General features: G+C 65.3%; 110 protein-coding genes, 1 tRNA gene and 3 pseudogenes (1 of these 114 cut by a window edge). 66 read left to right on the plus strand and 48 right to left on the minus strand.

Annotation, left to right across the window (positions count from 1 at the left end):
• Positions 1-31: 31 nt before the first annotated feature.
• Complete coding sequence (locus QX128_RS19565) at positions 32-586, minus strand: hypothetical protein (protein ID WP_409997911.1); 555 nt, start codon at positions 584-586, stop codon at positions 32-34.
• A 62-nt stretch (positions 587-648) separates the two neighbouring features.
• Between QX128_RS19565 and QX128_RS19570 the strand changes: the two genes are divergently transcribed.
• Complete coding sequence (locus QX128_RS19570) at positions 649-1416, plus strand: SOS response-associated peptidase (protein WP_315802182.1); 768 nt, start codon at positions 649-651, stop codon at positions 1414-1416.
• Positions 1417-1569: 153 nt separating this feature from the next.
• Here QX128_RS19570 and QX128_RS19575 read toward each other — a convergent pair whose 3' ends face one another.
• The 4 genes from QX128_RS19575 to QX128_RS19590 are packed head-to-tail and all read right to left on the minus strand — an operon-like array spanning position 1570 to position 5076.
• Entirely contained in the window at positions 1570-2151 is a 582-nt protein-coding gene (locus QX128_RS19575; protein WP_316238258.1) for an NUDIX domain-containing protein, read from the minus strand.
• Between the two features lie 9 nt (positions 2152-2160).
• Complete coding sequence (locus QX128_RS19580; protein WP_316238259.1) at positions 2161-2616, minus strand: GNAT family acetyltransferase; 456 nt, start codon at positions 2614-2616, stop codon at positions 2161-2163.
• Between the two features lie 15 nt (positions 2617-2631).
• Positions 2632-4059, minus strand: a complete 1428-nt coding sequence (locus QX128_RS19585; protein WP_316238260.1) for an FAD-binding oxidoreductase — start codon at positions 4057-4059, stop codon at positions 2632-2634.
• An 18-nt stretch (positions 4060-4077) separates the two neighbouring features.
• Complete coding sequence (locus QX128_RS19590; protein ID WP_315802186.1) at positions 4078-5076, minus strand: L-threonylcarbamoyladenylate synthase; 999 nt, start codon at positions 5074-5076, stop codon at positions 4078-4080.
• Between the two features lie 229 nt (positions 5077-5305).
• Here QX128_RS19590 and QX128_RS19595 point away from each other — a divergent pair.
• Positions 5306-5382, plus strand: a tRNA-Pro gene (locus tag QX128_RS19595).
• Between the two features lie 21 nt (positions 5383-5403).
• Here QX128_RS19595 and QX128_RS19600 read toward each other — a convergent pair.
• Positions 5404-5946: a hypothetical protein gene (locus QX128_RS19600; RefSeq protein WP_316238261.1), complete on the minus strand. Its 543-nt coding sequence runs from the start codon at positions 5944-5946 to the stop codon at positions 5404-5406.
• 145 nt (positions 5947-6091) lie between these two features.
• Positions 6092-7474 (minus strand): sigma-54 interaction domain-containing protein, encoded by a 1383-nt coding sequence (locus QX128_RS19605; protein WP_316217273.1) that lies wholly within the window; start codon positions 7472-7474, stop codon positions 6092-6094.
• A gap of 173 nt (positions 7475-7647) precedes the next feature.
• Between QX128_RS19605 and cydP the strand changes: the two genes are divergently transcribed.
• From cydP to QX128_RS19630, 5 genes are read left to right on the plus strand one after another with little or no spacing between them, the layout of a single operon-like run.
• Positions 7648-7836, plus strand: a complete 189-nt coding sequence (cydP, locus tag QX128_RS19610; protein ID WP_410053165.1) for a cytochrome oxidase putative small subunit CydP — start codon at positions 7648-7650, stop codon at positions 7834-7836.
• A complete protein-coding gene (locus tag QX128_RS19615; RefSeq protein WP_316238263.1) occupies positions 7833-9389 on the plus strand; it encodes a cytochrome ubiquinol oxidase subunit I in 1557 nt (518 codons plus the stop codon). The genes cydP and QX128_RS19615 overlap by 4 nt, the downstream gene beginning before the upstream one ends.
• Before the next feature lie 11 nt (positions 9390-9400).
• Positions 9401-10543 (plus strand): cytochrome d ubiquinol oxidase subunit II, encoded by a 1143-nt coding sequence (cydB, locus tag QX128_RS19620; protein WP_316238264.1) that lies wholly within the window; start codon positions 9401-9403, stop codon positions 10541-10543.
• A 51-nt stretch (positions 10544-10594) separates the two neighbouring features.
• Complete coding sequence (gene cydX / locus QX128_RS19625; protein WP_316217271.1) at positions 10595-10711, plus strand: cytochrome bd-I oxidase subunit CydX; 117 nt, start codon at positions 10595-10597, stop codon at positions 10709-10711.
• A 2-nt stretch (positions 10712-10713) separates the two neighbouring features.
• Positions 10714-10992, plus strand: coding sequence for a cyd operon YbgE family protein (locus QX128_RS19630; protein WP_316238265.1), 279 nt, complete (start codon positions 10714-10716; stop codon positions 10990-10992).
• Positions 10993-11306: 314 nt separating this feature from the next.
• Here QX128_RS19630 and QX128_RS19635 read toward each other — a convergent pair whose 3' ends face one another.
• Entirely contained in the window at positions 11307-12086 is a 780-nt protein-coding gene (locus tag QX128_RS19635; RefSeq protein ID WP_316238266.1) for a class I SAM-dependent methyltransferase, read from the minus strand.
• A gap of 196 nt (positions 12087-12282) precedes the next feature.
• On the opposite strand from QX128_RS19635, the gene QX128_RS19640 reads away from it, so the two are divergent.
• Positions 12283-12606 (plus strand): metalloregulator ArsR/SmtB family transcription factor, encoded by a 324-nt coding sequence (locus QX128_RS19640; RefSeq protein WP_316217268.1) that lies wholly within the window; start codon positions 12283-12285, stop codon positions 12604-12606.
• A 40-nt stretch (positions 12607-12646) separates the two neighbouring features.
• Here the strand turns inward: QX128_RS19640 and QX128_RS19645 are convergent, their stop codons facing one another.
• From QX128_RS19645 to QX128_RS19665, 4 genes are read right to left on the minus strand one after another with little or no spacing between them, the layout of a single operon-like run.
• A complete protein-coding gene (locus QX128_RS19645; protein ID WP_410053163.1) occupies positions 12647-14518 on the minus strand; it encodes an alpha/beta fold hydrolase in 1872 nt (623 codons plus the stop codon).
• Positions 14519-14534: 16 nt separating this feature from the next.
• Positions 14535-15788 (minus strand): radical SAM protein, encoded by a 1254-nt coding sequence (locus QX128_RS19655; protein WP_316238269.1) that lies wholly within the window; start codon positions 15786-15788, stop codon positions 14535-14537.
• A gap of 25 nt (positions 15789-15813) precedes the next feature.
• Positions 15814-16881, minus strand: coding sequence for an NAD(P)/FAD-dependent oxidoreductase (locus tag QX128_RS19660; protein WP_316238270.1), 1068 nt, complete (start codon positions 16879-16881; stop codon positions 15814-15816).
• 8 nt (positions 16882-16889) lie between these two features.
• A complete protein-coding gene (locus QX128_RS19665) occupies positions 16890-17921 on the minus strand; it encodes a radical SAM protein (RefSeq protein WP_316238271.1) in 1032 nt (343 codons plus the stop codon).
• A gap of 84 nt (positions 17922-18005) precedes the next feature.
• Here QX128_RS19665 and QX128_RS19670 point away from each other — a divergent pair, with 84 nt between their 5' ends.
• From QX128_RS19670 to QX128_RS19730, 13 genes are all read left to right on the plus strand, one after another.
• Complete coding sequence (locus tag QX128_RS19670; protein ID WP_316238272.1) at positions 18006-18722, plus strand: hypothetical protein; 717 nt, start codon at positions 18006-18008, stop codon at positions 18720-18722.
• 259 nt (positions 18723-18981) lie between these two features.
• Positions 18982-19362 carry a DsrE/DsrF/DrsH-like family protein gene (locus QX128_RS19675; protein ID WP_315802231.1) on the plus strand — a complete coding sequence of 127 codons (381 nt, stop codon included), beginning with the start codon at positions 18982-18984 and terminating at the stop codon, positions 19360-19362.
• A 31-nt stretch (positions 19363-19393) separates the two neighbouring features.
• Positions 19394-20119 carry a 4Fe-4S dicluster domain-containing protein gene (locus QX128_RS19680; protein WP_316171964.1) on the plus strand — a complete coding sequence of 242 codons (726 nt, stop codon included), beginning with the start codon at positions 19394-19396 and terminating at the stop codon, positions 20117-20119.
• Between the two features lie 62 nt (positions 20120-20181).
• Positions 20182-21555 (plus strand): heterodisulfide reductase-related iron-sulfur binding cluster, encoded by a 1374-nt coding sequence (locus QX128_RS19685; protein ID WP_315802233.1) that lies wholly within the window; start codon positions 20182-20184, stop codon positions 21553-21555.
• On the plus strand, positions 21552-22604 hold the full coding sequence (locus tag QX128_RS19690) for an FAD-dependent oxidoreductase (RefSeq protein WP_315802234.1): 1053 nt from the start codon (positions 21552-21554) through the stop codon (positions 22602-22604). The genes QX128_RS19685 and QX128_RS19690 overlap by 4 nt, the downstream gene beginning before the upstream one ends.
• Positions 22601-23476: a hypothetical protein gene (locus tag QX128_RS19695; protein ID WP_316238273.1), complete on the plus strand. Its 876-nt coding sequence runs from the start codon at positions 22601-22603 to the stop codon at positions 23474-23476. The genes QX128_RS19690 and QX128_RS19695 overlap by 4 nt, the downstream gene beginning before the upstream one ends.
• A gap of 10 nt (positions 23477-23486) precedes the next feature.
• Positions 23487-24233 carry a 4Fe-4S dicluster domain-containing protein gene (locus QX128_RS19700; RefSeq protein ID WP_316178264.1) on the plus strand — a complete coding sequence of 249 codons (747 nt, stop codon included), beginning with the start codon at positions 23487-23489 and terminating at the stop codon, positions 24231-24233.
• Positions 24233-25156, plus strand: coding sequence for a CoB--CoM heterodisulfide reductase iron-sulfur subunit B family protein (locus QX128_RS19705; RefSeq protein ID WP_316238274.1), 924 nt, complete (start codon positions 24233-24235; stop codon positions 25154-25156). The genes QX128_RS19700 and QX128_RS19705 overlap by 1 nt, the downstream gene beginning before the upstream one ends.
• Positions 25153-25629: a hypothetical protein gene (locus QX128_RS19710; RefSeq protein ID WP_316238275.1), complete on the plus strand. Its 477-nt coding sequence runs from the start codon at positions 25153-25155 to the stop codon at positions 25627-25629. Before QX128_RS19705 ends, QX128_RS19710 begins: the two co-directional genes overlap by 4 nt.
• A gap of 15 nt (positions 25630-25644) precedes the next feature.
• The gene (locus QX128_RS19715; protein WP_316238276.1) at positions 25645-26085 is read left to right on the plus strand and encodes a glycine cleavage system protein H; all 441 of its coding nucleotides are present in this window, start codon (positions 25645-25647) and stop codon (positions 26083-26085) included.
• 45 nt (positions 26086-26130) lie between these two features.
• Entirely contained in the window at positions 26131-27138 is a 1008-nt protein-coding gene (locus QX128_RS19720; protein WP_315802240.1) for a YeiH family protein, read from the plus strand.
• A 56-nt stretch (positions 27139-27194) separates the two neighbouring features.
• Positions 27195-27689, plus strand: coding sequence for a sulfur carrier protein DsrE2 (gene dsrE2 / locus QX128_RS19725; RefSeq protein ID WP_315802241.1), 495 nt, complete (start codon positions 27195-27197; stop codon positions 27687-27689).
• A gap of 41 nt (positions 27690-27730) precedes the next feature.
• Positions 27731-27958 (plus strand): sulfurtransferase TusA family protein, encoded by a 228-nt coding sequence (locus QX128_RS19730; RefSeq protein WP_315715462.1) that lies wholly within the window; start codon positions 27731-27733, stop codon positions 27956-27958.
• A gap of 151 nt (positions 27959-28109) precedes the next feature.
• Here QX128_RS19730 and QX128_RS19735 read toward each other — a convergent pair whose 3' ends face one another.
• The 6 genes from QX128_RS19735 to QX128_RS19760 are packed head-to-tail and all read right to left on the minus strand — an operon-like array spanning position 28110 to position 33726.
• A complete protein-coding gene (locus QX128_RS19735; RefSeq protein WP_315802242.1) occupies positions 28110-29375 on the minus strand; it encodes a (Fe-S)-binding protein in 1266 nt (421 codons plus the stop codon).
• Between the two features lie 4 nt (positions 29376-29379).
• Positions 29380-31107, minus strand: a complete 1728-nt coding sequence (locus tag QX128_RS19740; protein ID WP_316238277.1) for a nickel-dependent hydrogenase large subunit — start codon at positions 31105-31107, stop codon at positions 29380-29382.
• Complete coding sequence (locus QX128_RS19745) at positions 31104-31811, minus strand: hypothetical protein (protein WP_316238278.1); 708 nt, start codon at positions 31809-31811, stop codon at positions 31104-31106. Before QX128_RS19745 ends, QX128_RS19740 begins: the two co-directional genes overlap by 4 nt.
• The gene (locus QX128_RS19750) at positions 31760-32824 is read right to left on the minus strand and encodes a hydrogenase small subunit (protein WP_316238279.1); all 1065 of its coding nucleotides are present in this window, start codon (positions 32822-32824) and stop codon (positions 31760-31762) included. The genes QX128_RS19745 and QX128_RS19750 overlap by 52 nt, the downstream gene beginning before the upstream one ends.
• Complete coding sequence (locus QX128_RS19755; protein ID WP_316238280.1) at positions 32817-33194, minus strand: hydrogenase expression/formation C-terminal domain-containing protein; 378 nt, start codon at positions 33192-33194, stop codon at positions 32817-32819. The genes QX128_RS19750 and QX128_RS19755 overlap by 8 nt, the downstream gene beginning before the upstream one ends.
• Before the next feature lie 31 nt (positions 33195-33225).
• Complete coding sequence (locus QX128_RS19760; RefSeq protein ID WP_316238281.1) at positions 33226-33726, minus strand: HyaD/HybD family hydrogenase maturation endopeptidase; 501 nt, start codon at positions 33724-33726, stop codon at positions 33226-33228.
• A gap of 131 nt (positions 33727-33857) precedes the next feature.
• Between QX128_RS19760 and QX128_RS19765 the strand changes: the two genes are divergently transcribed.
• From QX128_RS19765 to QX128_RS19790, 6 genes are all read left to right on the plus strand, one after another.
• Positions 33858-34103 carry a HypC/HybG/HupF family hydrogenase formation chaperone gene (locus QX128_RS19765; RefSeq protein WP_315802248.1) on the plus strand — a complete coding sequence of 82 codons (246 nt, stop codon included), beginning with the start codon at positions 33858-33860 and terminating at the stop codon, positions 34101-34103.
• A 1075-nt stretch (positions 34104-35178) separates the two neighbouring features.
• The gene (locus QX128_RS19770; RefSeq protein WP_316238282.1) at positions 35179-35667 is read left to right on the plus strand and encodes a MarR family winged helix-turn-helix transcriptional regulator; all 489 of its coding nucleotides are present in this window, start codon (positions 35179-35181) and stop codon (positions 35665-35667) included.
• Positions 35668-35785: 118 nt separating this feature from the next.
• Positions 35786-37402, plus strand: a complete 1617-nt coding sequence (locus QX128_RS19775; RefSeq protein ID WP_410053166.1) for an FAD-dependent oxidoreductase — start codon at positions 35786-35788, stop codon at positions 37400-37402.
• Between the two features lie 199 nt (positions 37403-37601).
• Positions 37602-38132 carry a DUF4142 domain-containing protein gene (locus QX128_RS19780; RefSeq protein WP_409997912.1) on the plus strand — a complete coding sequence of 177 codons (531 nt, stop codon included), beginning with the start codon at positions 37602-37604 and terminating at the stop codon, positions 38130-38132.
• A 285-nt stretch (positions 38133-38417) separates the two neighbouring features.
• Positions 38418-38690, plus strand: a complete 273-nt coding sequence (locus tag QX128_RS19785; RefSeq protein WP_316178472.1) for a hypothetical protein — start codon at positions 38418-38420, stop codon at positions 38688-38690.
• Between the two features lie 28 nt (positions 38691-38718).
• Positions 38719-39210 (plus strand): GNAT family N-acetyltransferase, encoded by a 492-nt coding sequence (locus tag QX128_RS19790; protein WP_316238284.1) that lies wholly within the window; start codon positions 38719-38721, stop codon positions 39208-39210.
• An 83-nt stretch (positions 39211-39293) separates the two neighbouring features.
• Here QX128_RS19790 and QX128_RS19795 read toward each other — a convergent pair whose 3' ends face one another.
• Positions 39294-40184 carry a hypothetical protein gene (locus QX128_RS19795; RefSeq protein ID WP_316178281.1) on the minus strand — a complete coding sequence of 297 codons (891 nt, stop codon included), beginning with the start codon at positions 40182-40184 and terminating at the stop codon, positions 39294-39296.
• A gap of 354 nt (positions 40185-40538) precedes the next feature.
• Positions 40539-40784 carry a DUF3551 domain-containing protein gene (locus QX128_RS19800; RefSeq protein WP_315802253.1) on the minus strand — a complete coding sequence of 82 codons (246 nt, stop codon included), beginning with the start codon at positions 40782-40784 and terminating at the stop codon, positions 40539-40541.
• Positions 40785-41142: 358 nt separating this feature from the next.
• Here QX128_RS19800 and QX128_RS19805 point away from each other — a divergent pair, with 358 nt between their 5' ends.
• From QX128_RS19805 to QX128_RS19840, 8 genes and pseudogenes are all read left to right on the plus strand, one after another.
• Entirely contained in the window at positions 41143-42177 is a 1035-nt protein-coding gene (locus QX128_RS19805; RefSeq protein WP_316217253.1) for a YihY/virulence factor BrkB family protein, read from the plus strand.
• A 210-nt stretch (positions 42178-42387) separates the two neighbouring features.
• On the plus strand, positions 42388-43914 hold the full coding sequence (locus QX128_RS19810) for an ATPase domain-containing protein (RefSeq protein ID WP_316238285.1): 1527 nt from the start codon (positions 42388-42390) through the stop codon (positions 43912-43914).
• Positions 43904-45604 (plus strand): response regulator, encoded by a 1701-nt coding sequence (locus QX128_RS19815; RefSeq protein WP_316238286.1) that lies wholly within the window; start codon positions 43904-43906, stop codon positions 45602-45604. The genes QX128_RS19810 and QX128_RS19815 overlap by 11 nt, the downstream gene beginning before the upstream one ends.
• Before the next feature lie 707 nt (positions 45605-46311).
• On the plus strand, positions 46312-47046 hold the full coding sequence (locus QX128_RS19820; protein WP_316178290.1) for a thioredoxin family protein: 735 nt from the start codon (positions 46312-46314) through the stop codon (positions 47044-47046).
• A 50-nt stretch (positions 47047-47096) separates the two neighbouring features.
• Positions 47097-47231 (plus strand): annotated as a pseudogene (locus QX128_RS19825) (EF-hand domain-containing protein); the annotation flags it as partial.
• Positions 47232-47413: 182 nt separating this feature from the next.
• Entirely contained in the window at positions 47414-47797 is a 384-nt protein-coding gene (locus tag QX128_RS19830; RefSeq protein WP_316238287.1) for a DUF302 domain-containing protein, read from the plus strand.
• 583 nt (positions 47798-48380) lie between these two features.
• Positions 48381-50003, plus strand: coding sequence for a PAS domain-containing methyl-accepting chemotaxis protein (locus tag QX128_RS19835; RefSeq protein WP_316238288.1), 1623 nt, complete (start codon positions 48381-48383; stop codon positions 50001-50003).
• A gap of 171 nt (positions 50004-50174) precedes the next feature.
• The gene (locus QX128_RS19840; protein ID WP_316238289.1) at positions 50175-50393 is read left to right on the plus strand and encodes a hypothetical protein; all 219 of its coding nucleotides are present in this window, start codon (positions 50175-50177) and stop codon (positions 50391-50393) included.
• 25 nt (positions 50394-50418) lie between these two features.
• Here the strand turns inward: QX128_RS19840 and QX128_RS19845 are convergent, their stop codons facing one another.
• Both QX128_RS19845 and QX128_RS19850 read right to left on the minus strand, forming a co-directional pair.
• Entirely contained in the window at positions 50419-51183 is a 765-nt protein-coding gene (locus QX128_RS19845) for a serine O-acetyltransferase (RefSeq protein ID WP_316238290.1), read from the minus strand.
• Between the two features lie 133 nt (positions 51184-51316).
• Positions 51317-51943: a LysE family translocator gene (locus QX128_RS19850; RefSeq protein WP_316217246.1), complete on the minus strand. Its 627-nt coding sequence runs from the start codon at positions 51941-51943 to the stop codon at positions 51317-51319.
• 255 nt (positions 51944-52198) lie between these two features.
• On the opposite strand from QX128_RS19850, the gene QX128_RS19855 reads away from it, so the two are divergent.
• From QX128_RS19855 to QX128_RS19875, 5 genes are all read left to right on the plus strand, one after another.
• Entirely contained in the window at positions 52199-52636 is a 438-nt protein-coding gene (locus QX128_RS19855; protein ID WP_316238291.1) for a PaaI family thioesterase, read from the plus strand.
• Positions 52637-52765: 129 nt separating this feature from the next.
• A complete protein-coding gene (locus QX128_RS19860) occupies positions 52766-54391 on the plus strand; it encodes a serine protease (protein WP_316217244.1) in 1626 nt (541 codons plus the stop codon).
• A gap of 105 nt (positions 54392-54496) precedes the next feature.
• Positions 54497-54826, plus strand: a complete 330-nt coding sequence (locus QX128_RS19865) for a hypothetical protein (RefSeq protein ID WP_409997924.1) — start codon at positions 54497-54499, stop codon at positions 54824-54826.
• An 873-nt stretch (positions 54827-55699) separates the two neighbouring features.
• On the plus strand, positions 55700-57250 hold the full coding sequence (locus tag QX128_RS19870) for an aldehyde dehydrogenase family protein (RefSeq protein WP_316238292.1): 1551 nt from the start codon (positions 55700-55702) through the stop codon (positions 57248-57250).
• 76 nt (positions 57251-57326) lie between these two features.
• Positions 57327-57542: a DUF3606 domain-containing protein gene (locus QX128_RS19875; RefSeq protein ID WP_315802267.1), complete on the plus strand. Its 216-nt coding sequence runs from the start codon at positions 57327-57329 to the stop codon at positions 57540-57542.
• A gap of 2 nt (positions 57543-57544) precedes the next feature.
• On the opposite strand, the gene QX128_RS19880 is transcribed toward QX128_RS19875, so the two are convergent.
• Both QX128_RS19880 and QX128_RS19885 read right to left on the minus strand, forming a co-directional pair.
• Positions 57545-57745 carry a hypothetical protein gene (locus tag QX128_RS19880; RefSeq protein ID WP_315802268.1) on the minus strand — a complete coding sequence of 67 codons (201 nt, stop codon included), beginning with the start codon at positions 57743-57745 and terminating at the stop codon, positions 57545-57547.
• Between the two features lie 59 nt (positions 57746-57804).
• Positions 57805-58098 carry a hypothetical protein gene (locus QX128_RS19885; protein ID WP_316238293.1) on the minus strand — a complete coding sequence of 98 codons (294 nt, stop codon included), beginning with the start codon at positions 58096-58098 and terminating at the stop codon, positions 57805-57807.
• A 170-nt stretch (positions 58099-58268) separates the two neighbouring features.
• Here QX128_RS19885 and pncA point away from each other — a divergent pair, with 170 nt between their 5' ends.
• Positions 58269-58904, plus strand: a complete 636-nt coding sequence (gene pncA, locus QX128_RS19890; RefSeq protein ID WP_316238350.1) for a bifunctional nicotinamidase/pyrazinamidase — start codon at positions 58269-58271, stop codon at positions 58902-58904.
• Positions 58905-58914: 10 nt separating this feature from the next.
• On the opposite strand, the gene QX128_RS19895 is transcribed toward pncA, so the two are convergent.
• The 10 genes from QX128_RS19895 to QX128_RS19940 all read right to left on the minus strand — a co-directional run bounded on the left by QX128_RS19895 (position 58915) and on the right by QX128_RS19940 (position 71179).
• Positions 58915-60468 carry a hydantoinase/oxoprolinase family protein gene (locus tag QX128_RS19895; RefSeq protein WP_316238294.1) on the minus strand — a complete coding sequence of 518 codons (1554 nt, stop codon included), beginning with the start codon at positions 60466-60468 and terminating at the stop codon, positions 58915-58917.
• A gap of 3 nt (positions 60469-60471) precedes the next feature.
• On the minus strand, positions 60472-61572 hold the full coding sequence (locus QX128_RS19900; RefSeq protein ID WP_316238295.1) for a DUF917 domain-containing protein: 1101 nt from the start codon (positions 61570-61572) through the stop codon (positions 60472-60474).
• Positions 61569-62228, minus strand: coding sequence for an AroM family protein (locus QX128_RS19905; RefSeq protein WP_316238296.1), 660 nt, complete (start codon positions 62226-62228; stop codon positions 61569-61571). The genes QX128_RS19900 and QX128_RS19905 overlap by 4 nt, the downstream gene beginning before the upstream one ends.
• 64 nt (positions 62229-62292) lie before the next feature.
• The gene (locus QX128_RS19910; protein ID WP_316178309.1) at positions 62293-63381 is read right to left on the minus strand and encodes an ABC transporter ATP-binding protein; all 1089 of its coding nucleotides are present in this window, start codon (positions 63379-63381) and stop codon (positions 62293-62295) included.
• Positions 63378-64442, minus strand: a complete 1065-nt coding sequence (locus tag QX128_RS19915; RefSeq protein WP_316238297.1) for an ABC transporter substrate-binding protein — start codon at positions 64440-64442, stop codon at positions 63378-63380. Before QX128_RS19915 ends, QX128_RS19910 begins: the two co-directional genes overlap by 4 nt.
• Positions 64443-64456: 14 nt before the next feature.
• Positions 64457-65332, minus strand: a complete 876-nt coding sequence (locus tag QX128_RS19920; protein ID WP_316238298.1) for an ABC transporter permease — start codon at positions 65330-65332, stop codon at positions 64457-64459.
• An 8-nt stretch (positions 65333-65340) separates the two neighbouring features.
• Complete coding sequence (locus tag QX128_RS19925; protein ID WP_316238299.1) at positions 65341-66216, minus strand: ABC transporter permease; 876 nt, start codon at positions 66214-66216, stop codon at positions 65341-65343.
• On the minus strand, positions 66216-66998 hold the full coding sequence (locus QX128_RS19930) for an IclR family transcriptional regulator (RefSeq protein ID WP_315802277.1): 783 nt from the start codon (positions 66996-66998) through the stop codon (positions 66216-66218). Before QX128_RS19930 ends, QX128_RS19925 begins: the two co-directional genes overlap by 1 nt.
• A 153-nt stretch (positions 66999-67151) precedes the next feature.
• The gene (locus QX128_RS19935) at positions 67152-70697 is read right to left on the minus strand and encodes a molybdopterin cofactor-binding domain-containing protein (protein WP_315802278.1); all 3546 of its coding nucleotides are present in this window, start codon (positions 70695-70697) and stop codon (positions 67152-67154) included.
• Positions 70697-71179, minus strand: coding sequence for a (2Fe-2S)-binding protein (locus QX128_RS19940; RefSeq protein ID WP_315802279.1), 483 nt, complete (start codon positions 71177-71179; stop codon positions 70697-70699). Before QX128_RS19940 ends, QX128_RS19935 begins: the two co-directional genes overlap by 1 nt.
• A 285-nt stretch (positions 71180-71464) precedes the next feature.
• Here QX128_RS19940 and QX128_RS19945 point away from each other — a divergent pair, with 285 nt between their 5' ends.
• The 8 genes from QX128_RS19945 (at position 71465) to QX128_RS19980 (ending at position 79741) form a co-directional block, all read left to right on the plus strand.
• Complete coding sequence (locus QX128_RS19945) at positions 71465-72916, plus strand: 6-hydroxynicotinate reductase (protein ID WP_316178321.1); 1452 nt, start codon at positions 71465-71467, stop codon at positions 72914-72916.
• Entirely contained in the window at positions 72913-73800 is an 888-nt protein-coding gene (locus QX128_RS19950) for a UPF0280 family protein (protein WP_316238300.1), read from the plus strand. Before QX128_RS19945 ends, QX128_RS19950 begins: the two co-directional genes overlap by 4 nt.
• A 39-nt stretch (positions 73801-73839) precedes the next feature.
• Positions 73840-74424 (plus strand): amino acid synthesis family protein, encoded by a 585-nt coding sequence (locus QX128_RS19955; protein ID WP_315802282.1) that lies wholly within the window; start codon positions 73840-73842, stop codon positions 74422-74424.
• A 27-nt stretch (positions 74425-74451) separates the two neighbouring features.
• Positions 74452-75654: an ABC transporter substrate-binding protein gene (locus QX128_RS19960; RefSeq protein WP_316238301.1), complete on the plus strand. Its 1203-nt coding sequence runs from the start codon at positions 74452-74454 to the stop codon at positions 75652-75654.
• A 182-nt stretch (positions 75655-75836) separates the two neighbouring features.
• Complete coding sequence (locus QX128_RS19965) at positions 75837-77723, plus strand: ABC transporter permease (RefSeq protein WP_316238302.1); 1887 nt, start codon at positions 75837-75839, stop codon at positions 77721-77723.
• Complete coding sequence (locus QX128_RS19970; protein ID WP_316238303.1) at positions 77720-78511, plus strand: ABC transporter ATP-binding protein; 792 nt, start codon at positions 77720-77722, stop codon at positions 78509-78511. Before QX128_RS19965 ends, QX128_RS19970 begins: the two co-directional genes overlap by 4 nt.
• Complete coding sequence (locus tag QX128_RS19975) at positions 78508-79212, plus strand: ABC transporter ATP-binding protein (protein WP_315802286.1); 705 nt, start codon at positions 78508-78510, stop codon at positions 79210-79212. The genes QX128_RS19970 and QX128_RS19975 overlap by 4 nt, the downstream gene beginning before the upstream one ends.
• Positions 79213-79225: 13 nt before the next feature.
• A complete protein-coding gene (locus tag QX128_RS19980; RefSeq protein WP_316238304.1) occupies positions 79226-79741 on the plus strand; it encodes a MarR family winged helix-turn-helix transcriptional regulator in 516 nt (171 codons plus the stop codon).
• Between the two features lie 356 nt (positions 79742-80097).
• Here QX128_RS19980 and QX128_RS19985 read toward each other — a convergent pair whose 3' ends face one another.
• Entirely contained in the window at positions 80098-81294 is a 1197-nt protein-coding gene (locus QX128_RS19985; RefSeq protein WP_315802289.1) for an amidohydrolase family protein, read from the minus strand.
• Positions 81295-81624: 330 nt separating this feature from the next.
• Here QX128_RS19985 and QX128_RS19990 point away from each other — a divergent pair, with 330 nt between their 5' ends.
• The 3 genes from QX128_RS19990 (at position 81625) to QX128_RS20000 (ending at position 84257) form a co-directional block, all read left to right on the plus strand.
• A complete protein-coding gene (locus QX128_RS19990) occupies positions 81625-82506 on the plus strand; it encodes an aldose 1-epimerase family protein (protein ID WP_315802290.1) in 882 nt (293 codons plus the stop codon).
• A 317-nt stretch (positions 82507-82823) separates the two neighbouring features.
• Positions 82824-83243, plus strand: a complete 420-nt coding sequence (locus QX128_RS19995) for a hypothetical protein (RefSeq protein ID WP_316178335.1) — start codon at positions 82824-82826, stop codon at positions 83241-83243.
• Positions 83244-83435: 192 nt separating this feature from the next.
• The gene (locus QX128_RS20000; RefSeq protein WP_315802291.1) at positions 83436-84257 is read left to right on the plus strand and encodes an aldo/keto reductase; all 822 of its coding nucleotides are present in this window, start codon (positions 83436-83438) and stop codon (positions 84255-84257) included.
• Positions 84258-84348: 91 nt separating this feature from the next.
• Here the strand turns inward: QX128_RS20000 and QX128_RS20005 are convergent, their stop codons facing one another.
• Both QX128_RS20005 and QX128_RS20010 read right to left on the minus strand, forming a co-directional pair.
• Positions 84349-84576: a hypothetical protein gene (locus QX128_RS20005; RefSeq protein ID WP_315802292.1), complete on the minus strand. Its 228-nt coding sequence runs from the start codon at positions 84574-84576 to the stop codon at positions 84349-84351.
• A 144-nt stretch (positions 84577-84720) separates the two neighbouring features.
• A complete protein-coding gene (locus QX128_RS20010) occupies positions 84721-85167 on the minus strand; it encodes a hypothetical protein (protein WP_315802293.1) in 447 nt (148 codons plus the stop codon).
• A gap of 175 nt (positions 85168-85342) precedes the next feature.
• On the opposite strand from QX128_RS20010, the gene QX128_RS20015 reads away from it, so the two are divergent.
• Complete coding sequence (locus QX128_RS20015) at positions 85343-86623, plus strand: amidohydrolase/deacetylase family metallohydrolase (RefSeq protein WP_316238305.1); 1281 nt, start codon at positions 85343-85345, stop codon at positions 86621-86623.
• Between the two features lie 12 nt (positions 86624-86635).
• Here QX128_RS20015 and QX128_RS20020 read toward each other — a convergent pair whose 3' ends face one another.
• Positions 86636-87874 (minus strand): PLP-dependent aminotransferase family protein, encoded by a 1239-nt coding sequence (locus tag QX128_RS20020; RefSeq protein WP_316238306.1) that lies wholly within the window; start codon positions 87872-87874, stop codon positions 86636-86638.
• A 175-nt stretch (positions 87875-88049) separates the two neighbouring features.
• Between QX128_RS20020 and ribB the strand changes: the two genes are divergently transcribed.
• From ribB to QX128_RS20035, 3 genes are all read left to right on the plus strand, one after another.
• Complete coding sequence (ribB, locus tag QX128_RS20025) at positions 88050-89126, plus strand: 3,4-dihydroxy-2-butanone-4-phosphate synthase (RefSeq protein WP_315802296.1); 1077 nt, start codon at positions 88050-88052, stop codon at positions 89124-89126.
• Positions 89127-89190: 64 nt separating this feature from the next.
• Positions 89191-90405: an acyl-CoA dehydrogenase gene (locus QX128_RS20030; protein WP_315802297.1), complete on the plus strand. Its 1215-nt coding sequence runs from the start codon at positions 89191-89193 to the stop codon at positions 90403-90405.
• Positions 90406-90605: 200 nt separating this feature from the next.
• Positions 90606-91520 (plus strand): MBL fold metallo-hydrolase, encoded by a 915-nt coding sequence (locus tag QX128_RS20035; RefSeq protein WP_316238307.1) that lies wholly within the window; start codon positions 90606-90608, stop codon positions 91518-91520.
• 89 nt (positions 91521-91609) lie between these two features.
• On the opposite strand, the gene QX128_RS20040 is transcribed toward QX128_RS20035, so the two are convergent.
• From QX128_RS20040 to QX128_RS20055, 4 genes are all read right to left on the minus strand, one after another.
• Complete coding sequence (locus QX128_RS20040; RefSeq protein ID WP_315802299.1) at positions 91610-92470, minus strand: DUF1499 domain-containing protein; 861 nt, start codon at positions 92468-92470, stop codon at positions 91610-91612.
• 132 nt (positions 92471-92602) lie between these two features.
• Positions 92603-93826 (minus strand): MFS transporter, encoded by a 1224-nt coding sequence (locus QX128_RS20045; protein ID WP_410053164.1) that lies wholly within the window; start codon positions 93824-93826, stop codon positions 92603-92605.
• 118 nt (positions 93827-93944) lie between these two features.
• Positions 93945-95150, minus strand: coding sequence for an ABC transporter substrate-binding protein (locus tag QX128_RS20050; RefSeq protein WP_316218401.1), 1206 nt, complete (start codon positions 95148-95150; stop codon positions 93945-93947).
• 165 nt (positions 95151-95315) lie between these two features.
• Entirely contained in the window at positions 95316-96944 is a 1629-nt protein-coding gene (locus QX128_RS20055) for a fatty-acid--CoA ligase (protein ID WP_316238309.1), read from the minus strand.
• A gap of 120 nt (positions 96945-97064) precedes the next feature.
• On the opposite strand from QX128_RS20055, the pseudogene QX128_RS20060 reads away from it, so the two are divergent.
• Positions 97065-98147, plus strand: a pseudogene (locus tag QX128_RS20060) (extensin family protein); the annotation flags it as partial.
• A gap of 308 nt (positions 98148-98455) precedes the next feature.
• Here the strand turns inward: QX128_RS20060 and QX128_RS20065 are convergent.
• Positions 98456-99136 carry a L,D-transpeptidase gene (locus tag QX128_RS20065; protein ID WP_315802304.1) on the minus strand — a complete coding sequence of 227 codons (681 nt, stop codon included), beginning with the start codon at positions 99134-99136 and terminating at the stop codon, positions 98456-98458.
• Between the two features lie 344 nt (positions 99137-99480).
• Between QX128_RS20065 and QX128_RS20070 the strand changes: the two genes are divergently transcribed.
• Both QX128_RS20070 and QX128_RS20075 read left to right on the plus strand, forming a co-directional pair.
• Complete coding sequence (locus tag QX128_RS20070; protein WP_315802305.1) at positions 99481-100458, plus strand: magnesium transporter CorA family protein; 978 nt, start codon at positions 99481-99483, stop codon at positions 100456-100458.
• 314 nt (positions 100459-100772) lie between these two features.
• A complete protein-coding gene (locus QX128_RS20075) occupies positions 100773-101093 on the plus strand; it encodes a hypothetical protein (protein WP_409997915.1) in 321 nt (106 codons plus the stop codon).
• A gap of 244 nt (positions 101094-101337) precedes the next feature.
• Here the strand turns inward: QX128_RS20075 and QX128_RS20080 are convergent, their stop codons facing one another.
• Together QX128_RS20080 and pdxH are read right to left on the minus strand one after the other, a co-directional pair.
• Positions 101338-102090, minus strand: a complete 753-nt coding sequence (locus QX128_RS20080) for an SDR family oxidoreductase (protein WP_315802306.1) — start codon at positions 102088-102090, stop codon at positions 101338-101340.
• Between the two features lie 141 nt (positions 102091-102231).
• Entirely contained in the window at positions 102232-102882 is a 651-nt protein-coding gene (gene pdxH, locus QX128_RS20085; protein WP_316238311.1) for a pyridoxamine 5'-phosphate oxidase, read from the minus strand.
• 125 nt (positions 102883-103007) lie between these two features.
• Here pdxH and QX128_RS20090 point away from each other — a divergent pair, with 125 nt between their 5' ends.
• Entirely contained in the window at positions 103008-103412 is a 405-nt protein-coding gene (locus tag QX128_RS20090) for an RT0821/Lpp0805 family surface protein (protein ID WP_315802308.1), read from the plus strand.
• A 112-nt stretch (positions 103413-103524) separates the two neighbouring features.
• Positions 103525-104490: a DnaJ C-terminal domain-containing protein gene (locus QX128_RS20095; RefSeq protein WP_316238312.1), complete on the plus strand. Its 966-nt coding sequence runs from the start codon at positions 103525-103527 to the stop codon at positions 104488-104490.
• 371 nt (positions 104491-104861) lie between these two features.
• On the opposite strand, the gene QX128_RS20100 is transcribed toward QX128_RS20095, so the two are convergent.
• Positions 104862-105635 (minus strand): anti-sigma factor, encoded by a 774-nt coding sequence (locus QX128_RS20100; protein ID WP_316238313.1) that lies wholly within the window; start codon positions 105633-105635, stop codon positions 104862-104864.
• 91 nt (positions 105636-105726) lie between these two features.
• Positions 105727-106215, minus strand: a complete 489-nt coding sequence (locus QX128_RS20105) for a sigma-70 family RNA polymerase sigma factor (protein WP_315802311.1) — start codon at positions 106213-106215, stop codon at positions 105727-105729.
• 303 nt (positions 106216-106518) lie between these two features.
• On the opposite strand from QX128_RS20105, the gene fabI reads away from it, so the two are divergent.
• The 3 genes from fabI to aroC all read left to right on the plus strand — a co-directional run bounded on the left by fabI (position 106519) and on the right by aroC (position 109166).
• Positions 106519-107352: an enoyl-ACP reductase FabI gene (gene fabI, locus QX128_RS20110; protein ID WP_316238314.1), complete on the plus strand. Its 834-nt coding sequence runs from the start codon at positions 106519-106521 to the stop codon at positions 107350-107352.
• 12 nt (positions 107353-107364) lie between these two features.
• A complete protein-coding gene (locus QX128_RS20115; protein WP_316238315.1) occupies positions 107365-107964 on the plus strand; it encodes a histidine phosphatase family protein in 600 nt (199 codons plus the stop codon).
• 116 nt (positions 107965-108080) lie between these two features.
• Entirely contained in the window at positions 108081-109166 is a 1086-nt protein-coding gene (gene aroC / locus QX128_RS20120) for a chorismate synthase (protein WP_316238316.1), read from the plus strand.
• A 1-nt stretch (position 109167) separates the two neighbouring features.
• Here the strand turns inward: aroC and QX128_RS20125 are convergent, their stop codons facing one another.
• On the minus strand, positions 109168-109929 hold the full coding sequence (locus tag QX128_RS20125; RefSeq protein ID WP_316178361.1) for a hypothetical protein: 762 nt from the start codon (positions 109927-109929) through the stop codon (positions 109168-109170).
• A gap of 95 nt (positions 109930-110024) precedes the next feature.
• Here QX128_RS20125 and QX128_RS20130 point away from each other — a divergent pair.
• Positions 110025-110196: pseudogene (locus tag QX128_RS20130) on the plus strand (chorismate synthase); the annotation flags it as partial.
• A 9-nt stretch (positions 110197-110205) separates the two neighbouring features.
• On the plus strand, positions 110206-110793 hold the 5' end (the start) of the coding sequence (locus QX128_RS20135; RefSeq protein ID WP_315802316.1) for an adenylate/guanylate cyclase domain-containing protein. It continues 603 nt past the right edge of the window; 588 of the gene's 1191 nt are visible here — the first part of the coding sequence; its start codon is at positions 110206-110208; the stop codon falls past the right edge of the window.

Raw genomic sequence — 110793 nt, forward strand, 5'->3', positions numbered from 1 at the left:
CGAAGACGACCGCGCCGGCAGCCCGTGCAACTCAGAAGCTCGCCATGATGGCGTCGACGGCGTCGACCTCATCGACTTCGGCCACGGGCTCCGAATCGAATTCGATGTCGCCATTGATGATGCCGCCGGCCTGGGCCACCAGCGGCTTGACCCAGTTGGCGGCCTGCTCGGCGAGCTTGGCCTTGGTCGCGTCCTGCTTGGCATCGCGCATCGCGCTGCCGACCGCGAGCAGGATGTCGGTCATGGTCTTCGTGAGATGATCGAACTTGTCGCGAATCGCCGGGTCGGCCTGCTCATAGGCCTCGATGACGAGATCGCGGGCCTTGAAATTGGTGTGCGTGAAATGTTCTGGATAGGTCAGCGGCGACCACGCCAGAAAATCCTCGGCGCATTCCGGAATATCGGGAATCATCTCAAGCAGCATCACGGCTTCGTTGAAATGATTCAGATAGTCGGTGGCGAGCCCGGTGCGTGGATTGATGTTGGCAGCGCGCAGCATCGCGGCCCGCGCCGGGTCAATGGCGCTGCCCGCCGGTCGTTGGGTCGTGCGATCGGTAGGCACGGAATGGGTCGCCGCTGCGGTCATCCGCTGCAGTGTTGGCAACCCAAGTTAAAAGGTGCTGAACACACGACGATTTGAGTGAGATTATGTGTGGACGCTTCGTGATCACTTCACCACCCGCGGCTCTCAGGCAGATTTTCGGCTACCAGGAACAGCCGAACTTTCCGCCGCGGCACAATATCGCTCCGACGCAGCCGATTCCCGTAGTTCTTCTGGATCAGGACATCAGGCATTTCCGGCTCATGCGCTGGGGATTCATTCCGGCCTGGGTCAAGGATCCCCGTAGTTTCACGCTGCTGATCAACGCGCGTTCGGAGTCCGTACGCGAGAAGCCCGCGTTCAAGAACGCGATACGGCGGCGCCGCGTCCTTGTGCCCGCTGATGGGTATTACGAGTGGCAGGTGATCGACGGCCGCAAGCGGCCGTTCTTCATCCATCGCAGCGACCACGCGCCGCTCGGCTTCGCGGCCCTCGCCGAGACCTGGTGCGGGCCGAACGGCGAGGAGGTCGACACGGTGGCGATCGTCACCGCGGCTGCGAGCCGCGATCTCGCCACGCTGCATCATCGTGTTCCCGTGACGATCAGGCCGGATGATTTTTCGCTGTGGCTCGACTGCCGTTCCGACGATCCCGATGAGGCCATGAGGCTGCTGATCGCGCCTCGCGAGGGCGAGTTCACGTGGTACGAGGTGTCGACGCGCGTCAACACGGTGGCCAACGACGACGAGCAACTGCTGCTGCCGATGACCGCGGAGATGCGCGCCGCCGAGGACGCGCAGCGCAAGCCGGCGAAGAAGGTTGCATCCCGCAAGGTTTCAACTGTGGCCGATGACGGGCAGGGGAGTTTGTTCTGAGGCGGGATATCTCGACAGAGAAGATCGTCATCCCCTAGGGATCCAGTATGCCGTGGCCTCTCGTGCTGAAACGGTTGCCGGTGGAATATTGGGTCCCGCGCTTTCGCGAAGGACGACAGAGCAGCGAGAGCCGCGACCGAGCGTTGGCCGCGCTCAGCCAAAGATCCTCAACGCCGCGTGCTGCAGCAGCATGATGGTCTTGGCATCCTGTATGCGGCCGTCGGCGATCATCGTGAGCGCCGCGTCGATCGACAGTTCCAGCACCTCGATCTCCTCGCCCTCATGCGCGAGCCCGCCGCCGGCGCTGACGCGCATCCCTGGTTCGTATGCGGCGACGAAGAAATGGATCTTCTCGGTGACGACACCCGGGCTCATGAACGCCTCGAACACGAACCTGACGTCGTGCAGCCGGAAGCCGGTCTCCTCCTCGGCTTCGAGGCGGATGCGCTCCTCCGGCGAGGCGTCGTCGAGCAGACCGGCCGCGGCCTCGATCAGGAGATCGTCATGGCCGTTGACGAAGGCGGGATAGCGGAACTGCTTGACCAGGATGACGCTGCGCTGCGCGAGATTGTAGGGCAGGATCGCCGCCGCGTTGCCGCGGTCGAACACGTCGCGGCTCTGCATCTGCCAGGTGCCGTCGTCGCGCCGCCACTCGAACCTGGTCGAGGTCAGCGTGCCGTAATGGTCGGAGAGCACGCGCGTCTCGTGGACGCGGATGCGGTCGGAGATGCTCATGCTGGGCCTCTACTTCATTCCCGGCGTCGGCGGGCGGCCGTCGAGCCATTTCGAGAACACCACGCTGTCCTGCACGGCATAGTCGAGTGCCTGGTAGAACGCCTGCACCCTGGTGTTGTCGCCGCGGACCATCAGCATCAGCTTTGCGATGCCGCGCGCGCGCAGCCAGTCCTCGGCGGCGTCCATGATGGCGCGGCCAAGGTCTCGGCCGCGATGATCGGGATCGACGCTGACGTAGTAGACCCAGCCGCGGTGGCCGTCATGGCCGACCATCGCCGAAGCCGCGATTGCGTCGCCCACGCGGCCCACCAGGATCGTGGAACTGTCACCGCGGCGGGCGAGCGCGATGTCGGCGGCCGGATCGTTCCACGGCCGCGTCAGGCCGCAGCGCTGCCACAGCGCGATGATGGCGGGCACGTCGGCATCGGTGATGTCGGAGATCGCGAGGGCGGGGGGACTGTCCATGTGAGCGTCGAAAGCCTAGAGCACCTTGCCGGGATTCATGATCCCCAGCGGATCGAACTGCGCCTTGATCGCGCGCATCAGCGCGATCGCGGTCGGGTCCTTGACGTCCGGCAGTTCGTCGCGCTTGAGCACGCCGATGCCGTGCTCGGCCGAGATCGAGCCGCCCATCCGCAGCACGATCTCGAACACGACCGCGTTGACCTCGTGCCAGCGCGCGAGATAGTCGGCGGTATTGGCGCCGACGGGCTGGCTGACATTGTAGTGGATGTTGCCGTCGCCGAGATGGCCGAACGGCACCGGGCGTGCGCCGGGCATCAGCTTCACCACGGCGGCGTTGGCCTCCGCAATGAAGGCCGGCACTGCCGCGACCGGCACCGAGATGTCGTGCTTGATCGAGCCGCCCTCCGGCTTCTGCGCCGCGGAGATGTCCTCGCGCAGCTTCCAGAACGCCATGCGCTGGGCGAGGCTGTCGGCGATCGCAGCGTCGTCGACGATGCCGTCTTCGAGGCCTTGCTCCAGGATGGTCTCGAGCGTGGCCCGGGCATCGTCGCGCGACGACGACAGCTCCATCAGTACGAACCAGGGATGGGCGCCCGCGAGCGGCGCGCGGTTGCCGGCGGCGTGGCGGATCGAGAAATCGAGCGCGATCGCGGCGATCAGCTCGAAGCTGGTGAGGCTGCCCGCAGCCTCGCGTTGGGCGATCGCCAGCAGCTTCAGCGCGTCCTCCGGCGATTTGAGCCCGACGAACGCGGTCTCGATCGCGCGCGGCTTCGGGAACAGCTTCAGGCTCGCCGCGGTGATGATGCCGAGCGTGCCTTCGGCGCCGATGAACAGATTGCGCAGGTCGTAGCCGGTGTTGTCTTTCTTGAGCTTGGACAGCGCATTCAGCACCCGCCCGTCGGCCAGCACGACCTCGACCCCGAGCGCCATCTCGCGCGCGACGCCATAGGCGAGCGCGGCGGTGCCGCCGGCGTTGGTCGAGAGATTGCCGCCGATGGTGCAGCTGCCCTCGGCGCCCAGCGACAGCGGAAACAGCCGGTCGACCTCGGCTGCCTTCTGCTGCGCCACCTGCAGCACGACGCCGGCCTCGGCGATCATCGTGTTGGAGGCGGTGTCGACGTCACGAATCTTGTCCATGCGCCTGAGCGACACCACCACCTCGCCATTGTGCGGCGTCTGGCCGCCGACGAGGCCGGTGTTGCCGCCCTGCGGCACCAGCGCGATGCGAAGCTGGCTGGCGAGCTTGCAGATCGCGGCGACCTCGGCGGTCGAGCCGGGGCGCAGCACCAGCGGCGAGCGGCCGTGGAACAGGTTGCGCTCCTCGGTGACGTAAGGCGCGACGTCGGTCTCCGCGGTCAGCGCCTGGCGCTCGCCGACGATGGCGGCGAACTGCGCGATCAGGTCGGGTGGCAGCGGCGGCACGGCAGGCTGGCTGATGTTCATCGTTGGTCGCTTCCAATGTTATCTCGGCGCGGCGGCGCGGCGCAGCCGGTCGTTGATGGCCTCGCCCAGACCGTCATTCGGGATCGGCATCACGGCGATGCTGCGCGCGCCCTTGGCATCGAGGCTGCGAAGATAGCCGAAAAGATGCGTCGCCGCCTCTGCCGGATCGCCGGCGGGGGAGAGGTTGAGGATCGCGGCAGCTTCGCTGGCGCCGGGCAAGGTGACGGGGCCGAAGGCGAGCAGGGCCTCGCCAGGCGCGACATCGCTGGCGTCGAGGCGCACGTGAGCGTGCGGAGCATAGTGCGAGGCCAGCATGCCCGGTGCCAGTGGTTGCTCGGACGTCTCGGTGTCTGCGGCGGGCCGCGCCAGCGCACGGCCGAGCACGGCCTCGATCGCCTCGCTTGGAACTCCGCCCGGGCGCAGCAGCGTCGGCGCATCGAAGCAGCCGACGATGGTCGATTCGACGCCGACCGCGACCGGCCCACCGTCCAGGATGAGGTCGATTCGCCCGGTGAGATCGGCCGCGACATGCGCCGCCGTGGTCGGCGACACGTGGCCGGAGATGTTGGCGGAGGGCGCCACGACGGCGCCGCCGAACGCCGCGAGCAACGCCTGCGCGATCGGATGCGCCGGCACACGGATTGCCACCGTATCGAGGCCGGCGGTGGCGAGGTCGGCCACGGCGCAGCCGTCGCTCTGCGGCAGCACGAGGGTCAGCGGTCCCGGCCAGAACGCGGTGGCCAGACGCTCGGCGGTGGCATTGAAGCGGCCGATGCGCCGTGCCGCCGCGATGTCGGCGACATGGACGATCAACGGATTGAAGGCAGGCCGGCCCTTGGCCTGGTAGAGGCGGGCGATGGCTGCGGCGTTGGCCGCGTCGGCGCCGAGGCCATAGACCGTCTCGGTCGGGAACGCGACCAGTCCGCCGCGCGCGAACGTCGCCGCAGCCTGTGTGATTCCAGCCGCGTCGGCGGGCAGGATCCTGGTCTCGATCGCTGGTGTGTGTGCGGTGGGCATCGATGGTACAAGACGGTGGTGGCTTACGCGCTCGGCTATAGCGGGCGGGGACGTTCGAATGAAGCGCACAATTCGCCTGTCGCATTGCGCCCGCGCCATGGCCGCCCGACAAAGCCTCACGGCCTCAAGCAGTTAACCCCTCCGCCGACGATCGACGATTTCGATGCGATTTCCTGCCTTGTGTCCTTGCGAAGACGGAAACCCGACGCTATAAGCCGGCTTCCCAAGTCGGAGCGTGGCTCAGCCCGGTAGAGCACTGCGTTCGGGACGCAGGGGTCGCAGGTTCGAATCCTGCCGCTCCGACCATTTTTTGAGGCGCTCAGCTTTTTATCTCCCGAGAAGCGCAACGAAACGTACAATGAAATCACGCGGCGCCGCCCTGCACCATTCGGCATATCGGCTGTTCGTGAGCATTTGCCGCCTTCCTCCAAACGCCTCAGCCGCCTCGCCCTGGAAATCCTGATGCTGGGGGCCGTAGGTTTGCTCTAACTGCTCGACGGTCGGGCCGAGCCAACCGGCCGCTTGCCAATGGTCGGTGCCTTGCTGCGTCAGCGACGTCGCGGCCGTGTGGCGCAGGGAGTGACGCACGACGTCATCGCCAAGCCCTGCGTCTTCCAGAATGCCCCATGCCGAGCGGATCTTGCCGGCGAGCGGCTGGCGATCGTGCATGCGGTTGATCGAAGCGGATCTCCTTGCCGGTATCGAAAAGGCCGCTGCGCGCGGCTCTGCAGATCGGCATCCGTCGATCTTACGCCAGCGCACCAGATGCGGCCGCAGCCGATTGGCGATCTTGGCCGGCGGTCCGCCCTTCTTTGTTCTGCGGCCATCGCATGGAGGTCCATCCATGGATGCGTCGTCGTCGGCACCCATTGCGTCCGGCGGATCGTCTCCTCGCGCCGGGGGCTTAGAGCCCAATCAGGATGAAGCGGGCCGCCGGCCGGCGTGCTCGCACCCATCAACGACCTGTTCTTTCGTGTGCGAGGACTTGACGTAGTTCCTTGGTAGACGACAGCGCCTATCCAGCGTCCAATTCCTTCAGCTTCCGGTAAAGCGTGCGCAGGCTGATGCCGAGGGATTTTGCAAGCGCTTCCCGATTGCCGCGATGCGTCAACAGGGCGGTCCGAAGCGCTCGCGCTTCCCGTTCCTTCAATGACAGCGAGCTCTCATCCTCGGCATGCAGCAGCCTTGCTGCCGTTCGCTGCGCATTGTCGCGACCCGTGATGCCCGGCGCTCGCAACGCCAGAGCACGCTCGATCGTTGCGGCTGAGATGACATCGTCATCGCAGAGCAGGGCCGCGCGCTCCAACACGTTGCGCAACTCGCGAACATTGCCCGGAAAAGCGTAGCCCTCGAGCCGTTCGAGTGCCGGGGGGGACAAGGTGAGCTTTCGCTCCGGTGCCACGCGGGCAAGCAGCGCCGCGGCGAGAAGCGGTAGATCGCCGGGGCGGTCGCGCAATGCCGGCAGAAGGATCGGAAAGGTCGACAATCGGTAGTAGAGATCGTTGCGAAAGCGCCCGTCTGCCACCATGCGCTCGAGGTCCCGATGCGTTGCCGAGACCAGTCGCACGTCGGCGCGACGCAGCTCCGTGCTGCCGACCCGGCGATAGGTGCCGCTTTCGAGCAGCCGGAGCAGCTTCACCTGCATCGCAAGGGGGATGTCGCCGACCTCGTCGAGAAACAGAGTGCCGCCGCTGGCGGCTTCGACCAGCCCGCTCTTTGCCGTATGCGCGCCGGTATAGGCGCCCTTTTCGTGACCGAACAATTCGCTCTCGAACAAGGTCTCCGGCATGCTGGCGCAATCGACGACGACCAGCGGGTGCGAGGCGCGCATGCTCGCTTCGTGAACGGCCGCAGCGACGAGCTCCTTGCCGACGCCGGACTCGCCAAGCAGCAAAACGCTCGCGTTCGATGGACCAACCCTCGCGACCAGTTCGAGCATCTGCCGAAACGGCGCAGAACGCCCGATCAACCCTCGCGCCGCCGGCTCTCCCTTGGCAATCCGAAGTGGCTCCATCTTCTCGACAAACCAGGCGTCGTGTCCCAACGTGTCGCGGACTGGCGTCAACTCGATGTTCACGTAGGCTTCGCCAATCGGCGTGTGATGCAGATGCAGCACGCGCTCGCGCTGACCGGTTTTCTGCAGGCGCGCACGCGGACAGCTTTCTCCGGCCTGATCGCAAGGCACGGTGAAATGGTGTGACACTTCATAACAGGTGCGGCCGACGACCGATTCGTTGGGGCTGAAGTGGGCGCGATAGGCCGCGTTTGAAGCGATGATCCGGTACTGCTCGTCGACGAGAATATGCGGCTCCGGAAGGGCTTCGAGATAAGATGCAAGTTCGGGCTTCCGGCGCGTGGCCTCTGGCAGCCGGCCCGGCACTCGCGCTTTCGACGTCATCCTGCTCCGCCGCTCCGTGTCGTTCCTCCGCTGCACTGTGCCACGGACTGCCAAATAATGCCAGAATTGGCATCATGGCACGGGACGCGATGACGGCCGTTTCGGCAACAGATTGAAATAACACAATAATTCATCACGCCGCCCGCTGGCACGGGTCTTGTTAAGCAGTGGCCATGAATGACAGGCGCCTCTTCCGACATCTGGGCGTCGCGATCATCGCCAAACTCGTGCTGCTCCTGGCGCTGTGGTGGGCGTTTGTTCGCGACGCCCGCATCGACGTCGATGCGCCGACCACTGCTGCTCATCTTGCCGGCGTCAATTCCGCGCGGCAGCCGCTGGGCTTGCCAGGAGCTCTCCCATGATTCCCGACCAACTCGTCGATCTGTCGCGGCTACAGTTTGCCGCGACCGCCATGTATCACTTCCTGTTCGTGCCGCTCACGCTCGGCATGGTGTGGCTGCTCGTGATCATGGAAGCCGTGTACGTGATGACCGGCGCCGTGGTCTGGAAAGACATGACCCGTTTCTGGGGCAAGCTGTTCGGGATCAACTTCGCGCTCGGCGTCACCACCGGCATCACGCTCGAATTCCAGTTCGGCACCAACTGGGCCTACTATTCGCACTATGTCGGCGATATATTCGGAGCGCCGCTGGCGATCGAGGGCCTGATGGCCTTCTTCCTCGAAAGCACCTTCATCGGCCTGTTCTTCTTCGGCTGGGATCGCCTGCCAAAGACCCAGCATCTGATGGTGACCTCGCTGATGGCGATCGGCACCAATCTCAGCGCGCTGTGGATTCTCATTGCCAATGGTTGGATGCAGAATCCCGTGGGGGCCGCGTTCAGCTGGCAGACCATGCGCATGGAGATGGTCGATTTCTGGGCCGTCGTCTTCAATCCCGACGCGCAGGCCAAGTTCGTCCATACCGTCTCGGCGGGCTATGTCACCGGCGCGATGTTCGTGCTGTCGATCTCGAGCTGGTACCTCCTGAAGGGCCGCGACATCGAATTTGCCAAGCGCAGCTTCCGGGTCGCCGCCGCGTTCGGGCTGGCCAGCGTCGCGAGCGTCATCGTGCTGGGCGATGAGTCCGGCTACACGGTCGGTGAGGCGCAGCAGACCAAGATGGCCGCGCTGGAGGCGATGTGGGAGACCGAGCCGGCGCCGGCCGGGCTGAAGCTCCTGGCTGGCATCAACGAGAAGGCGGGCCGGAACGATTGGGAGATCGAGATTCCCTGGGTGATGGGCCTGATCGGCACACGCTCCGTCAGCAAGACGATCCCCGGCATCCATGAGATCAAGGAACACAACCGGCGGCGGATCGTCGATGGCATCACGGCGGTCCAGGCGCTGGAAGCGCTGCGCAAGGACCGTCATGACCAGGCTGCACTGGCCACGCTCGAGCAGACCAAGGGCGATCTCGGCTTTGGCCTGTTGTTGAAGCGATACACCGCCGACGTGGCCGAGGCGACGCCAGCGATGATCGATCGTGCGGTCGACGATACCGTGCCGCCGGTGTCGCCGATGTTCTGGAGCTTCCGCGTGATGGTCGGGCTCGGCTTTGCGATGCTTGTCCTGTTTGCGATGGCCTTTCTCAGCACGCTGCGGCTGCAATGTGCGGCGCGGCCATGGATCATGCGTGCCGCCGTGATGCTGCTGCCTGCGCCCTGGATCGCGAGCGAGCTCGGCTGGTTCGTCGCGGAATATGGCCGCCAGCCTTGGACCATCTACGGCGTGCTACCGACCCATCTGTCGGTGTCGACGCTGAGCGTCGCCAGTCTCCACGGCTCGCTCGCCGGCTTCGTTGGCTTCTACACGCTGCTGCTGGTGGTCGAGATGTATCTGATGGTGAAGTTCGCCCGGATCGGCCCGGGCAGCCTCGGCACCGGCCGCTATCAATTCGAACCCAAGCCCGTCTGAAGGACGCCGTCATGCTCGATTATCCCACATTGAAGGTCCTCTGGTGGCTGCTCGTCGGGGTGCTGCTGATCGGCTTCGCCATCATGGATGGTCATGACATGGGCGTCGGCACTTTTCTGCCATTCGTCGGCCGCACCGACACTGAGCGCCGCGTCGTCATCAATACGGTCGGCCCGCATTGGGACGGAAACCAGGTCTGGTTCATCACCGCCGGCGGCGCGATCTTCGCCGCGTGGCCCGTGGTGTATGCAACGGCGTTCAGCGGATTCTACTGGGCGATGCTCGCCGTGCTCTGGGCCTTGTTCTTTCGCCCCGTTGGATTCGACTACCGCAGCAAGATCCACAACGTCACCTGGCGGCGGACCTGGGACTGGGGCCTGTTCATCGGCGGGGCGGTACCGCCTTTGATCTTCGGCGTCGCGTTCGGCAATCTGCTCCAGGGCGTTCCGTTTCACTTCGATCGCTACCTGGTCTCGACCTATAGCGGCAGTTTCTGGCAGCTCCTCAATCCGTTCGCGCTGCTTGCGGGCGTGGTCTCGAGCGCCATGATCACGCTGCACGGTGGCGTCTACCTGGCGCATCGCACCGAAGGCGCCATCCAGGCCCGCGCCGTCCGTGGTGCGCTCGGAGCCGCGTCGATCATGGTGATCGCCTTCATCGGTGCCGGGCTCTGGCTGCGCTTCGGCGGCTTCCAGGGCTACGCCATCACGTCGGTGCTCGATCCGGCCGCGCTTCCAGATCCGCTCGCCAAGACCGTGGTCCGCAGCGCCGACGCGTGGTGGGGCAACTATGGCCGATGGCCCGTGCTGTGGGCGCTGCCGCTGCTCGGTATCGCGGGCGCGCTGCTGGCGGGCGCACTCGCCGCCGCAGATCGCACCCTCGCAGCCTTCGTGTCGTCATCACTTGCCATTGCGGGCGTCATCGGCACGGCCGGGGCCAGCATGTTTCCCTTCGTCATGCCGTCCTCCGCGGTTCCGGATGCCAGCCTCACGGTGTGGGACAGCGTCTCCAGCCACCTCACATTGGGGCTGATGTTCTGGGCCACGATGGTCTTGATGCCCTTGATCATCGTCTACACCGGCTGGGCCTATCGCGTCATGCACGGCAAGGTCACGGAAGCCCAGATCCACGCCAACGAACATTCCGCATACTGACGGCGGTCCGATCCCCACGCCGCCGGAGCGGCCAACTCGAAGAGCTTAGTCATGTGGTATTTCGCCTGGATTCTCGGCGTCGGCTTCGCCGTCTTGCTTGCCATCATGAACGCGATGTGGGGCGAGACCGAGGAGGTGCGCAAGGCCGGCAACCGGACGGGGGAATGAACATGGCGCCAGTAGCCACGTCTCAGGCGCGCATCCATCTGCCGTGCCTCGTGGCCGCGCTGGTGATCATGCTCGCGAGCACGCTCTATCCGCCGTTCCTGGCGAACGCCGCAGGGCGCGCCGACCACCTGTCGGCCGGTCTGGCATTCTGGGCCATGAGCGCAGGCTTCGTCCGCGGCGTCGGCTTCGTGCCGCACGCGATCTTGCCGCGATGGCTGTTCTCCGGATCCGTATGTCTGCTGGCTCTGCTGGCCTTGACGGGACTGAAAGTCCTCACGTGATCACGCAAAGGCTGAGTGCGCGCTTTCGCAAAAACCATCAGCTCCAGCGTCGCAGCGAAGCCGATAGCCGGGCAAATCTCAGTCTGTCACGAGACTGACTTCGACTATGGAACAGGCCATTTTGTTCTCCGAGGATCAGCTCAGCCAGCAACGTCTTGGCATTCTCGTCCTCTACGGCCAGGCATGATGGATTTCGTCATTTGGATGTCCATTTCGACTAGCCTTGCCTAGAAAAGGGAGTGCGTCTCATCCTTGACTGGAGTCAAAGATGAGACGCATGCGTGCGATCGATTCCGTGGACCAGGAGAGCGCGATCAGGAAGGCCGGTGCGCGACCATTCCGATCAGCGCAGAGCGGCCATGATGGCCGCTGCCTTCGCTGAGCTCGGTCTCGTATTCGCGCAGTTCGATGATCTCCAGCTCATGGAACGCCTCTCGGAGCATGGCTTCCGTATAGAGGTGCGAGACGGCGGAAGGGCCGCCCGTCTTGTATTCCAACTGCCTGGGCGTATAGCCCTGCAGGATCAGAGTCCCGCCCGGCTTCAGGCTTGCGATCATGCGCGCGAACAGCCGCTTCCTCAAATCCGGGGCGGCGAACTGCACGAAAATCGCCGCGATGCCGTCATACGCCGCACTTGGCCACGCGAAGCCGTCGCAATCGGCAAGCTGGTAATTCACGCTCACTCCGGCTGATGCGGCAAGCTTGCTCGCTTTCGCCAGACCCACTTCCGAGATGTCGAAGGCGTCGACCTGGAATCCCCGCCGGGCGAGCCAGACGCTGTTGCGGCCTTCTCCGTCGGCGACGCAGAGAATACGACCGCGGTGCGGGAACGCGCCGGCATGGCGGCGCAGCCATTGATTGGGGTCGGTTCCGAAAACGAAATCATCGCTTTCGAACCGTCGGTTCCAGCGGCCGGCGTCGGCGTCTGGCGGTACGTTCGTGACCATCGGCAATCCCACTTTGAAGATGACAAGCGTGTTTGTTGGCAGACGCAGGGAGCTTGCGAACTCCCTCGGTATCAGCTTGCGAACCCTTGATCGCAAGCTAGGCGAACTGAAAGCCGGATCGTAGTTCTCCATCAGCTCGTCAGACATGGCGGGCGCGTGAGCAGGACACGCTCGCTCCGGCGTCTCGATACCGTCTCGCACGAACCGCGCCGGGACAGGCGCGACCGCCTGTTTGTTATCGCCTCGCCAAAGTGATAGCAACACGGGGCGGCCATCGACACGACGCAGTGGCCGCCTGGATGTAACCGACCGAATCGGGCGATTGGGGAATATGCGGACGAACATGGCAACCAAGCGTGCACGCAGCAGGTCTTCGCTCGAGCCTGACGCGTTGCTCGAGAAGGCTCACAAGGCAAGCGAATTCCTCAAGGCGCTGTCGCACGAAGCGCGGCTTGCCATTCTGTGTCTGCTGCTGGACGGAGAGAAATCCGTCAGCAGCATCGAGGACTCGCTGCAGCTCCGCCAGCCGACGATATCGCAGCAACTTGCCCGGCTGCGCGCGGACGATCTCGTCAAGGTACGTCGGGACGGCAGAAACGTGTATTATTCGGTTGCGCGGCCGGAAGTGATCGAGGTCATGTCCGCCCTTTATCGCGCCTTCTGCTAGGTGGTGCTGATGGTGCTCGCCGCCTGCCGGAGCTCTTCCGTCAGGCGGAGCCGGGGACGGCCGCGACCGTGTTTTCAGCGGTCACTCGATCGATGAACCCGGCCGCTGCGGCTATCACCGCCGAGGTCGCCTGCTGGTGGGGCGCGTGCCCACAGCCTTCCAGCACGCAGGTCTCGATCCGGGCCGGCACGAGGGCGCGGAGTGTCTCAAGCTGCGCATGCGTGAAGAACTCGTCTTCGCTGCCCTGAACAGCGAGCACCGGGGCGCGAACCCGTCCAACGTAGGGCTTGATACCCCAGTCGCGCGCTTCTTCTCCGGTCCAGGCATCGACCAGCCGGCCAAAAAGATGGTCGGTTCTGCTGCCATGATACCGTGCGAGCCGCGCCCTCAGGTCACCGTGCTCGAAGTCCCTGATCTGGGCGGCGATGCCGTCAACGGTCCGCTGTTCGCGGAAGAGGTGAGGGGCGATCGCGACGACCCCGCTGACCTCATCGGGAAACGCGCCGGCAAACGTCAACGCGATCGCAGCACCGTCGGAGTGTCCGACCAGGATCGGACGCCGCGCTCCGGTCGTCCGTAGTACTTCGGGCAGGGCATCCAGAGCCTCGGCGAGCAGATATTGCCGCGAATGGGGCAGCTCGAGCGGCTCCGAGTCACCGGAGCCCCAGCGGTCGAACACCAGGACGGAGGAGCCGGTCGCAGCCGCAAGCCGCTCGGGGAAATCGCGCCACAGCCGGGCGCAGCCCAAGGCGTCATGCAGCAGGACGAGCGGCGGACGTTCCGGTCGCGTCGCCGCGAGCCAATGGCCGCGAAGCCTCCGGCCGGCCGCAACGAAGCTGAGCTGCCGCGCTGCCGCGACGACAACATCGCGAATGTCCGGCGGGCCGAGATTGACGAAGTCGGCCGACGTGCGCGAGAAGAAGTTCTCGACGATCGATCCGGCATCGGCCAGTTCGGCGCCGCGCAGCGCCGCCTCGAGATCAAAGATGACGCGTGGCGGCGTGACGAAGAAATCGCCGGTGATCAGAGCTTCGCGAATCCGTCCGCGGTCCGGCCCCTCGAGGCGGATATCGGCGCGCAGGCTGCCGCCACGCCGCGTCAGAGTGGCACTGACCAGCGAGCCGTCCACCTCGGGAGCGTCGACCATCTCGACGAAGTCGTCACTGCCGATCTCGTCGCGATACAGCTGCTCGGCGAGTTCTTCTTCGAACATCGACACCTGGCCCCATTGCGGGACAATGCCGAGGCCTTCGGCCAAGCCGTCGAGCAGGGCTTGCTGGATGGTGGCCAGATCAGGAAGGTGGTCGCCGAGGATCTCGCGCATGCTGACGACGCGCTGGCGGGCCGAAGCGAGGTCGCGCTTGGCGAGCTTTTCCACCGGCACTTTGAGCGCAGCGATCATCTGCTCGGGATCGAAGTCGATCAGCAGAGTTCCCTGATAGAACAGCGTATCGCCGTCGAAGAAGCCACCGGTGCCGCTGATCTTGCGGCCGTCGACATCGATGTCGTTGCGCGGGCGGTAGCGCGCGGGGACGCCGAGCTTGTTGAGCCCGAGTGCGACGCTTTCGCAGATCCGGCGTGTCGTTTCGGTGAGATCCATGGCGCCGAGGCTGGAGCGGCCGAACACGAGCTCCCATCCGATCTGACCCTCGTCGAGATAGAGGCCGCCGCCTCCCGTGATCCGCCGGCCGATCTCGATTCCCTTGCTCCGGCAATAGTCGAGCCGGACCTCATGGCTCAGGATCTGATGCATACCGACGAGCGCCGACGGACGAAACCGCAGGAAGCGGATGGTATCGGGAATCCGCCGTGCCTTGTGAGCGTCGATGAGCGCCTGGTCGAAGGCGATGTTGGCGCGTCCGCCCCGAATCCCGGTGTCGATGACCCGAAATGACTTGGCGCTGCTGGCCATCGCATCTTCCTCCCGGTTATTTGGGTAGTCCGCGCCGGAGTTGGCTGCGCACGTGGCGAATGTCGCGGCGATCGGGCTTGAACGGGTAGGACGCAATGTCGCGCGGCGGCGAGTCGCCGTAAGGGCGGTCGCAGGCGGACACGTCAGCGGCCTCCTTGCCCGGGCAGCCGGACGTGCGGAAGGCCACGCCCGCGTCGATGATCGCGTCAACTTCGTCCTGCGGCAGACCAAAATCGACGAGTTGACCGCGTTCGTCGAAACGCATGCGCTGCAGGGAATGGCTTCGATAGTCGATGAGATAGCGGGCGAGCTGTATGCGTCGCCATTGCGGGCGCGGCGCCGGCGGGAGATGATCCATCAACGAGCCTTGTTCGGGAAAGAACGCGAACAGGTGGCTGTGGCCGCCGAGGTCGCGAATTCTCTGCACCTGCGAGAGAACGTCGTGGTCGCTCTCGCCCATCCCAACGATGAGATGGGCGCCGAAACGTTCCGGGCCGAATATCTCGGCGGCGGCCAGCAGGATCTCCCAATATTTGTCCCAGCTGTGCGGCGATTGAACGCCGTGGCCGCGGGTGCGGTCGAAGATGACCGGGTTGGCTGCATCGAGCGCGACCGTGAATATCTCGGCGCCGAGATCCTTGAGCTCCTGCACATCCAGTCGGGTCATCGTCGTCGGATTGGACAGGATGGAAACGGGTACGTGCCTGATGCGTTCAACCCATTTCCGCAGGACGATGCGGGTGTCCTGGTCCGACCGCGGATGCGTGATCATGCTGATGCACATCCGATGGAAGCGCCCGCCGTCGCCGCCCGATGCGACGATGTCGATCACCTGGTCGTAAGGCACCGCAGGCCAGTCGACACGAATAAAGTTGCGGTCGGCATAGTCGCGCTCCGCTTCGCGATGGCGCGCAAGCCCGCAATAAGCGCAGTTGGCGCGGCAGCCCTCCGGATAGGTCAGCAGCAGGTTCAGGCAACGGGTGCAACTGGTGCGATGCATGTAGCCGTTCATGATGCCGAGGGTGATCGCTGCTGCCGTCGACATTTGCACGTAGTCGGGTGATCGCATGTTCGGCGTCAGAACGTTGTCGTTCGGCAGGTAAACGCCTTCCGGCCGCGCGTCCTGCGCTTTCACGCGCCCGCCGTTGCGTGCTTCCGCCGGCACGTCGCCGGGCGCGCGCGGCCGCATGGCTTCGGCCGCGTTGAAGGCGCGCGTCTCCCCGGTGAGGAAATCCGGCACCGGATGCGTCGGTCCTTCGAGACAGCTCATGACTTCCTCTCCTGATCCTGCATTTTCACGCCCAATAGTTCGGCGAACTGATCCACCCCTCGGCGAGCGCAGCCGCGTCGGGGCGACGGCCGTCGCCGTATTGCGCCAGAACTTGCCGTCGTCGCCGTGATGCCCGGCTCAAGGCCGCATCGAAAATGTCGCTGAGCTCTTCGTCATAATCATTGAGGGCGCCGCTGCGGCCGGACAGCATGTCTGCCGCGGCTTGCCCGGCGAGTGCGCCCGATTGCACGGCGGAGGCGATGCCGGCGCCGGTCACGGGGTTGGTCAGGCCCGCCGCATCGCCGGCCAGCAACACCTGGGTTGCGCCAAGCCGGCCTGTCGAACCCACCCTGCCGCCCACGGGTATCGCCCCGCCCGTCAACGCGAACGGGCGCGTTCCGATGCGGCGCGATGCCGACAGCGCGCCAAAGAGCGCGGCGAGCATCGGTTTCAGCCGACGCCGGTCCTCCATCATGACGCCAACGCCGATATTGGCCACGGCGCCCTTGGGAAACAGCCAGCCATAGCCGCCGCGATAGTCGGCGCTCAGGAAGATATCCGTGGCATCGTGCGGCACGATCAGCGGCGCGGTCAGTTGCCTCGTATCGACGAGCGCGCGAATGGTCTGGCCGATGGCCGCGCCGACCCGCGAGCGAGGGCCGTCGCAGCCGATCAGGACGCGCGGCTTCATGGCAAGACCATCGGACGTATGAATTGTGCCGTCGATGTCGATGGCAACCACGGAGGTGCCGTATCGGCACGCGGCTCCCGCATTCGCCGCCTCATCAGCGAGCATTCGATCGAAGGCGGCGCGATCGATCATCCAGCCGCGGAAATCCGGCGTTTCCTCGCAATCTGTCGCCTCGGTGAAGGTCAGCATGCGCGTGATCTTCTGTTGGGCGACGGCCGTGATGTTCCGAACGTCCCGCTCGATCATGGCGGGCACGAACTCGGCACACTGGACCGGGCGACCCGCCTCGAGCCGGCGATCCACGGCGACGACGCGGTAGCCGGCCTTCGCGGCAACTGCGGCCGCACGACTCCCAGCCGGTCCAAGCCCGACGACGACGATATCCGTTGCCTCGGCGTTCATCGTGCACCTCAGGCTGCGCAAGCCCGCCGTCCGGCGAGGCCGTCAAGCGCGATCGAGCAGCAGGCATGCTCCTGCTCGACCGGGCGACCGATGGCGCGGGCAAGAGCTACGATGCCGTCCGCGGGATAGGCGATGCCATCAAATCCGGCCATGACGGCGTATGCGTCGGTCATCAGCTTGTGGCGGCCCGCGGGGCGGATACAGCCAAGCTGAACCGGCGCGTGACTGATGCGTTGCCGCGCGGCGACCAGCACCTTTGCCACGTCGTCGGTGGATATCGTGGCGAAGGGCCGATCCGGCGGCGCATAGATCGGGGTCACCACCACCAGGATCAACGCGGCGACCGGATGGCGCGAAACGATGTCCAGCGCGGTCTCCTCGCCGAGCAGCCGGCCATAGTGCAGACCGATGACGATGTGTGGCACGACCTGCATCTTGGTGCCCGAGAGCGCGGCGAGCGTCGCCTCGAAATCCGCGACGGGACGGTCGAGGTGATAGACGTCGCGGATCGTCTGCTGCGAGCCGATCACGTCGAGCATCGCGACGTCGACCCCGGCCGCTTCCATGGATCGGGCGCGCCGTTCGTCGAGCAACGCGGAATGGATGGCGATGCGCAGATGGGGAAAGTCGCGCTTGAGCCTTTCGATGGTCGGATAGAAGCGGTCGTACGGAACCTCGTTGCGGCGGTTGGATCCGCCCGAGAGCAGGAACCCGCCCAGATCCTTGAGCAGAACGAGATCGCGCACCTTGCGGTCGAGCTCGTCCGGTGTCGTTGCCGCGATCATCGGTTCGAGGATCTTCGCCTGACAATGATCGCAATTCAGCGCGCAAGCGCCGCCGGTGATGGAAAAGGCGGGAAAACTCGCTTTGCCGCAGCCCCTGAGCTCCTCGCTGGCATAGGCGCGGAACGTCGGCGTGTAGAACCGCATCGGTCCGAGCGCGCGCTCGCGGGCTGCCGCCTCGAGTGCATCGACGAGCCCACGGTCAAAACGCAGGTCGTCGAGCGGTTCGATCTCCTGCAGCTTCTCATACCATGCCATTGCGTTCCTCGCTTTTCATATGCGAAAAAACATATATATTTCAGGTCTGCCGTCGGCTTCGGCCGTCATTGATGCTTCACTCAGTTGTCGCGGTTCGCCATGAAGACACTCTGCGTCTTGCAGCATTTCGAGGCGGACTATCTCGGCTCGATGGAAGATCAATTCGAAGGACGCAACGTCGGCTTTCGCTATTGCCGGCCGTTCGCGGCCGGAGGATCGATACCTGCGACGGCGGGGGACTTTGACGGCCTCATTGTTCTTGGCGCCGGACCGCTCGGAGTCGTCAGCGGCAACCTGCTTCCGAGCCTCGGGCCGGAGTTGCGGTTGGTACGGGATTTCCTGGCGCGCGGCTTGCCCGTCATCGGCATCGGAGCCGGCAGCTGCATACTTGCGACCGCGTGCGGCGGCGGCACTCAGGAAGCTCCGCTCCGCTTCGTCGTGGAGACGGCCCGACGGGTCGATCCCACTGCGCTCGGCGGTCATCTGCCGCGATCCTTTCCCGTGGCGATCTACATGCGCGATCGCCCGGTGCTGCCGGCCGATGCAAGTGTTCTCGCGATCGACTCTGCGGGGGAGCCGGCGGTGTTTCAGCTCCGTGATAACTGCTTCGGGTTCCTCGGCCATCCCGGAATCAAATCGGCCATGATCGAGGATCTGATCATGGCATTCGACGAATGTCCTGATCGCACGGCGGAAACGCTCGCCGAGTTGCGCGTGGTGCAGCGCGAGATCGCTGCGGCGCTCGGACCGCTGATGATTGGTTTGATCGAGTCGACGCATTTGATGCGGCCGCTCCCGTAGGACCGTTCTCCCGAGCAACGAATTATTTTCTTCACCCTATAGATGTCATTCAAAAAATGGAATATGTTTTGTGCGTTCGTCCGACGGATTGGATGAAATCGATGTCAGCTTGTTGTCCACCTGGGACTTCGGTTCCTGGGCTTGTTGATCTTCATCAACTCCAAGGCGATGCGCCTCGAGATAACTTGTCGTGCACGCTCCTGTGTCGATGTGCGCTACGCACGTTCAATAGCAGACGATCGGGGAGGACATCGTAGGAATGGCGAAAAAGCTCATCATCATCATGGTCAATACCGATCCTCGCAACGGCGAGGAGCTCGGCGCGCCGTTCTTCCAGGCCACTGTTGCCGCGGCGATGGACTACGAGGTCGATGTCGTCTGTACCGCGACGGCGGGGCAGCTCATGAAAAAGGGCGTGGCCGAGAAGCTCGTGGTCAAGCCCGGATCTCCGAAAACCGTCTATGACTTCATCAAGGACGCGCACGGAGCTGGAGTGAAGTTCTATTGCTGCTCTCCGAACCTCGATCTCTTCGACATGACCGAGCAGGATCTGATCCCTGAATGCGAGGGCATCGTCGGGGGTGCAAAGGTCATCGAAGAGGTGATGGAAAACGATAACGCCAAGGTGCTGACCTACTGAGGAGAGCCGCCAGATGACGAGCGGAGCTTCAATGGAGCTGACCTCTATCGGCGACCCGGTCTCCGAGGCGCCGGTTGTTCCCTATGAGAAGCTGGAAGAGGTATTCGACGACATTCGCTCGCACGTCCTCTACGATCATGAGCTGCACGGCTGTCTCAATTGCGGCATCTGCACCGCGACCTGTCCCTCGGCGCACTACTACGATTATTCACCCCGCGAGATCGTCCAGCTGCTGTGGACCGAAAATCTCGAGGGCATCTACGACGCGATGCAGGAGAAGATCTGGTCCTGCGCGCAGTGCTACACCTGTGCCGCCCGCTGTCCGTTCGAGAATTCACCGGGCGGGCTCGTCATGATCATGCGCGAGGTCGCGATCAAGCATGGCATGCAGTCGGCGAAAGATGTGCTGCGACCGTTCTCGCGGGTGCTTCTGAAGGTCATTTCCACGGGAAATCAGCTCGCGCCCAACATGATCACGCGCGATGCGTTTCCCGACTGGGGCCCGAACGTCGCCAAGGTCGATGCTCCGCTCAATATCCTGCGCAAGGCCATTCCAGTCCCAACCATGCACACCATGGACACGGCCTGGGAGGTCAACCTGAAGACGTCCGTCGAGCTCTACACCATTTGGGAGGCGACCGGCGTGCTCGATCAGCTCGAGACGATCGACGAGAATCTGTTCGACGTCGTCAGCGACGTGATGGATGAGAAGCGCGAGGAATACAACGAGTGGCTTGAAGAGCAGCAGGAAGAATAGGCCGCTGAGACGACCACAATAGACGGCGAGATCAATCGCCGCGGTGGACGACGGAGGAAGCGATGGACGAAAAGCGCAGTGACAGTCAGTCGGCTTACGCCGGCTTTGGCGCGGAGTGGCGCCCTTCCAACCTGACGCCGAGCGAGGCGCAGACGGCGACGGCCTGGGTGGAAACCCGGATCGACCGTCGCTCCATGCTGACCAACAAGGAGCGTGTCCACGACATCCGCGACGCGATGTGGGAGTTGGAGAAGGACGGCGAAATCGTCGTTCATCGGATCGACGAGCGCCACGAGCCGGTGGTGGCGCGCACACTGTACGGCTGGGACAAGCGCATTCCCACCACCAACCTCTGGCAGCACAAATCCTGCGGACAGTGCGGCAATATCCCCGGCTATCCGTCGAGCGTGATGTGGCTGATGAACCAGCTCGGCGTGCGCTATCTCGACGAGACCGATCAGACCTCTTGCACCGCCTGGAATTATCACGGCTCCGGGGTCGGCAATGTCGTCAGTCTGGCCGCCGTCTTCCTGCGCAACTTCCACCAGGCATACATGTCGGCCAAGGCGCAGGGCCTGCCGGTCGGAACCTACTTCCCGCTGATCCACTGCGGCACGTCGTTCGGCAATTACAAGGAGATGCGCATCTTCTTGATGCATTCGGCTGAACTGCGCGAGCAGGTGAAGAAGATTCTCGGCAAGCTGGGTCGTCTGGTCGACGGCAAGCTGCTGATCCCCGAAGAGATCGTGCACTATTCCGAGTGGCTGCACGTCATGCGCCACCGCATCCGGGAGCGGCAGGTCATCGACGTGAGCAGCCTTCGTGCCACCGTTCATCCGGCCTGTCACGTCTACAAGATGGTTCCGGAAGACGTGATCTATGACGACACCGTCATGGACGGCAACCGCGTGGCGGTATCGACCGGCCTGATGCAGGCGCTGGGTGCACAGGTCGTCGACTACTCGACCTGGTACGACTGCTGCGGCTTCGGCTTTCGTCATATCATCGGCGAACGTGAGTTCACGCGCTCCTTCGCCATCGATCGCAAGATCAGGGTCGCGGTCGAGGAGGCGCGGGCGGACGTCATGATCGGCCACGACACGGGTTGCATCACCACACTCGACAAGAACCAGTGGATCGGCAAGGCCGTCGACAAGGTCTATGCGCTGCCGATCATGGCCGATTGCCAGTTCGCGGCGCTCGCCCTCGGCGCGCATCCCTACAAGCTCGCACAGCTTCACTGGCACGCCTCGCCGTTCGAGGGGCTGCTCGAGAAGCTCGGCATCGACTGGCAGAAAGCCAAAGCCGAGTTCGAGGCCTATCTCGGTGAGGTCAAGGCCGGCCGCATCGAGACGCTTTACGACCCCAAACGCGCGATTACGTCGGGCCCAGGCTATGTCAAGCCGACGGCGACCCTGCCAGGAGCCGCATCATGACCCGTCCCGTTCTCATCGTTGGCGGCGGGCCGTCGGGGCTTTCCGCCGCACATGCGCTGGCCGCGGCCGGCCAGCGCGTCGTTCTCGTCGAAAAGGCGGAGCAGCTCGGCGGTGCGCCGATCCAGTCAGGCTACGCCAGGCTGGTGCCGTCCGGCGAATGGGCCAAGGACGCCATCGGTGGCATGGTGCGCCGGGTCGAAACCGACAGCCGTGTCGAGATCCGAAGGCGCGTCACGGTGAAAGCCTTTTCGGGCAGCCCAGGCGACTTCCGCGTGACGCTGTCGGATGGCGCGGTGCTGGAGGCGGGGGCGGCGATCCTGTGCACCGGCTTCACGCATTTCGATTCCGTCAATAAGCCGGAATGGGGTTTCGGCACCTACCCTGATGTGGTTACGACGACCCAGGTCGAGCAGATGCTCTCCTCCGGCAGGGGCGTGCGCTGTCCGTCCGACGGGCGCGAGCCGGAACGAGTTGCGATCCTGCTATGCGTCGGCTCGCGCGACCGCCAGATCGGTCGCGAGTGGTGTTCGAAGATCTGCTGCACGGTCTCCGCCAACATCGCCATGGAGATCCGCGAGGCGATGCCACGGTGCAACGTGTATGTCTACTACATGGATATCCGCACCTTCGGCCTCTACGAGGATCTCTACTACTGGGAAAGCCAGGAGAAGCACCGCGTCAAATACATCAAGGCGCGGATCGCCGAAGTGACGTCAGACGGCAGGCGGTTGATCGTGAAGGGCGAGGACACGCTGGTGAAACGGCCGATCTCGATCCCGTTCGACATGGTGGTGCACGCCATCGGCATGGATCCCAATGTCGACAACATGACGTTGTCGGCGGTGTTCGACGTCAAACTGCAGAAGCACGGCCATATCGAGAAGGCGTCGGTCTATTCCAACACATCGGCGACCTCGCGGCCCGGCGTCTTCGTCGCCGGCGCGGCCACCGGGCCCGAGACCATCGACGATTCCATCGCACAGGGCCAATCGGCAGCGATGGCCGCGCTGGCCCTGGTCCGCGGCGCCATGATGGAAGCGGCCGAGTGATGTGGCCGATCACCAACCATAGAGGCAAGGCGGTGGTCGAGCCGACGCGGCCGGTGCTCGATCTGTCCGGCCCCAGGCTGCGGCGGGCGTTCGAGAGCCTCGTGGAATCCGCCGACGACAGCGGTGGCGTCGAGCGCTATGTCGGAGCGCTCGCGCTCAAGGCCTCGCTGTTCGAGGAGGTGTTGGGCAAGGGGCGGGTCAGCGAGCTGACGGAGGCCGAATTCTGCGACCTTGCCACGTTCATCACGCTGGTGCGCCGGCGTGTGGGGGCGTGGCTCGGCCGCAACGGGTTTGCGGCGCTGCGCAGCAGGCTCGAGGCGCTGCTGCACGGATGGTCCGACCTCGGCACAACCGACCAGCGCGTCGCCGCGTTCGTCACGAGCTTTCCGGCCGATCGCGAGCACCGCTGGTCGCGCGATCTTGCCGCCGAGGTCCTTCATTTCACCGCGCCGGACCACTATCCGCTGATGACGCGCTGGATGTGGGACGCCAGGGTCAATACCGGCGTATTGCGCGAGATATGGTACGACGAGGCTGCCGAGACCGGCACGATCGCCGTCGGCGACGGCTTCGCCACTTTCACGATGCTACGCGAGGAGCTCGAAGGTTTCCTGCAGGCGAACGGTGTCTTCCGCGATCTGGCCTTCTACGTCGATCTGCTCTGCGCCCACACCTATGCAAGCTATATCAATGACAAGGGCGGCCAGTTCCTGCACGCGGACTTCTGCGGCGGCTTCAAGGCGGACGCGATGGCGCATACTCGCCGTCTCCTGGGACTCGATGCGGTCGATACCGAGTCGGGGCGCACCCGCCTGAAGCTGATCGATGGCAGGGCCCATGTGCTCGGGCAGCCTCGCCTGCTGAGCGAATGAGGGAACATCCATGCCGATTCACGAAAAATCGCTGATCCGGCCAGAGAATCTCGTCACGCATGAGCACCTGGAAATTGATGGCGTCGATGTCTCCGGGCACTGGAGCACGTTCATCACCTCACGCGCCATTACCGACTACAACGAGCAGATGCAGGAGGAGATCGCGGCGCTCCCGGGAGGCGAGTTCATCCACCGCTGCTGGCAATGCGGCTCATGCACCAATGCCTGCACGATCAACGCCGTGAATCCCGACTTCAACCCGCGCTATTGGATCTACCTGATCCGAATGGGCTTCGAAAGCGAGTTGCTGCGCGACAAGGACATCATCTGGCAGTGCGTCTCCTGCAACAAATGCACCTATGCCTGTCCTCGCGACGTCAGTCCCGAAGGCGTGATGAAGGCCACGGCACATTGGCTGGAGCTGAAGGGCCATACCGAGAAGAAGCCGTCCACCGCGTTCGATGAGGTCTTCTCCGAGCAGGTCTTCGCCACCGGCAAGATCGAGGAGGGCCGCGTGCTGCGCCGGTTCTTCGCGCGGACCGGGCAGTCCCTGTCGCAGGGGTGGCTCGTCGAACTGATACGCAGTCTCGCCAGCCGATTGCCGGTGGGCCTCCTGGTGAAGTTGGGACTTGCCAGCGTGGTCCGTCCCCGCACGCGCGGATGGGGGGGCGCCAGCCTCGCGATCGACGAGTATGTCCGTGAGTGTGAAGCAGCGGCCCGCAAGGCGCTTCGGTTGGACGTTCAGGGAGCTGAGTGATGAGCGACAAACACAAGCGGGTCGCCTACTATCCGGGGTGCGCGCTCGAAGGAACCGGGCACGCCTACAACCGCTCCACCCGGGAGGTCGGCAAGGCACTCGGCCTCGATCTGGTCGAGCTCAGGAACTGGAACTGCTGCGGCGCCATGGAGGTCAAGAACATCGATCCCAAGCTGCAGACCTATCTGTCGGCCCGCAACCTCTCGATCGCGGATGCGATGGGGTTCGATACGGTGATGGCGCCTTGCAACGGCTGCTATCACAATCTCAAGAAGGCCGAATACGACCTCGCCAAGGATCCCGCGTCGCGTGAAGTGACGGACCGATTGTCGCGCAAGGCCGGCCACGCGACCTACGAAGCGGGCAAGGTCACGACCATTCACGCGCTCGACTGGATCAAGGAATCCGTCGGCGAACAGGGCCTCAAGACACGCGTGAAGAACTCGCTCAAGGGCCTGAAGGTTGCCAACTACTACGGTTGCATGTACACGCGGCCGCGTCACATCTTTCCGGAAAAGGATAAGGGGCCCGGCTCGGAATCGACCTCGAAGCCCCATTTCATGGACGACCTGCTGGCTGCGGCGGGGGCCGAGAACGTCGAGTACCCGCTCAAGACGGCATGCTGTGGCGGCGCTCACACGCTGTCCGACAGCGACACCTCGACCAAGCTCGTTCTCAACCTGCTCACGACGGCCGAGGCCTGCGGCGCGGACGTGATCGCCACCGAATGCCCGACCTGCCACACCGGGCTCGAAATGCATCAGGTGCGCGCGGAAAAGGTCTTCGGCCGCAAGACCAGCGTCAAGATCCTGTACTTCACCCAGCTCCTCGGCATGGCGCTCGGGCTGTCGGCGCGCAAGGTCGGCGTGCAGGAGAATTTCTCGGATTCGACCGGTCTGTTGCGTGCGCGAGGGCTCGGGTGATGGCGGATATCGGTATCACGAGCCTCGACGACGTCGCGGAGCGGCTGGACGGCATGTTGGCCGCGTCCGATGCTGCACTCGGGGCGGCCGCCGCGCCGCTCGCCGAGGAGTTGCTGCAGCTCGGCGAAACGATTCTCGAAACATGGCTCGCTGCGCACGGCGAGATCCCGACCGATCGCCAGGTCGAGACGTTTCGCCTGCTGGCGCTGCATCGGCAGGGCGCGCGCGGCGATGCAAGCTTCAACGCCTGCCGCGAAACCTGCCGCGAGCTCGTCTATCACTACAATCTGGTGCGCCTCGAGCCAGGCCACGCGCAGGTCGCCCGGCGGCTGCGGCTGGGCGCCATGGTCGCGCGGCATCTCATGCTGTTCATCGGAGGCAAGCTGGAGGTGGCCGGGCTCGGCGAATTCTGCTGCGCGTCCCGGCCGCTACGTCAACCCGATGCATCGACGCAAGCCAACGAAACCATTTGAGACAAGGAGAAGACGATGCCCATCGTCCGCGGCTGCAACCTTCCCGACGACCTCCTCTATGACGTCGAAAACAACATCTGGTATCGCGAGAACGCCGACGGCACCGTGACGCTCGGGATGACCGCTGTGGCAGCGGCCATGGCCGGTCAGCTTGTCGCCTTCACACCAAAGAAGGCCGGCCGGTCGGTCGATGCGGGCAAGTCCTGCGCCACGATCGAATCCGGCAAGTGGGTCGGCCCGGCAAAGGTCGCCTTCAGTGCGGAAATCGTCGAGGTCAACGATGCAATGAGCGCAGCGCCCAAGCTGGCCAACACCGACCCATATGGCGACGGATGGATGGTCAAGGTGCGCCCGAAGGACTGGGCTGCTGCCAAGGCCGGCCTCGTGCCGGGCACGGCGGCCGCCGCCCCTTACGAAGCGAAGATGGCTGCCGAGAATTTCGCTGGCTGCGCGTAAGGAAGTGGACAGGCTGTGACTGAGACCGCCGCAATCAGGACATCGATGATAAGTCGCGGCCTCGCGGCCTTCATGTCGCTGCCGACCTACTTCCCGGGCGTCCTGGCCAGTTTGATCATCGCGATCGCGGCAACCTTCCTGTCCGAGCACTATGGCGGGCCGGTCATGCTGTTCGCCTTGCTGCTTGGGATGGCCTTCTATTTCCTGTCGCAGGAGGGGCGCTGCGTTGCCGGCATCGAACTCGCCTCAAAGCGCATCCTGCGCGTCGCCGTCGGCCTGCTCGGGGCGCAGATCACGATTGCCGAGATCATGAAGCTCGGCCCGACGCCCGTGATCACGGTCGTCGGCGCGGTGATCCTGACCATCCTGTTCGGCGCGCTGGCCTCCCGCGCCATGGGGTTGAGCCGGCCGTTCGGAATCCTCACCTCCGGGGCCGTGGCGATTTGCGGAGCGTCGGCGGCGCTGGCGATCTCGTCGGTGTTGCCCAAGGGGGAGCACCACGAACGCGACACGGTCTTTACCGTGATCGGCGTGACGGCGCTCAGCACGATCGCGATGATCGTCTATCCGCTGGTGATCGCAGGATTCCATCTCGATCACGCTGCCGTCGGCATGTTTCTTGGCGGTACCATTCACGACGTGGCGCAGGTGGTTGGCGCCGGCTTCAGCGTGTCGGAGGAGACCGGAAACGTCGCGACCTTCACCAAGCTGCTCCGGGTTGCCATGCTGCTGCCTGTCGTCGTGATGCTGTCCTACGTGTTCCGCGCCCATCGCGTCGGCAAGGCCGGGCGCCAACTGCCGGGGTTCCTGGTGGTGTTCGCCGTTCTGGTGATGCTCAACAGCGCCGGCGTCATTCCCGCATTCCTGCTTGCCGTCATCAAGGACATTTCAAGGTGGTGCCTCGTGACGGCGATCGCAGCGCTCGGGATGAAGACGTCGCTCAAGGCGATGGCCGATGTCGGCGGCCGGGCGATCGCGCTGATCGTCGCCGAGACGCTGTTCCTCGCAGTCCTCGTGCTGATGGTCGTGCGTTGGAAAGCAGGAATCCAATAGCAGGAATCCAATGACGCGCGCGGTTGCGCCTGCGAGAGACCAAACGGAGAGATGCAATGGCCGAAGACAACAATACCAAGCGCATGTCGATGATTGTCACCAAGGGGACGCTGGATTGGGCCTATCCGCCCTTCATCCTGGCCACGACAGCGGCGGCCATGGGCCTCGACGTGACCATGTTCTTCACCTTCTACGGCTTGACGCTGCTCAAGAAGAATCTCGACCTGAAAATCTCTACGCTCGGCAATCCGGCCATGGAGATGCCGATGTTTGGAATGCACATCGGTATGCCGAATCTCGTATCGGCCATCCCCGGCGTCGACGCGGCGGCGACGACGATGATGAAAAACCTGATCAAGAAGAAGGGGGTCGCATCGATAGAGGAGTTGCGCACGATGGCCATCGAAGCCGACGTCAAGATGATCGCCTGCCAGATGACCATGGATCTGTTCGAGTACACCAAGGACGACATGATCGAGGGGCCGGTGCTCGGGGGCGCTGCGACCTACATCGAGACGGCGACCAAGAGCGACATCAACCTGTTCATTTGAACGTGTCACGGACCCAGCACCAGAAATGACGGAGAGACAGGATGGCTGACCAGGTTCTCGATGCCAAGGGATTGAACTGCCCGCTGCCGATCTTGCGCGCGAAGAAGGCGCTCAAGGACGTGCCGATCGGTGGCACGCTCCAAGTGCTCGCCACCGATCCCGGCGCTGTGAAAGACTTCGAGGCGTTTTGTCGCACGACCGGAAATGATCTCTTGGAATCCAAGTCGGAAGGCAAGCAGTTCGAGTTCCTGATCAGGCGAACGTCCTGACGCTGCGCAATCTCTGCCACGCCGAAGTGCCTTTCCTCATGATCGAGACCGGGGCCGCAACAAGGCGGGGGCGCCGACGCAGTCTACGTTGCCCCGCGGCCCGCGTTGCGCCGCCGTTCGCCCACGACGCAAGGCGCACGACTGTGAGCCGTCACCCTTGCGTCTTTGCCGGGGCGTCCTCGATCAGGTGATCCGCAATGATCTCCACCAGGCTCGCGAGGCCACCTTCCCATTTCCAGTGGGCCTTGCTCTCGTCCATGGTCAGCCGGCAGTTTGAGCATGCCGAGACCATCGTCTTCGCGCCGGTCTTCTCCACCTGATCCATTTTGATCTTGAAGACCTTGTGGCGAAGATCGGCTGCGCGCGCGATCGCCTGCACGCCGCCGCCGCCACCGCAGCACCAGTTGAGATCTCCGGTCGGGGTCATCTCGCGGAAGTCCTTCGCGAAATCCTGCAGGAGGAATCGCGCATCCTCGGTCGCGCCGCCGCGACGGGAGATCTGGCAAGGATCGTGATAGGTGATCGACTCCTCGATCGGTTTCAGCTTCAGCCTGCCGTCGCGCTTGAGCTGCGCCATGAATTCCGAAATGTGCACGACTGCGAAGGGCAGGGGGCGGCCGAGCACATTGGCGCCCGACCAGCGCAGTACACCGAACGCGTGGCCGCACTCCGGAATCACGACCGTCTTGGCTCCGACCGCCTCGGCGGCCTCGGTGATCCGCTGAACCATGATCCGGGCGACGTCTGCCTTGCCGGCCAGATAGCCAAAATTCGTGGCTTCATAGCCCTTGGTGCTCAGCGTCCAGTCGACGCCCGCGTGGTTGAGCAGCTTGGCCATGGCCACCACGGAATCGGGGTATTTCATCGTTTCGACGGACGAGAGCGTCAGCAGAATGTCGGCCTTGTCCTTGTCGAGCGCGATGGGCACGTCGTGCTCATCTTCGAGCCATTCGATGCGATCGCGCAGCTTGTCGGCTGTCACGCCCAGCGGGCTTCCATGGTCGCGCGAATTGTCGGCGGCCTGCAGAAGGTCCTTCGGCCCAAGTCCTGCCTTGACGAAGGCCTGCCGCGCGCCGCCCACGATGGAAGCGATGTCGATCCCCATCGGACAGATCGTGGTGCATCGACCGCACATGGTGCAGGTATCGAACAGCAGTTCCTCCCATTCCTTGAGGTCCTCTTCCGTGATGCGGGGAGCGAAGAGGGAGAGCGGGAATTTCTGCCGGCGATAGGCCTTGGCCATCGGAAACAGCTTGTAGGCGGGCGTATGCCGTGGATCTCCGGAGGCCTGATAAAAGTGGCAGGCTTCGGCGCAGTTCCCGCAATGGACGCAGGCCTCGAGATAGCTGACCAGATGTTCCTCGGTCCGCGCCAGGAACGTTCTGCTGGCTGCTTCGACGTCGATTTCGCCGCCCATCGCCTTACCTCACCCGCAATTGTATCAGCTCTTCGCCGTCGGGATCGATCACATGCACCGCGCACGCAATGCACGGATCGAAGCTGTGGATCGTGCGCTGGATCTCGAGCGGCTGCCGAGGATCGTGGAGCGTGTGGCGATCCATCAATGCCGCTTCGTAAGGTCCGGGCTGGCCCTTGGAATCGCGCGGCCCCGCGTTCCAGGTCGAGGGCACCACGGCCTGATAATTATCGATGCGCTTGTTCTTGATCACCACCCAATGCGCCAGCGCCCCGCGCGGCGCTTCCATGAAGCCGACGCCCTTGGCTTCGGTCGGCCAGGTCGAGGGATCCCACTTGTTCGAATTGTGAACGTTCAGATCACCCGCGCGGATGTTGGAAAGAAGACGGTCGTACCAGGTCGACATCTGGTCGACGACGATCTTGCTTTCCAGCGCGCGCGCCGCTGTGCGTCCCATGGTCGAGAACATCGCCGTCAGCGGCAGGTCGAGCTTGCCCAGCGCGTAATCGGCCAGTTCGCGCGTCGGCTCGTGACCTTTGGCATGGAGCATCAGCACGCGCGCGAGCGGACCGACCTCCATGACATGGCCCTTCCAGCGCGGCGCCTTGAGCCAGGAATAGCTCGCGCCGACATCGAGCTGCTCGAAGGGGGGCTTGGGACCGGTGTAATGCAGATTGGTCTCACCCTCGTAGGGATGCAGGCCCTTGTCCTTGCCGCTTGCATAGTCGTACCAGGAATGGGAGACGAACTCCTGGATTTCCTCCGAATTGTTCATGTCGACGGGATGGATCGTGGTCAGGTCGCGATTGAGGATCGCGCCCGCCGGGATCAGCCAACTGGCCGGGTCGTCCATGCCCTTTTCGGGGAAGTCGCCGTAGGTCAGGAAGTTGCCCACGCCTTCGCCGCGCGCGAACCAGTCCTTGTAGAAGGACGCGATGGCCAGCGTGTCCGGCAGATAGACCTGCTCGACAAAATCCTTCATTCGGCCGATCACGGTCTTCACCGTCTGCAGGCCGTCGATGCCGATGGCGGTGCCGCCGGTGTTCAGGCTGATCGCTGACGGAGCGCCGCCGACCAGGAAATTGGGATGCGGATTCTTGCCGCCGAAGACGGTGTGGAGCTGCACCACCTCGCGCTGCCAGGCGAGCGCTTCCAAATAGTGCGCGACCGCCATCAGGTTTGCTTCGGCCGGCAGCTTGAATCCGGGATGTCCCCAGAATCCACCTGCAAAGATGCCGAGCTGGCCGCCTTCGACGAAGGCTTTCAGTCTCTTCTGCGTGTCCGCGAAATAGCCCGGGCTCGACTTCGGGAAGCTCGAGATCGATTGCGCCAGTTGCGACGTTGCCGCCGGATCGGCCTTCAACGCCGACACCACGTCGACCCAGTCGAGCGCATGCAGATGATAGAAGTGCATGACATGGTCATGCACATATTGTGCGGCAATCATCAGGTTGCGGATGAGTTGCGCGTTCGGCGGAATGGTGTATCCCAGCGCATTCTCCACGGCGCGGACGCTGGCGATGCCGTGGACCAGCGTGCACACGCCGCATATGCGCTGAGCGAAAGCCCAGGCCTCGCGCGGATCGCGTCCTTTCAGGATCAGTTCGATGCCGCGCACCATCGTGCCGGAACTGTACGCACCGGTGATGGCGCCATGGGGATCTGTTTCCGCCTCGATCCGCAGATGCCCTTCAATGCGCGTGATGGGATCGACGACGATGCGCTGGTTCATATCTCGACTCCCCGGCGGCTGTAGAAGATCCCGGTCTCGCTCCTGGTCAGGAAGACGAGGAAGGCATGCATGAGTTTTCCGAACGGGAACCAGATCAGGAACAGGCACACGGTCAGGAGGTGCACGGACAAGAGCGTCTCGTACGGCGTCCATAGGTGGCTCACCGCGATCAGCCCCGTCACGACCGGAAGGAACGTCACCAGCCAGTTGAAGTAGTCGTCAAGCGTCGAAAGCAGTCTTAAGACCGGATTCGTCATCCGTCGCGCCAGCGCAGCCAGGAGCGACGCCAGCGTGACCACCGAGGCGGCCGAGATCACGCCGGTGGGCAGATTCGGCCATGAAAAGCCGAACAATCCACGCAGGAAGAGAATGTGCTGCGCCAGTCCGAACACGATGATGGCAAGGCCGACGTGAAAAACATAGCCGTTCACCGTGCTGAACAACGAGGCGCGCAGATAGGTGTTCGCGGGCCATAGGTGACGCACGAAGCCACGGAACGCGCCAACCACGGCATGCGGTGCATCAGCTCGCCTCGCCGATCTGTCGCTGGTCCAGGGCAGGAGCAGCAGCGACGCGAGCCGCCACAACACGCCGCCCACGAATATCGCGATTGCGATCTCGATCGCGGGTCCGCGCACGAAATCCAGCAGGCTCATGGCTGGGCCTCCCTCTCTGCTCGTTGTTTGCGTCGCCGCGCCAGCCATGCGCTGGCAATCCCGACCGCCGCGCCCGCAGCCGCGGCGCCGCCGATGATCTCCGGATCATTCAACGTGTTTGAAGAAAGTGGCTGGTAGAAGCTGCCACGATCCCAGAAATTCGGTTCGGAACAGCCCAGACAGCCGTGTCCCGACTGGATCGGGAAAGAGACGCCACCATTCCATTTCATGGTCGCGCACGCATTGTAAGTCACGGGCCCCTTGCAACCGACTTCATAGAGGCACCAGCCCTTGCGCGCTCCCTCATCGTCGAACTGCTTGGCGAACTGCCCCTTGTCGTAGAACGGCCGGCGATAGCAGCGGTCATGGATCGTATCGCCGAAAAACGCTTTCGGTCTGCCCTTGTCGTCGAGATCGGGAAGCTTGTTGAACGTCACGAGATAGGCAACCGTGCCGGCGATGGCTTCCGGAATGGGCGGGCAACCGGAGACATTGATCACCGGTTTGTCGGTGATGATGTCGCTGACGGCAACCGCGCCGGTGGGGTTGGGATTTGCGTGGGGAATGCCACCGAAGGCCGCGCAGGTCCCGACGGAGATCACCGCGGCTGCATCTGCGGCCGTCTCCTTCAGCACCTCGAGGTTGGTCTTGCCGGCGTTGGTGGAGTAGACCCCGCCATCTCTCATCGAAACGGAGCCGTCGACCACGACGACATATTTGCCCTTGTTCTCCTTCATTGCAGCCAGGCGCGCCGCTTCCGCGGCAGTACCCGACACTGCCATGAGCGTTTCGTGATAGTCGAGCGAGATGAGATTGAAGATCATGTCCTCGATGGTTGGACCGAACGAACGCGTCAGCGATTCCGTGCAGCCCGTGCATTCCTGAAACGAGAGCCAGATCACGGATTGGCGGCGCGTATTCGCCAACGCCTCCGCCATGCCCTTCGCGGCCATCGGGGGCAACGCCAGAAGGCTGGCAAGATAGCTCGTATATTTCAGCAGGGCGCGGCGGGAGACGCCGCTGCGCGTCAAGAGCTCGCCGATCGTCTCGGTTTCATGCATCTTCGGTATCCTCTGAAGAGACGCGGTCGATCAGGTCTTCAGCCAGTCTGTTGCTGGCCGCAGCGATGTCGGCCGCATGGCTTGTCAGGATCTCCGGGGACGCCGTGATTTCAATGCGTTCGGCGGCGAGCTTGTCCCCGGCGCCGAAATGGCGAACCCACCACACGCCGGCATAGCGCGTCTCCCAGATTTCACTGGTGCCGGCTGCGGTCAAAACGGCCTCCAGGTCACCATGGCCCAACCGCTCTTCCAACTCGCTGCGGTCCGCAGCCGTGAGAGGCAGGCTGCACAGATCGATCGCCGCGCATGCGCCGGTCTTGGCAAGCACATCGAGGTGATGGGCGATCTCGCGGAGCAGGCTGTCGGTCATCCCCGTGCGGAATCCTGCCGCGGCATCCGCTTCAACTGTCATGGTGCCACCTGCTGAGCAGTGCTTTGATCTGCTGACACGCGGAGGGAATGGCCGCGCCAACCGCGGGCGTCAGCGACAGGCCCCATTGGGTGGATTCAGGTTGAATTGCGACCAGCGCCCGGCGCGCCGGCTCGCAGCCGGCCAGCCGCGCCGCCGACATCAGGTCGGCAAGCGCGACCTCATGAGCCGTCCGCTTCTTGCCCGTGAGCTGCCGGTCCATCTCCGGACCTTGAAAGATCTTGACGGTGCCGGGCTTCGCGCCCAGTTCCACGGCGTCGACGGCGATCAGCGAGCCGAAATCTTCGATCTCCGAAAACAGGGACAGCCCGAGCGTCCCGCCATCCCGCAGAGCAACACAAGGCGGTATCTCGCCCGCACATTCAAGCGCATCGAGGGCCCGAATGACGTGCACACCAATGCCGTCATCGCTCAGCAGGATATTGCCGAGTCCGAGCACCAGCGTGGTGGTCGCCGCGACATTGGTCCGCATGGAAATCCCCGCGAGATCAGACGCCACATATTCTATGCAGCGAATATGATTCCCTTATCTTGATCCACGTCAAATCGAGTTCGTCGATCGGGCTATGATTTCAGACTCAAGTATTTGCGGGTGGAACCGAGATGTGCCTTGGCATCCCGATGCGGGTCGTGGAGAGTGACGGAGTCATGGCGCGATGCGAGGCCAAAGGCATCGAGCGCACGGTGAGTCTGTTTTTGCTACAGCATGAAGCTATCGAGCCCGGCGATCACGTCGTGGTTCATGTCGGTTACGCCATCCGGAAGATGTCGGAAGCCGAAGCGTCGGGTGCATGGGATCTCCTCGACGAAATGCTTGCGGCGGAAGACGCAATGCACGGCAATACATGAGCTCGCCGGCTGTGGAATATCTCCACGGCGCTGGTGGCACGGTTCAGCGCATCCGCTTCGGGCTGGGGATGCCACCTTCCGGCATATCGCTTACCAAAAAAAGAAAATTTTCGACGTCCCGAGATCGATCTGACCCGCACACCCGATGTTCCCTAACGGAGGCCTGATTTGACCGGCGGCTGATAAATGCCGTTTCTATGGGTTGCGTTTGCGTTATAGTTCAATTCTTGAATGTGATGCAAGACAAGCAAGAAGGAGGTTCAATGCGATTGGTTGTCTTCCTCGCGGTGTTGATACCACTGGGCCTATCTGTGGCACATGCCAAAGGGGCTCCACATAAGCCGATAAAGGCGGAGCCTATTGGTAGATGCGAGTATACTTCGATTTGTGGCACGGGTTGCAGATTTTGCCCCACACATGGCGCTTGCCGTTGCAGCAATTGTTGCCTCGCGAAATCAAGACATAATAGATAGTAGATCTAATAATCAATTTTGCGGATTGCTTGGTGAACGTCGAGCCATGTCATGCTATAGGGCAACCGTTTTAGTTGGTGGCCTCACCATTTCATTCGCGATCTCGTTTCGGCCTAATGCAATTTGGATCATGGCTGAGACCATCGGCGGCGCCGCGCTTGGGACCTGTTCGGCGTCACCGTCCGCACGATTACCGATCTGGCGAAGCGTGGCATCACTGCGTGCGCCGTGCGCTGCTACGAGCTGACGGCCAGCTTCGCGGCTATTGCGAACATTTGCTGAAGCTGGCGACGGACGCGGCGGCGGTCAAGCGATCTGCATCGGCGACGGTAGAGCGGGCTCGCCTGGCGCGTGAGCAGGCCGGCCACCGGTTGACCACCGAACCCCTGTGAACAGACGGCGAAAATGGTCATCAATCACGAGCAAACTTCATTTTCCCTATTGGCCTTTTCGTTCGCTATTTGCGTTCGGGACGCTGGGGGCGCAGGCTCGAATCCTGCCGTTCCGGCCATTCTTCGCGTGACATCTCACGCGTTTCCCGATTTCACCTTGCGTCTGCGACGTTGACCCGGCGTGGTTCGATATGGCGAGGTAGTCCCGATATGACAGCGCGAGATCAACGCAAGGCGCGGCCCACCGGGCAGACGGCATGGCGTCACGCCAATGTCGGCCGGCTGCTCAACAATGCGGTGCGCCGGTTCGAATCCCGGGTTCTCCAATTGATGGCGGAGAGCGGTCACGGCGAGACGCGGATCGCCCATGTCAGCCTCACCCGCAACCTCGACGTCGAGGGCACGCGGCTGACCGAGCTCGCGCGGCGGGCCTCGATGAGCAAGCAGGCGATGGGCGAACTGGTCGATCAATGCGCCGAGCTGGGGCTGGTGTCGCGCGAGGCCGATCCGAGCGACCGGCGCGCGCGCCTCGTCCGCTTCACGCCGGCCGGACTGACATGGCTGGAGGCGTTTGGCGATGCCGTGGATGTGGCGGAAGCCGAGATGCGCAAGGAGCTCGGCAAGGCCGCGATGGACGCGATTCTGCAGGGATTGTCGGCCTATGGCGCCCGCTTCGACGCGCTCGACGACACCAGATAGTCAGGCGGCTTGACTAATTCGCGGGGCGCGCTAGCATTCCTCCATTGCGAGGAGGAGCGCCGTGATCGAACGTCTGAGCGCCTCGGTGCTGATCGTGGGCGGCGGTCCGTGCGGGCTGATGCTGGCCAACGAGCTTGGCCGCCGCGGCGTGTCCGCAATCCTGGTCGACGAGAAGCCGGGAACGGCGTTCAACCCGCAGGCCAACGCGACGCAGGCGCGGACGATGGAGCATTTCCGCCGGCTTGGCTTCGCCGACGAGGTCCGGCGCGCCGGCCTGCCCGCGGACTACCCGACCGACGTCGCTTATTTCACGCGCTACACGGCGCATGAGCTGGCACGTTTTCAATTGCCGTCCGCGGCGCGCGCGACGGAACTGGTGAAGGGCCTGTCCGGCTCATGGAGCGCGGCCGAGCTGCCGCACCGGGTGTCGCAGAAATTCGTCGAAGAAATCCTGCGCCGGCATGCCGCGCGCCTTGCGGGCATTCAGTTGCACTACGGGCACCGGTTGATCGGCCATGCCGTTACCGACGGCGGCATTGCCGCCGAGGTCGAGCGTGTCAGCGACGGCGCGCGCCTCAAGATCGCGGCTGATTTCCTGATCGGGGCCGACGGTCCGCGCTCCCAAGTGCGACAGTCGCTCGGGATCACCTATAGCGGAACGACGGGCGTGCAGCGCGATTTCATGGGCGGCCGCATGCTCGCGGTCTATCTGCGCTCGCCGGAGTTCTACGCCAGCGTCCCGCATGCGCGGGCCTGGATGTATGTCTGCTTCAACCGCGACCGCCGCGCCTTCATGGCCGCGGTGAACGGACGCGACGAGTTCGCTTTCCACACCCAGCTTCGGCCCGGCGAGAACGAAAGCGCTGTCACCGCCGACGATGCGCGGGCAGCGTTCCAGCGCGCCTGCGGTGCGCCCATTCCCTGCGAGGTGCTTTCGCATCTCACCTGGACCGCGGGGCATGCGCTGGTCGCCGAGAGCATGCAGCGCGGCCGGGTCTTCCTTGGCGGCGATGCGGCGCATCTGTTCACGCCGACCGGCGGGCTCGGCTACAACACCGCGATCGAGGACGCGGTCAATCTCGGCTGGAAGATCGCGAGCGTCGTCAAGGGAGCGAGCCCCGTCTCGCTGCTCGACAGCTACGAGGCCGAGCGCCGTCCGGTGGCGCTGCGCAACACCGACTACGCGCGCGGCTTTGCGGATTCGCTCGGCCTGTTTGCCGCGGTGCCCGAGATCGAGGACGCGACCGCGGCCGGCGACGAGGCACGGCGCGTCGCCAGCGCCTATCTCGATCAGCATGCGCGCGCCGAGTTCAACATCCCCGGCGTCACCTTCGGCGGCCGCTATGATGGCTCACCGATCATCATCCCCGATGGCACCCGGCCGCCGCCGGATGCGGCCAACGCCTACGTGCCGAGCGCCTGTCCCGGCGGCCGCGCGCCGCACGCCTGGCTGGAGCAAGGTATCTCGCTGTACGACCGCTTCGGCTTCGAATGGACGCTGTTGCGGTGTGAGGGCAGCGACCTCGATGAGGATCAACTACGTGAGGCCATGGGGCCGCTGCGTGTCGACGTCGAGATCGTCACCTTGCCGCGGGCCCTGCGCGATCTCTACGAGGCCGACCTCGCTTTGATCCGTCCCGATCAGATCGTGGCCTGGCGCGGGAGCGCGGCGCAGGCCGGCCTGCTTCGAGGCGTGCTGGCTCGGGCGCTCGGCGGGGATGCACGCACTCACTGAGCGCTGCATGGCGCGGGTCCGAAACCGAGAAGTCGCGGACGTTGTGCTGCAGGGACGGTTGTGCCGCAGCATTTGGAACCCGCCGCGTCGTTGCGCGCGGAAGCATTCTGCAGGGTTGCCGCGCGGGGCTTAGGAACGATCGTCGGGTAAGGCTCTTGCCGTCGCGACGATCAGGAGTCGAACCCCTCGGAGATCAACGATGAGCAGGATGATCCACAACCATCAGACGAGAGCAATCCGAATTGCCCTGGCCGCCTCTGCCGTGACCGTGTTGGTGGCCGGCGGCGCGGTCGCCGCTCCGAAGGGCCGGTCGCCCGCCAAGGATCAGCATTTCATGACCGAGGCGATCGAGGGCGACATGTCCGAGGTGAACATGGGCAAGCTGGCGCAGCAGAAGGGGCAGAGCGATCAGGTCAAGCAGTTCGGGCAGGCCTTGCAGCAGGACCATAGCGAGCATCTGCAGAAGGCGCAGCAGCTTGCGAGCCAGAACGGGATGAAGGTGCCGTCCGAGCCGAGCAGGAAGCAGAAGGCCATCTACAACCGGTTGGAAGGCATGTCCGGCGGTCGGTTCGACCAGGCGTTTGCGCAGGCGATGGTTCGCGATCACCAGGAGGATATCAAGAAGTATCAGAAGCAGGCGGCGGCAAACTCACCGCTGTCGGACTTCGCCCAGCAGACCGTGCCGGTGCTGCAGAAACACCTCGACATGGCGAAATCCTTGGCGAAATGACATGCGCCAGAGCGATCACGATGCCTCCGCCTTGTCGAGGCGTCGTGATCGCCAAAGAACGCGCTATCTGAAGAACGCGTTGCAGATCACGACGCCAATGCACGCCGGCCGAGACGCTGGCGAAGCAGCATCGCAAGAGGGCCGAGCCAGGACCGGCGGAAAATCGCACGTCGGCACCGCGCGTTCGGCATTGGAGTGCCGTCCGCCCGAGCATTGCCCGACCTTCGTCCGGCTGCTAGCATTCTCCCGTGAGGCACGGGCAAACGAAAGACGATGACCGACGTGATGACCGAATCGGAAAAGGCGCAGCAGATCGTGGCTGCGCTGAGGGCGGCGAAGGCGAGCCCGCCGGAAGCGGCACTGCAGACGTTGAACGGCCTGATGGGCCTCGTCCGCAGCCCGAGCGCGGAGCAGCCGCTCGAGGTGGAGGAGGCGCGCTCGGCGGCCTTCATGTCGATCTGCGAGGTCGGCAAGGCACTGCATCGGGGGCTGCCGACGGAGGCCCTGTGGCCGACGGCGCTGTCGGCCAGCGAGCGCTGGCTGGCGCTCGCCAAGTGAGAAAGGGCGAGTGAGAAAGAACCAGACCATGAGGTGGCGCGCAATGGCGCCGGGCGATCTTGCTGATGTCGATGAGATCGCCGCCCGCGTGCACCCGAACTATCCCGAGGACAAGAGTGTTTTCGCGGAGCGCCTGCGTCTCCATCCTGATGGCTGCCGCGTGCTGCGTGGGACGGGCGCGGGCATCGCCGGCTATGTGCTCAGCCATCCCTGGCATCTCGGCCGGCCCCCGGCCTTGAACCTGCTGATCGGCAGCATTCCGCCGGCTGCGGCGACCTACTACATCCACGATCTCGCCTTGCTGCCCGAGGCCCGCGGCAGCGGCTCGGCGACCGTGATCGTCGAGGAGCTGATCCGACACGCGCGTGCGCTCGGCCTGAAGTCGCTGTCCTTGATCGCCGTCAACGGCTCGACGCCATTCTGGGAGAGGCAAGGATTTGCGGTCGACAAGACAGCCGCTGCCGATCCGACCGGCAGCTATGGCAGCGACGCGAACCTGATGATCCTGCGGCTCGCCTGAATTGCACGCGCTTCGTTCGCGGCGGCGGTCCAACGCGAAGCGGCCCGGCGATGGGCCGGGCCGCTCGCTGGTCTTGATGTGCTCTATTCCGGCATCGACATTGGCCGCCGCCACATGTCGCGCCGCCGGCTGAAGCGGTTGGCGTGCAGCATCCATCCGGTGACAGGCTTGCCGTCGCGGTGACGGCCACCGCTCTCCGCAGCCGCCCAGGCGGCGACGGCGCCGAGCAGCAGCGCGGTGGCAACCGAGAACGCCAGGATGACAGTGCCGGCGCGGGTATGCGAGATCGCGCTCTTGGCTTCTGCGATCACGCTGTCCACCCGCCGCTCCGCATCGGGCGCAGCAAGACCCGTCGTGCCGGTGACGAGCTGCACGAGATAGCTGCGATCGTCCGGGCTGACGCCATTGTGGCTCGACGCCGTGAGCAGGATGCGGCCGGCCTCGCTGCGCGCGGGGGCGAGATCCGGGCTGGGTACCCGCCGGGGCGCGCGGAACAGATGGTCGAGCTCATAGCTCAGGATCGACGGTTCATTGGCCGTCGCCGGCGTAGTCAGCGGATGGGTCCGTGTCGCCGCGGACGCGCCGAGTACGGCCAGGGTGGCGCCGAGCACGACCGCCAGCGCCCAGGCTGTGACGCCGTGCAGGCCGTCCCGCTTCTCGGTCTCCTCGCTTTCGGCGAGCCCGTGCGGTGCGCGCAAGCGGCCCGCCATGTAGCCGCCGCAGCCGAAGCTGATCAGCGCCTGCAGCACCAGATAGAGTCCGGACAGGAGCCAGAGCGCCACCGAGGCGTCGCGCCATGTCGGCGCGGTGGAGCTGACACCGAGACCGACCGACATGGCAAAGCTGATCAGGATCGAAGAGACCGCCGCCGCGGTCAAAGCTCCCGCAACGACCGGCGTCCATTGCAGGGTCCAGCTATCGGCCGTCGCGCTTGAAACGGGTGAGGCGACGACCGGCGCAGTTTCCATGGCCATGATCGTCGTCTCAACGCAGGCCGAAGAACGATAGAACGGCCATGATGACCACGATCAGCCCCACGAGATAAATCAGTCCGTCCATGATGATCCTCCTCCGATTGGACATTGGTCGCCGTATAAGCGACGGCGAGCCGCAATGTTCCGTGCGCCGGGCGGCGGAGGAGGAGAGCACGCGCGACTGCCGGCGCCGGAGTAAGGCTTGCCACAACGGCTAACGGATCATCGTGCCGTTGCGCGACGCAATAGAACAGGGCCGGGGGAGCACGGGGGCCTGACATCCCGCCGCTAGCCATCTCTCAATCGATGGCGCTGATCGTGCACCGCGCAAGAGGCTGACGCAACGGTCCACGCTCAATAGCGTCGGTCGTAGCCGCGCTGCCGGGCATAGGCGTAGGCGGGGTTGATGCCGCAGCCGGCATCGGTGCCGGAGGCGGAAGCCAGGCACTGGCGATAGGTGGAGAATTGGCAGTTGCCCGGATAGCCCCAGATCCTGCCTTGCAGGCAGTAGCGGTCCTGGGCGGCGGATGCGGGCGAGATCGCGGCAAAGCTCGCGAGGACGGCGGTGGCGGACAGCGAGGCAAATAACAGGCGGCGCATGCGTTTATCCTTGCGTTGAAAAGTCCCGTTGCAACGCGAGGGTGCGCAGGCCCGTTCCTCGCGCGCAACATAACTGTTTTGTGTCGGCGCCGCAGCGACGCGTTCACAGGCCGGCGAAATTGTCTGGATGTTGGCGCCCGAGTTGGCCTCTTGAAGGTCTGAGGCAGCCCCACCGTTGCGGAGCCTGGCAACGCGAGTCATGACGTGATGCCGGAACATTCGTCCACCGCACCGGTTGCTTTTTGGCCGCTGGTGATGGACCGATCCCATGTTTCGCCGATCCAAGACGTCAGACGCCGCCCATCGCGACTCTTTGAGCGTTTTCGCGGGCCGCCCGCGCACACCTGGCACCGGCGGGATGCTGGCTCTGCTCGGGTTCGCGTTCCTGATCCACTATTTCGATCAGCGGCCCGAACAGGCGGAGCGCTCGCGAGGCGCGAGCCGGGCCGGCGCTGGACACGGCCGGCTGGCGCGTTCGCCCGCGGAGATTCCCGCGCGCGGCTGGAAGGACGTCCTGCTCCGGGTCTATGAGAATGTCACCGAGCACAGGATCATTGCGCTCGCCGCAGGCATGACCTTCTACACCCTGCTGGCGATCTTTCCGGCGCTGGCCGCGCTGGTGGCAATCTACGGCCTGTTCTCCGATCCGGCCAAAATCACCGGACATCTGGAACAGTTGCAGGGCTTGATGCCCGGCGGCGCCATCGACATTGCGCGCGACCAGTTGACGCGCGTTTCCGCCAACGGCCGTCAGGCGCTCGGCATCACCTTCCTCGTCAGCCTCGCGATCTCGCTGTGGAGCGCCAATGCGGCGATGAAGTCGCTCTTCGACACGCTCAACATCGTTTATCGCGAACCCGAGAGGCGTGGCTTCATCAAGCTGAACGCGATTTCGCTGCTGTTCACCGGCGGCGCGATCCTGTTCGCGCTGCTCGCCATCGGTGCCGTCGTCGTGCTCCCGGTGCTGCTGAACTATCTCGGCATGTCCGGGGCCGGCGATCTGGTGCTGCGGATCGGCCGCTGGCCCGCGATCTTCATCTGCGTCGCGCTCGGACTGGCCCTGATTTACCGCTACGGGCCGGACCGCGAGGAGCCCAAATGGCGCTGGATCAGTTGGGGCAGCGCGCTGGCGGCGGCGCTGTGGCTCGCGGGCTCGGCGCTGTTTTCCTGGTATGCGGCCAATTTCGGCAGCTTCAACGCGACCTACGGCTCGCTCGGCGCCGCCATCGGCTTCATGACCTGGATCTGGATCTCCGCCATCGTGATCCTGATCGGTGCCGAGCTCGATGCCGAATTGGAGCATCAGACCCTGCGCGACACCACCACCGGCGTCGCACAGCCGCTCGGCACCCGCGGCGCCGCGATGGCTGACACGGTGGGCCGGGCGAGCTGATCGGCCGTCGGCTGAGAAGACGGGTGCGATCGGCGTCAGCCGTGCATGGCGCCCGCGCCACGATCCTGTAGAACCGCCCGCTGCCTGGGATGGAACTATGGAACTGGGGAACCCGAGGCGGATCGACTGTGTTCCTATCCGGTCGTCGCGAATCCCCGAGTTATCGGTTTCGCTGCCGCGTCGTCTCGATTGTCATAACGGAGCTTTTGCATGACGGAGCAGCCTGTTCGCGGAGGCGACGAGGGCGGGCCCACGGATCTGCCACGCATTTCGACCGGAAGCGAAGGCCTCGACGACATTCTCGGCGGCGGCTTCGATCCCAATCGCCTGTATCTGTATGAAGGCCGGCCCGGCACCGGGAAAACCACCATCGCGCTGCAGTTCCTGCTCAAGGGCGTGAGCTGCGGCGAGCGCGTGCTCTACATCACCCTGTCGGAGACCCGGCGCGAGCTCGAGCTGGTGGCGCGGCGGCACGGCTGGTCGCTGGCCGGCGTCGACATCTTCGAGCTGGTGCCGCCGGAAACGACGCTCGACCCCGAGCGTGAGCTCACTGTCTTTCATCCGGCCGAGGTCGAGCTCAGCGAGACCACCAGCCTGATGTTCAACGAGGTCGAGCGGATTAATCCGAGCCGCGTCGTGATCGACAGCCTGTCGGAGCTTCGCCTGCTGGCCCAGAGCCCGCTGCGCTACCGCCGCCAGGTGCTGGCGTTGAAGCACTTCTTCGCCAAGCGCAGCTGTACCGTCGTCCTGCTCGATGATCTGTCGTCGGCCCAGGACGACCTGCAGCTGCACTCGGTTGCGCATGGCGTCGTGATGCTGGAGCAGCTCGCGATCGACTACGGCGCGGAGCGCCGCCGGCTGCGCGTGATCAAGATGCGCGGCATCGCGTTCCGCGGCGGCTACCATGACTTCACCATTGCGTCCGGCGGGCTCAAGATCTTTCCGCGCCTCGTCGCCGCGGAGCATCACCGGACGTTCGCGGGCGATGTCACGCCGAGCGGCAATGCCGAACTCGATCAGCTCCTCGGCGGCGGACTGGAGCGCGGTACCAACGCGCTGCTCATCGGTGCCGCCGGCGTCGGCAAATCCTCGGTCGCGCTGATCTATGCGATCGCGGCGGCCCAGCGCGGCGAGCATGCCGTATTCTTTGCCTTCGACGAGGGCCGCGGCACCGTCGAAGCCCGCGCGCGGACGCTCGGCATACCGCTCGGTGAACTCATCGAGTCCGGGCGCATCCGCTTTCAGCAGGTCGATCCGGCCGAGTTGTCGCCGGGCGAGTTCGGCGCCATCGTCCGGCAGAGCGTCGAGCAGGACAATGCCCGCGTCATCATCATCGACAGCCTCAACGGCTATCTCAACGCGATGCCGGACGAGCGGTTTCTGATCCTGCAGATGCACGAACTCTTGACCTATCTGGCCCAGCAGGGCGTGCTGACGATCCTGGTGCTCGCGCAGCATGGCATGGTCGGGCCGATGGATACGCCGCTGGACATCAGCTATCTCAGCGATGCCGTCCTGATGCTGCGCTATTTCGAGGTCGGCGGCGCGGTTCGGCGCGCCTTGTCGGTGGTCAAGAAGCGCAGCGGCCACCACGAGCACAGCATTCGCGAATTTCGCCTGAGCAGCGCGGGCATCAGCCTCGGTCCGCCGCTCAAGAATTTCAGCGGCATCTTCTCCGGCAATCCGCACTTCACCGGGACGGATTTCCCCGACATGGACATGCGGGATGAGCATTGAGCAAGATCACCGTGTCCTCGTCTTCGCGCCGATCGGGCGGGACGGACCGGCATCGGCGGAGCTGCTCCGCAGCGCAAGTATCGAGGCGGCGGTCTGCTCGGACCTGGCGCATCTGCTCCGTGAGATGAGCGCAGGCGTCGGCGCGGTCTTCGTTGCCGAGGAGGGGCTGTTTGCTCAGGACACCGCTCCCCTCACGCAATGGGTCGAACGCCAGCCGGCCTGGTCCGACCTGCCCTTCATTGTGCTCACCAGCCACCGCGAGCAGCGCGCCGTCGTCATCTGGCGGCGCAACCTCGTGAGTGCGCTGCGCAACGTCTCGCTGCTCGAACGGCCGATCCAGCCGATCACGCTCACCAGCGCGGTTCAATCGGCGCTGCGGGCGCGGCGCCGCCAATACCAGATCCGCGCGCTGATCCAGGCGCGCGAGCAGGCGGCGCAGCAGCTCGAGCAGCTCGTCGTCGAGCGGACCCGGGCGCTCGCGGAATCGAACGAGCATCTTCGCATCGAGATGGCCGAGCGCGCACGGGTCGAGGAGACGCTGCGCCAGGCGCAGAAGATCGAGGCCATCGGCCGCCTGACCGGCGGCGTGGCGCACGACTTCAACAACCTGCTGATGGTGATCTCCGGCGGCCTCGACATGCTCGACCGCCAGGGCGATCCGGCGCGGCGCCGCCGCCTGATGGACGGCATGATCCAGGCGGCGCAGCGCGGCGCCAGCCTGACCCGGCAGTTGCTGGCGTTCTCGCGCCGGCAGGAGCTGCGGCCCGAGCCGGTCGACATTGCCCGCCAGATCGGCGGCATGCGCGAGCTGCTCGACCGCAGCCTGCGCGGCGACGTGCACGTCGAGTTCGACTTCCCCGACGCGCTGTGGCCCGTCGAGGTCGATCCGGGCGAGCTCGAGCTCGTGGTGCTCAATCTCGCCGTCAATGCCCGCGACGCGATGCCGGCCGGCGGCACGATCCTGGTCCGGGCCGAGAACCTGCGAAACCTGCAGGACGACGAATTGGCCGGCGACTATGTCCGCCTCTCGGTGATCGACACCGGCACCGGCATGACGGAGGACGTCCGGGTGCGGGTGTTCGAGCCGTTCTTCACCACCAAGGATGTCGGCAAGGGCTCAGGGCTCGGACTCGCCCAGGTCTACGGCTTCGTCACCCAGTCGCGCGGCACCGTCCGCATCGACTCGGAGGTGGGCAAGGGCACGACGATTGCGCTGTACCTTCCGCGATCCGCGCAGGCGGCGTCCAGGCAGCAGCACCATCTCCTCGACCTGCAGCGGCCGCGGGCGCGCCAGCATGATGAGGGCCGCATTCTCCTGGTCGAGGACGACGACGAGGTCGCGGCCCTGGTCGGCGAGATGCTGCGCCAGCTCGGCTATGAGGTGACCCGCGCCTCCAGCGCCGCGGCCGCGCTCGGCGCGCTCGCCGACGGACGCACGGTCGACCTCGTGTTCTCCGACGTCATGATGCCGGGGGGCATGAATGGTGTCGAGCTGGCACGCGAGATTCAGAAGCGGCGCGGCGACATGCCGATCCTGCTGACCAGCGGCTATTCCGGCGCTGCCGTTCACGCCGCCAAGGAGGCCGGCGTCCGCATCCTGTCGAAACCGTATCGCATCGATGAGCTGGCCGCCGCGCTCGACGCGGTGAAGATGGGCCACGTTTGGACGCAGGCCCGCATTTCCTCATAGGGAGCTGGGAGCGCTGATAGCGAGCTGCGGCCTTGGACCTTTCACAGCCGTCAACCGCGCTCGATCAGCACCGAAACTGCGACATGCCCGATCTGGCCGTCATCGGAGCTGACCTCGAGGCAGACGTTCGTCGAGGAGGGATGGAGTCGCTCGCGCGCGATTGCACAGTGGGAGCACGATCATCCCTCTGCCGCCGGCTCGAAGCGGGGAAGCCCGCGATCATCGAAAACGGCTGAATGCGGGTTTGTTCCTCGCGGATCAGATTTTTTTTGCCGGCAGCCAGTCGCGACCGAACCGGTTGCTCACCGCCGGTCGTCCATCCAGTTGACAGATCCGCAGGCGGTACAATTGAACAGACGCGCCGCTTCGCCGGTTCGCGGGTTCAGGATGCTCTGAACCGCGCGCGCCGGTTGGCCGCAGCTGCGGCAGCGCGCCGGCTCGGTCCGGCCGCTGCGGGAGTCACTGCTCTGATCCGACACGTCTGTCATGGCCGCCCCGAAACGGACGGGAGCAGACGGTGGATCAGGTCGAGCGCGCACGCCGGTCTGAGACGGGAGCGGGGGCGCCCGAAGCTGGCCTTGTCCAGTCGATCCGCGGTTCGCTGCACCCGGCCGCGCTGCGATGACCTGCCGACAAAATAGATGGCGTCGGTGTCGGGCCGCCGAGCCTTGCATCGTCCTCTGCGAAGGATACGGAGGACTCCAGACATGACCCCCAGAATAGTCACCGCGGACGAATGGACCGAAGCTCATCGCGCCCACCTCACCCAGGAGAAGGCCTTCATCAGGCAGCGCGATGCGCTGGCTGCCGCCCGCCGGGCGCTGCCGTGGGTCCGGGTCGAGAAGGACTATGTCTTCCAGGCGGCGGATGGACCCGTGAGCCTGGCTGACCTGTTTCAGGGACGGAGCCAGCTGATCGTCTATCATTTCATGATGGCGCCGGGCGATCCGCACCGCTGTCCCGGCTGCTCGTTCCTGTGCGACCACATCGACGGCGCCAACCAGCACCTCCGCCATCACGACGTCAGCCTGGTCGCCGTCTCGCGTGCGCCGCTCGCCGAGATCGCCCCGTTCAAGGCGCGCATGGGCTGGGCGTTCGACTGGGTGTCATCCGAGGGCGGTGATTTCAATTTCGACTTTCAGGTCTCGTTCTCGGACGAGCAGATCGTGACGGGCCAGGCCGTCTACAATTTCGCCCCCTTGACGCGCAGGTCGCCCGAGCTCCCGGGGCTGACCGTGTTCACCAAGGACGATGCCGGCACCATCTTCTGCACCTTCCAGGTCCGCTCCCGCGGCGGCGATCCGCTGATCGGCGCCTATCACTATCTCGATCTCACGCCCAAGGGTCGCAACGAGACCGGCCGCGGCAATCTCTCCGATTGGGTGCGCCTGCACGATGAATATGAGGAAACCGGCGCGCGAGACTGTCATTGCGGCCGGTAGATCGAAACGGGCGGGGCGGATCGGCGCAGCGTGATCCGCCGCGCCGTCACACCGACGGCGACGGCACGATCTCGCTGCAGGAATTCCAGGCGACGCATGAGCGCATCTTCAAGGCCATGGACAGCAACAAGGACGGCAAGTTGACCCCGGAAGAGATGCAGGCGTTCATGCACGGGCCGCAATGACCGGCGTCAAAACGGCGTGATGGCCTGGCCTGCGCCGCCGCGAGTCCGGCACGGGCGGCCATTTCGCTGATCTCGATCAAGTGCACGCCGCACGGACGCGCAACAGTGCCGCCGGGAGATCCCATGGCCGCGCGCGACGAACCGTGTTGACGCGGCGGCAGACCAGCCGGAAAGAGGCGAGCATGAGCTACTATTTTGCCAAAGCGGTGAATCTATCGTTCGAAGCAGCGATCGAGCGGGTGACCGCGGAGCTGAAGGCACGCGGCTTTGGCGTTCTGACCCGCATCGATGTGCAGGCGACGCTGCGCGAGAAGATCGGCGCCGACTTTCGGCCCTACACCATTCTGGGCGCCTGCAATCCGAAGCTGGCGCATGAGGCATTGCAGGCGGAGAGCCGGATCGGCACCATGCTTCCCTGCAACGTCATCGTCCAGGAGATCGGCGGGAAGGTCGAGGTCGCGGCCGTGAATCCCGTCGCCTCGATGCAGGCCATCGAGAACCTGGCGCTTGCGACGCTCGCCACAAAGGTCTCCGACGCCCTGAAGGCGGTGGTCGAGGCGGTCTAGCGCCGCTGTTCAACGGGACCGCCGCTGATCGAGGCTCGCCAGCCCAGGTGCATGACGACATCAGCGCGGATGGAGCGCGGCGATCGCCCGCGCGCATCAGGCATTCTTGCAGTGGCGGTTACTCCCGGTGCCGAAGTGCTGCGAGCTGGTGCGGCTGCTCGGGAAGGAGCTGCGCGCCAACAACAAGGCGGCGCTCGGCCACCTGGTCCCGCAGCCGCTGTCTGCCGCAGCAGGGCTGCGGCGGGCATGCGATCGACCGACTTGACCCCCCACGATCTCCACGCCACGCGCCCCGATTGACGACGCTTCAGGGGCCGCAGCGTAGCTTCCGCGCGCCGTCCTTGTATGTCGGGCGTCATGTAACAGCGGTAGAACTACGGAAAAGCCGGAGTTTCTCAACGCGCTTTAACGAGACTGGAACAAGTTGCATCAATTTTGCGCAGACATGTCGCCGGGCGCGCGGGGACGATCGTCATCGCCGCCGACCATCTGCAAACGAACTATTCATCTGGAGGTTACCTTGTTGTTTCGATCGAACAGCCGCTCGGACGCGGAAGCACAGCTTGCAGCAATCAGTCGCGCGATGGCGGTGATCGAATTCCAGCTCGACGGCACGATCATCACCGCGAACAAGAACTTCCTGAACGCACTCGGCTATCAGCTGGAGGAAATCCAGGGCAGGCATCACAGCATGTTCGTGGAGCCGTCCGAACGCGACAGTGCCGCCTACCGCGAGTTCTGGGCGGCGCTGAGCCGCGGCGAGCTCAAGGCCGCCGAGTTCAAGCGCATCGGCAAGGGCGGTCGCGAAATCTGGATCGAGGCGTCCTATAATCCCGTCCTCGACAGCGCCGGCAAGCCCGTGAAGGTCGTCAAGTTCGCGACCGACATCACGGAGAAGAAGCTGCGCAGCATGGCCGATGGCTCCAAGCTTGCCGCCATCGACCGCGCGCAGGCCATGATCGAGTTCAAGCTCGACGGCACCATCGTCGGTGCCAACAAGAATTTCCTGGATGCGCTGGGCTATCGCCTCGACGAGATCCAGGGCAAGCATCACAGCATGTTCGTCGAACCCGCGCTGCGCGACAGCCAAGCCTATCGCGAGTTCTGGGCTGCGCTCAATCGCGGCGAATACCAGGGCGGCGAGTACAAGCGCATCGGCAAGGGCGGCAAGGAGGTATGGATCCTCGCCACCTACAATCCGGTGCTCGATGCGGCGGGCAGGCCGATCGGGGTCGTGAAGTTCGCGACCGACGTCACCGCGCAGAAGCTGAAGAACGCCGACCTCGCCGGGCAGATCGAGGCCATCGGCAAGTCGCAGGCGGTGATCGAGTTCAACATGGACGGCACGGTCATCACCGCGAACGACAACTTCCTGCGCGCGCTCGGCTACACGCTGGCCGAGATCCAGGGCAAGCATCACAGCATGTTCGTCGAACCATCCGAGCGGGAGAGCGGCGCCTACCGCGATTTCTGGGCGAGCCTGAACCGCGGCCAGTATCAGTCGGCCGAGTACAAGCGCATCGGCAAGGGCGGCCGTGAGGTCTATATCCAGGCCTCCTACAATCCGATCCTCGACCTCAACGGCAAGCCGTTCAAGGTGGTCAAATACGCCACCGACGTCACCCGGCAGGTCTTCGTTCGCATGGGCAACGAGCGTGTGCGCGCCATGATGGAATCGGTGGCGGCGGGCGCGGAGGAGCTCAACGCGTCCGTGCGCGAGATTTCCGAAGCCATGACGAAATCGCGCGAGACCGCCATGGGCGCGGTGGACCGTGTCACCTCGGCCGACGCGCAGGCGCAGCGGCTCTCGGATGCCGCTCAGTCGATGAGTGGCATCGTCGAGATGATCCACAACATCACCGGCCAGATCAATCTGCTGGCGCTGAACGCCACCATCGAGTCCGCCCGGGCCGGCGAAGCGGGCAGGGGCTTTGCCGTCGTTGCATCCGAGGTCAAGAACCTGGCAACCCAGGCGAAGACCGCCACCGACAAGATCGCGACCGAGATCGACAGCCTCAACAATATCTCCGGGGGCGTCGTCACGTCCCTGAGTTCGATCAAGCAGGCGATCCAGAACGTCAGCGAGTATGTGACGTCGACGGCGGCCGCCGTCGAGGAGCAGAGCACGGTGACGAGCGAGATGTCGTCGAGCATGGCGCGTGCCGCGGCCGAGGCTCAGGCCCTGGCCGAACGCGCGGCGGCTTGAGGCCGGACCGGAAAGCGCCGAGCGCGCGGTGGCTTGTCAATCCAGGCCGCCGCGCGGTTGCAGGCAATGCCGCCGCCCCGCGCGTCGTGCGCCTGTCGTCTTCGCCGAATTCCACCTTTCTCATCGGGGCGATCCGTGGCTGATATCCTCGCATTTCCCGCCCGGGCCTCGTTGCGGATCATCGGCGCGAAAGCAGAACGGCTGAGCGATGCGGTGGTCACCAGCGAGATCGGACGGCTGCGGCGCGAATTGGAGGCTTGGCGAAGCGCGGTCGACAATCTGGACCGGTGCATCAGGTCGGATCCGGCCCTCGCATCGCTTGCGGCCGAGTGCGACAAGATCCGCGACCTGATCTCCGTCACCGCGGCCAAGCTCGAAACATTGCCGTAGAGCCTTGCCGGCCGAGCAGTCGTGGTCAGGCCGGGATCGGCTGCTCCGGGCAGTTCGTCAGCCGGGCCGGCGTGCCCACGGCCGTGCAGCCAGCCGGCACATCGGACGTAACGAGTGCTCCGGCGCCGATCTTGGCAAAATCACCGATCGCGACGTCGCCCAGCACGGTCGCGCCCGAGGAGAGCAGCACGCCGCGGCCGATCCGCGGGGCGCGGCCGGGCAGCGCGTCGTGTCGTCCGATCGTGACGTTCTGCAGGATGGTGACGTCGTCGCCGATGCTGCTGTGGGCGCCGATGACGATGCCGGTGGCATGATCGAGAAACATCCCGGTGCCGAGCCGCGCCGAGGGATGGATGCTCACCTGCAGCGACGTTGACGTGTCCGCCTGCAGCAGTAGCGCCAGGTCGGGCTGCCCGTTGCTCCAGAGCCAGTGCGCGACGCGATGCGCCTGCAGTGCGACGTAGCCTTTGTAGTTCAGCAGGGGCGGCAGCAGCGCCGTCGTCGCTGGATCCTGCGTCGCGATCGCACCGAGGTCGTGACCCGCCGCCTCGACGAGCTCAGGCGCGGCGGCATACGCCTCGCGCGCGACCGCGGCAAACCGGGCGCGCGCGGCATCGCCGCTGCCGATGCGGACGCCAATCTGCTGCGCGACGGCACTGCCGAGATCAGAATGGTCGAGGATTGCAGCCGACAGGATGCGGCTGAACACGGGATCGGCCGCAGCGATGCGCCGGGCCTCGTGCTGGAGCGACGGCCAGAGCTCGGGACTGGATGGGGGCGTGTCGGCCATGGCAGAGCCTGCTCGATGACAGGTGACGGCGGCAATATAGCCTGACCTGCGCGCTGCTGAAACCTGGACGATGCCTCGCGGGCGTTGTCAGCCGATGTGGCCGGCGACATTCCGCCGAAAGCTCGCGGCCCGTTCAGTTCTGCGCCGTCCGCGCCGCCGCGGCGGCGACGCCCGCACCGATCAGAAGGGTGCCGCCCGCCTTGTTGAAGATGCTGATCACCTTCTCGCTCCGTACGAGCGCGCGGGCGCGCGAGGCGATCAGCGCATAGCCGACGGCGTTGGCGAAGGCGAGCACGACGAAGGTCGATTCGAACACGACCATCTGCGTGAGGAAGCTGCCGTTCGGACTGAGAAACTGCGGCAGAAACGCGACGAAGAAGGTGATGCTCTTCGGGTTCAGCGCCGTGACGATCCAGGCGTGACCGAGCATCTTCAGCGCCGAGGTTCGGTCGGTCCGCGGCACGGCGTTGAGCGCGCCGCCGGCCTGCCACAGCTTGATCCCGAGCCAGACGAGATAGGCCGCGCCGATCCATTTCAGCACGGTGAACAGCAGCGCCGAGGTCGCCAGCAGTGCGCCGACGCCCAGCATGGACAAGGTCATGGCGGTGAAGTCGCCCAGCGCGACGCCGACGGCCGTCGGCAGCGCGGTTCGCCATCCCTGGCCCAGCGCATAGGAGACCACCAGCAGAACCGTCGGCCCCGGGATCACCAGGAGGATGATGGACGTTCCGGCAAATGCGAACCAGGTCTCGATCGTCATGCTGATTGTCTCTCGCGAGGACACATGCGACGTTGGTATATCGAGGCGGAAAGGGCCGCAATGATCTTTGTTGCGAGACCCGCTTCAACAGTTCTCCTCGACGATCACGAACGCAAGACGTGTCATGCACGACCTTCGGTCGCTGCGGCGCTCCAATAATTCGTTCGCTTTATAAGAAATTTTACTCTACTGCGTCCATCCTGCTTCGCCACAAGGGCGTATCGCGATCGTCACGACACTTGAGGCGGGGAGGCGATGGTCCTACTCACGCCCAGGCCGGAGATATCGCAGCAGCGCGGGTTCGTTCACGCCGGAACCGTCAGCGCCATCGCGGACACGGCTGCAGGCTATGCGGCGCTCAGCATGATGCCCGCGGACCGCGCAGTTCTAACCACCGAGTTCAAGATCGATCTGGTGGCTCCAGCCGTGGGCCAGCGCATCGTCGCCGAGGGCAGGGTTGTCAAATCAGGCCGGACGCTGACGCTCGCCCAGAGCGAGGTTTTCGCCGAGAGCGGCGGCGAACGGCGGCTCGTTGCTCTCCTGACGGCAACCCTCATGGCTATTGAGGGGCGAGACGAGAACTGTGCTCGCAAGATCAGTAGCGCGCGATGGTGCCGGCAATCTCCTGGCCTGAGGAGTATGACGAGATCAAGCGCCAAACCGTCGTGCATGGAGTGTTGGGATGACAACTGAGACCGCGGAGTCCCGCAATCATATGGAACGCCTTTGCGTTCTAACCATTGAGCTGGATCAAAGATAGGGTAGCAATACTAGTGCACGCTAAAATTGAATAGTGACCTGAGTTGTCAGGGAGGCTCCTGCATGGACTTTTCCCTCAAGTCATTTAGCAAACACTGCCGGCTCGCAATAGCGACCCTGGCCTTCGTCGCGCTGCAGTTCCTCCAGCAGCCTGCGGCTCGGGCAGATTCGGGCGAGTATGCTCGCGTTGGCGGGTGGTCAATCAGATACGACGAGACCGAAGAGATAAACGCCTGCTACGCTGGAATCGCCTTTGCAGACAGTACAACCTTATTAGTAACGTTGGCTGTGAGTGATAAAGAATCCGCTTGGTCCCTGGCGTTTGCGAATCCTAAATGGGACGGGGCGCTGGGAAAGCGAAACAAGATCCATCTTTTCATAACGACTACGAGTGAATGGGAGGGAAATTTCGAGGTTTCCGAGAGAGTCATAATGGTTAAGCAACTCAGTGAGGAATTTGTCCAGAGTGTTGCTGATGCGCGGTCAATCTCAATAAAGAACGAAAGTAAGCAGTCAATCGCAATCGTAAGTATGCAGGACTCTGCCAACGCGATCAATGCGATTCGGCGGTGCGTGCATGATCATCCACGAAAGAGCGCCCCGACCAGTGGGTGGTCGCTAGGATACGATCAACAAGCAGACATCTGTATTGCAAAGGCGACGTTCACGGATGGAACGGCCGTTGGCCTGGGATTCGTTCAGGCTGCTCGAGAGGATGAAAGAGGATTTGGGCTGTTAGTGATCAATCCAAAGTGGAGGGATCTGACCGCGAACAAGACCCAGATTCGTCTTCGCCTTGTCACGACGAGGGAGTTCGACGCGACTTTTGACGTCTCAGATGGTGTCCTGAGCGTCGGTCCGCTCAAGGACGAGTTCATGGCAAGTGTGATTACGGCGGGCTTTCTGGGGATTCGGACTGATGCCGGGCAAAGTCTTGCTCTGCTCAACATGCAAGACGCCATCAGTATAGTGAGGTCGATCAAGCAGTGCGTAGAAGATCATCGGTCGCGAGCCAAGCCAAGCGAAGTTTCCGTGATAACGGGAACGGGATTTTTTGTCGCCCGCGGAGTGATCGTTACGGCCAATCACGTTGTGAGCGGCTGCACGAGCCCGATCAAGGTTCGCTATGCCGACAGAGCAGAGTATGCGGCTACGGTGTACGGTCAGGATGACGCGAATGATCTGGCTTTACTGAGGACCGATATGGGCAATGCCGCTGTTGCTTCGTTCAGCCTCCAGGCGCGTCTTGGAGACAGGGTTGCTGCATTCGGATTTCCGCTTGCAGGCTTGCTCCCGAGCGTTGGCAATTTCACGACTGGGGACGTTACGGCGTTGACCGGCCTAGGGAACGATACGCGGTTCTTGCAGACCTCCGCTCCCGTGCAAAGCGGCAATAGCGGTGGACCGTTGCTCGACATGTCGGGGCGTGTCGTCGGAATCGTGGATAGCAAATTGAATGCATTGGCCATGATGAAGGCTGGCAGGGACATTCCAGAATTAATAAACTTCGCGATTGTATCGCAGATTGTCGTCAATTTCCTCAATCGTCGGGGAGTCTCTCCGGAGATCTCGGCAGCGACGAAAAGTGCTCAGGAGTTGTCATCGGCAGACGTCGCAGAGATTGGTCAGAAGATCAGCGTTCAAGTGTTTTGTTTAGGTAGAGCGGATGTCTCAGGTTCGGAAAAATAGGGGTGCACCATGCGATCTACAGGACAGTGTTTCGCTGTGGCAGTTGCAACGGTTGCGATGGCAGCCGCTTGTTGGGCTCAAGATGCGGGCAAGTCCGATTTTGCCATGTCATGTGCTCCTTGCCATGGAGCCGATGGTAAGGGGGGTGGACCGGTGAGCACGCAGCTGAAATCGGTTCCGTCCGATCTTACGGCGATTGCCAAGAAGAATAATGGAGTGTTTCCTGTTAGTAGTACCTACGAAGTGATCGATGGCAGGCAGGCAATCCTGGCGCATGGTACGCGAGATATGCCCATTTGGGGGTATCGGTATCGGCCAAGTCAAGCGACGCAGTTGAGCTCTGGAGCCGATGCATCGTCATTTGATCCGGACAGTATTGCGAGAGCGCGAATTCTTGCCATAATAGACTATCTTAATCGGATTCAGGAAAAGTAGAAGTTGCCGACTGGGCAACTATGCCGCTCACTTTGTCGATTGGGGTGGGGCGGGCCACGATCTGTGACGGCAGGAAGTGGACTTCAGGAAACGCTGCAGGCTTCCGATTTTACAGATAGTGGCTATGTCCTTCGCGGGATGGGATGTGGCAGCTGTATGGCGTTGCTCGCAGCTGGCGGTGTGGAGCAATCTCTGACCGCCGAGAAGAAAAATCTTTCGCTTTTCCGGAAAATGTGCTCTACTGCGTCCATCCTGCTTCGCCACGAGGGGCGTATCGCGATCGTCACGACACGTGAGGCGGGGAGGCGATGGCCGCTTGCCTGCCGCAGCGTGCTTGCACGCGGACGAACGGCAGCTTGCGGACGTGAAGTCGTGTGGTCCTGGCGCCGCGACGCTGGCGCCAAGCTTTCGGGCGATGATCCCGGGGGCGACGGTGGCTAAAGAGCCGTACACCGGGGAGATCACGATATAAGCGTGAAGACCATCGCGCGGGGAATGCCGGGATGTCTCGGCTGAACCTGTGGTTCCTGCCGCCTGCATTTTTTTCGCAGGCGGGCCATGGGGGCGGCCAGCTCCCGGCATTCCCTGCGCCCTCGTGTTTCGCGAGGGTTCGTCGATCCCATCAGCCCGGGCGCGCCGCGTCGCGGGATCGCACCGATGCGCGACTCATGGCCCATCCGGAGGGCGCGACGCGGGCAACGAGCGTGAGAGATAACGACTCGCGGGAGCGGATAGGCGATCGGCTCCAGTGGCGGTTTGCCCAGCGCGCGGGTGCTCGCGCCGCAGCCGGATTTGATCTACACGGGGGCGTTTACGATGGACCATTCATGACGTCTCGCGTGCACCGGCGCAAGGGACAATCCGGAGTTGCATATGTCGCCCAGCCAAGCATCGCCCCTGACACTCGTTGCGGAAACGGCCGAGATCCTGACCTCGCTCGGCGTTGCGCCGGAGCGGCTGCGCGGCGGGACGCGCGCCGCCCGTTCGCCCGTGACCGGCGAGGTGCTGGCCCATGTGCATGACGACAGCAGGGCGGATGCGACCGCGGTGATTGCGCGCGCGCATGCCGCGTTCCTGCAGTGGCGACTCAGGCCGGCGCCGAAGCGCGGCGAACTGGTGCGGCTGTTCGGCGAGGAGCTGCGCGCCCACAAGGCCGCGCTCGGCCGCCTGGTCTCGATCGAGGCCGGCAAGATCGTCTCCGAGGGGCTCGGCGAGGTCCAGGAGATGATCGACATCTGCGACTTCGCCGTCGGCCTGTCGCGCCAGCTATATGGCCTGACCATCGCCACCGAGCGCGCCGAGCACCGGATGATGGAGACCTGGCATCCCCTGGGGGTCACCGGCGTGATCTCGGCGTTCAACTTTCCGGTGGCGGTGTGGGCCTGGAATGCGGCGGTTGCGCTGGTGTGCGGCAACAGCGTCGTCTGGAAGCCGTCGGAGAAGACGCCGCTGACCGCGCTCGCGACCGACGCGCTGCTGGCGCGCGCGCTGCAGCGTTATCGCCGCGAGGGCGGCGAGGCCCCGGAGGGGCTCGCCGGCCTGCTGCTCGGCGGCCGCGCGGTGGGCGAGATGCTGGTCGACGATGCCAGGGTGCCGCTGGTGTCGGCGACCGGATCGACGGCCATGGGGCGCGTCGTCGGCGCCTGCCTTGCCGGCCGCTTTGCCCGCGCCATCCTCGAGCTCGGCGGCAACAATGCCGCGATCGTCACGCCCACCGCCGACCTCGATCTCACCTTGCGCGCGGTGGCGTTCGCGGCGATGGGCACCGCGGGCCAGCGCTGCACCAGCCTGCGCCGCCTGTTCGTGCATGCCGACGTCTACGCCCAGCTCGTGCCGCGGCTGAAGCAGGCCTATGCCTCGGTGGCAATCGGCAATCCGCTGGAGCAGGGCACGCTGATCGGCCCGCTGATCGACCGCGGCGCCTATGACGCCATGCAGGATGCGCTGAGCGCCGCGCGGGATCACGGCGGCCGTGTGTTCGGCGGCGAGCGCGTCGCGGTCGGCGGCTGCGCGGAGGCCTACTACGTGCGGCCGGCGCTGGTCGAGATCGACGCGCAATCCGGTCCGGTCGAGCGCGAGACGTTCGCGCCGATCCTGTACGTGATGCCGTATCGCGATCTCGATGCCGCGATCGCGCTGCACAATGCGGTGCCGCAGGGGTTGTCGTCGTCGATCTTCACCAATGATCTGCGCGAGGCCGAACTGTTCGTATCGTCGCGCGGCTCCGATTGCGGCATCGCCAACGTCAATATCGGCCCCTCGGGCGCCGAGATCGGCGGCGCGTTCGGCGGTGAGAAGGAGACCGGCGGCGGCCGCGAGTCCGGCTCGGATTCATGGAAGGCCTATATGCGCCGGGCCACCAACACCGTGAACTACGGCCGCAGCCTGCCGCTGGCGCAGGGCGTCAGGTTCGACCTCGGCTGATCGACGCGATGGGTCTTCCTCATCGGCGGAACCGCTTCGATGTGTCGTGCGTTGCGCGCTGACAAGGAGATGCACCATGGCAGTGAAGAAGAAGACATCCACCGCGAAGTCAGCTACCGCAACATCCGGGCGCGGACGCAAGCAGGATCGCGCCCGTGTCGCGGGCGGACAGGACTACGAAGTCCGCTACGAAGCCAAGAAGAGCGGCCGCTCGGCGTCCGCGGTGAAGAAGGCGGTCAAGAAGGTCGGCAACAGCCGCAACAAGGTCGAGCGCAAGCTGACGCGCAAGTGACGTCAATGCTGCTTCGGCCGCTGCGGCGGCCGAAGCGATCCCCTCGCCCAGCCGAGCGCCTTGGGCGAGTGCAGCGGATCGGGCCCGTCGCAGGTTGGACAAACAAGCTGGCGACGTTCGCCCTTGCCCTCGCGCACCGCGAGCGCGCGACCGCAGGTCGGGCACGGCTTGCGCAGCAGCCATGGGACCGGATGCTTCGGCATGATGGCGTCTCCCGGTGGAGGCCTCAGGCTAGGGCATCTTGGGGTAGCCGCGGAATCACTTATTTGAATCGCGGCGGATCTTCCGGCTCTCCGTGCCGTGAACAATCAGGACAGGTGTCGCCGGTCGCAGCCAGGACGTCCTCGATGGCCGCGAGCGCGTCCGAACTGCACAGCCCGGGTGGTGGATCGTCGCGTGCGACGCAAAGCGCCCGCGCCAGCGCTTCCGGGTCGCCGCGTTCGCGTATCCAGCCGTGCCGTTCGCATTCGACGATCGCGCCGGCCTCGCGCAGGGTGGCGACCGCCCAGCGCTCGAGACGCTGGCTCGCGGAGCGGTGTGTGACGGCAGTCGGCATCGGCCATTCTCTCCCGCCGGGAGAATCCATGAATCGGCGGGCGTTTCCAGGCCCGGCCTGCAGAGCAGGGATTCCAAAATGGAGGGACTGGCTGGCCGCGGATTATTCGGCGGCCCGGCTTGAGATCGCCGCGGCCTGGGGCCATCCTTGATGGAGCTCGCGTGAAACGGATGCAGGCAGGAATGCAGATCAGGGCCAACGAGGATTTGCTGCTCATCATCGATGTGCAGAACGATTTTTGTCCCGGCGGTGCGCTCGCCGTGGCCGACGGCGATGCCGTGGTGCCGGTGATCAACCGGCTGAGCCGGATGTTCGATCACGTCGTCCTGACCCAGGACTGGCACCCGGCGGGACACAGCTCGTTCGCCTCGAGCCACCCGGGCAAGGCGCCGTTCGAAAGCGTCACGATGCCCTACGGGCCGCAGACCCTGTGGCCGGACCACTGCATCCAGGGCACGCCGGGCGCCGCCTTCCATGCCGAGCTTGCGACCGACAAGGCGCAGCTCATCATCCGCAAGGGCTTTCGCGCCGCGATCGATTCCTACTCGGCGTTCTTCGAGAACGACAAGACCACGCCCACGGGCCTCGCCGGATACCTGCGCGAGCGCGGCCTGAAGCGGGTTTTCCTGGTCGGTCTCGCCACCGATTTCTGCGTGCATTATTCGGCGGTCGATGCGCGGCGGCTCGGCTTTGCGGCCATCGTCGTCGACAACGCCTGCCGGGGCATCGACCTCGGCGGCTCGATGGCGGCGGCCAAGGCGCAGGGCGCGGAGGCCGGGGTCGAGCGGATCGCCGAGCTGGCGTGATGATCGTGGACTACGCCGCCGCGCCGATGGTCGGCTCGGCGATGGCGCCGGCGACGCGGACGCGGACGCGGAGCGCGTTGCCGGGGAGGTAGGCGATCGGCATGTCCTCGACGTCGACCGTCTTGAGCGTGTCGCGGTCGGCGCCGGCCTGCACGGCGCGCACCTCGGCGATGGCCCGCGCCGCCGCGATGGCCTCGTCGCGGGTCATGTCGCGGAAGACCTGGTCGGCCTCGCCGGAGACCTGGGCGATGGCGGCGCCGACCGCATTGGCGCAGTCGCCATGGTCGACGCGGACGATGGTGGAGATGCCGGCGAGGCGCTCCGGCACCAGGAAGGCGCCGCCGCCGACCGCGAGCAGCGGCACGTCGCCCGCCTCGGTCTTCATGCGGTCGATGTCGCCTTCGAGCTTGCGGTGGGCGTCGGCGAGCGCGGCGTCGATCAGGCTTTTCGGCAGATGCGCGACGCGCGATCTGTCGCCGATGTCGATCAGCCCCGCTGCGACCGCGATGTCGGTCGCGGTGAGCTGGTCGCCGCCGAACACCAGCGCGTCGGATGTCAGCCGGTATCCGACGCTGAGCGGGCCGACACGGACCGGATCCTGCGTGACATGGCTGCCGCCGCCGAGCCCGATCGAGAGCAGATCGGGCATGCGAAACAGCGTGCGGACGCCGCCGACCTCGACGACGGCGTTGGCCTCGCGCGGAAAGCCGTGGCGCAGCTGGCCGATGTCGCTGGTGGTGCCGCCGACGTCGACGACCATGGCGTCGTCGAGGCCGGACAGATACGCGGCGCCCCGCATGGAGTTGGTGGCGCCGGAGGCGAAGCTCATGACCGGGAAGGCGGTCGCGATCTCCGCCTGCATCACGGTGCCGTCGTTCTGCGTCAGGAACAGCGGCGCATCGATGCCGGACTCCGCGATCGCCTTGCGGAAGGCGGCGACCGTCGTGACCGCGAGGTCATGGAGCGCGGCGTTGAGCAAAGCGGCGTTCTCGCGCTCGAGCAGTCCGATGCGGCCGAGGTCGTGCGAGAGCGTGACGGCCACATCAGGACAGATCTCGGCCAGGATCTCGCGCGCCGTGTTCTCGCAGCTCGGATCGAGCGGTGAGAACGACGAGGCGACCGCGACCGCGCGCAGGCCCTTGGCCTTGATCGCGCGCGCGGCGGCCCTCAGGCCGTCGGTGTCGAGCGGCATGAACGGGCGGCCATCATAATCGTGGCCGCCTTCGAGCATGAAGGTCTCGCCGTTGACCAGGGCGGCGAGGTCGCCCGGCCAGTCGCAGAACGGCGGTAGCGAGGCGGAGGCCGGCATTCCGATGCGGATCGCGCCGATCTTCTGCAGGTGCCGCCGCTGCACCACCGCATTGATGAAATGCGTGGTGCCGATCACGACCGCATCGACCGGTACGGCCGCTGCGGGATTTTCTCGCAGCGCCTTCAGCGCCGCGAGGATGCCGGAGGTCACGTCGGCGGTGGTCGCAGCCTTGACGGAGTGAACGACCTGGTCGTCGGCAATCAGGACGGCGTCGGTGTTGGTGCCACCGACGTCAATGCCAATCCGCTTCATTCACTATGCTCCAGGGGGCGCAAACAGCGACCGGAAATCGAGGTCGTAACCGAAGGCGCGGGGGCCGACGAATTCGAGTCCGCGCAGGCTCGTCAGCACGGCAGGCGCCGGCAGCGCGATCACGGTGACGCGCTGGCCGTAGCGCACCGTCTCCGTGCCGATGCCGTGGCCGTTGACGCTGTCGAGCACGCAGATCAGGTCCGGCGACATCGCGATGGCTTCGCCATCGCGCCAGGCCACGATCCACTCGTTCTGGAACGACAGTTTCAGCCGCGTGCCGCGGTCATCGTCGCTGCCCTCCACGACGGCAGAGCCGCGCAAGAAACCTTCGGTGGTGCGGCGCTCGACGTCGACGATCTTGCCGCTGAACAGCCGCTGGCCACCCTCGCAATCGAGGATCGCGGCGATCGGATCCTGGTGGCTGCGGTTGGCGGCCTCGACCGCGCGGCCGATCGTGATGGCCTTGGTGGTCGTGAAATGGATGCCCCAGTCCTTGACCTCGCGGCCCGTGCGCGGCGCCTTGCTGGTCGAGGCGATCGAGCCCATCTCGACGCAGATCTTGCGGCTGGCGCGCTCCATCCACTTCCAGCTCGGCACCTTCGTCACCACGGCCTCGATGCCGCGCGGATCGTAGAGCGTGCAGGGATACGGCTTGAGGTCGCCGATCGCAACCGACGTCATCTGCGCCTCGGGAAAGGCGCGGCCCATGCAGTCGGCGTCGACTACGGGGATGTTCAGATGTGCTGCCGCCATCAGCGCCTGCATGCCATTGCCGCCGCCGATCTCGACCGACATCACGGCGCGAAATGTGATGCCGTTGAGCTCCTCCTGCATGCGCACCGCACGCGCAATGCTGCGGCTGTCGGCGAGCCGTTCCTGCCCGACCAAGGGGGCGCCCATGTTGGAGACCACGGCGACCCAGTCGTCGTCGGCAAGATCGAGCGGCGACATCATCTGCACGCGATGTCCCTCGGCATAGAGCCGACGCAGGTTGAGCAGGCCGAGATAGGGACTGCCGCCGCCGCCGGTGCCGAGGATCCAGGCGCCGACCGCGAGCGCCTCGATGTCGTCGAGACTGATCGTCTTCAATTCCACCCCGCTCACGACAACAGTTCCTCGACAATGCGGGCGGCTGCGGCGATCGACAGGATCACGGGCCCGGAATAATGGCGGCGGACGCGGGCCTTGTTGGCGCTGGTGTAGCTCATGCAGTCGAGCACGACGAGGTCGGGCTGCTTGGCCGCCATCGCGCGCGCCGCGGCGTCGACGGCTGCGTCATCGGAGCCCGGTTGCAGCGTGACGCCGACCACCTCGACGTGATCACGCTGCCATTTGCCGGCGATCAGCGCGGTCTGCTCGGCCAGCGGCGAGAACACGCCGAGCCGGCCCCTCGGCAGCACGGCTTCCACCATCTTGTGCAGCACTGCCGAGGGCAGGATCACGAGCCCTTCTGGCACGAGGTTGGGAAACTTGCCCGTACAGGCCAGCATCGCGACGTCGATGCCGTCGTGCCGAAATTTCGCGAGCTGTGCATTGGCCCGGCCCTCGACCGCCTTCTTGCTGATGCGCACGTTGTCACCGTTGGGCAGCAAGGTGAACAGCGCATCGGCGCCGTCGACCGGCGGGATGCGATCGATCTCGCCGCGGCTCATGCCGTCGAGCGCGCCGCGCAATTCGATGGTCGTGCCGTGAGACAGCACGGCTGCGATCTCGGCTTCCATCGCGGGGCGCGGGCTCTGGCCGATGACGACGACGCCCATGCGCCGTTGCGAAGGGCGATCCGCCACATCGAGGGAAGGGGACGGGAGTATGACGTTCACAATATCAATCCTCGAGAATGACGAGATCGGTCGGCCGCCAGCCGAGCGCGACGGCTTGGCCGGGTGCGTGGAGTGGACCGGCTCCTGAATTCGGCTGCTGAGCCAGCACCCGCTCGCCACCGTCCAGGACGATGCGGTAGAGGACGGCACCGCCAAGGAAGTTCGTGCTCTCGACCGTACCGCGTGCGGACGTGCCCTTGCTCTCGGCATCGACCGGGCCGGCTGGCGACACCATGATCTTCTCCGGCCGCAAGGCGACCGACAGAACCTCGCCACCGGCCGTTGCGGACACATCCGGCAGGGCCAGCACCAGGCCGTTGCCGACCGCGATTCCGGTCCCGTGGTCCAGCGTCACGCGCTGGCCGCGGAAGATATTGGTGTCGCCGATGAAGTCGGCGACGAAGCGGGTTCGCGGCTGGTCGTAAATCTCGACCGGTGTGCCGATCTGCTCGACGCGGCCGGCGTTCATCACCGCGATGCGGTCGGACATCGCCAGCGCCTCCTCCTGGTCGTGGGTGACGAAGACGAGGGTGAGGCCGAGAGTCTTCTGCAGTTGCTTGAGCTCGAACTGCATCTGCTGGCGCAGCTTCTTGTCGAGCGCGCCGAGCGGCTCGTCACAGAGCAGCACGCGCGGTGAGATGACGATGGCGCGGGCGAGCGCGACGCGCTGCTGCTGGCCGCCCGACAATTGTGCCGGCCTGCGGTCCTCCATGCCGGACAGCTCGACCATCGCCAGCGCGGCCGTGACCTTGGACGCGATCGTGGCCTTGTCGGTCTTGCGCATGCGCAGGCCGAAGGCGACGTTCTCCGCCACCGTCCGGTGCGGAAACAGCGCATAGTTCTGGAACACCATCGCCATGTCGCGCCTGTGCGCGGGGACATGGGTGATGTCGGCGCCGTCGACGCGGATCTCGCCGGTGCTGGGGCTGTCGAAGCCCGCGATCATGCGCAGCGTGGTGGTCTTGCCGCAGCCGGACGGGCCGAGCAGCGAGAAGAACTCGCCCGGACGGATGTCCATGGCGACCGCGTCGACGGCGCGTACGCCGCCGTCATAGACCTTGCTGACGCTGGCGATCTCGATGCTTGCGCTCATGCGCGGAAGATCCGGTTGACCCGGCTGTCGATCACGTCCTTCTGCGCGTTGTACCACTTCCAGTCGACCTGGATCAGCTTGCTGACCTTTTCCGGAGTGGTCAGCAGCTTGGCGTCGTACTTGGCGTCGAGCTTCACCTTCTTGTTGGCCGGCGAGTACCAGACGGTCTCGGCGAGGCGCTTTTGGACCTCGGGGCGCAGCATGTAGTTCACATAGGCGTTGGCGAGCTCCTTCATCTTGCTGCCGGGTGTGATGCTCAGAACCTGCTCCAGCGACAGCACGCCCTCGCTCGGGGTGACGAAGTCGATCGGCTGGTTTTGTCCGTCATAGCGGTAGATGCCGGAGTCGTGGATCACGCCGAGGCCGACCTCGCCGGACAGGAACAGCTTCTCCATCGCGCCGGTGAAGTCGACGAGCTTGATCGGCTTCAGCTTCTCGAGCGCCGCATAGGCCGCGTCGAGATCGGTCTGCCCCCTTCCGTAGAGAGTGCCGCACATCATCAGGAAAGCCTGTCCCAGGCTGTTGACAGGGATCACATAGCCGCCGCGCACGCCGTTGTACTTCGCGTCCCACAGCTCCTTCCAGGACGTGACGTTGGCGTAGCCCTTGTCGGTGCGCATGCCCAAGCCAATGGCGCTGGTGAAGATGCAGACACCGACGATCTTGTCGCTGACCGCGTAGGGGTAGACGTCGGCCATGTTCGGCACCAGCTTGGGGTCGACCTTCGGCTCGACGAGGCCCATCTCGACCGCTGCCCACTGCTCGTTGGAGTTGGTGTGCAGCACGTCGTAGATCGGCGCCGAGCGCGAGCTCGCCTGCAGCTTCGGCAGGAACGGCAGCGCAGTGTCGGTCCTGAGCTTGCACTTGAACTCGCTTTCGAAGGCGGGGCCGATCTCGGCCTTCATGACGTCGCCCCATTTGCCGCCCCAGCCGGTGATGTTCAGCACGGGCTCCTCGGCGCGCGCGACGTAAGGCGCCGCGACGACGCCTGCACCAAGCGCAGCAGCCGAAGTCAGCAGGCGCCGGCGGCTCATGGGGAAGCGACGCGATGAGTCGGTCATGTCCGGAATCTCCCTTAGAGTTTGACGTAGGAGCGCAGGCCAACGGTGCGGTCGAGCGCGATGACGACGATGAAGGCGAGCAGGATCGAGATCACCGAGGCGGCGCCGATGGTGCCGTCCAGATCGAATTTGAGGTAGTTGAACAGCGTGATCGGCAAGGTCTCGCTGCCGGGCGCGACCAGGAACAGCGACACCGGGAATTGGTCGAACGAGACGATGAAAGCAAAGATCGCGCCTGCCAGTACGCCGGGCTTCACCAGCGGCAGCGTGATCTCGAAGAAGGTCCGGGTGGGGCTGGCGCCGAGATTCTGCGCGGCTTCCTCCAGCCTGACATCGAAATTATGCAACACGGCGAGGGTGGTGCGCACGACGTAGGGAATCGTCACCAGCGTATGGCCGGCGACAAGGCCCCACAACGGGCGCCCGACATCGAGCAGCACATAGGACTGGAACAGTGCAAGACCGGTCAGGATCGCAGGCAGCATCAGCGGCGACAGCATGGTCGCCACGATCAGGCGAGAGCCCGGCAGGTTGCCGCGCGCGACCGCCAGCGCGGCCGACGCGCCGAGCACGGTTGCCGCGACCGTGGTCATCGCTGCGACCTCGATGCTCAAGAGCAGCGCGTGCATGAAGTCGCGCGAGGCGAAGAATTTCTCGAACCAGCGCAAGGAGACGCCGACCGGTGGAAACTGGATGAAGGGCGTCGGATTCAGCGCGAACACGATCACGATCGCGATCGGCGCCAGGAGGAAGGCGAGGATGGCGCTGTTGGCGGCGAGATAGAGCCTGCGGCCCCACCGGAGCGGCGTCGTGCTGCGACGGGCAGGTGCCGCCCCCAGATCGATCGGCGCAGCAAGCGGCGGCTGCGATCCTGGAGCAAGGCTCGTCATCTGCGCCCTCATTGCAGCTCGCGCTGGCCCGAGACGAGGCCGAGCACGTGATTATACGCGATGACGAGCGAGAGCGAAATGACGAGCAGCACCATGCCGAGCGCAGCCGCGAAGCCGACGTTGAAGTTGGCGGAGATCTGCTGGTAGATCAGGATCGGCAGGGTCATGACCTGGAAGCCGCCGAGCAGGATCGGGGTCACATAGGCGCTGATCGCGAGCGCGAACACGAGCAGCGACCCGGCGAGGATGCCGGGCAGGCTGAGCGGCAGGGTGACTTCGAGAAAAGCGCGCCACGGGCTGGCGCCGAGATTCTCCGCCGCCTGCTCCAGCCGTTCGTCGATGCGGCCGATCACGCCGGTCAGCGTCAGCACCATGAACGGCACATAGATGTGGACGAGGCCGATGACGATGCCGGTCTCATTGTACATCAGCTGCAACGGCCTGGTGACCAGCCCGAGCGAGGTCAGGATCTGGTTGATGACACCCTTGTCGGACAGCAGCGTCATCCAGGCGAAGGTACGCACCACGATGCCGGTCAGCATCGGCGCCAGCACGGCCATCAGCAGCAGCGCGTGGCCGGTGCGGCTCTTGATCCGCGCCATCCAATGCGCGAGCGGATAGCCGATCATGAGCGCGGCCAGGGTCGTCCAGAGGCCGATCCGGATCGTGGTCCAGATCACCTCGAGATAGTAGCCGTCATCGCCCATGCGGGCATAGTGCCTGGCGGTGAGGGCGACGTTCGGCATGACCACGGGGTTGCCGGTCAGGACGCTCATCACCGCCATCAATCCGATCGGCAGGAAGAAGAACAGCGCAAAAAGCAGCGCGCTCGGCAGGATCAACAGCGCCAGGCTGTTGACGCGCGGCGCGCTGCTGCTCGTCATCAGGAGGCCAGTCCGGCCAATTGCTCGATGGTCTGGCCAAGCGGATCGCCGGTCATGCGCCGCAGCTTTGCGGCCATGCTGCCGAGCTCGCGACGGACATTGGCACGCTCGATCTCGGTGGTGGCCTGGACCGAGTAGGAGACGGCGATGCCGATCAGCTCACCGCTCTCGCCGCTCGCCAGCGCAAAGCCCTGCGAGCCGACGCCCTCGATGGCCTCGTCGGCGGCGTCCGAGATGCCGGTCCGGCGGATCTCGTTCAGCCGCGCCATCAGCTCGGTGAAGTTCTGAGGCGAGTTGGCCGGGACCTTCGGGTAGTCGAGCGGCACGCGCGCCCGGATCTCCTGGTCCGACAGACGCGCCAGCATGGCGCGGCCGTTCGAGGTGATGATGGCCGGCGTGCGCTGGCCCGGCGGGTTGACGACGCGCAGCGGATTGGAGCCGGGCACGATGCGCAGCACCACCTGCTGATAGCCGTCGAGCACGGCGATGTAGCCGGTGTGTCCGGTGCGCGCGCAGACATCACGCAGCTCGCGCTCGGCGGTGGCGATCAGGTCGTCATGGGCCCGGTGCAGCCGCCCGAGCTCGAAGGTGAGCAGGCCCGGCCGGTAGCGGCGGCTGTGCGGATCCTGCTCGAGCAGGCCGCAATCGCGCAGCGAGCGGAGCAGGCGTGAGGTCGAGCTCTTCGGCTTGCCGGTCAGGACCTGGACGTCGGCAAAGGAGAGGTCGGGCCGCGCGGTCGAGAAGCAGCGCAGGATGTCGATGGCGTTGGTCAGGGCGCTCATGATGATACCGTTTGTTCCATTTTTTGGAACGTAGTCCCGAATTCTAGAAGCGGCAGGGCGACTGCCGCAAGGCGAAATTACTGGCAAGCAGGTGCCCGAATGCGCGTCAGGGTGGTGGGCGGGGCGCCGGGCGCGGAAGGAGCATGCTCGGCCTCACTGCACCGCGGCCGACCTGATGCGACCGATGACGGCGTCCACGTCCGTCCAGGCCGGCTTGTCCGGGGCGAATTGCTGACGGAGATAGGAGACGAGTTCGGCGAGCTGGACGTCGCTGAGATGGTCCTTGAACGCCGGCATGTAGCCGAGATCGGACGAGGCCGGCTTCATGATCCCGTGCAGGATCACCTGGATCAGGTTGTCGGGTGTGGCGCTGTGCAGGTTGCTGTTCAGCGCCAGCGAGGGCCGGCTGCCGAACAGCGGCAGGCCGCCGATCTCGTGACAGACCGCGCAGGCGCCGAGATAGAGCCGGGCGGCCGGAGATGCCGCCGAGGTCACCCTGGTGCGCGCCTCCAACTCCGCTGCCGTCGCCTCCAGCTTCGCTGCCTCGGGCGAGGGCGTCTGGAAGGAGGCGAGATAGACCGCCATGGCCCGAATGTCCGCGTCGGGCAGCGTCGCGAGATCCTTCACGATCGGCGCCATCGGACCGGCGGCCACGCCATGGAGGCGCGACTGACCGGAGCGGAGATAGGTGTAGAACTCGTCCTCGGTCCACGGGATCGGGGCAGTCGAGAGCGCGGTCAGCGCGGGGGCTTCCCAGCCCTCCGCGAAGCCGCCAGCCAGATATGCGTTGCGCTGCTCGGCACCGAGCGCATTGCGCGGCGAATGACAGGCGCTGCAATGGCCGAGGCTTTCGACGAGATAGAAGCCGCGATTCCACTGCTCCGATTGGGTTGGATCAGGCCTGAACGGCTGGGTGTCATGAAACAGCGCGTTCCATCCGGCGATCAGCGGCCGCAGGTTGAACGGGAAGCGCAGCGCGTTGTCGGGCGCCTGCTGTCTCACCGGCGCCTCTGCCATCAGGTAGGCGTAGAGCGCCTGCAGGTCGGCCTCATCGGTTCGCGCGAAATGCGTGTAGGGAAACGCCGGATAGAGCTGCCGGCCGTCGCGATGCACGCCCTCGCGCATGGCGCGCTCGAAGGCGGGATAGGACCAGGCGCCGATGCCGGTCTCGACGTCGGGCGTGATGTTGGTGCTGAACAGCGTGCCGAACGGCGTCTCCAGCGCACGGCCGCCGGCATTGATCAGGCCGCCATCCGCGGTGTGACAAACCGCGCAATTGCCGAGCGCCGCGAGCGCCTCGCCGCGCGCGATCGTCGCGGCGGAATAGACCGAGGGATCGGGGCGTGTGATCGGTGCGATGGCACGCCAGGGCAACACGGCGGTGGCGACGCCGATCGCCGCGGCGCAGGCCGCGACGGCGCTGGCGATCACGCCGCCCCGCCTGGCAAAGGGCTTGAGCCATGTCGTCGCCGGTCTTTCGGGGGCGGGCAGCGACTGCGGCGCTGGCGTCTCGACCTGTTCGCCGCGCAGCCCTTTCAGAATGCGCTCCGGCGTGAATGGCGGCTCGCGGAAGCGGACGCCGGTGGCGTCGTAGATCGCATTGGCGATCGCAGCGGCGCTCGGCACGGACGCGGACTCGCCGACGCCGAGCGGCGGCTGATCCGGTCTCGGCAGCATCAGCACGTCGATCTCAGGCAAATCGGGGAAGGTGATGATCGGATACGCACCCCATTCCCGTGCCGCGACCTTGCCGCGCGAAAACGGAATCTCCTCCATCAGCGCCCGGCTGGTGGATTGGATGACGTTGCCTTCGATCTGGTGGCGTACGCCGTCCGGATTGATCATCAGGCCGGAGTCCTGGCCTGCGATGACCCGCGTGACGCTGACGTCGCCGGTCGTCGTATTCACCGCGACATCGGCGATCCACGCCGACCAAGCCGCGCCGTAGCCGGGAAACTTGCTGTGGACGTAGAGCGCATAGGCGAAGCCGCGGCCATGGACGACGCCGTTCTCGGGCGTCTTCTCTTCCCTCACGGGGCGCGGCGTCCAGCCGGCGCGTTCGGCCACGGCGTTCACGAGATCACGCGCGCGCTCGTCCTTCAGATAGCGCAGCCGGTATTCGATCGGGTCGACGCCAGCCTCCGCCGCGAGCTCGTCGATATAGGACTCATGCGCGAAGGTGTTGGGCAGCGCCGAGACGCCGCGGATCCAGGACGCACGCACGATCGGCGGCATGTCATGCGCAGTGACGCGCATGTGGTCGTAGTCGTAAGGCGGGATCGCGGTGCGATCGCCCATCTCGAACACCGCAGGCTCCGGCGCGATGCGGCCGGTCAGCAGCAGCGCCAGCGTCGGCGCGCCGTTCGACGGATAGCGCGTGGCGAACTCATAGGCCGCAACCGAGCCATCGGCATTGAGGCCGCCATTGACGTCCATCAGCTGTGCGGTGCCCTTGGGCTCCCACAGATGCTCCTGCTCGCGCGACAATTGCACCCGCACCGGACGGCCGACCGCGCGCGATAGCAGCAGCGCATCGGCGGTGACATCGTCGGCGCAGTTGCGGCCATAGCAGCCGGCGGCCTCCAGCCGGATCAGCTCGATGTGATCCTCGGGACAGTCGATCAGCTTGGCGAGATCGCCGCGCAGGATGTGCGGATTCTGCGTGCCGGAATAAATGCGGGTCTGCCCGTCGCGATAGTCGGCCACCGCGCAGGACGGCCCGATCGAGCCGTGCATCTGGTAGGGCCAGAGATAGGTCCGCCGCATCGGCTTGGCGGCGCCGGCGATGGCGGCATCGACATCGCCCTTGTCGAGCAGCCGACGCGGCTCGGACGGATTGGCGCGCAGCGCGTTCTCGACATCGTCGAGGTCGCGCAAGCTCGGCACCGGCTTCCAATTCGCCTGGAGCCGCTCGGCGGCGAGGATCGCGTTCTCCTCGCGCTCGGCGACGACGCCGATGAAGTCGCCGATGACGACGACGTCAACCAGGCCCGGTACGTCGCGCACCGACTCCCTGTCGACGCCAAGAAGGCTGGTGCCGATGAAGGGGCCGGCATCGACACCGGCATAGGGTGGACGCACGACGCGGCCATGCAGCATGCCGGGGACGCGAACGTCATGGACATAAGTGAGTTCACCGGCCGCCTTTGCCGGCAGATCGACGCGCGGCACCGACCGGCCGACGACCTGATAGTCGTTCACCGACTTGACGACGATATCGTCGGCGAGGGCGAGGCGGAACGTCTCATCGCCGATCAGCTCGCCATAGCTGAGGACGCGGTTGTCGGGACCGCGGACCAGTCCGTCCTCGACCCTCAAATCCACGACGTCGAGGTCGAGTTGCGCTGCCGCCCGCGCCAGGAGGAAGGCGCGGGCCTGCGCCGCAGCCTTGCGCAGCGGCACGGCGGTGATCTGAATTGTCTCGCTGGCGATGGTTGCGCCCTGATTCGGCACGACCGCGGTGTCCCCGAGCACGACCACGACACGGGCGAAGGAGACATCCAGCTCTTCCGCGACGATCTGTCCCAGCGCGGTTCGGATGCCGGTGCCGAGATCGACGTGGCCGTTGAAGGCGGAGACCTCGCCTGCGGCCGTGATCCGGATGAAGGTTTCGAACCGGCCATCGTTGCCGGCGATGGGACGTTCGACAACCAGCCAGCCGCGAGGCGTGTCGGCGTCCTTGGTGAGGCGATCGTTCATCAGTCCAGCGCCTCGAGCGTGTGGCCGGCCGCGCGCATCGCCGCGCGGAGGATCTCGACATGGGCACCGCAGCGGCAGAGATTGTAGCGCAGCGCCTGCTTGATCTCGTCGCGTGACGGATCGGGCTTGATCGCCAGCAGCGCCTTGGTCGTCATGATCATGCCGTTGAGGCAGTAGCCGCATTGCGCGGCCTGCTCGGCGATGAAGGCCTGCTGCACCGGATCGGGCGCCTCGCGCGAGCCCAGCCCTTCAAGCGTGGTGACGTCGCGGCCGATGCAGCCTTCCACCGGAATGACGCAGGAGCGGGCGGCACGGCCGTCGATCAGCACGGTGCAGGCGCCGCATTCACCGAGGCCGCAGCCGTATTTCGGACCGTTCAGAGCGAGGTCGTTGCGCAGCACATGAAGCAGGGGCGTGTCCGGCGCGGCCGCAACGTCATGCGCCCGTCCGTTCACGGTCAGCCGAATCGTTGCTGGCGTCATGCCCTTCTGCCGTCCGCTGTGCTATCGTTAACGAGGATGCGATGGTGATCGCTCCGAGCGTATCGTTTGTGTACTAACATGCAAGTGCCACGTTTTGCGCTGCAGCGTGTGCACGATTTGTCGTCATTGTGCAGGGCAAACTGATCGTTTATCCGGCAATCGTGCTTTTCGTTCGCGGTGGCGCTTGACAGTCGGCGGAGGGGCGCGACATCATTCGTATACGAACGAATTGCCGCGGCGTGCGGACGGTTGCCGTCAACTCCGCTTCAAGATGGGCTTCTCTGCATGGTGACTGAGACGGCGAGCGAGGGTGCAGGGGACAAGATCCGCTGCGATGCCTGTCCGGTGATGTGCTACATCAAGCCGGGCGCGGCTGGCGCCTGCGACCGCTATGCCAATCAGGACGGTGTGCTGGTGCGCGTCGATCCGCATATCCTGCTGGAGCGCACGGTGTCGCATGGCGGCAAGCTGGTGCCGTTCCAGGCGAGCGGCGACTGGGACGGCAAGATCGTGCATCAGCCGGAGCTGTTCGTCACCGCGATCGGCGCCGGCACCACCTATCCCGACTACAAGCCCGCGCCGTTCATCGTGTCCTCGCAGGTCGAGGGCGTCGACATGGTCACGGTCGTAACCGAGGGCATCTTCAGCTATTGCGGCGTCAAGGTGAAGATCGACACCGATCGCTATCTCGGCCCGGAAGCGGCGACGGTGCGGGTCGACGGCGAAGCGGTCGGTCACGTCACGACCAGCGAATACGGCTCGCAGATGCTCTCGCTCGGCGGCGTGCATCATCTCACCGGCGGCTCCAAGAAGGAGGGGCGCGTCACCTGCGACGCGCTGATGGACCTCAGCAACCGCAAGGCCGTCGAGCTCGTCGTCGACGGCGGTTCCAGCGTGATCGTGCAGGCGGGGCAGCCGCCTGTTGTCAACGGCGTCAAGGAAGAGCGCATGCGCGTCGGCTGCGGCTCGGCCACGATCGGCATGTTCGCCAAGCAATGGCAGGGCAAGGTCGACGAGGTCGTCGTGGTCGATGATCACATCACCGGCGTGCTGTCGGAGCACCAGGCCGGCAAGCTGCTCGACATTGCCGCGACCGGCATCAAGATGAAGGGACGGCGCTCCACGCCGGGCCGCTACTTCCAGGTGGCGCAGCCCGGAACCGGCTGGGGCGGCACCGACATCTCCGATCCGCTGTCGATTCTCGGGCCGTTCGATGCGAAGACGGCGAAGCCTGGCACGACGCTGCTGATGGTGTCCACGACCGGCGAACATGCCGCCTACTACGTGCTCGACGAGTCGCTCAAGCCGGTGCAGCGTGAGATGCCGCCGGAGCTGCAGTTCTCGGTCGAGCGCATCCAGGAGAACTGCGAGCCGGCACTGTGCACCGTGCTGTTCATGGCCGGTGCCGGCGGCTCGCTGCGCGCGGGCGTCACCGACAATCCGGTGCGGCTGACGCGGTCGGTCAAGGATACGCTGACGCGGGTCACGAGCGGCGGTGCGCCGGTCTATGTCTGGCCGGGCGGCGGCATCACCTACATGGTCGACGTGACCCAGATGCCGGCCGGCGCCTTCGGCTATGTGCCGACGCCGGCGATCGTCGCACCGATCGAGTTCACGTTGAGGCTATCGGACTACGCGGCGCTCGGTGGGCACATGGACTACGTCCAGCCGCTCACGTCGCTCAAGGATGTCAGCAAGGACATTCGCCAGCTGCCGTGGCCGAGGCCGGGCGCATGACCCGGCAGCCACAGATCGCCTTGTTGCCCGAGCGGCGGCTGCATCTGCAGGACGGCCCGATCGATCTGATCATCGGCGCCGACGCCGCCGATGGCGATGTTCGCGCGGCCTATCGTGCGGCGGCCGAGCGTTTCACGGGTCTCTTGGACGAGCTGTGTGCGGAACTGTCCGATCTGCGCAAGGGAGCCGATCACGATCGTTGCCCATTGAAAGGCGTCGTTGCGCGGCGGATGCATGCGGCCGTGTCGCCGTTCGCGCGCGAGATGTTCATCACGCCGATGGCCGCGGTCGCGGGCAGCGTCGCCGAGGAGATTCTCGGCGCCATGCGCGGCGCGGCGAAGCTGACGCGGGCCTATGTCAACAATGGCGGTGACATCGCACTCCATCTGCGGGATGCCGCCACGTTCAGCGTCGGGCTGATGGACCGTCCCGACGGCGCAGGCGTGATGCGCAGGATGACGCTTCGTGCTGCCGATGCGATCGGCGGCGTCGCCACATCGGGCCGCCACGGCCGCAGCTTCTCGCTGGGCATTGCCGACGCGGTGACGGTGCTCGCGCGCAGCGCGGCGCAGGCCGATGCGGCGGCGACGGTGATCGGCAACGCCGTTGACCTTCCGGGTCATCCGGCCGTGCTTCGCCGACCCGCCTGCGAGCTGCAGCCGGACAGCGATCTCGGTGACCGCCTCGTCACATGCGAGGTCGGAGATCTCGGTGATGCCGAGATTGCCCAAGCGCTGGCCGTGGGCGAGCATCGTGCGCAGTCGCTGCTCTCGGCCGGCCTGATCGAAGGCGCCGTACTGCAGCTCCGCGGCAACATTCGCGTTGTCGGTCCGCGCGCGATCGAGATCGTTCGTCGGTCGCAGTTGCGGGCGGCGGCGGCGTGAGGTTTGATGCATGATGTGCAGGAACACGAAGGGTCGACGATGAGCGCCGTCATCAGAAAGATCGTGACCGTGGTCGAGGAAGTCCATCAGGAGATGGGCCGGACCGTGTCGCCGCCGACGCGGCGCGCGGCGGCAGTGGCGGTGATCGAGAATCCGTTTGCCGGCCGCTATGTCGAGGACCTCACGCCGCTGATCGCGATCGGCGAGGAGCTCGGCGAGATGCTCGCCAAGCGCGCCGTGGCCGCGCTCGGCATCGAGGGGCCGGCGGCGCACAGCTACGGCAAGGCCGCGGCCGTCGGCAGCGACGGCGAGCTGGAGCATGCCGCCGCGATCCTGCATCCGAAAATGGGCGCGCCGGTGCGCAAGGTGCTCGGCAAGGGCGCGGCGCTGATCCCGTCATCGAAAAAGCGCGGCGGCGTCGGTTGCACGCTCGACATCCCGCTCGGGCACAAGGACGCCGCCTTCGTGCGCAGCCATTTCGACGGCATGGAGGTGCAGATCAACGACGCGCCACGCGCCAACGAGATCATGGTCGCGCTCGCGGTCACCGACAGCGGGCGTCCCTTGCCAAGGGTCGGCGGGCTCACGGTCGCCGAGATCAAGGGCGACGACGGTCTAAGATAATTCAAATCAAAATTGGAGGCTGAAGGGATGCGACGGAGAACGATGCTTGCGGCAGGCCTGGGCCTTGCCGTTGCCGGATTGACGGGCACGGCGCGTGCCGAGGACGTCATCAAGATCGGCGAGATCAACAGCTACTCGCTGTTGCCGGCGTTTACCGAGCCCTACCGCAAGGGCTGGCAGCTCGCGGTCGAGGAGGTCAATGCGGCCGGCGGCATCAACGGCAAGAAGCTCGTCGTCGTCTCCAAGGACGACAGCGGCAAGCCGGCCGACGCGCAGACCGCTGCCAATGAGCTGGTGTCGAGCGAAAACGTGGCGATGCTCGCCGGCACGTTCCTGTCGAACATCGGTCTGGCCGTCAGCGACTTCGCCAACCAGAAGAAGGTGTTCTTCCTGGCGGCCGAGCCGCTGACCGACGCCATCACCTGGGCGAAGGGCAACAAATACACCTTCCGCCTTCGTCCGTCGAACTACATGCAGGCGGCAATGCTGGTGGAGGAGGCCGCGAAGCTTCCCGCCAAGCGCTGGGCCACGATCGCGCCGAACTACGAATACGGCCAGTCGGCCGTCGCCGTGTTCAAGAAGCTGCTCTCCGAGAAGCGCCCGGACATCCAGTGGGTCGACGAGCAGTGGCCGCCGCAGGGCAAGATCGACGCCGGTCCGGTGGTGCAGGCCGTCGCCGCCGCCAACCCGGAGGCGATCCTCAACGTCACCTTCGGCGCCGATCTCGTGAAGCTGGTCCGCGAAGGCAACACCCGCGGCCTGTTCAAGGACCGCAAGGTCGTCAGCTTCCTGACGGGCGAGCCGGAATATCTCGATCCGCTCAAGGAGGAGACGCCCGAGGGCTGGATCGTCACCGGCTATCCCTGGTATTCGATCAAGACGCCCGAGCACGACGCGTTCCTGAAGGCCTACCAGGCCAAGTACAACGACTATCCGCGGCTCGGCTCGATCGTCGGCTACCAGACCATCAAGTCGGCGGCCGCCATCCTCGCCAAGGCCGGCTCGACCGATACCGACAAGCTGATCGCCGCGGCCGAGGGACTGTCCGTTCCGTCGCCCTTCGGCGAGATCACCTTCCGCAAGATCGACCACCAGTCGACGCTCGGCGCTTATGTTGGCAAGACCGCGCTGAAGGACGGCAAGGGCATCATGGTCGACACCGTCTATCGCAAGGGCTCGGACTATCTGCCTGATGATGCCGAAGTTTCCAAGCTCCGTCCGAAGGACTGAGTGAGGTCTTCCTGCCTCCTCCTCCCGCGGAGGAGAGCGGGCGGGGTGAGGGCGCGCGACGCCTGATCTACAGGTTCAGGCCGAGATCCCTCACCCCACGCTTGCTCGCCGGCTCATTGACAGGGCACACGAGCTCGAACGCGGCTCATTCGATACAGACGATCTCCTGACGCGGACCGCCCATGGCCTTCTATTTCGTCCAGTTCCTGACCGGCCTTGCCAGCGCAGCCTCGCTGTTCCTGGTGGCGTCGGGACTGTCGATCATCTTCGGCGTGACCCGCATCGTCAATTTCGCCCATGGCGCGTTCTACATGCTCGGCGCCTATGTGGCGTTCTCGCTCACGGAGCGGCTGTCTGGCTCGCTCGGCTTCTGGGGCGGCATCGTCGTGGCGGCGCTCGCGGTCGCGGCCATCGGCGTCCTCGTCGAGATCGTGCTGCTGCGCCGGATCTATCATGCGCCGGAACTGTTCCAGCTGCTCGCGACCTTCGGCCTGACCCTGATGGTCGAAGATCTCGTGGTGCTGATCTGGGGACCGGACGATCTGGTCGGCCGCCGTGCACCTGGCCTCAAGGGGGCGGTCGATTTCTTCGGTCAGAACATCCCGAGCTACGACCTGTTCCTGATCGCGCTCGGTCCGATCGTGCTCGGGGTGCTGTGGCTGCTGTTCCAGCGCACCCGCTGGGGCGTCCTGGTGCGCGCGGCGACGCAGGACCGCGACATGGTCGCGGCGCTCGGCGTCAATCAGAAATGGCTGTTCACCTCGGTGTTCGCGGTCGGCGTCTTCCTCGCCGCGCTCGGCGGCGCGCTGCAGATCCCGCGCGACGCGGTCCATCACGCGATGGACCTGCGCATCATCGTCGAGGTGTTCGTGGTCGTCGTGATCGGCGGCCTCGGCAGCATCCTCGGCGCGTTCGTTGCCGCCGTGCTGGTGTCGGAGCTCAATGCCTTCGGCATTCTCATCTTCCCCACGATCTCGCTGATCCTCGTGTTCCTGGTGATGGCCGTCGTGCTGGTCGTGCGGCCCTGGGGCCTGTTCGGCAAGAAGGAGGCGCCGGCGCGCCGCACGCCGGGCCTGACCGTCATTCCGTGGCGCCCGCTGAGCTCGGTCGAGCGGCTGGCCTCTCTCGTCGCGCTGGCGCTGGCGGCGATGCTGCCCTTCATCGCCGGCAACTACGCGCTGACCGTCGGCGCCGAGATCGCGATCTTCGTGATCTTCGCGGCGTCCCTGCATTTCCTGATGGCGGTCGGCGGCCTCGCTTCCTTCGGCCACGCCGCCTATTTCGGCCTGGGCGCTTACGGCGTCGCCTTCCTTGCCAAGATGGCGGGACTGCCGATGATCGCCTGCCTCTTGCTGGGGCCGCTGCTCGGCGCGCTCGGTGCGGCCGTGTTCGGCGCCTTCGCCGTCCAGCTTTCCGGCGTGTATTTCGCGATGCTCACCTTGGCCTTTGCGCAAATCGTGTGGTCGATCGCGTTCCAATGGGTCGCGGTCACCGGTGGTGATAACGGCATTCTCGGGCTCTGGCCGGAGAAATGGGCGGCGTCGCCGTCGCACTTCTACTGGCTCGCGCTTGGCGTCTCCGCCTTCGTTGTCGGCGTGCTGCGCCTGATCACCTTCTCGCCGTTCGGCTATGCCCTGCGCGGCATGCGGGACTCGCCGTTGCGCAGCGAGTCCATCGGCATCAACGGCAAGCGCATCCAGTGGACGGCCTTCATCATCGCCGGCACCACGGCCGGCATCGGCGGCGCCCTGTTCGCCTATCTCAAGGGCAGCGTGTTTCCGGACAACATGGGCATCTCGCTCTCGGTCGATGCGCTGGTCATGGTGCTGCTGGGCGGCGTGGAGACGGTGCCCGGCGCAATCTTCGGCGCCATCGTCTACAAGGCGCTCAACATCTGGCTGGTCAGCCAGACCGACTGGTCGAAGCTCGTGCTCGGCATCTTCATCGTGCTGATCGTGGTGGTGTTCCCGAAAGGTATCGTGGGTGTGGTCGAAACCGTCATGCATCGGCGTCGCGCACCGGCCCCCAAGGGCGCTTCGCTGTCGGCCAAGATGGAGGGCGCGCAATGAGCCCAGGCGTGTCGCTGCTCTCGGTCGAAGGCCTGTCGAAATCCTATGGCGGTATTCACGCCGTCCGCAACGTGTCGTTCACGCTGCGGGCCGGCGAGATCCTGGCGCTGATCGGCCCGAACGGCGCGGGGAAAAGCACCTGCTTCGACATGCTCAACGGCCAGAACGTGCCGGACAGCGGCCGCATCAAGGTGATGGGGCAGGAGACCACGGGGCACAGGCCGCGCGAGGTCTGGCGGCTCGGGGTCGGCCGCACCTTCCAGATCACCGCGACCTATCCGACCATGACCGTGCGCGAGAACATCCAGGTCGCCCTGGTCTCGCATCATCACCGTCTGTTCGATTTCTGGAGCCCGATGATTTCAATCGAGCGCGGCGAGGCCGATCGCCTGCTCGATCTCGTCGGCATGGCCGGCTATGCCGAGCGTCCGTGCGGCGAGCTCGCCTATGGCGACCTCAAGCGGCTGGAGCTCGCGATCGCGCTCGCCAACCAACCGAAGCTCCTGCTGATGGATGAGCCGACCGCCGGCATGGCGCCGCGCGAGCGTGTCGAACTGATGCGGCTGACGGCTGGAATCGCGCGCGAGCAGTCGATCGGCGTCCTTTTCACGGAGCACGACATGGACGTGGTGTTCGAGCATGCGGACCGCATTCTCGTGCTCAATCGCGGTAGCCTCATTGCCGAGGGATCGCCAGCCGAGGTGCGCGCCAACCGGGAGGTGCAGGCGATCTATCTCGGCGAAGGCCTGCTCTATGATGCCGATCATCGCGAGGGAGCGCCGGCATGAAGCTGTCCGTCGCCAATCTCAACAGCCACTATGGTCCGGCGCATATCCTGTTCGACATCGGCCTCGAGGTCGGCGAGGGCGAGGTGGTGGCGCTGCTCGGGCGCAACGGCGCCGGCAAGTCGACGACCTTCCGGTCGATCGTCGGCTTGGTCGAGCTGCGCGAGGGCCAGATCATGTTCGAGGGGCAGGACATCTCGTCGGCGCCCACCCATGAGATCGTCCGCGCCGGCCTCGGCTACGTTCCGGAGGAGCGCCGCATCTTCACCGAGCTGACGGTGGAGGAAAACCTCGAGGTCGGGCGGCAGAAGCCGCGGCCGAATGCGCCGCAATGGACGCGTGAGAAACTCTATCAGCTGTTTCCCAATCTCGGCGAGATGAAGAACCGCCCGGGCGGCCGCATGAGCGGCGGCGAACAGCAGATGCTCACCATCGCCCGTACACTGATGGGCAATCCGTCGCTGGTGCTGCTCGACGAGCCCTCGGAAGGCCTGTCGCCGAAGATCGTCGAGCAGATGGTCGATGCGATCCTGACCATGAAGAAGGAAGGCGTCTCGCTGGTCGTCTCCGAGCAGAACCTGCATTTCGCCAAGCTGATCTCGGACCGAGCCTACATCATCGAGCGCGGCCGCATCTGCTTCTCGGGCACCATGACCGAGCTCGATGCGCGGCCCGACATCCGCGACGCGCATCTGTCGATCTGAGGCGAGGGAAGATATGGCCAAGAGCGCCACGCTGAAGCGATCGGCAAAAGCCGCAACGAAGACCGCGCCGAAGCCACAGGCAAAGGCCGCTGCGAAGGCCACGGCCAAAGCCGCGAAATCGAACTACGTGCTCGACGATCAGATCGGCTTCATCCTGCGCCAGGTCTGGCAGCGCCACACCATGATCTTCGCGCGCGACATCGGCAGCAACCTGACGCCGACGCAATGGGCGGCTCTGTCGAAGCTGGTCGAGACCGGCCCGTGCTCGCAGAACCAGCTGGGACGGTTCACGGCGATGGATGTCGCCACCATCAAGGGCGTGATCGACCGGCTGACCGCGCGCGGTCTCACCGAGACCAGCCCGGACCCGCAGGACGGCCGCCGGCTACTGGTGAGCCTGACCCGCGCGGGTCAGCAGCTCGCGGAGAAGACCGCGCCGCTGGCGCTCGCGATCTCCAAGGAGACCTTGGCGCCGCTGGATGCGAGAGAGCGCGAGAGCTTGCTGTCGCTGCTGAGCCGGCTGAAATAGCTGTTGCAAACCGCCCGCGTAGCGTGGGCAAAGCGAAGCGTGCCCACCATTCTCACCGAGAGCGCATCTGCACATGATGGGCACGCGCCGCCTGGCGGCGTCGCTTTGCCCACCCTACTTGTTTGCTCAGTCGCTATGAGCGCAGCCCGATACAGCACCCTCTCCCCTTGTGGGAGAGGGCATCTCCGGTCCATCCACATTCGCGATTGGATGAGGGGTATCTCTCGGCGAGCGAGACTCGCGGAGAGATACCCCTCACCCCACCGAGATTTCTGCTCCGTCCTGCATGCCCTCTCCCGCAAGGGGAGAGGGCGCATTCACGAGCACTGCGCTCGCAATGACGAAGCTTGTGGCAACTACTTCGCCACGATCTCCGGAATTTTCGTCGCCGGCGGCGTGTTGCGGCTGCGCTGGGTGCGGACGATGCCGTCGATGATGGTCATCCCGATGCCGGGGAGGTCGCCGAGCTGGACGCTGTCGAGCAGGGTCTTGGCCGGCGAGTGCTGCGCCTTGTCCATGATGACGAAGTCGGCGGAGCGGCCGACCTCGATCAGGCCGCAATCGAGCTCGCGCATCCGCGCGGTGTTGCCGGTGGCGAAGCAGAACGCGATCTCGGCCGGGACATCGCCGAGCGAGGACAAGAGCGAGACCATGCGCAGGATCCCGAGCGGCTGCACGCCGGAGCCGGCCGGCGCGTCGGTGCCGAGGATGACGCGGTGGAGATCGTTCATCTCGCGCGCGGTGCGCAAGGTGAACAGCGCCGAGCGCTCGTTGCCGTTGTGCACCAGCTCGAGCCCCGCCTTGCAGCCCTCGCAGATGCAGCGGATCTGATCGTCGGGCAGCGCGGTGTGGCCGCCATTGATGTGTCCGATGACGTCGGTGCCGGCCTCCAGCACGACGTCCTTGTCGATCAGACCGGAGCCGGGGATCGACGGACCGCCGGTGTGAATGGTGCTCTGGATGCCGTATTTGCGCGCCCAGCCGACCATCTTGCGCGCGGTCGGGCCGTCCTTGACGCCGCCGAGGCCGACCTCGCCGAGCAGCTTGACGCCGGCGGCGGCGAGCTCCTTGAAGTCGTCCTCGACCATCTCGCATTCGATCACCGGCGCGCCGGCATGCACCTTCACGCCGCCGGGACGGAGCGTCCAGAATGCGCGCTGCGCGAAGATCGCCATCGCCTTCAGGCCGACGACGTCGCGCGGCCGGCCGGGCATGTGCACCTCGCCGGCGGAGATCATCGTGGTGACGCCACCATGCAGATAGGAATCGATCCAGTTGCTCTGGTTCTGCCGCGGCGTCCAGTCGCCGGCGACCGGATGAACATGGCTGTCGATCAGGCCTGGCGCCACCGTCGTGCCATGGGCATCGACGATGGTCGTCGCGCCTTCGGTGTCGACGTCCTTGAAGCGGCCGATTCCCGTGATCTTGCCGTTCTCGGCGACGATCGTGTCGGCATCCAGGATGGGCCGTTCCAGGGCACCGGACAGCATGAGGCCGATGTTGCGGATGACCAGCTTGCTGGGACCGGTTGCTTGCGGCGCGTCATGGGCCATCGGGATATCCTTCTCTCCTGGCAAAGCATTTGCGGCAGTTTGCGCCTGCACGCGGCGCAGCATCAAGCCGGTTTCGGTCATTCGTACACGAATGATCAGGTCCGGCAAGCGGCGGCCTGCACGAAGATTTGGCGCGGGTTGCCTACCCTTCGGACACCGCGCGGGCCCTATGAACGCGGCGATATCCTCGGCTTCGGCCGCGTGTTCGACATCCCCGTCCCCTGTGCTTGTGGCGGTGGTCTCCGCGCTGGTGATGAACCGCACCCTGGACGTTGCTGCCGCGATCCGGCATCACCTCGTGTGATCTCTTTGCGACGAGGGTGACGGCAGATGAGCGACGACCTTCACACGATCGGCGCGGGCGGCATCACCGCCTCGGTCAAGGCTGATGGCGCCGAGCTGTGCTCGCTGAAGACGGCCGGGGGCCTGGAGTTGCTCTGGCAGGCCGGAGGCGCCTGGCCGCGCCATGCGCCATGGCTGTTTCCAATCGTCGGCCGACTCAAGAATGACCAGCTCCACCACCGCGGCCAGACCTATCCGATGACCCAGCACGGCTTCGCCCGCGACCTGCGTTTCACCTGGCTGGAGCGCGGGGCCGAGTCGTGCGTGTTGCAACTGACCGACGACGAGACGACGCGGGTGCGCTATCCGTTCGCCTTCCGTCTCACGGTGAGCTACCGGATCGCCGTTGACGCGCTGGACGTGGCGGTCGAGATCGCCAACCCCGGTGCGGAGATGCTGCCCGCCTCGTTCGGCGGCCATCCCGCCTTCAACTGGCCGCTGCTCCCCGGCCAGCCGAAGGAGAGCTATCGGCTGATTTTTGCAGAGCCTGAGCTGGCGCCGATCCGCCGTCTGACCGGCGGTTTGCTGCGCGAGCGGCCGGAGCCCTCACCGATCGAGGGGCGCGTTCTCCCGTTGAGCGAACGCCTGTTCGACGATGATGCCGTGATCCTCGATCAGCCGGCCAGCCGTTCGGTTCGCCTCGTCGGAACCAGGGGACCGGCGCTTGAGTTAGCCTGGGATAATTTTCGTCAGCTTGGAATCTGGTCGAAGCCCGGCGGCGTGCCGTTCCTGTGCATCGAGCCGTGGCGCGGTTTCGCTAGTCCGCTCAATTTCGACGGCGAGTTCGCGGCCAAGCCCGGCGTCATGCATATCGCGCCGGGCGTCGCCGAGAGGCTACGCTGCCGCATCAGAATCGATTCCTCGAATTAGTATGACTTATCTCGCGAGCGCCCGTTTGCGTGCACAGCGGTAACCGTGATCAGCAGTTTTGGGCCTGGAAATGACGGCGCCGTGACCTACATGAGAGACGAGCGCGGAACTTTGGCTATGATGCGTCGAACGACCGGCGGTTGGCGGGCGCTTTCTCCGAACTGATAACGGTCGATCATCGAACATGATGCGTGGCGCGAACTCAGGCGCTCGCAGCCGGTTCTTGCAGCCGTGCGCCTTTGCCGTCAGCGGGCGCTCGGAGATCTCATGGCAGGGGCGCGCGTAAGTGGCGTTACGCGGGGGAACGGGAGGATGGGATGGTGTTGAGAGCTGTTGTCGGCGCGATTACATGCGCCGTGTTGCTCGCAGCGACCGATGCTGTGGCAGGGGCCTATCAGCCGGGTGACTTCCTCAAGCTCGATTTGTCGAAGGCCGTGTTGTCGCCGGAGCCACTCGGCCCCGAGGCGCATTTCGAACCCGTGCCCATCGAAGCCAAAACAGATCGACCTGCGGTCGCCGTCCGTTCTGCTGTTGACCCCGACGTCAGTTCCGGAATCCCGCGCGCCGTCGCCACCCGGCGGCCTCATGGTACGAGGACGGCCGAGCGGCCCCGCGGCGCCGCCCGCACCAAGCTCGTCCATCGGCGCGGCAATCCGCTCGACGCGCAGGCGATGGATACGCGCATTCAGACCTGGCCATGCCGGCCTGGCAGCGGCGGCATCTGCAACTGGCGCTGATCGGCGGGTCTACCCGCGCGCCTGTTGCGTCCAGGAACCTCGCTCCCGACATCTTGATCGAGGTGGATGCCGGCTTGCTTGAACTCGCAAGCGGAGCGAAGGCAAGCTGAACACTTCCCGCCAAGGTCTTGATGTTTCGAGGCTGCCGCCGGCGCTCGCTGGCGAGCGGCTCGCGCGATTCCAGGAGATTTCATGAACGCCATCGACACCCAGGGTATCCGCCTGCCCAAGCTCGGGCTCGGCACCTTTCGCATGCAGGGCACCGTCTGCCGCGAGGCCGTCGAGAGCGCGCTTGCGCTCGGGTACCGCCACATCGACACCGCCGAGATGTACGCCAACGAGGACGCGATCGGTGCTGCACTTGCGGCGACCAATCTGCCGCGCGCCGAATTGCATGTCACCACCAAGGTCTGGCCGGAGAACCTCGCGCCGGATGCGATCCGCCGTGCCTTCGACACGAGCCTCAAGAAGCTCCGGCTGGAGTTCGTCGATCTCTATCTCATCCACTGGCCGGCCAAGGGGATGAACCTGCCCGCCGCCCTGGAGACGCTGCTGAAGCTGAAGGAGGAGGGGCGCACGCGCGCGATCGGCGTCGCCAACTTCACCGTCGCGCTGCTGAAGCAGGCGGTCGAGGAGATCCAGGCACCTGTCGCCTGCAATCAGGTCGAATATCATGTGATGCTCGACCAGTCGAAGCTGATGGCCTACATGGCGGGCCGCTCGATTCCCCTGGTGGCCTATTGCCCGCTGGCGCAGGGACGGGCCGCCGCCGACGAGACGCTTGGGGCCATCGGCAGGAAGCATGGCGCCAGCGCCGCCCAGGTCGCGCTGAAATGGCTGTTGGACCAGGATGGGGTGGCGGCGATTCCCAAGGCAGCGCGCCCGGAAAGTCAGCGTGCGAACTGGGATGCGATGAAGCTTCAACTCGACGATGAGGATCGCGCCACCATCGCGTCCCTCCCGAAGGACAAGCGCTTCGTCAATCCGGCCTTTGCGCCGGACTGGGACCGCTGACGACCACGCGAAGCCCTGCAAGAACGGGCGTCAGAACGAACGCCACAGAAAATGGCCCCTTGCGGGGCCATTGCTGTGTCGAAGTTGCAGATCAGTCGCGCCGGATGATCACGGTGCGATCGTGATGGCGGTGGAAGGGCCGGACATAACGGTGAGGCCGGTACTCACGATGCATGCGGTATTCGGCGCGGGACCGATCCCAGCCGTGGTGGTAGTGATGGCCGCCACGCTTGATGACCACGGTCTCGGCATTGGCGATCGACGGTGCCGCGAGCGCGACGACCGCCAGGGAAGCGAGCGCGAGAGCGATTTTCTTCATGTTGTCCTCCAGAATGAAAGTGCGGGATCAACTTGAAGTGTGAAAGAACGTTCCGCAGGAACTTCCACGAAGTTGCTGAATGCACGTTCAGATTTGGTCTTCAAGCTCGCGGGCGAATCGCGGCGCCCCCTCGAGCCCGCCGCGTCAGTCGCATTTCCTGAGCGCTGGCGTCGGCTTGCCGTTGGCAACGAAGCGGCCGTCACGAATGGTGTAGCTGTCGTCCTCGCCGCGATTGAACACGGAGCGGATGTTGCCGTCGGCGGTCCGGGTGATCCCGTTCTCTCGCGTCTGGCGCGCTTTGGGCAGCACGATCGAGAGCACCAGCGTCTGGTCCGCCTCGACGCGTGCGCTCGCCACCTGGTTGACGTCGGACGGATCGTGGTCACGACGATAGATCAGGTGACGATCGTCAGTGACTTCGTAGGAGATGATGGCGCCGCGGCCCTTGACCGGCGGTGCGCTGCAGTCGGCGGCCCAGGTTCCGATCAGGCCCCAGGTCCGGGCGACCTCGACGGTGTCGTCGGCCCGGGCGGCAGACGCTGATGATGCGCAGAGGACGATTGCGATGAGAGGGCGGGAGATCGAAATCATGCGGTCTCGCGGGGATGACTGCCGTGACATCTTAATGCACTGCGTCAACGGCGCAACGACAGACCTGCGCCGAGATCGTTGGCACAAAGTCTCATTCTTTCCGGGCCGGCCTTGATGGCGAGGGGGACAAGGCGCATGCTCCCCGCAACTACAAACAAGCGTGGGGAGGCTGACCATGTCTGCGCTGTCGCGCCGCAAATTCCTGCTGTCGTCCGGAGCGGCCGCCATGGCCGCGCTATCGGGTCCCGCCGGCGCCGCGATGGGGCCGGCCGACAAGTTCGATCTGGTGATCAAGGGCGGCGACGTGATCGATCCCAGCCAGTCGCTCCGAGGCAGGCGCGACATCGGGATCCGCTGGGGCGTCGTCGAGGCGGTCGAGCCCGAGATACCGGCCGAGCGGGCGCTGCGGTCGATCGACGCCAACGGCCGGCTGGTGACGCCGGGCCTGATCGATCTCCACAGTCACGTCTACCCCTATGGTTCGGCGATCGGGATTCCCCCGGACGAACTGGTGCAATTCCAGGGCACCACGACGGTCGTCTCGGCCGGCGACGCCGGTGTGAACAATCTGGCGGCGCTGCGCCGCTTCATCACCGCCCAGTCGCGGGCACGCATCTACGCCTTCGTCCACATCGCCAACAACGGCCTGTCGGCGTTCCCGGTGGCCGAGCTCTACAACATCGACAACGCGCAGGTCGACGCCTGCGCCATGGCGCTGGCGGAGAACCCGGACTTCCTGCTCGGGGTCAAGGTGCGGATGTCGGAGAACGTGATCTTCAAGCACGGGCTCGAGCCGCTGAAGCGCGCCATCAAGGCCTGCGAGCTGTGCGGCTGGCCGGCGCGGATGATGGTGCATATCGGTGGCGTCGAGACCGGCGAGCTGATGTCACAGATCCTGGACCTGCTGCGCCCCGGCGACATCCTGACCCATGCCTATTCCGGCGCGCCGAATATGGGCGGCGCCTTCACCAACATCGTCCAGGACGGCAAGCTGCTGCCCGCGGCGCTCGCCGCCAAGCAGCGCGGCGTGCTGTTCGATGTCGGCCACGGCGGCGGCAGCTTCGATTTCACCGTGGCCGAAGTCGCAATCCCCGGCGGCTGCGGCCCGGACACGATCTCCTCCGACATCCATGTGTTCTCCGGCAACAGCCCGGGCATGCCGTTCCTGCCCAACGTGATGGCGAAATTCATCGCGATGGGATTTTCGTTGGAGCAGGTGGTGAGCATGGCCACCTCTGCGCCGGCCAAGATCATCAACCGTGCGCCGAAGATCGGCACGTTGCAGGTCGGCGCGCCGGCCGACGTCGCGATCATGGACCTGGTCGAGGGTCCCGTCAGCTTCGTCGATACCCGCGGCAACAAGCGCGACGGCAAGCTGCAGCTCAAGCCGGTGCAGACGGTCATCAATGGCGTGCCGTTCGGGCGGCCCTATCAGTCGCCCTTTTCGGTGCGGTGAGCGGCGCGCAAATCACTCGATCGCGCGCGTCCGCTCCACATTGGACGAGCGGAGCGGCACGCCGAACTCCTCCCGGCAGACATCGGCGAGCACTGCGATGCCCTCGCGGATCTCCTGATGCGAGGGGCTGGCGAAGCACAGCCGCAGGCGGCTCCGCGCATGCGCGGCGTCGGTGGACCATTCCGGTCCCGGATTGATCGAGACGCCGCGTTTGAGCGCTGCCTGTGACAGCTTCATCGCGTCAACCTGGTCCGGCAGCTTGACCCAGAGGAAGATCCCGCCCTTGGGTGGCGCGAACTCGACGGAGGTGCCGAACTCCGCGTTGAGCGCCTCGATCAGGGTGTCCAGCTTGGCGCGCAGGCCCCGCACCAACTGCGGCACGTGGGTCGCGAAATGCGGCCTGCAATATTCCGCTAGCACCATCTGTTCCAGCGCGCCCGAGCCGGCATCGGTCTTGAGGGCCAGCAGCACCGACATGATCTCCCAGGGGGCGACCAGGAAGCCGACCCGCAGTGCGGGCGCGACCGATTTCGAGAACGAGCCGAGGTGGATCACGCCGCCATGATCGGACATGCCGTGGATCGCGCGGGGCCGTTTGCCCTCCCAGATCAGGTCGGCATAGCAGTCGTCCTCGAACACCGGCACGCCGTAGGCGCGCGACAGCCACAGCAGCTCGGCACGACGGCTTTCCGGCATGATGGTGCCGGTCGGATTCTGCACGGTCGGAATGGTATAGATGTATTTCGGCCGGATGCCGCGGTCCTTGAGATCGGCCAGCATCGTCGCCAGCGCATCCGTTCGCATGCCGTCCTGGTCGAGCGGGATGCCGATCACCTTGACGCCCAGCCGTGCCAGCCGCGTCAGCGTGCCCTGGTAATTGTCCTGCTCGACCAGCACGGTGTCGCCGCGCGTGAGCAGCGCCTGGTTGACGAGGTCGAGGCCCTGCAGCGAGCCGGACAGGATCATGATGTCGTCGGCGCGCGCCGACATGCCCGCGTCCCGCGTCAGCTTGGCGGCAAGAAAGTCCCGCAGCGGCCGGTAGCCTTGAGGCCCGTGCGCGAGGCCGTAGGTGGCGAGCGCGCGTCCCTCGCGGGCGAGCACGGCGTCGGCAGCCGCGCGCAAGCCCTCCACGGGCACGGCGTCGGCGTCGTTGTTGCCACCGACGAAGCTGTATTTTGCGAGTCCCGTCCAGCGCGCGGCCGGCGCGGGCAGGCCGGGGCTGAGGAGGGGTGCAAAATCGAATGCGGCCATGAGGCGCGGCTCCCTTGTTCTCGATTTGAGGCGACTTTAAACAGATACCAGGGCGCTTGTCCTGCCAGGGCAGGTCCTTTTCCCGGGGAAGGCGACCTTCGCGCGGCGGTTCCGCCGCTCTGGCGCGCGCCTGCGATCCCGGCTAAAGCAGCCCGGAAAAGCAGCGAGACTTGCAATGGCCGACTCGATCCAGGAAGTTCTGTACGCCTTCGCCAAGGGCGAGATGGTCGTCGTGACCGATGACGACGACCGCGAGGGCGAGGGCGATCTCATTGTCGCCGCCTCGCTCTGCACGCCCGACAAGATGGCGTTCATCATTCGCCATACCTCCGGCATCGTCTGCGCGCCGATCACGGCCGACGACGCGCGGCGGCTACGGCTCGACCCGATGGTCGCGCACAATGATTCCAATCACACCACGGCGTTCACCGTTTCGATCGACTACAAGCCGGACGGTGGCACCGGAATCTCGGCCGAGGAGCGTGCCTCCTGCTGTCGCGCGCTCGCCAATCCCAATGCCGGCGCCAATGATTTTGCGCGGCCCGGCCATATCTTCCCGCTGATCGCGCGCGACGGCGGCGTGCTGCTGCGCTCGGGCCACACCGAGGCGGCGGTCGATCTCTGCAAGCTCTCGGGGCTGCCGCCGGTCGGCGTCATCTCCGAGTTGATGAACGATGACGGCACGGTCATGAAGGGCGAGCAGGTCGTTCGTTTCGCCGCGGCCCACAATCTCAAGCATGTCACCATCGCCGATCTCATCTCCTACCGGCAGGCGCGCGAGAAGCTGATCGAGCGGGTGTCGACTTTCACGACCGACAGCCCGATCGGGCCGCTGCAGGGCTTCGCCTACCGCTCGCCGTTCGATCCGATCACCCACGCCGCGTTCGTCTACAACGGCATCGGCGACGGCAAGAACGTGCTGACGCGGCTGCACAAGCCCAACATCGTGAAGGATCTGATCGCGGGCCCGCAGCGTATCCAGGCGGTGCTGCAGCACTTCAAGCAGGCCGGTCGCGGCGTGCTGATCTATCTGCGCGACGGCGCGGCCGGCGTTCCCGTCGAGCCGGTCGAAGAGCCGCATACCGCGGAGGCCGATCGCCATCGGCAGTGGCGCGAGGTCGGCGTCGGTGCGCAGATCCTGCGTGATCTCGGCGTGACCTCGATCCGGAACCTGACGTCGTCAGCGCATGACTACAAGGGCCTGTCGGGTTTCGGCATCGAGATCGTCGCCAACGAGCGGCTTGAAGGCTGAACTTCCAGGATTTAACCTCTAGACTGCTGCGACCCGTGCGCAGCGAGACGCGAAAGGACCATTCATGAGCGCGCGCCCTCAGGCAAAGGACAAGCCGGCCCAGTCGAGCTTCCAGTGGGACGATCCCTTCCTGCTGGACGAGCAGTTGACCGAGGACGAGCGCATGGTGCGTGACACCGCGCGCGCCTATGCCCAGGACAAGCTGCTGCCGCGCGTGACCAAGGCCTATCTCGACGAGAAGACCGATCGCGAGATCTTCAACGAGATGGGCGAGCTCGGCCTGATCGGCATCACCTTGCCGGAGGAATATGGCTGCGCCAATGCGAGCTACGTCGCCTATGGCCTCGTGGCACGCGAGATCGAGCGCGTCGATTCCGGCTACCGCTCGATGAACTCGGTGCAGTCCTCGCTGGTGATGTATCCGATCTACGCCTATGGCGACGAGAGCCAGCGCAAGAAGTACCTGCCGAAGCTCGCCAGCGGCGAATGGGTCGGCTGTTTCGGCCTCACCGAGCCGGATGCCGGCTCCGATCCGGCCGGCATGAAGACCCGCGCCGAGAAGGTCGCCGACGGCTACCGCCTGACCGGCAGCAAGATGTGGATCTCGAACGCGCCGATCGCCGACGTGTTCGTGGTGTGGGCGAAGTCGGCCGCGCATGACAACCAGATCCGTGGCTTCATCCTCGAGAAGGGCATGAAGGGGCTGTCGGCGCCGAAGATCGGCGGCAAGCTCTCGTTGCGTGCCTCGATCACCGGCGAGGTCGTGATGGACGGCGTGGTGGTGCCGGAGAGCGCGCTGCTGCCCAACGTGTCCGGCCTGAAAGGGCCGTTCGGCTGCCTCAATCGCGCCCGCTACGGCATCTCCTGGGGCGTGCTCGGCGCCGCCGAGGACTGCATGCATCGCGCCCGCCAGTACACGCTGGACCGCAAGCAGTTCGGCCGTCCGCTGGCCGCCACGCAATTGGTGCAGAAGAAGCTTGCGGACATGGAGACGGAGATCGCGCTTGGCCTGCAGGCAAGCTTGCGCGTCGGCCGGCTGATGGACGAGGGCAAGATGGCCCCGGAGATGATCTCGATCGTCAAGCGCAACAATTGCGGCAAGGCGCTCGACATCGCCCGCGTCGCCCGCGACATGCACGGCGGCAACGGCATTTCGATCGAGTATCAGGTGATGCGCCACGTCGCCAACCTCGAGACGGTCAATACCTACGAGGGCACGCACGACGTCCACGCGCTGATCCTCGGCCGCGCCATCACCGGCATCCAGGCGTTCTTCTAATCAGGCGTTCTTCTAATTCGCCTGGTCGATCTTGGGGACGGGCCCTGAGTCCTCATCGTCCGCGCAAGCGGACGATCCAGTATGCCGAGACGAGGGTGATCAGCCGATATGCCAGGGCGTACCGGATGCCCCGCCTGCGCGGGGCATGACGCCGGAGGAAGCGGGCCATTCAAGCGCCCGCGCAGAGTTAAGGGCAGCAGATGGCCGAGGAAGACGTCCCATTCAACCGCAACTTCCCGCTTGCAGCTGGAGTCGTCGAGGAGGTGCGTCCGGGCATTCGCCGCGTCCTCTGCAACAATCCGAGCCCGTTCACCTTCACCGGTACCGTCAGCTACATCGTGGGCACCGGTAACGTCGCGATCATCGATCCGGGTCCGGACAACGAGGCCCATGCGCAGGCGCTGCTCGATGCCGTCAGAGGCGAGACCGTCACGCACATCCTGGTGACGCACACCCACCGCGATCACTCGCCGAACACCGGCCGGCTCAAGGCCGCGACCGGCGCCACCGTCTATGCCGAGGGCCCGCATCGCGCGTCGCGGCCGCGCTACGAGAGCGAGAAGCACAGCCCGGAATCCGGCGTCGATCGGGACTTCGCGCCCGATGTCACCGTTGCCGATGGTGACGTGATCGAGGGGCAGGGCTGGCAGCTCGAGGCGCTGGCGACACCCGGTCATACCGCCAACCATCTCGCCTTCGCCTGGGGCGCGCGTAGCACCACCTTCGTCGGCGATCACGTGATGGGCTGGGCCACCTCGATCGTGGCGCCGCCCGACGGTTCGATGGTCGACTACATGGCTTCGCTGGAGCGGCTCGCCGCGCGGCCCGAGGAGCTGTATTTCTCAGGCCACGGGCCGGAAATTCCGGAGGGACCGCGCTACACGCGCTTCCTGATGCGTCACCGCCAAGCCCGCGAGGCCTCGATCCTGCATCGCCTCGCCAAGGGCGAGGCCGACATCCCGACCCTGGTGCGCGCGATCTATATCGGCATCGATCCCAGGCTCACCACGGCGGCCGGCTATTCCGTGCTGGCGCATCTGGAAGACCTCGTCGCCCGCGGCGTGGTCGCGACGGAAGGCGATCCGGTGATCGGCGGGACGTATCGGCTGGTATAGCGAATAGGCGAAGAGGGAGTAGGAGGGAGGAGGCAAGGAAGCACGGTCGTGCTCGACGTTCTCCCTGTTCGGCAATCCCTATTCGCCTCTCACTTCTTCACCGTCTTCGCATTCCCCTTCGCTGCCATGGGCGGCGGCGTCACCTTCTTCACCGGCTTCTGCGCCTCGGCCTCGCCGGCGCTGGAGAGATCCTCGATCAGCTTGGTCACGCGCGCGGCGTTGCTGCCGATATCTGACTCGAAATAGCGCGAGGCGGAGCGGACATCGACGCGGGAATCCTCGCCGTCGGGCTGGATCCGGATCGAGATGTCCTCGCGAAAGCCCATGATCGGCGTGCGTGCGACCGCCTCGATGCGGCCGACGCGGCGCGGCGGCTGCGGCGCGCGCTCGTCGACCACGAACCATTTGCGCCGGTTGACCAGCTTCAGCGCGATCGCATAGGCACGATCGGGCGGCAGCTCGATCTGCACCGGCTCGATGTCCGGATAGAATTTCTGCTGCTGCTCGGCTGAATACAGCCCGGCATACACGGCCGTGTTGGTGCCGTCGCCGTTGCGCAGCGGCGCCAAGGCCTCGAAGCGCGGCGGATCGATCGGGTCGGTGGTGATGTCGTAGATCTTCGGCAGCTTGCGGTACTGGAGCGCGAGGTAGGCCGGATAGGCCAGCACCACGGCATCGATCATGAAGGCGAGCAGGATCCGGCTCATGCCGCGGCTGCCGTTGCGCCAGATCGCGACGAAGGCCGCGAGCCCGAGCAGGATCGACAGGACGGCAAGCCCCAGCGCTCCGAAGAACGTCGCCAGCGCCGGCTTCATCTCCAGAAAATCGAAGCGCAGGATCAGGATCGAGACCAGCACGGCGACGACCGAGAACACCGCCAGATTGCGGGTCCAGGTCGCGAGGCTGGAGATGGGCTCCGACAGATAGGGGGCGTGAAACCTGCGTGCCATCGTGTCAGGAACTGCCGGGTTGGGCCGCTGCCTGCGTTGCGCCGGGCGGCCGGGTCATCCGTGTGAGACCACGCGGAGGGGCTAAATTCAAGAGGGGTCTGGCCCGGGAGGGTGGTTGATCCGTTGACTGCGTCAGACGCTTGGGGTGGGGCGGGCGCGCAGGGCCGTCAGCATCAACAGGATGGTCGCGACGGAGAATGCCGCGCCGGTCGCGAACGTCGCCTGCGACCCATAGGCTTCCCACAGCCATCCCGCCAGCAGGCTCGCGACCAGCAGCGCAGCGCCGGTCACAAGGTTGAACAGGCCGAACGCGGTGCCGCGCAGGTTCTGCGGGGCGGTATCGGCGACCATCGCCGACAGCAGCCCCTGCGACAGCCCGAGGTAGAGGCCCCACAGCGCGACGCCGATCGCGGTGCCGATCAGGCCGGGCACGAAGGCCAGCGTCAGGTCGGCGGCTGTCAGCACCACGAGGCCGCAGGTCAGCACGTTGTTGCGGCCGATGCGGTCGGAGAGGATGCCGGCGGGCATGGCGACGCCGGCATAGATCAGGTTCATCAGCACGTAGACCAACGGGATGAGGGAGAGAGCGAGGCCGTCGGCCTGCGCCTTGAGCACCAGGAACGCCTCGCTGAAGCGGGCCAACGCGAACACCGCGCCGATGGCGACCACGATCCAGTAGGCTGATGGCAGCCGGCGCAGCTCGCGCGCATGGACCGGCCAGCCGGGGTGCGGCGCAGGCGCTGTCTCCACCGGCTCGCGCACGCCGAACAGGATCAGCAGCACGGCAAGCGTGGCCGGCAGCGCCGACCACCAGAACACCGCCCGGAAGTCGTTGGCATAGAGCGCCATCAGCGCCACTGCGAGGAGGGGACCGGCAAAGGCGCCGATCGTGTCGAGCGCCTGGCGCAGGCCGTAGCTCGCGCCGCGGATGCCTTCCGGCGTGACGTCGGCGATCAGTGCGTCGCGCGGCGCCTCGCGGATGCCCTTGCCGATGCGGTCGACGAAGCGCGCGGCGAGGATCTGCCAGGATGTGCCGGCGAGCGGAAACACCGGCTTGGTCAATGCCGCCAGCCCATAGCCGATTGCGACCAGCAGCTTGCGCTTGCCGATGCGGTCAGACAGTGCGCCGGAGAACACCTTGGTGATTGCGGCGGTAGCCTCGGACACGCCTTCAATCAGGCCAATGGTCACCGTGGAGGCGCCGACCACGGTGGCGAGGAAGACCGGCAGCAGCGCGTGGATCAGCTCCGAGGAGATGTCCATCAGCAGCGACACCAGCCCGAGCGTCAGCACCGTCGACGGTACGTCGCGCCATGTCGTGGAAGCCGGGACGCGCGCTCTTGAACCCATGCCCATCTTCTAGATGCGGCCGAGACTGCCATCTTGCGCCACGTCAAAGCCGCAGCGGCACAAGCGCCACGGCCCCGCCGAAAGGGAGGGGCCGCGGCTTCCTTGGTCAGGCTGCGCCGGATGCTCAGTGCCCATGCACCAGCGGGCAGGCCGAGTCGGCGAGCTTGCCGAACGCCTCCTCGCCCGACATCGTCTGGATCAGCTTGTAGTAGTCCCAGGGGTACTTCGACTCCTCCGGCTTCTTGACCTGCATGATGTACATCTCGTGCTCCATCAGGCCGTCGGCGCGGATCTTGCCGTTCGACGTGAACATGTCGTCGATCTTCATCTTGCGCAGCTGGTCCATGACCTTGTCGGAGTCGGTGGTGCCGGCCGCCTTCACGGCATTGAGGTAGGTCGTCGTCGCCGAGTAGTAGGCGGCCTGGTTCATGGTCGGCTCGCGCTTGGTCTTTTCGAAGTAGCGCTTGGCGAAGGCGCGGGTCTTGTCGTTGAGGTCCCAATACCAGCCGGTGGTGAGATAGAGACCCTGCGCGGTCTTCAGGCCGAGACTGTGGATGTCGCTGACGAAGGCGAGCAGCGCCGCCGGCTTCATCGTCTTGGCGATGCCGAATTCATCCGCGGCCTTGATCGAGTTCGTGAAGTCGTTGCCGGCATTGGCGAGGCCCAGAACCTGCGCGCCCGAGCCTTGCGCCTGCAGCAGATAGCTGGAGAAATCCGAGGTCGAGAGCGGCACGCGGACCGCTCCGACCACCTTGCCGCCATTGGCCTCGACCACCTTGGACGCGGCCTCCTGCAACTGGGTGCCGAAGGCGTAGTCGGCGGTCAGGAAGAACCAGCTCTTGCCGCCCTGGCTGACCATGGTCTTGGCGGTGCCGTTGGCGAGCGAGGTCGTATCGTAGGCGTAGTGGACGGTGTAGGGCGTGCAGTCCTTGCCCGTCAGCGAGGCGCCGGCGGCACCGATCGCAATGAACGGTATTTTCTTCTCCTTGGCGGCGGTGGCCATCGCGAGGCTGACCCCCGTGTTGGAGCCGCCGAGGATCATGGTGACGCCGTCGCGATCGGCCCACTCGCGCAATTTCTGGGCGCCGACGTCCGGCTTGTTCTGATGATCGCTCTCCATGAACTCGATCTTGTTGCCGAGCACGCTGCCGCCGAAATCCTCGATCGCCATCTTTGCAGCCTCGACGCCGCCCGGCCCGATCACGTCGGCATAGAGCCCGGACATGTCGTCGATGTCGCCGATCACGACCTTGTTGCCGGCGGCGTGAGCGGCCGTGGCGACCAGTGATGCTCCCAGCAGCCAGGGCAGCAGGCGGATTGATTTTCGCATGGTGGCGTTCCCTCGTTTTTTATGGTGCCGGACCTTAGGAACCCGCCCATGGGCTTCCTATTCGCCTTTGGTCGAGGCGAGGGCGATGGAACTTTTTGCGCGGAACGCAAACGGCCCCCGCGGGGGCGCAGGGGCCGTGAGTCTCGCGCGGAACGGGAGTTGTTGCTAAGCTGCGGCGTTGGGGAAGCGGTAGCTCTTGAACTGGTCGCGCAGCGCGGTCTTCAGGATCTTGCCCGTTGCCGTGTGCGGAATGCCGTCGACGAAGGCGACGTCATCGGGCATCCACCATTTGGCGATCTTGCCCTCCATGTATTTCAGGATGTCCTCGCGCGTCGTCGTCTGGCCGGGCTTCAATTGCACGATCAGCAGCGGGCGCTCATCCCATTTTGGATGATAGACGCCGATGACGGCAGCCTCGGCGATCGCGGGATGGCCGACCGCGAGATTCTCCAGGTCGATCGAGGAGATCCATTCGCCGCCGGACTTGATGACGTCCTTGGAGCGGTCGGTGATGCGCATGTAGCCATGCTCGTCGACGGTTGCGACGTCGCCGGTGTCGAAGAAGCCTTCATCGTCGAGGATGTTGCTGTCGACCTTGTAGTAGGCCTTCGACACCGCGGGCCCGGACACCTTGAGCCGGCCGAAGGTCTTGCCGTCCCACGGCAACTCGGTGCCGGCATCGTCGGTGATCTTCATCTCGACGCCGAACGGCGGGAAGCCCTGGGTCTGCAGCACGTCGAGCTTGGCGTCGCCGTCGGCGGCGAGGAACGGCGGCTTCAGGGTAGCGAGCGTGCCGATCGGGCTCATCTCGGTCATGCCCCAGGCATGGCGCACGCCGATACCCATGTCGAGGAAGGCCTGGATCATCGAGCGCGGCATTGCCGAGCCGCCGCACACCACCATCTTCAGATGCGGCAGTTTGAGGTTATGCGCCTGCATGTGCTGCAGCAGCATCAGCCACACCGTCGGCACGCCGGCGGTGTAGGTCACCTTCTCGGTGTCGAGCAGCTCGTAGACGGACGCGCCGTCGAGCTTGGGGCCGGGCATCACCAGCTTGGTGCCCATCGACGGAGCGGAGAAGGCAATGCCCCAGCTGTTGGCATGGAACAGCGGAACCACCGGAAGCATTGTGTCTGCTGCGGACGTACCGAGTGAATCCCGGCTATTGGCCATCAACGCATGCAGCACGTTGGACCGATGCGAATACAGCACACCTTTCGGATCGCCCGTGGTGCCGGACGTGTAGCACATCGCGGCTGCGGTGTTCTCGTCGAAGGTGCCCCAGGCGAAGTCGCCGTCGGCCTCGCCGATCCACGATTCGTAGGCGACGGCGTTCTTGAGCGTCGTCTGCGGCATGTGCGCGGCGTCGGTCAGCACGATGTAGCGCTCGACGCTCGGCAGCTTGTCGGCGAGCTTCTCGAGGATTGGCACGAACGTCAGATCGGTGATGACGATGCGGTCCTGGGCATGGTTGATGATCCAGCCGATCTGCTCGGGAAACAGGCGCGGATTGACCGTGTGACAGATCGCGCCGATTCCCATGATGCCGTACCAGACCTCGAGATGACGGCCGGTATTCCAGGCGATGGTGGCGACGCGGTCGCCCAGCTTGATGCCGTCGCGCGTCAGCTTCTGCGAGACCTTGAGAGCGCGGTCGCGGATCTGCCGGTAGGTGGTGCGAACGATGGGGCCCTCGACCGAGCGGGTCACGACCTCCTGGGAGCCGTGGATTGTCGCCGCATGCTCGATGATCCGGTGACAAAGCAGGGGCCAGTCTTGCATCAAACCAAGCATCAGGTCGTTCCTCCGGTATTCGCTTGCAGCGAGGGTCTTTTGGTCTCTTTGGTCAATTTTAGCGCGCGCCGCACCCGACGCAAATGGGCTTGTGATGGCCACGACGTCGCGCCGGGCGTGATGGTTAGCGCTGTGGCCGTGGCGATCGCATTGAGCTGGCTCATGGCGGCGCCGGCGGCGGCCGCGAAATCGGCGCACCGCAGCCCGCCCACGGCCGCCGAGCCCGCAGCGAAGCTGGCCGACGGTGTTGCCAAGGTGCCGCTTCCGCAGCCACGGCCTGCCGATGCGCCGGCGCGGGAGGCGGCCAAGGGGGAGGATGCCGCTCCGCGCGACGCGGCCAGCGCCGGTGCAAAGGTGGATGCCCAAGCCCCGCCGCCGCCTTCGGCCTGCAGGCTGGCCCTGACCGAAGAGGTCGCGATCGCGCCGTCGATTCCGCCGATCAAGGGGCCCGGCGGCTGCGGCGGCGAGGACCTGGTGCGGCTGGAGGCGGTGGTGCTGCCTGACAAGCGCAGGGTGGCGCTGACGCCCGCGGCGACCATGCGTTGTCCGATGGCGACCGCGGTCGTCAACTGGGTGCGCAACGATGTGGCGCCGCTGGCCGAACGGCTCGGCAGCGCGGTCACTGCGCTCGACAATTTCGATTCCTATCAGTGCCGCGGCCGCAACAATGTCAGCGGCGCGCAGCTATCGGAGCACGGCCGTGCCAATGCGCTGGACGTCCACGGCTTCAAGCTGGCCGACGGCCGCATGATCGATCTCACCGACCGAAATCAGCCGCGCGATTTGCGCGAGTCCGTGCTGCACGCGGTCTGCACCCATTTCTCCACGGTGCTCGGCCCCGATTCGGATTGGTACCACGAGGACCACATTCATCTCGACCTGATCGAACGCCGCAACAACTACCGCATCTGCCAATGGGACGTGCTCGACCCGCTGCCGAAGGTCGCGCCCCTGATGCCCGCCGCCAGGCCCGACGACGCGCCGTCACGCGAGACCGCGCAGGCTGGCACCGAAAATGTCCGGAAGACCGCGAGCACCGACGCCGAACACAACAGCAGCGGTCGCGCCGGTACCGACGAGAAGGCCGAGCCGCCGGCCACCGCGCAGAGCCCTTCTGCTGACGACCGCTCCGGACGGGCCGATACGGAAGCGCAGCCTCCGGCCGCAAAGCCCGCCGGAACGGTCCGCAATCGGCAGACCGCGTCGAAGTCTGCGCCTGAACAGCAAAAGTCCGGACGCGTCGCCGCAGAGACGCGCGCGCCGACCGTAGCGTCCGACAAGGCACGGAATACAGCCGGGCGGGACCAGCGCGCCCTGAACAGCTCAAGTGGGGAACGGGCTTCGCCATCGAAGCCGGCTCCACGGAAGCGCCATCACGGCCGGCGTGGCTGGGATCCGTTCCGCGGATTGTTCTAAGCCCCAAACAAAAAGGCGCCGGGTGACCGGCGCCTTGGAAAGGCTGCTAAACGCGCTTCTCGGCTTTTGAATATCGTACCGGCTTCAGCCGGGGCTCACTGCATCGCAGCGAAGGTGCCGCCGCCCTGCAGCGCCATCTGCGGCTTGTAGGGCGAATCACCCTTCTTCGGATCCAGCACCACGACGATGGTGCCGACCTTCACCCGGTTATAGAGGTCGATCGCATCTTCGTTCGTCAGGCGAATGCAGCCCGAGGAGATCGAGGCGCCGATATATTCCGGCTGGTTGGTGCCGTGGATGCGGAACAGCGTGTCCTTGCCGTTGGCATAGAGGTACATCGCGCGTGAGCCCATCGGATTGTCGGGACCCGGCGCGACGAAGGTCGGAACGCCCAGGCGCTCGATCTCGCCCTTGGTCGGATGCCAGGCCGGCCATTCGGTCATGGCGCCGACCTTCGCGATGCCCGACCACGCCATCGCCTCTTCGCCGACGGTGATGCCGTAGCGAATCGCCTTGCCGCCATCGAGGACGTAATAGAGGTAGTGGCTGTCGGAATCGACGACGATCGAGCCCGGGGCTTCCTTGCGGTGATACTCGACGATCGCGCGCCGATAGGGCTCGGCCACCGGCGTGTTGGTGTAGCGGATCTTCGCGAGAAGCTCCTTGTCCTTCGGCTTGAAGGCCTGCGTGTTGGTCGCCTCGTACGTCGTGGCCTGCATGCAGCCCGACAGCATCAGGCCGGCGGCCAGGAGTCCGAGTTTCACCTTCAGCGACATGTCACCAATTCCAATTGACAGCTGACGTTGCAATGGTACGGCCGCGCCACTGCAGCGCGATTCCACATGTCCCATTATCGTCAAAATCGTTCTCAATTCCAGCCGATACACGCACAGGTCACGCTGCAGCGCCGCGATTGTTGCTTTTTTGCCGCAAAAATGCGGGCAGTCATCCACAGCTGTGCTCCGAATGGCACGATCGTCTCTCCGCCGGGGCGTTACCCTTGAGACCATGGCCTTCGCGAGAAAGCCCATGGACCGGGCTCGCAAGCTGCGTCACAAGGCGGCAGCATCCCGCCGCTACGTCCCCGAAAATTCACGTTTCGCGATTCGGAGTTTTGTCCATGTTCTCGGTGTTCGTTCCGTCCGAAGCCGCGCTGAAGAAGCTGGCGATCACCGATCCCGCGGCTCTGCCCGACAATGCGGTCTGGGTCGACCTCGTGAACCCGAGCAGCGCCGAGGACCGGGCCGTGGAAAAGCTGGCCGGGATCGCGGTGCCGACCCGCGAGGACATGCAGGAGATCGAGATCTCGAGCCGTCTCTACATCGAGAACGGGGCCCGCTACATGACGGCCACGCTGATGTGTCACTCGGACTCCGATATGCCGAGGACCACGGCAGTCACCTTCATCCTGGCGGGCCACCGCCTGGTGACGGTGCGTTACGACCAGCCGCGCCCGTTCGCGGTGGTGGAGGCCAAGCTCGCCCGCAACTGTGCGCCCGGGATCACCGGCGAGATGGTGCTGATGGAGCTGCTCGACGCCGTGATCGACCGCTGCGCCGACATTCTCGAGAAGGTCGGGGCTGATATCGATCAGGTCAGCCACGAGATCTTCGAGCCGAACAATGAGCGTCACGGACACGCCAAGCAATATTCGCAGATTCTGATCGCGATCGGGCGCAAGGGCGACCTGACCTCGAAGGTGCGTGAGAGCCTGGTGTCGATCGGCCGCCTCGTCACCTTCCTGTCTGCGGTGGTCGAAGGCGTGAAGTGGTCGAAGGACATGCGCGAGCAGCTCAAGACCATGCAGCGCGACGTCGCCTCGCTGACCGACCACGCGTCCTACCTCGCGAGCAAGATCACCTTCGTGCTGGATGCGATGCTCGGCGTCGTCAACCTCGAGCAGAACAACATCATCAAGCTGTTCTCGGTGATGGCGGTGGTCCTGATGCCGCCGACCTTGATCGCATCGATCTACGGCATGAACTTCAAGATGATGCCGGAGCTCGAATGGGTGCACGGCTATCCGATGGCGTTGGTGCTGATGCTGATCTGTGCGATCGTGCCGTACTACATCTTCAAATTGAAGAAGTGGCTGTAGCGCAGCCGAGCTGGAATCGCCGGCCGCCCCAGGCCGCTCGCCCGCGCGAAGGCTGCGGCAAAGCGGCCATCCGCAGCGCCTCATTCGTGCCCCGTTGTTAGCTGCGTGGGCGACATGTTCGTTGGTCGCGTGCCGCCGACTGATAGTCGCTATGCACTGCAAGTGTCACAAGCGGCAACGTGCAACGCATAACAGAAATACTTGTTAGGCCAGCCGCAACGCCGCTGCAAAGCCGCCCCAATTCCTCAGGTAAAATTTGACGGGAACCCTGAACGTTTGATCGAAACTTCTCTGCGATAAATCTGCTCGTGAGCATGACCGACTACGAGCGTCTCGGCGCGTGGCATGCAAGGCAGAGCTCGAGGGCGCGTTCATCGCGCCTTATCCAAGAGGCGGCAATGGTTGAGAAACGCATAACGGCATCGAACAACGTGATCGAGCTGGCCAACTATCAACGCAGCCGCGCCGACATCGTCGTGGCCCATGCGCTGTCGCCGCGCACCTGCCGCTATTGCGGCGCCGAGCTCGATGACGACGAGCGCGAGGATGATTGCTCCAGCGCCCTCAACGTCGAGTCCGACCGCCTGCGCTGGCGCGCCGCGCAGATCCTTCGTGGCCTGGTGTGCGAAGGCTGAACGACTGTTCTCGGCCGAGCGGTATCCCGGCAATGCCGCCCGAAAGTCCACGATCGGAAATTCAGCAGCCGATGTCATCCCTTGAACAGCGCTCCTCCGGGAGCGCTGTTTTGTTTGTGGCGGCCGAATCGATCTTCGGAAACGGTGTTAATCGCCGCTTCGCACGGCCATCTGGAACTTGCCGCGCGCGGCAATCCGCCGTGAACCAAACCGGAGACGGGCAGGCCCCTCCGCGGCGACGGTCTCAGACGTGCTGGCCGCCGTTGATGTGGATCTCGGCGCCGTTCACGTAGGAGCTGGTCTCCGTGCACAGCACATAGATGATCTTGGCGACCTCGTCGGGGGTGCCGAGGCGCTGCATCGGGATCTGCTCCTGCACGATCTTCTCGGTGCCCGGCGACAGGATCGAGGTGTCGATCTCGCCCGGCGCGATCGAGTTGACGCGGACGCCGACGCGGCCGAAATCCGACGCCATCTCGCGGGTCAGCGCGGCCAGCGCCGCCTTGGAGGTCGCGTAGGCCGCGCCGGCGAAGGGATGCACGCGCGAGCCGGCGATCGAGGTGACGTTGACGACGGAGCCCTTGGCCGCCTTCAGCTCCTTGATCAGGCCGCGCGCCATCATGATCGGCGCGAAGAAGTTGACGCGGAAGACGTGATTCCAGGTGTCGAGGTCGGTGTCGACGGTGCCGAGCCGGGCGCCGCCGGCGCCCTTCGGCGAGATCGCGGCGTTGTTCACCAGCGCATGCAGCTCGCCACTGTCCATGCGCTGTTTGACCTCCTCGATCGCCCGCAGCGTGTCCTCGGGATCGGCAAGGTCGACCTGGATGTGGTCTTCGGGACCTGCGCCCCACGGACATTCCTCGGGGAAGGGATGCCGCGAGCAGGTGATGACGCGCCAGCCGGCGGAGGAGAATCGGATGACGGTGGCATGACCGATGCCGCGGCTGGCGCCGGTCAGCAGCATCGTGCGCCGCGGCTGGTTCGAAGGAGTCGGCATGAACTGGGTCTCTCACGATCCCGGACGGATCAACTTACCACAATGGTTGCAGGTGCGGCGCTCGATTCACGCACGCGCGGGCGATTCGTCCGACAAGGCATCAGACGCCGGCAGCCGGGCGCTGGCGCGCTCGGCGATGTCTCACGGATACATCCGCACCTTGGTCCACGGCTGGTCGGCGGCGTCGCGGCGGAATTCGATGCGGTCGTGCAGGCGGAACGGCCGGTCGTGCCAGAACTCCATGCTGATGGGCGCGATGCGCCAGCCGCTCCATCCCGGCGGCCGCGGCACCTCGCCGATGATGTATTGCGTGGCGACCTTGGCGATCGCCTGCTCGAACGCGAACCGGCTCTCCAGCGGCTGCGACTGCTTGCTGGCCCAGGCGCCGAGCTGCGCCTGCTTCGGCCGGGTCGCGAAATAGGCGTCGGCCTCCTCGTCGCTCACCGGCGTCACGAGGCCGCGGATGCGGACCTGGCGGCGCAGCGACTTCCAGTGAAACAGCAGCGCGGCCTTCGGATTGGCGGCGAGCTCACGGCCCTTCTGGCTGGCCTTGTGGCTGTAGAAGACGAAGCCGTCCTGGTCATAGCCCTTCATCAGCACCATGCGCACGTCGGGCAACCCGCTATCGTCGACCGTCGCCAGCGCCATCGCATTCGGATCGTTGGGCTCGCTCTTGCTGGCCTCCGCAAACCAGTCGGCAAACAGCGCAAACGGCTCGCCGGCCTGGGTAAAATCGGCCGATGTACCGGATGTTAAGATTGTCTGGTGTTTGATGCTCGTGGGGTCGGTCATGTCTTTGGGGAGTCCGAGTTTTGCGTTCACCCGCGGCCAAGCGCGCGCAAGTCCATCCGGGTCCGGTCCTATATAGGGCATCGGTCCGACTTGGCCTATCCGCGATCGGTCATGCCGGCACCGCTTTGACACTCATTCTAATCGGCCTGTCCGGCGGCGGCTGCAGCCTGTCTCGCCCTGAAACGGCCTTTGCCAAGATGGACGATGCGGAGATCACCGGCGCGGTCAGCCCGCCGCCCGAGCGCGAGCCGACCGAAGCCGATCTCGCTTTTGCCCGCAACGCCGCGTCGGACGTGCTGACCAGGGGGAGCAAGGATTCCAGCCAGCCCTGGCAGAATCCGCAGACCGGCGCTCGCGGCTCGGTGACGCCGATCGCCAAGTCCTACACGGCCGACAACGGCCGCACGTGCCGCGATTTCCTCGCGAGCTACGTCAACGGCAAGACGGAGCGCTGGCTGCAGGGCTCGGCGTGCCGTATCGAGCGTGGGCGCTGGGACATCCAGACGCTCAAACCCTGGCAGCAAAGCTAGCCGGGACCATCAGGAACCCGTTGCAAAAATACAACGGACTCCCCAGATGAAATGCAAAGCGGGCGGGGAGCCCATAGGTTAGTATCTGACTTTCTGTAAGGAGACGTGACGGATGCGCGACCCCTATGAGGTCTTGGGGGTGCCGCGAAGCGCCAGCGCTGCGGCCATCAAGAGCGCCTATCGCAAGCTCGCCAAGAAGCACCACCCCGACAGCAACAAGGATGATCCGAAGGCATCGGCGCGGTTTGCCGAGATCAATTCGGCCAACGAGATCCTGGGCGACGAGGAGAAGCGCAAGCAGTTCGATCGCGGCGAGATCGACGCCGAAGGCAAGCCGCGCTTCCAGGGCTTCCCTGGCGGCGGCGCCGGCCGCGGCGGGCCGGGGGGCGGATTCGAGAATTATACCTTCCGCAGCGGCGGCGGGCCGGGTGGCGGCTTTGGCGGTGGCGGATTCGAGGACATCCTGAACAGCATGTTCGGCGGCGCTGGCCCGCGCGGTGCGCGTGGCGGCGGCGGCGGTTCGTTCGAGTTCGACACCGGCGGAGTCGGCCTCGACCTCGATCTGAAGGTTGCGATGTCGGTCTCGCTCGAGGAGTCCGTGAAGGGCGGCGAGAAGCGCGTTCGGCTGCCGTCGGGCAAGGAGCTCAACGTCAAGGTCCCCGCTGGCGTCACCGCCGGCCAGCAGATCAGGCTGAAGGGGCAGGGCGAGAGCGCGCCCGGACACCGGCCAGGTGATCTCCTGATCACGATCCAGATCGCGCCGCATCCGTTCTTCAAGGTCGAGGGCAGCGACCTCAGGCTCGATCTGCCGATCACGCTTTACGAGGCGGTCCTGGGCGCCAAGGTGAGGGCGCCGACGCTCGGCAGCGCGGTCGAGCTGTCGATCCCGAAGAACACCTCCAGCGGCCGCACCTTCCGGCTCAAGGGCAAGGGCCTGCCCAAGAGCGATGGCTCGGTCGGCGATCTGTTCGTCACCACCCGGATCGTGCTGCCCGACGGCAACGATGCCGAGCTCGAAGCCCTGATGACCAAATGGCGCGACCGCCATCCCTACAATCCGCGCAGCAACCTCTCCTGAGGTTGCGCGTTGTAGGCCACTCGGCTTAAAGTTGAGGGGGCGAGCTGGAAAGCTGAGAGAAAAAGTGCGGCCTCGAAAGGGGGACCAGCGCGGTACAAAACCCCGATCGAGGCCGCTTCCGTGTCGATCGGCGGATCGAACACTCCTCATTTTTTCGTGAACATTTGGCGCTATATTGAGACGTGCCGGTGACCTGATTCCAGATTTCCGGTGACCGAATTGCGGCGCCGACCTTGGCGTGTCTCCCGCCCGGGCGAGGCGGGGATCGGTACGCTTTCGCGCAGCGTTTGCGGCCATCCTGCAAACGCTTCTGATCACGGCCGTAATCGCGCCGAGGCCGGCACCTCGCGAAATCGGGCAATGGTCCGCCGCTAGCCGCCCGCCCGTTCGGACTGGTCATAAACAAGGCGCGCGACCTGGGTGAGACGCGTCCGGTCGCTGCTGCCACTGACGACGTAGCTGACGCCGCGCTCCGCCCAGGACAGCGCAGCGGTGTTGCCCTGCGCCGTATAGCGCATCTCGGCCGCCTCGATCCCGACCTTGGTCGCATACACCGTGAAGCGCTCGCCGGAGGTGCTCTCGTACATCAGGAAGGACGCCGGACCGGTCGGCCCCGGCAGCAGCCGGCCGCCGACGAGCTTCAGTCCGGTGGTTTCCAGCTCCGGCGCCTGCACGGTGCGGCCGCAGCGCCGCGTCAGCCATTGCTGCAGATGGGCCTTCTCGTCGCCGGGGACCTCAACCGGATGGCGCACCTCCACGACGTAGAGTCGGTGCGCATCGAGCGCCTCGCCGGCGAGGGCCTGCAGCGGCGACGGCGAGGACGTAGCGCCACGCGCGACCCAGCCGACCGCGCCGCCGGCCGCGAAGGCCGCCACGCTTGCCGCCATGGCCGCGACGACCCAGCGCCGCGGCCGGCGCTCCAGACCGTCGAGGTCGAGCCGCGGCGGCACCGGCTCGTTGACGATCGAATCGTAGCGGGCATGGAGCGCCTCAGCCATGCTGCGCCAGGATTGCACGCGCTCGGCGTCCGCCGGATGCGCGGCCAGCCAGCGCTCGACGTCGCTGCGGCGCTCGGCCGGCAGCTCGTTGTCGACGTAGGCGTGCAGCTCGTCTTCGGTGACGGGAATGGTCGGCTCGGTCATCATCGGGATCTCGTTGCAATCGAGCGGCTGCGGCGATGCGCGGTCGCTGCAGGCTTGGGCAGCCGAACATGGCAGGGCGGCTTTTGTGCAGTGGTCATTTCACCCTCCGCAGCGCCGGCCGCTCGCCCTCGAGCACGGCACGGACATGCGCGCGGGCGCGGGCGAGGCGGGACATCACGGTGCCGATCGGGACACCCTGGATGTCGGCGACCTCGCGGTAGCTCATGCCTTCGAGCACGACGAGGAGAAGCGCCGCGCGCTGCTCCTCCACCAGGGTCGCCAGCGCGCGCTCGATGTCCCGGCCCTCGGCCTCAGTGCCGCTGGCGTCGGCATTGTCGTCCTGGAGCGGCATGAAGTGAGGTCGCCGTGCCAGGGAGCGCCGGCGGTTCTTGTTCAGATTGGTCAGGATCGTGTACAGCCAGCTCCTGATGTCGCCGCCCAGGAACAGCCGTTCCGAGCGCAGCGCCCGCACCAGCGTGTCCTGGACCAGCTCGTCGGCCGCGTCCATGTCGCGCGCCAACGCCCGGGCATAACGGCGCAGTGCCGGAATCATGGTCTCGACGCTCTGGCGGAACGCGTTCATGGACTGCCCTGCGGCTGTTCGCTGCGATGACAAGGGCGCAGGCCGCAGCCGGCGCCTTGCAAAGATCATAACCCCGCGATCTCAGGCCTATTCCAGCCGGGCAAGCTGGCTGGGCGTTTGCCACAGAGCGGGCGGAATGGGGCTGTACCGGGCCAGACCGGTGGTGTACGTCCAGTCCTCAGAGCATGATGCGCTTCCACGGAAACGCATGATGCTCATCTCCTTGTTTGAGCATGATCTTTCGGAAAACCGGTTTCCACTTTTCCGGATCATGCTCTCATAATCAGTTCGATGGGAAGCCGCATGGCGCAGATTTCAGGTTTGATGCAGGGCAAGCGCGGGGTGGTCCTCGGCGTGGCCAACAACCGCTCGATCGCCTGGGGCATTGCCAAGGCCGCGCGCGCGGCCGGCGCGGAGATCGCGCTGACCTACCAGGGCGACGCGCTGAAGAAGCGGGTCGAGCCGCTGGCGGCTGAGCTCGGCGGCCTCGTGCTCGGCCATTGCGACGTCACCGATCCATCGACCATCGATGCCGTGTTCGACGTGCTCAAGGAGAAGTGGGGCAAGATCGATTTCGTCGTCCACGCCATCGCCTTCTCCGACAAGGACCAGCTCGACGGCCGCTACATCGAGACCACGCAGGACAATTTCTCCAAGAGCATGCTGATCAGCTGCTACTCGCTGACCGCGATCGCGCAGCGCGCCGAGAAGCTGATGACCGACGGCGGCTCGATCATCACCCTGACCTATTACGGCGCCGAGAAGTGGATGCCGCACTACAATGTGATGGGCGTCGCCAAGGCCGCGCTGGAAGCCAGCGTGCGCTATCTCGCCGCCGATCTCGGCGAGAAGAGCATCCGCGTCAACGCGATCTCGGCCGGCCCGATCAAGACGCTGGCCGCGTCGGGCATCGGTGACTTCCGCTATATTCTGAAGTGGAACGAATACAACGCGCCGCTGCGCCGGACCGTGACCATCGAAGAGGTCGGCGACAGCGCGCTGTATCTCTTGTCCGACCTGTCGCGTGGTGTCACCGGCGAGGTGCATCACGTCGATTCCGGCTATCATGTCGTCGGCATGAAGCGGCCCGAGGCGCCCGACATCTCGCTCAGCAACTCCGTCGGCGCCAAGGACTAACGTCAACACGCAATGCCACGGCCCACGATCTACTACATCCGCCACGGCGAGACGGAATGGAATGCGCTCGGCCGGCTGCAGGGCACGCAGGACATTCCGCTGAACGCGCTCGGGCGGGTGCAGGCGGTGCAGGCCGGCAACCTCCTGGCCGAGCTCGCTGCGCGCAACGGCCATGATGCGGCGCGCCTGCCTTACGTCGCGAGCCCGCTCAGCCGCGCCCGCGCGACCATGGAACTGGTGCGTGAGACCCTGAGGCTGCCAGCCGAGGGCTATGCGCTCGATGCCCGGCTGCGCGAGATCGGCTACGGCAAATGGGAAGGGGCGACGCTGCCGGAAATGCAGGCGGCCGATCCCGCCTTCTATGCCCGGCGGCTGACCGACAAATGGTCGCTGGCGCCCGAGGGCGGCGAGACCTATGCCGACGTCGAGCGCCGCGTGCGCGACTGGTACGATGGGCTGTCTGGCGATATCGTGGCGGTCGCCCATGGCGGCACGGCGCGGGCGCTGATGGTCGCGCTGGGCTTCGAGACGCCGCACGGCGCCGTCGACCTGCCGATCCAGCAGGGCGCGGTCTATGTGTTCGGCGAGAACGGCTTCGAGAAGTACAGTTAGTTTGTCCCCGTCATTCCGGGGCGCGTCGTGAGAGGCGAAACCGGAATCTCGAGAGTCCGGGTCTGGTCCTTCGGACCGTCCCGGAATGACGGTTTTTCCGATTGGGTGATCAGCTCATGTCCTTCAACACCTTCGGCCACATGTTCCGCGTCACCACCTTCGGCGAGAGCCATGGCGTGGCCATCGGCTGCGTGGTCGACGGCTGTCCGCCGCGGATCCCGCTGCAAGCGGAGGAGATCCAGCGTGATCTCGACCGCCGCCGTCCCGGCCAGTCGCGCTTCACCACCCAGCGCCAGGAGCCGGACCAGGTGAAGATCCTGTCCGGCGTGATGGCCGATCCCGACACCGGAGTGCAGGTCACCACGGGCACACCGATCGCGCTCCTGATCGAGAACACCGACCAGCGCTCCAAGGACTATTCCGAGATCAAGGACAAGTTTCGTCCCGGCCATGCCGACTTCACCTACGAGGCCAAATACGGCCTGCGCGACTATCGCGGCGGCGGCCGGTCCTCGGCGCGCGAGACCGCGACGCGCGTTGCGGCCGGCGCGATCGCGCGCAAGGTCCTGCCCGACGTGAAGGTGCGCGGCGCGCTGGTGCAGATGGGGCCGCACAAGATCGACCGCGGCAACTGGGACTGGGACGAGGTCGCGCGCAATCCCTTCTTCTGCCCCGACAAGGAAAAGGCGGCGTTCTTCGAGGACTATCTCGACGGCATCAGGAAGGCCGGCTCGTCGATCGGCGCCGTGCTCGAGATCGTCGCCGAGGGCGTGCCGGCGGGACTTGGCGCGCCGCTCTACGGCAAGCTCGATGCCGATCTCGCCGCGGCGATGATGAGCATCAACGCCGTGAAGGGGGTCGAGATCGGCGCCGGCTTCGGTGCGGCCGAGCTGACCGGCGAGGAGAATGCCGACGAGATGCGCTCGGCCAATGACGGCACGCGCTTCCTCTCCAACAATGCCGGGGGCATTCTCGGCGGCATCGCCACGGGACAGCCGATCGTGCTGCGCTTCGCGGTCAAGCCGACCTCGTCGATCCTCACCCCGCGCCAGACCGTCGACCGCTCAGGCCAGGAGACCGAGATCCTGACCAAGGGCCGTCACGACCCCTGCGTCGGCATCCGCGCGGTTCCCGTCGGCGAGGCAATGATGGCTTGCGTGCTCGCCGATCACCTGCTGCGCCATCGCGGCCAGGTGGGGTAGGTTAATCGTTCTCGCCGTACACATACGACGCCTTCAGCCCGAAGGTCACGATCGAGAGCGTGACCCACAGCCGCAGCATCGCGAACGAGAAGATGAACACGAAGAACACCAGGTTCTTGGCGAACTGACTGGCCTCGGTCTGCCCGAACGTCCAGATCAGGCTACGGACGGCATTCTGGCCGTAGCCCAGTCCGATGTTGACCAGGCCCAGCACCAGCACGGCGGTCCCGAGCCATAGCCCGCGCCGAGCGAACTCACCGAGTGCGGGGAAGAACGCGGTCCGGCCATTGTTGCGCTCGGCCTGCAGGATCATCAGCAGCACCAGCGCTGCGATGAATGCGCTCCAGAACCGGCCGAGATGCGTGAACTGGTCGAAGGCCATGCCATCCAGTCCGGCCATCAGATGGGGGCTCTGTCCCGCATAGGGCGTGAACACCAGGGCTAGCGCAGCCGCGATCATCAGCAAGGCGATCCGCCATAGCACGGCCAGGGACAATCGAAGCTGGTCGGTGACGCTCAGCTCGCCGAGGTTCGTCTGGCCGCCGCTTGCCTCGATACAGCGCTGCGCCGTGACGATGAAGGCGTGCAGCACGGCGACCGCGGCCACGACCAGAGCGGGCAGGCTGGCCGGTCCGCCGGCAAACGCGATCACCCGCATTGCCGCGGCGAGGATGAGCCATGGCAGCGCCGGCAGTAGCCGCAACGGTCCGAACGAGGTCTGAGGAACAATGGTGGATGATACGCTGCGGAGGGTCTCTCTCATCGTGTCAGGATACCGCGCGGAGCTGAACGGCCTTCCTCGCAAATGGCTAAAATTGCCGCCACGCCGCGTGCGTCTCGCTGTCTCCATGAGCTGTCACGAAGAGCCTCACCAAGGGCCATCACGACCCCTGCGTCGGCAATCCGCACGGGCCCGGTGGGCGAGGCGATGATGGCCTGCGTGCTCGCCGATCATCTGCTGCGCCATCGCGGCCAGGTCGGTTGGTCGCGCACGGAGTGCCTGTTTACTGTTGTCACGTCCGTCGCTTAATCTCAGCCCATGGACACTTCCAAGCTGCGGGACATCAAGGACTGGCTGGTCGATGGTGCGCGCTCCGCGGCGACGCCGAGCCAGATGATGTCCGAATGCTGCGAGCGCCTGGTCGGGCTCGGCATCCCGTTGTGGCGCGTCGGCGTGTTCGTCCGCACCCTTCATCCCGATATCGCCGGCCGCAGCTTCATCTGGCGCCAGGGCGCCGAGGTCGAGATGGGCACGGTCGATTTCGGTTTCGAGAGCACCCCGGCCTACACGGACAGTCCGCTCGCGCTCGTGTTCGAGCATGGCAGGGAGTTCGGGGCCGATCCTCGCCATCCGCAGGCGGAGCGTTTTCCGATCCTGATGGATCTGCGTGCCGAGGGCGTGACCGACTATCTCGCCTTGCCGATGACCTTCATCGATCGCGCGGTCCATGCCTCGAGCTGGACCACCAAATCTCCAAGAGGCTTCACCGACGCGCAGCTGAACGCGATCCGGTCGCTGATGCCTGCGCTCGCACGCTACACCGAGATCGTCACGCTGCGCCGGACCGCCTCGATGCTGCTCGACACCTATGTCGGCAACAGCGCCGGCGAGCGCATCCTCGGCGGC

Source organism: Bradyrhizobium sp. SZCCHNR1015, assembly GCF_032489875.1.
Taxonomy (GTDB): Bacteria; Pseudomonadota; Alphaproteobacteria; order Rhizobiales; family Xanthobacteraceae; genus Bradyrhizobium.

What these genes read in the sequence shown, in the direction of transcription:
- QX128_RS19785 (WP_316178472.1), top strand. Translation starts at nt 38,418, where the DNA reads ATGACCGAATCGGAAAAGGCGCAGCAGATCGTGGCTGCGCTGAGGGCG.
- QX128_RS19830 (WP_316238287.1), top strand. Translation starts at nt 47,414, where the DNA reads ATGAGCTACTATTTTGCCAAAGCGGTGAATCTATCGTTCGAAGCAGCG.
- QX128_RS19810 (WP_316238285.1), top strand. Translation starts at nt 42,388, where the DNA reads ATGACGGAGCAGCCTGTTCGCGGAGGCGACGAGGGCGGGCCCACGGAT.
- QX128_RS20000 (WP_315802291.1), top strand. Translation starts at nt 83,436, where the DNA reads ATGAACGCCATCGACACCCAGGGTATCCGCCTGCCCAAGCTCGGGCTC.
- QX128_RS19565 (WP_409997911.1), bottom strand. Translation starts at nt 586, where the DNA reads ATGACCGCAGCGGCGACCCATTCCGTGCCTACCGATCGCACGACCCAA.
- pncA (WP_316238350.1), top strand. Translation starts at nt 58,269, where the DNA reads ATGCAGGCAGGAATGCAGATCAGGGCCAACGAGGATTTGCTGCTCATC.
- fabI (WP_316238314.1), top strand. Translation starts at nt 106,519, where the DNA reads ATGGCGCAGATTTCAGGTTTGATGCAGGGCAAGCGCGGGGTGGTCCTC.
- QX128_RS19755 (WP_316238280.1), bottom strand. Translation starts at nt 33,194, where the DNA reads ATGACCGACAGCCTGCTCCGCGAGATCGCCCATCACCTCGATGTGCTT.
- pdxH (WP_316238311.1), bottom strand. Translation starts at nt 102,882, where the DNA reads ATGACCGACCCCACGAGCATCAAACACCAGACAATCTTAACATCCGGT.
- QX128_RS19575 (WP_316238258.1), bottom strand. Translation starts at nt 2,151, where the DNA reads ATGAGCATCTCCGACCGCATCCGCGTCCACGAGACGCGCGTGCTCTCC.
- QX128_RS19740 (WP_316238277.1), bottom strand. Translation starts at nt 31,107, where the DNA reads ATGAACCAGCGCATCGTCGTCGATCCCATCACGCGCATTGAAGGGCAT.
- QX128_RS19815 (WP_316238286.1), top strand. Translation starts at nt 43,904, where the DNA reads ATGAGCATTGAGCAAGATCACCGTGTCCTCGTCTTCGCGCCGATCGGG.
- QX128_RS19720 (WP_315802240.1), top strand. Translation starts at nt 26,131, where the DNA reads ATGATAAGTCGCGGCCTCGCGGCCTTCATGTCGCTGCCGACCTACTTC.
- QX128_RS19855 (WP_316238291.1), top strand. Translation starts at nt 52,199, where the DNA reads ATGGTCCTACTCACGCCCAGGCCGGAGATATCGCAGCAGCGCGGGTTC.
- aroC (WP_316238316.1), top strand. Translation starts at nt 108,081, where the DNA reads ATGTCCTTCAACACCTTCGGCCACATGTTCCGCGTCACCACCTTCGGC.
- QX128_RS20005 (WP_315802292.1), bottom strand. Translation starts at nt 84,576, where the DNA reads ATGAAGAAAATCGCTCTCGCGCTCGCTTCCCTGGCGGTCGTCGCGCTC.
- QX128_RS19800 (WP_315802253.1), bottom strand. Translation starts at nt 40,784, where the DNA reads ATGCGCCGCCTGTTATTTGCCTCGCTGTCCGCCACCGCCGTCCTCGCG.
- QX128_RS19875 (WP_315802267.1), top strand. Translation starts at nt 57,327, where the DNA reads ATGGCAGTGAAGAAGAAGACATCCACCGCGAAGTCAGCTACCGCAACA.
- QX128_RS19665 (WP_316238271.1), bottom strand. Translation starts at nt 17,921, where the DNA reads ATGGCATGGTATGAGAAGCTGCAGGAGATCGAACCGCTCGACGACCTG.
- QX128_RS19775 (WP_410053166.1), top strand. Translation starts at nt 35,786, where the DNA reads ATGCTGGCCAACGAGCTTGGCCGCCGCGGCGTGTCCGCAATCCTGGTC.
- QX128_RS19955 (WP_315802282.1), top strand. Translation starts at nt 73,840, where the DNA reads ATGAGCGCCGTCATCAGAAAGATCGTGACCGTGGTCGAGGAAGTCCAT.
- QX128_RS19820 (WP_316178290.1), top strand. Translation starts at nt 46,312, where the DNA reads ATGACCCCCAGAATAGTCACCGCGGACGAATGGACCGAAGCTCATCGC.
- QX128_RS19880 (WP_315802268.1), bottom strand. Translation starts at nt 57,745, where the DNA reads ATGCCGAAGCATCCGGTCCCATGGCTGCTGCGCAAGCCGTGCCCGACC.
- ribB (WP_315802296.1), top strand. Translation starts at nt 88,050, where the DNA reads ATGGCCGACTCGATCCAGGAAGTTCTGTACGCCTTCGCCAAGGGCGAG.
- QX128_RS19600 (WP_316238261.1), bottom strand. Translation starts at nt 5,946, where the DNA reads ATGGGTGCCGACGACGACGCATCCATGGATGGACCTCCATGCGATGGC.
- QX128_RS20035 (WP_316238307.1), top strand. Translation starts at nt 90,606, where the DNA reads ATGGCCGAGGAAGACGTCCCATTCAACCGCAACTTCCCGCTTGCAGCT.
- QX128_RS19865 (WP_409997924.1), top strand. Translation starts at nt 54,497, where the DNA reads ATGTCATGTGCTCCTTGCCATGGAGCCGATGGTAAGGGGGGTGGACCG.
- QX128_RS20100 (WP_316238313.1), bottom strand. Translation starts at nt 105,635, where the DNA reads ATGATGACCGAGCCGACCATTCCCGTCACCGAAGACGAGCTGCACGCC.
- QX128_RS20065 (WP_315802304.1), bottom strand. Translation starts at nt 99,136, where the DNA reads ATGTCGCTGAAGGTGAAACTCGGACTCCTGGCCGCCGGCCTGATGCTG.
- QX128_RS19860 (WP_316217244.1), top strand. Translation starts at nt 52,766, where the DNA reads ATGGACTTTTCCCTCAAGTCATTTAGCAAACACTGCCGGCTCGCAATA.
- QX128_RS19835 (WP_316238288.1), top strand. Translation starts at nt 48,381, where the DNA reads ATGGCGGTGATCGAATTCCAGCTCGACGGCACGATCATCACCGCGAAC.
- QX128_RS19705 (WP_316238274.1), top strand. Translation starts at nt 24,233, where the DNA reads ATGAGCGACAAACACAAGCGGGTCGCCTACTATCCGGGGTGCGCGCTC.
- QX128_RS19845 (WP_316238290.1), bottom strand. Translation starts at nt 51,183, where the DNA reads ATGGCCGACACGCCCCCATCCAGTCCCGAGCTCTGGCCGTCGCTCCAG.
- QX128_RS20070 (WP_315802305.1), top strand. Translation starts at nt 99,481, where the DNA reads ATGTTCTCGGTGTTCGTTCCGTCCGAAGCCGCGCTGAAGAAGCTGGCG.
- QX128_RS20095 (WP_316238312.1), top strand. Translation starts at nt 103,525, where the DNA reads ATGCGCGACCCCTATGAGGTCTTGGGGGTGCCGCGAAGCGCCAGCGCT.
- QX128_RS19735 (WP_315802242.1), bottom strand. Translation starts at nt 29,375, where the DNA reads ATGGGCGGCGAAATCGACGTCGAAGCAGCCAGCAGAACGTTCCTGGCG.
- QX128_RS19715 (WP_316238276.1), top strand. Translation starts at nt 25,645, where the DNA reads ATGCCCATCGTCCGCGGCTGCAACCTTCCCGACGACCTCCTCTATGAC.
- QX128_RS19580 (WP_316238259.1), bottom strand. Translation starts at nt 2,616, where the DNA reads ATGGACAGTCCCCCCGCCCTCGCGATCTCCGACATCACCGATGCCGAC.
- QX128_RS20125 (WP_316178361.1), bottom strand. Translation starts at nt 109,929, where the DNA reads ATGAGAGAGACCCTCCGCAGCGTATCATCCACCATTGTTCCTCAGACC.
- QX128_RS19700 (WP_316178264.1), top strand. Translation starts at nt 23,487, where the DNA reads ATGCCGATTCACGAAAAATCGCTGATCCGGCCAGAGAATCTCGTCACG.
- QX128_RS19760 (WP_316238281.1), bottom strand. Translation starts at nt 33,726, where the DNA reads ATGCGGACCAATGTCGCGGCGACCACCACGCTGGTGCTCGGACTCGGC.
- QX128_RS19980 (WP_316238304.1), top strand. Translation starts at nt 79,226, where the DNA reads ATGGCCAAGAGCGCCACGCTGAAGCGATCGGCAAAAGCCGCAACGAAG.
- QX128_RS19895 (WP_316238294.1), bottom strand. Translation starts at nt 60,468, where the DNA reads ATGAAGCGGATTGGCATTGACGTCGGTGGCACCAACACCGACGCCGTC.
- QX128_RS19965 (WP_316238302.1), top strand. Translation starts at nt 75,837, where the DNA reads ATGGCCTTCTATTTCGTCCAGTTCCTGACCGGCCTTGCCAGCGCAGCC.
- QX128_RS19850 (WP_316217246.1), bottom strand. Translation starts at nt 51,943, where the DNA reads ATGACGATCGAGACCTGGTTCGCATTTGCCGGAACGTCCATCATCCTC.
- QX128_RS20040 (WP_315802299.1), bottom strand. Translation starts at nt 92,470, where the DNA reads ATGGCACGCAGGTTTCACGCCCCCTATCTGTCGGAGCCCATCTCCAGC.
- QX128_RS19985 (WP_315802289.1), bottom strand. Translation starts at nt 81,294, where the DNA reads ATGGCCCATGACGCGCCGCAAGCAACCGGTCCCAGCAAGCTGGTCATC.
- QX128_RS20030 (WP_315802297.1), top strand. Translation starts at nt 89,191, where the DNA reads ATGAGCGCGCGCCCTCAGGCAAAGGACAAGCCGGCCCAGTCGAGCTTC.
- QX128_RS19585 (WP_316238260.1), bottom strand. Translation starts at nt 4,059, where the DNA reads ATGAACATCAGCCAGCCTGCCGTGCCGCCGCTGCCACCCGACCTGATC.
- QX128_RS20055 (WP_316238309.1), bottom strand. Translation starts at nt 96,944, where the DNA reads ATGCTTGGTTTGATGCAAGACTGGCCCCTGCTTTGTCACCGGATCATC.
- QX128_RS19780 (WP_409997912.1), top strand. Translation starts at nt 37,602, where the DNA reads ATGAGCAGGATGATCCACAACCATCAGACGAGAGCAATCCGAATTGCC.
- QX128_RS19630 (WP_316238265.1), top strand. Translation starts at nt 10,714, where the DNA reads ATGGCGCCAGTAGCCACGTCTCAGGCGCGCATCCATCTGCCGTGCCTC.
- QX128_RS20080 (WP_315802306.1), bottom strand. Translation starts at nt 102,090, where the DNA reads ATGCCGACTCCTTCGAACCAGCCGCGGCGCACGATGCTGCTGACCGGC.
- QX128_RS19990 (WP_315802290.1), top strand. Translation starts at nt 81,625, where the DNA reads ATGAGCGACGACCTTCACACGATCGGCGCGGGCGGCATCACCGCCTCG.
- QX128_RS20020 (WP_316238306.1), bottom strand. Translation starts at nt 87,874, where the DNA reads ATGGCCGCATTCGATTTTGCACCCCTCCTCAGCCCCGGCCTGCCCGCG.
- QX128_RS19945 (WP_316178321.1), top strand. Translation starts at nt 71,465, where the DNA reads ATGGTGACTGAGACGGCGAGCGAGGGTGCAGGGGACAAGATCCGCTGC.
- QX128_RS19935 (WP_315802278.1), bottom strand. Translation starts at nt 70,697, where the DNA reads ATGAACGATCGCCTCACCAAGGACGCCGACACGCCTCGCGGCTGGCTG.
- QX128_RS19795 (WP_316178281.1), bottom strand. Translation starts at nt 40,184, where the DNA reads ATGGCCATGGAAACTGCGCCGGTCGTCGCCTCACCCGTTTCAAGCGCG.
- QX128_RS20015 (WP_316238305.1), top strand. Translation starts at nt 85,343, where the DNA reads ATGTCTGCGCTGTCGCGCCGCAAATTCCTGCTGTCGTCCGGAGCGGCC.
- QX128_RS19660 (WP_316238270.1), bottom strand. Translation starts at nt 16,881, where the DNA reads ATGAACGCCGAGGCAACGGATATCGTCGTCGTCGGGCTTGGACCGGCT.
- QX128_RS19615 (WP_316238263.1), top strand. Translation starts at nt 7,833, where the DNA reads ATGATTCCCGACCAACTCGTCGATCTGTCGCGGCTACAGTTTGCCGCG.
- cydX (WP_316217271.1), top strand. Translation starts at nt 10,595, where the DNA reads ATGTGGTATTTCGCCTGGATTCTCGGCGTCGGCTTCGCCGTCTTGCTT.
- QX128_RS20045 (WP_410053164.1), bottom strand. Translation starts at nt 93,826, where the DNA reads ATGGGCATGGGTTCAAGAGCGCGCGTCCCGGCTTCCACGACATGGCGC.
- QX128_RS19950 (WP_316238300.1), top strand. Translation starts at nt 72,913, where the DNA reads ATGACCCGGCAGCCACAGATCGCCTTGTTGCCCGAGCGGCGGCTGCAT.
- cydP (WP_410053165.1), top strand. Translation starts at nt 7,648, where the DNA reads ATGAATGACAGGCGCCTCTTCCGACATCTGGGCGTCGCGATCATCGCC.
- QX128_RS19675 (WP_315802231.1), top strand. Translation starts at nt 18,982, where the DNA reads ATGGCGAAAAAGCTCATCATCATCATGGTCAATACCGATCCTCGCAAC.
- QX128_RS19745 (WP_316238278.1), bottom strand. Translation starts at nt 31,811, where the DNA reads ATGGCTGGCGCGGCGACGCAAACAACGAGCAGAGAGGGAGGCCCAGCC.
- QX128_RS20115 (WP_316238315.1), top strand. Translation starts at nt 107,365, where the DNA reads ATGCCACGGCCCACGATCTACTACATCCGCCACGGCGAGACGGAATGG.
- QX128_RS19730 (WP_315715462.1), top strand. Translation starts at nt 27,731, where the DNA reads ATGGCTGACCAGGTTCTCGATGCCAAGGGATTGAACTGCCCGCTGCCG.
- QX128_RS19655 (WP_316238269.1), bottom strand. Translation starts at nt 15,788, where the DNA reads ATGAGCTGTCTCGAAGGACCGACGCATCCGGTGCCGGATTTCCTCACC.
- QX128_RS19680 (WP_316171964.1), top strand. Translation starts at nt 19,394, where the DNA reads ATGGAGCTGACCTCTATCGGCGACCCGGTCTCCGAGGCGCCGGTTGTT.
- QX128_RS19770 (WP_316238282.1), top strand. Translation starts at nt 35,179, where the DNA reads ATGACAGCGCGAGATCAACGCAAGGCGCGGCCCACCGGGCAGACGGCA.
- QX128_RS19940 (WP_315802279.1), bottom strand. Translation starts at nt 71,179, where the DNA reads ATGACGCCAGCAACGATTCGGCTGACCGTGAACGGACGGGCGCATGAC.
- cydB (WP_316238264.1), top strand. Translation starts at nt 9,401, where the DNA reads ATGCTCGATTATCCCACATTGAAGGTCCTCTGGTGGCTGCTCGTCGGG.
- QX128_RS20105 (WP_315802311.1), bottom strand. Translation starts at nt 106,215, where the DNA reads ATGAACGCGTTCCGCCAGAGCGTCGAGACCATGATTCCGGCACTGCGC.
- QX128_RS19690 (WP_315802234.1), top strand. Translation starts at nt 21,552, where the DNA reads ATGACCCGTCCCGTTCTCATCGTTGGCGGCGGGCCGTCGGGGCTTTCC.
- QX128_RS19570 (WP_315802182.1), top strand. Translation starts at nt 649, where the DNA reads ATGTGTGGACGCTTCGTGATCACTTCACCACCCGCGGCTCTCAGGCAG.
- QX128_RS20075 (WP_409997915.1), top strand. Translation starts at nt 100,773, where the DNA reads ATGACCGACTACGAGCGTCTCGGCGCGTGGCATGCAAGGCAGAGCTCG.
- QX128_RS19975 (WP_315802286.1), top strand. Translation starts at nt 78,508, where the DNA reads ATGAAGCTGTCCGTCGCCAATCTCAACAGCCACTATGGTCCGGCGCAT.
- QX128_RS19910 (WP_316178309.1), bottom strand. Translation starts at nt 63,381, where the DNA reads ATGAGCGCAAGCATCGAGATCGCCAGCGTCAGCAAGGTCTATGACGGC.
- QX128_RS19685 (WP_315802233.1), top strand. Translation starts at nt 20,182, where the DNA reads ATGGACGAAAAGCGCAGTGACAGTCAGTCGGCTTACGCCGGCTTTGGC.
- QX128_RS19925 (WP_316238299.1), bottom strand. Translation starts at nt 66,216, where the DNA reads ATGACGAGCAGCAGCGCGCCGCGCGTCAACAGCCTGGCGCTGTTGATC.
- QX128_RS19605 (WP_316217273.1), bottom strand. Translation starts at nt 7,474, where the DNA reads ATGACGTCGAAAGCGCGAGTGCCGGGCCGGCTGCCAGAGGCCACGCGC.
- QX128_RS19905 (WP_316238296.1), bottom strand. Translation starts at nt 62,228, where the DNA reads ATGGGCGTCGTCGTCATCGGCCAGAGCCCGCGCCCCGCGATGGAAGCC.
- QX128_RS19870 (WP_316238292.1), top strand. Translation starts at nt 55,700, where the DNA reads ATGTCGCCCAGCCAAGCATCGCCCCTGACACTCGTTGCGGAAACGGCC.
- QX128_RS19765 (WP_315802248.1), top strand. Translation starts at nt 33,858, where the DNA reads ATGTGCCTTGGCATCCCGATGCGGGTCGTGGAGAGTGACGGAGTCATG.
- QX128_RS19995 (WP_316178335.1), top strand. Translation starts at nt 82,824, where the DNA reads ATGGTGTTGAGAGCTGTTGTCGGCGCGATTACATGCGCCGTGTTGCTC.
- QX128_RS19885 (WP_316238293.1), bottom strand. Translation starts at nt 58,098, where the DNA reads ATGCCGACTGCCGTCACACACCGCTCCGCGAGCCAGCGTCTCGAGCGC.
- QX128_RS19790 (WP_316238284.1), top strand. Translation starts at nt 38,719, where the DNA reads ATGAGGTGGCGCGCAATGGCGCCGGGCGATCTTGCTGATGTCGATGAG.
- QX128_RS20050 (WP_316218401.1), bottom strand. Translation starts at nt 95,150, where the DNA reads ATGCGAAAATCAATCCGCCTGCTGCCCTGGCTGCTGGGAGCATCACTG.
- QX128_RS19960 (WP_316238301.1), top strand. Translation starts at nt 74,452, where the DNA reads ATGCGACGGAGAACGATGCTTGCGGCAGGCCTGGGCCTTGCCGTTGCC.
- QX128_RS19915 (WP_316238297.1), bottom strand. Translation starts at nt 64,442, where the DNA reads ATGACCGACTCATCGCGTCGCTTCCCCATGAGCCGCCGGCGCCTGCTG.
- QX128_RS20010 (WP_315802293.1), bottom strand. Translation starts at nt 85,167, where the DNA reads ATGATTTCGATCTCCCGCCCTCTCATCGCAATCGTCCTCTGCGCATCA.
- QX128_RS19930 (WP_315802277.1), bottom strand. Translation starts at nt 66,998, where the DNA reads ATGAGCGCCCTGACCAACGCCATCGACATCCTGCGCTGCTTCTCGACC.
- QX128_RS19645 (WP_410053163.1), bottom strand. Translation starts at nt 14,518, where the DNA reads ATGGCCAGCAGCGCCAAGTCATTTCGGGTCATCGACACCGGGATTCGG.
- QX128_RS19635 (WP_316238266.1), bottom strand. Translation starts at nt 12,086, where the DNA reads ATGTCTGACGAGCTGATGGAGAACTACGATCCGGCTTTCAGTTCGCCT.
- QX128_RS19805 (WP_316217253.1), top strand. Translation starts at nt 41,143, where the DNA reads ATGCTGGCTCTGCTCGGGTTCGCGTTCCTGATCCACTATTTCGATCAG.
- dsrE2 (WP_315802241.1), top strand. Translation starts at nt 27,195, where the DNA reads ATGGCCGAAGACAACAATACCAAGCGCATGTCGATGATTGTCACCAAG.
- QX128_RS19920 (WP_316238298.1), bottom strand. Translation starts at nt 65,332, where the DNA reads ATGACGAGCCTTGCTCCAGGATCGCAGCCGCCGCTTGCTGCGCCGATC.
- QX128_RS19750 (WP_316238279.1), bottom strand. Translation starts at nt 32,824, where the DNA reads ATGCATGAAACCGAGACGATCGGCGAGCTCTTGACGCGCAGCGGCGTC.
- QX128_RS19590 (WP_315802186.1), bottom strand. Translation starts at nt 5,076, where the DNA reads ATGCCCACCGCACACACACCAGCGATCGAGACCAGGATCCTGCCCGCC.
- QX128_RS19970 (WP_316238303.1), top strand. Translation starts at nt 77,720, where the DNA reads ATGAGCCCAGGCGTGTCGCTGCTCTCGGTCGAAGGCCTGTCGAAATCC.
- QX128_RS19640 (WP_316217268.1), top strand. Translation starts at nt 12,283, where the DNA reads ATGGCAACCAAGCGTGCACGCAGCAGGTCTTCGCTCGAGCCTGACGCG.